This is a genomic window from Streptomyces sp. XY431, assembly GCF_001279805.1.
Classification (GTDB): Bacteria; Actinomycetota; Actinomycetes; order Streptomycetales; family Streptomycetaceae; genus Kitasatospora; species Kitasatospora purpeofusca.
In genome coordinates this window covers 1-93,935 of record NZ_LGDO01000013.1, presented here as the reverse complement: position 1 = coordinate 93,935, position 93,935 = coordinate 1, and the positions used below count along the sequence as shown (strand labels likewise).

The window sequence follows — 93,935 nt, the reverse complement described above, 5'->3', positions numbered from 1 at the left end:
CGCCTGACACCACCGCCCGACACCACCGGCCCGCGCCACCCGGCGCACCCACAACACCACGCAACGCCCCGCCCGGAACCCACCGGCCGGGGCGTCCGCATTCCCCGGCCGGTCCCGGCGGGTCGGGGTCACCGACAGAAGGCCCGCCCCCGCGACCCGGCACCGAGGCTCCCCGAAAGCACGAAACCCCCGGCCCGGCCACCTTCGTGAGGTGGCCGGGCCGGGGGTTCGCGGTCCTGCCGAACGCCCCTGCCGAGCGACTCCGCCGTCAGCGGGCAGCGGACCGCCGGACGAGGTCGGGCCGTCAGACCGCCGCGGCGGGGAGCGGACGGCGGGCGAGGAGGTCGGAGACCTTGGCCGTCGCGTACAGGGAGACCGCGAGGGCGACCACCAGCGCGGCGCCGGCGGCGAGGATGCTGCCGGAGAAGACCGCCTTGGGGCTGCCGGCCTCGGTGCGGGCCGAGCCGGCGAGGAAGGGCAGTACCAGCAGGACGGCGAGGCCCAGCGCGACCTCTCCCCACACGACCTTGGGGAAGTGGCCGAGGGTCAGCTCGCGCAGCGTGGCGGTGTCGTCGGCGAGGCGGGCCCGGGTGATCCGGGGCATAAGCCAGAACTGGTTGAAGGCGCCGGCGGTCACCAGCCCGGCCACGAGCAGGATCTTGACCACCAGCGCGATGCCGTAGCCGGTGGTCCACAGCTGCGGGACGCTGCCGACGTGCTTCCAGCTCAGCCACAGACCGGAGACGGTGACCGCACCGACGCAGACCATCGCGACGAGGCCGAAGCGCTGCCACAGCTGGGCCCAGAGCAGCCCGGCGCCGTCGCCGAGACGGCCACGGGCAGCGGCCAGGGCGACCAGCAGCGCCAGTCCGCCGAGCCAGACCGTGCCGGAGACGATGTGGACCTGGTCGAGGACGAGGTCGAGCCAGCGGTCGAAGGTGGTCGGGGTGATCGCGGGCACCACGCCCGCCCAGGCGACCTCCTTCATGGCTTTGACCAGGGCATTCGGAGGCGATTCGGGCGCCCGGACCGCTCAGGCGGACCGGGGTCCGGCCGTCAGCGTCCGGCTTCCACCGTCCGAGGGCTCACCCAGCCCGCCCGCCCCTCGGGCGGCGGCCGCGCACACGCGCCGGAGCAGTGAGTTGAGCTCGACGCGCTGGCCCCTCGTCAGCGAGGCCAGCAGGCCGTCCTGCGCGGCGGAGGCGTCGGAGTGGAGCAGGTCCAGCGCGGCCCGGCCCGGGTCGGTGATCGCCAGCAGTTCCTGGCGCCCCCCGATGTGGACCACCATCGACTGCAGCAGGCCCCGGGAGAGCAGGTCGTCGAGCGCCCGGTGCGCATCAGCCTCGGGAATCGCGAGCCGTTCCGCGAGGTCCCGTCGGCCGTGCGGCCCCAGGGTGGCCAGGGTCGACAGCAGCGCCTGGTGGGCCGGGGTCAGTCCGCGGTGCTCGAGCCGCTCCGCGAGCAGGCGGTCGACGACGCGGCCGGCCTCCGAGAGGAGGTAGACGGTCTGCTCGAACGGACTCGAGGATCCCTTCCGTCCGTCGTACAAACCGTGTCCCCATCGTCGAGAGCGTGCGACGTCCCGCGGCCGGGACGGTAAGCCGAGGCTCACCATATCCGCGCTTCCGAGCATTGGTCTACATCGATGTCGTCACAAGGGTCACCGACCGGTGAGCGTCTCCGCCGCGTACTCGACGTATTCGTGCAGGCCGTACGCCAGGCCCAGCGCCAGCACGGCCGAGGCCACCACCGCGGCGACGAGACCCGCGGCGGCCAGCCGGGGGCCCCGCCCCTCCGGTCCGGCCGGCGCCGGCGCCAGCAGGGCCTGGACCCTCAGGGGCACCGGCCCCGTGCTCACGGACAGGGGCCGGGCGCCGTGTCCCCCGGGCCCGGTCGCTCCGGCCAGTGCGGCACGGGCGATGGCGGTCGCGGCGAGCTTCCGGTCGGACACCGCTCCGGCGGCCGCTTCGTCGGCCCACCGCTCCAGGTGGAACTCCAGGCCGGTCCGCAGCCGCGCGAGGGCCGGATGGACGGCGGCGGCGAGGTCGGCGGCCACCGAGAACAGGTGGTGGCGCCGGTGGAGGTGGGCCCGCTCGTGCGCGAGCAGGACCGCGCGCTCCGACGCCCCCAGGGATTCGAGCATGCCCTCCGTCACGACCACCCGACCGGCCCGCCCGCGGTGGCGCGGCAGGGCGAAGGCTTCCGCCTCCGCTCCCGGCACGACGAGCACGTCGCCCTCCGCCGTCGCCCCGGCAGTCAGCTGCCACGCCCGCGACAGCAGGGCGCGGTGGCGGCGCACGGCCCGCACCAGCCGGACGGCCTGCACGACGAGCAGGGCCCCGGCGGCGCCCGCGACCGGCAGCACCGCCGGCCAGTGCGTGGTCACCCCGGTGAGCGGCAGCTGTTCGAGGCCCGCCAGGAACGGCACATGGAGGAGGGCGACCAGTACCGCGACGGTGCCGCCCGCCAGCAGGACCGCCGTGCCCGCGAGGGCCAGGGCGGCTTCACGCGGTGCGAGCAGCCGCGCGAGCCGGGACGCCGCGGGCACCGCACCCCAGGGCAGGAGCACAGCCAGGGCGACCACCGCCAGGACCAGCGTCATCCCTCCTCCACCCCCGCCGGGTCCTGCGCCCCGGGGAGCTGTTCGCTCTCCGCGGCGAGCAGGAGGCTTCGCAGCACGTCCTCGTCGCCCGCGGACAAGGAGGACACGAACCGCTTCAGGACGAGATCCCGCTGCGGTTCCTTCTCCAGCTCCCGGCGCATCCGGCCCGCGGCCAGACCGGCGGCGTCCGCCACCGGCGCGTAGGCGAAGGAACGGCCCGGGCGCGTCCGGTCGAGCGTCCCCTTCTCGTGCAGGCGGGCGAGGATCGTCGCCACCGTCGTCCGGGCGAGGTCCTGCCGCAGCGCGCCCTTGACCTCCTGCGCGGTCATCGGCTCGGCCGACGCCCACAGCACCGCCAGGACGTCCGCGACCAGTTCCCCGTGCGGACGCCTCGCCTCCTGCCTGCCCCTCACCATCTCGCTCCCTGTTCCCGCCCTGTCCCGATCCGCTCGACCGGCACACCCCGCGCCGACAGGGCCGGCGGCCGGAGCCGCCCGGACCGGCGCGGTGAAGAAAACACGCGGCCGACGGTGGGTGAGGTGTGCCTCGGTCGACTCTACGCGGACCGTCTGCGCACACCGCAAGGCAGTCGGGCCCGGCGGTTCAGGCGCGGGCCGCGCCGGGGCGGTGCTCCTCGCAGAACCACCCCCCGGGGTAGAGCCGGGCACCCCGGCCGCAGGCGGGACCGTGGCCCGCCGAGCAGACCTCGCGTCGGACCGGGGCGATCTCCGGGCGCGGGATCCGCGCGGGGGCCGCCGCCGGCTCGGGGAACCAGATCGCCTCGCCGCTGTCGCGGGCCGGCAGGGCCGCGAACCTCCGGTGCCACCGCTCGGCCCGCTCGGCCCGGTCGACGACGCAGCGGGTGTCCCGGCGGAGGTGGGGGCGCGGACCGGAGGCGGTGGAGCGGTGCGGCGCCGGCGCGCGGTCGACGGCACCGGCGGACGCCTCGTCGGCGGACGTGAGCGTGCCGCCGCTGTCGAGAAAGGCCTCGCGGTCCTCGACCGAGGACCAGAAGCGGTGCACGCCCCGGCCCGCCCTCACGGTGAGCGGGACGCAGCTCCCGGCGGCGATGTCGCGGACGAGGTCGTCGAACTGCCGGGGCCGGGGCCCCCACCGCGCGTGGCGGCGCCCGCAACTGCCCTGCCTGCGCGTGGGGCACGGCGCCGGCATGCGGTCGCAGAGTTCCAGGGTGAGGGCCCGCACGCCGCCGCGGACCAGCAGGTCGCGCTCCGCGCGCACAGCAGCCGCGGGCAGGTCGTCCGTCCTGGTCCAGTGGACCGCGTCGATCAGCGGCGACCTCGGGTCCACCGTGTGCCAGACCGCCGTGATGCCGTCGGCCCGGGCGGCGGCATCACGGCTGCGGGCGGCCGCGGCGGAAAGGTACGACAACTGTGGTTCGAACCCGTACCGTTGTCCGCCCGCGCCGGTGACGAGCACATCGGTCCGCCGCCTGCCGTTCGCGTCGACCACCCCCACCTCGGCGGTGTGACCGGCGCTCTCGGCCGCGCGGACGTACCGATCCCGGTACGCCTCGAACACGTCGCTCCCGCCGGACGGGCGGCGGTGCGGATTGTGGTGCGCGGCAATCCGGAGGCCCTGCCGCTCGAAGACGTACATCCAGGCCCGGGCACCCCGGGCGGCCCGGCAGTCCGGGCAGTGGAGTCCGCGCTGGTCGACCGGCCTGCGGTCGCCGACCAGCCGCTCCCACAGGCCGGGGTGGGCGGGGTGCCCGAGGTCGTCGCGGTCCAGGTCGAGGGGGGCATTGACGAGAGCACAGAAGACGGGGTTGCGTTTGGAGGTTTCGCCGTCGAAATCATCCATGGCATCTCTTTCTCTGCCTTCGGCTACCGGGGTAGGCTCGGGTGAAAGGGTCCGCTGCTGCCATTCCAACGCGCGAACGCCCTTGAGGCTCCCGGATTCTGATCCCTCGCGGACAGTTGTCCTGATGCGCGCGGGGATTCGGCGGGGATTCGGCTGTCCGTTCCCAGGAATGCGGTAATTCCTCATACTTGCCCGATATTCACCGCGCCGGAATCGGCCACCCGCAGCCGGTCTTCCAGTAGTCCTGTCGACGGAGGGCGACTCCGACCGCGGGGTGACGGATCGCGGGGGCCACCGCCCTTATCGTCGAAGGCATGAGCCGAGCCCTGCATCTCTCCGGCTACCTGCTGGCCTTCGACACCCGGTCCCAGTCCTTGCAGGACCGCACCCGTACCGGTTTCCTGGTCCGCGCCGCCGCCCTGGCCGAACTCGCCCACCGGGGCGCGGTCGCCGAGGACGGCGCCGGACACGTCCGGGTCGTCTCCGCCGACCCCACCGGGGACGGCGTCCTCGATGCGCTGCTCGCCGAGGCGGGCAGCGCGTCACGCAGTTGGAAGGCCTGGATCCGGCGCGACCGCGAGGACACCCTGGAGGCCGTCGAGCAACGGCTCGCGGTGCTCGGCGTGCTGACCGTCGCGGACCGCGCCCCCCATGGCCGGGTCGTGCCGCGGCGGCCGGTGGCGATGGACGACCCGCGCGAGGCCCTGGACCTCCAGGTGCGGGTGGCCGAGCTGGTCCGCGGCAGCACCCCGCCCGCCGAGGCGCCGTTCGCGGACGCGGTGCTCGCCGCCCTGGCCGCCCACGGGCACCTGCGCCTGGTGCTCACCCGCCACGACCGGAAGGCCCACGCCGACCGCGTCACCGCCCTCACCGACCGCCTCGCCACCACCGCGCCCGGCCTGGCCCACGCGGTGTCCGGGCTGCACCTGACGATGATCGCCGCCCAGGGCGGCATGGGCGGCGGCTGACCGGGCAACCGGGCGACCTGGCGGACTGCTGCCCGAACCCGGACCGGCGGGTGCTGATCGACGTCGGCGCCGTCCTCGACGATCGGGACCTGCACGCCACCTTGCAGCGGGAGCTCGGTCTCCCCTCGTTCTACGGCGGGAACTGGAACGCCTTCCGGGACGCCGTCACCGGCCTGGTCGTCCTCCCCGCCGAAATCCGGTGCTCGCGCAGAGCGGCCCCGGTCAGTCCGCCGCCGGTGCGTCGGGAACGCCGTCGTAATGGACGACACAGCGCCCGAAGGCCTCCCGGTACTGCGCCAGCTCGCACCCGGCCGGGGCCGGAATCCGGGCGAGCGGGTCGCCGGGGGCCGCCGGGACCGCCGTGGCCCGGTCGGCAGGTCCGCGTCAAGATTCTCGGGGCGGTCCGGGCGGTCGGCGGACTCGACCCACCGGCGAAAAGCCGCAGGTCAATGGGGTGATGCGGGCGAGCGCCGACGGGCTGCGGGGGGCGTGGCGTGCGTCTCATCACAGGCGCGACCAAGTTCGTTTCCGTCTCAATGTGGTGGGATGTGCGCACACAAGGTGATGACCGTTGGACGGGGGGTGTTCCATGCGGAACGGACTGTTCGGGCTCGGGCCCGACGCGGGGGCTGCGGATCTGGTGGCCGTGGGGCTGGTCCGGCTGGCCGTGGAGGAGCGGCTGGGGCTCGTGGAGGGCGCACCGCCGTGGCTGGGGCAGCTGCGGGCCGCCTCGTTCGCGGACGCCTGGCTGGCGTTCGCCGATCCGGCCGCGCCGGGGCTGCGGGTGCCGGCCGAGACGGTGCTGCGCGCGGTGGTGCTGCGGGCGGCCGAGCTGACGCTCCGGCGCGCGGACGGGGACGGTCCGGCGGCGCTGGAGCGGCTGGGGCGGGAGTCGGCCGGGGCCCGGGAGTGGGCGGGGCTCACCGAGGTGTCGCACCCGGCCGAGCCGGACGCGCTCGTCCTGGTCTGGTACGGGGTGAAGATGGCGATGGCCGGTGCCGATCCGGTCGCGGCCGCCGAGCGGGAGACGCTGGGCGCCTGCATCCTCGAACGCGGCCGGGCCTATGTCCGCGAGCACTGCCGGCGCCAGGACATGCTCGCGCTCGTCCTGGCCTGCGCCCGCTCGGCGGCCGCGACGCTGGCGGAGCTCAGTGACGGCGACCGGGACCGGGCGCTGGCCGTCCTCGACGAGCACGCCGCCCGGCACATGGCGCCCACCGCCCCGGTGCCGCTGTGGGTCCCCGGCCGACCGGGCCAGCTCGCGGGCTGAGCGGCCGGCTCGCGGGCCGAGCGGAGCGCCGGCGCGCGGGGCTCAGGCGCCCGTGCCGCGGCCGAGGGCGTACTGCTCCTCGGTGACCGGTTCCAGCCAGGTCGTCCCGGGGCTGCCGTCCTCGGTGCCCTCCCAGGTGGCCAGGTGTTCCATGGCGCCGTCCGGCGCCGCGCCGTGCCAGTGCTCCTCCCCCGGCGGGCAGACCACCAGCTCGCCCGGCCGGGCCGCGAGGACCACTCCGGCGCGGGTGCCGATCAGGGCGGTCCCGGAGACCACGTGCAGGCTCTGTCCCAGCGCGTGGGAGTGCCAGTGGGTGCGTGCCCCGGGTGCGAAGCGGACCAGGCCGGCGCCTTTCCGGGACGGCGCCCCGCCGGGGTGGACCACGTCCCACCACACCTCGCCGGTGAACCACTCGGCCGGGGCCCTGCCGGTGGCCGCGGGCCGGGTGAACTCCATGATCATGTTCTCCAGTGGGGCGTGCCGAAGGAACTCCGCCGTTCGCACCGCCGTCGTTCACACCCGCCGGCGGTCGCGCCACGACGCTCGCACGCCGCCCGGCCGCCGAGAAGGGGACACTTCCGTCACACGCGGATTTCAGCGGGGGAGAAAACTCTCCCTCCCACCGGACTTGCCGCAGGCGCCGGTGCGCGGGCACGCTGACCGCTGCCGATCCCGCCCCCACCAACGGCCGCCGCTGCCACACTGGGGGCATGAGCACCTCAGGCGGCCGCCCGAAGGAACTCGGCGCGTTCCTCCGCACCCGCCGGGCCGAGCTGACCCCCCAGCAGGTCGGGCTGGCGTCCGACGGCGCGCCGAGGCGGGTGGCGGGGCTGCGCCGCGCGGAGGTCGCGCAGCTGGCCTCGATCAGCACCGACTACTACACCCGCATCGAGCAGGGCCGGATGCCCGCCTCCACCCCCGTGCTGGAGGCCCTCGCCCGGGCCCTGCGCCTCTCCCCCGACCAACGGGCCTATCTGCTCGGCCTGGCCGGACGGCCGCCGGCCGAACCCCCGGCCCGCGCCACGGCGGAGGTCACCGAGCACAACCGCCGACTGCTCGCCCAGCTCGCCACCGGACCGGCCGTCGTCCTCACCCGCACCATGGACGTGCTCGCCTGGAACCCGCCGGCCGCCGCACTGCTCACCGACTTCGGCCGCCACCCCGCCCGGGACCGCAACTACGTGTGGCTGCTCTTCAACGACCCCGTGCTGCGGTCCCGCTACCGCGACTGGGCGGACGGCGCCCGCGCCTGCGTGGCCCATCTGCGGATGCACACGGCCCGCCGCCCGGACGACCCGCGGCTGCACCGCCTGCTCGCGCGGATGGCCGACCACGTCGACTTCCAGCGCTGGTGGCAGGCCCGCGAGGTCGCCGTCCACGCTTCCGGGAACAAGCGGTTCCGGCACCCGCTGGTCGGTGACCTCACCCTGGACTGGGACACCCTGACCAGTGCCACGGCGCCGGACCAGCACATCGTGGTGTGGACCGCCGAGCCCGGCAGCGCCTCCGAACACCGGCTGCACACCCTCGCCGCGCGCACCGGCGCCACCGCTCCCCCGGGCCCGACGGCCGGTCCGAGCACCGGCCCGGTCACCGGCCCAGCCACCGGACCGGTCACCGACACGCGCCACGGCGCACCCGAACCGGCCTGAGGCACCCCTGCACGCCGACCGCCGCCGCCCCGGCCGGAGTGCCCGGCCGGGGCGGCGGCGACTGCCCGGTCAGCCCTGGGGGCAGTGCTTCCACGCGAAGTGGTAGACGGTGTTGATGCTGCCGTCGGTGGAGTCCATCGTCATGAAGCTGGTGGTCCTGGTCGTGTCCGAGCTGCCGGCGGCCACCCGGAGTTCGGTGTTGATGTTGAAGTTGCGCAGTTCGCCGCACGGCGCCCAGACCAGGGCCTCGACCGCGACGGTGTCGGTCGCCTGCCAGCTGTCGTCGAGCGCGCCGGTGAAGCTGTGGCTGGAGTAGGTGGTCTGCGGCGAGCCCTGGAAGTAGTAGTTGGCGCGCTGGACGGCGGTCGCGCCCTTCTCCAGGTGGGCGAAGCCCCGGTAGTCGGCGGCGGCGACGGCGTACGTGAAGCCCTGCGGGACGTGCACGTTCAGGTTGAGCTGACAGTTCTTGCGGAAGTCCGTCGGCTTGGAGCCGAGGCCGACCTGGGCCACGTAGTTGCTGTAGGTGACGGTGAACGCGGTGTTGTCCGGGGACACGGCGACCGCTGCCGTCCCGGCCGGGCAGCCGGAACCGTTCACGGTGGCGACGGAGATGACGATCTTGTCCGGCGGCGGGGTGTCCCACCCGGTGGCGAAGGCGGTGCCGGCGGTGCCGACCGTGCCGACGAGGGCTGTGCCGAGCAACGCCGCGGCGGCGGTGCCGGCGGCCAGGGTGCGAACGGACATGGGCGCTTCCTCCCTCTCGCCCGTCGGCTCCGGGCCGCGCACCCCCACGTGCGGGACCACCGACGAGCTTGACACGTCCATGCCATCACGCCCTGCCGGCCCAGTACAGCGGCGCGGCGGGGCGCACACCGGGGCGCCCTGGCGGACGTCTCCGACCCGGCGCGCGCGGTACGCCCCGGAGCACGCGCCGCCCGCACGCCCGCCGGACCGGCCCTTCGACCCGCCGACCCGCCGGCGCGGGGCCACGGGGGCGCCGTCACGCTCCGGCGTCGCCGCCGATCGACAGGACCTCCGCGCTCGTCCGACCGCCCGGAGCGTCGTACTCGACGGTCTCGCCGACCCTGCGGCCGAGCAGGACCTGGCCGAGCGGACTGTCGTCCGTCACCAGCTCCGGGTCCAGCTCCTCGGCCAGTTCGCCGATCCGGACGGTCAACTCGGCGGCGTCCGCGAAGCGGAGGGTGACCGTGCTGCCGATGCCGACCGTCTCGGTGCTCGGCGCGCCCGCGACCGCCGCCTCGCGCAGTCGGCCCTCGATCACGGTGATCCGGTCGTCCAACCGGTCGAGGATGTCGGCCCGTTGCAGTTCGTCGGCCTGGTCGGCCCGGTCGCCGACCTCCTCGCCGCCCCGCAGCGTGGCGGCGACGGCGTCGCGTTCCGTGCGCAAGTCGGCCAGGTCCCGCTCCAGCGCGGTACGGCCGGCGTCGCTGATGGGTTCGGGTGCACCGGTCATTCCGGCCTCCCTGGTCGAGCCGCCCGTTCGGACGGCGCAGGCTGATTCCGGCAATCCGAACATAACAGGACTCCTCGGTGCCCGGCTCGGCGACAAGGTCGCCCCTGATCGGTAACGACTTGCCCGTCCGCCTTCCCGCGCCCGTCGGATGATCGGTAGAACAGCCGTACCACCACCTCCGAGGCAGGGAACCAGCCAGGATGAGCACCAACGGCCCCACCGGGTACGGCCAGAACGAGAATCCGTACGACGCGTCCAACCCCTACGGACAGCAGAACCCCTACGGCCAGCAGCCGCCCTACGGACAGCAGCCCCCGTCCGGCCAGCAGGCTCCGTACGACCAGCAGGCGTACAAGCAGGAGGCCCCGTACGGGCAGCCCGGCTACGGCGTTCCCCCGCAGCAGCCCTACGGCCAGCAGCCGCAGGCCGGCCTGCCGCACTGGCTCGGCCAGCCCGGCGGGTACGGCGGCGCCCCGGTGCCCGGGTCCCGTCAGCTCGCGCCGATCGGGGAGCGGCTGGTCGCCCGGCTGATCGACGTCGCCGTGCTCCTCGTCCCGACCCTGCTGGTCTTCGCCGTCCTCGGCGCCTCGATCCTCTACTACCTCGTGGCGGGCCTGCTCTCCTTCGGCTACGAGGCGGCGATGCTGCTCACCCAGGGTGGCCAGACGGTCGGCAAAAAGGTGATGAAGCTGCGGGTCGTGGACCTCGGTCACGGCGGGAGGCCCGCCGAGAACTCGCTGCTGGTCCGCGCGGCCGTGTACACGCTGCCCAACGCGGTCTACTGCATCGGCTCCCTCTTCGCGCTCGTCAACGTCCTGTGGCCGCTGTGGGACAAGCCGCTCCAGCAGGCCCTGCACGACAAGGCGGCGAAGACCGTGGTGGTCAAGGAGTCCTGAGCCGCGGCCTCCCGCGAACGCCCCCGACCGGACGTCGGGCCCGGCGCCGGTGCCGCTCCTCGGCCCGTCGCCCGGCCGGCGTCCGGTCGGGGTGCCGAGCCCGTACCCCGCGCCCCGGACCCCGCACCGGCACTCGCCCCGGCAGCCGCACCGGCAGCCGGCGGGAAGCCCGTTGAGCCCCGGGAGAGGTGACGCGACGTCGGATCGGCGGGCCCGGCGGCGGCCCGTGGACACGATTCGGGCCGGAACGTCAACATTTACATTCCCTGCGCGTCCTCGCATAGTGGCAGGCCGAACCCGAGAGGAGCGCTGCCTTGCCGCAGGTCGAGGACAACGTGGTACACCAAGTGGAGCTGGAGCGGGCGGAGGTGGCCGCCGTCGTCGCGCTGTTCGACGAGCGGCTCGCCGACACCCGGGCCCGGCTCGTCGGGACACTCGCCGAACAGGCGGACGGCGCCACCGAGGCGTACGAGAGGGACCTGGCCGCCGAACAGCTGGCCCGGGAGGTGCGGCGGCTCGAAGGGGCCGAGGGCGGCCTGGTGTTCGGCCGGATCGACCTGGTCGACGGCACGGCGCTGCGGATCGGCCGGCTGAGCCTCCAGCGCGACGAGGACGAACTGCCCGCGCTGGTCGACTGGCGGGCCGACGCCGCCCGCGCGTTCTACGAGGCGACGCCCGTGCACCCGATGGGCCTGCGCCGGCGCCGCCACCTGCGGCTGACGGAGCGCACCGTGGTCGGGGTGAGCGACGAACTGCTCGACGGCTCCGAGCCCACCGCGGAGGACGTGGTCGGCGACGGCCCGCTCGCGGCCGCGCTCCAGGCCCGCCGCACCGGTCGGATGGGCACCGCGGTGGCCACCCTCCAGACCGAGCAGGACGCGATCGTGCGCTCCCAGCACCGCGGCGTCACCGTGGTCCAGGGCGGTCCCGGCACCGGCAAGACGGTGGTCGCGCTGCACCGCGCCGCCTATGTGCTCTACGCCTTCCCGAAGGCCGCCGAGCGCGGCGTGCTGGTACTGGGACCCAACGCCCGCTTCCTGGACTACATTTCGCAGGTGCTGCCCTCGCTCGGCGAGAGCGAGGTCGTCCTCGCGACCTGCGCCGAACTGGCCGCACCGGGCTGGGGGAACGGAGCGGACCAGGGGAACGGGACGGACGGGGCGGCGCCCGGTACCGCCGTCGAGCGGCCGGAGGCGGCCAGACTCAAGGGCGACGGGGCGCTCGTCGCGGCGCTGGCGGCGACGGTGAGCGAACGGCAGGCACCCGGCGGGGAGTTCGCCGTGCGGGTCGGACAGGACGACGTCCGTCTGGGCGAGGCGGAGGTCGCCCTGACTCGTGACGCCGCACTGATGGGCGGTCTCCCGCACCACCGGGCCCGCGGGCTGTTCAAGGAGATGCTGGTCGACGCGGTGACCAGGGACCTGGCCCGCGAGGCGGCCGAGACGCTGGAGCGGATCGACGCCGAGGTGGCCGAGCTGACCGGCCTCGACCTCGACCGGGCCACGGCGGCGGACCTGCGCAACCTGGGCATCGAGGCCGATCCGGCGGCCGGCGGCGCGGAGTTCGACGCCGACGCGATGCGGGCCGCCCTGCTCGACGACGACCTGGTCGAGCGCACGGTCGAGGAGCTGTGGCCGCACCTCACGCCCGGCGAGGTGGTGGACGCCCTGCTCGGGGACCTCGGGACGCTGGCCGCGCGCCTGCCGGGGTTCACCGCCGAGGAGCACCGCATCCTGCTGCGGACCCCGGGCGCGCCGTGGACCGACGCGGACCTGCCGCTGCTGGACGAGGCGGCCGCCCTGCTGGACGGCCCGCCGGCGCGGACCTTCGGCCATGTGGTGGTGGACGAGGCGCAGGAGTTCACCGCGCTCCAGTGGCGGACGGTGCTGCGCCGCTGCCCGGCCCGGTCGATGACCTTGGTCGGTGACTTCGCCCAGGCCGGCCCGGCCACCACCGCGCGCGGCTGGCACGAGGCGCTGGACCCGCACCTCGGGGGCCGGTTCGACCTGCGCACCCTGACCGTCAGCTACCGGACCACCGAGGAGATCCTCGCCACCACCCGCGAGCTGCTGGCCCGGATCGCGCCGGACCAGGCCCCGATCGGCTCGATCCGGCACGGCGAGGAGCCCCGCAGCCGCGACACCTCGCCCGCCGGGCTGATGGACACCCTGCTCGCCGAACTGCGCGAGCAGTCGGCCGCCCACCCCGGCGAACTCATCGGCGTGGTCTGCCCGGACGGCTCGGTGGACGCGCTGACGGCGGCGGGCGCGGACCGGTACGCCCGGCTGGTCCCGGCCTCCGAGGCGCGCGGCCTGGAGTTCGACGCGGCCGTCGTGCTCGATCCCGACGCGATCGCCTCGGCCCGGCCGGGCGGCGACCGCGACCTGTACGTCGCGCTCACCCGGGCCACCAAGCGCCTGTGCACGATCGTGGTGCGGAAGGACTGACCCCGGGGGGCACGGGGACCGGGTGCTGCTCCTGCGGGGGGAGCACCCGGTCCCCGTCCCGGCTCAGGCGCGGTAGGCGAGCAGCCCCGTCATCCCCGCCTCGCCGTGGTAGGCGTTGTGACAGTGCGTCATCCACTGCCCCGGGTTGTCCGCCTCGAAGTCGCAGACCACCGTCCGCCCGGGCAGCACGATCACGGTGTCCTTGCGCGGGCCGTCGTCACCCACCTGGAAGGTGTGGCCGTGCAGGTGCATGGGGTGCCACATGTCGGTCCGGTTGACGAACTCCAGCCGTACCCGCTCACCGCTGCCGACGAGGAACGGGCGCGCGGCCGGGTCGGCCATGTCGAAGGGGCGCCCGTTCAACGCCCAGTCGTACTCGGCCATCCCGCCGGTCAGTTCGATCCGATGGGTGCGGTCGGGCGTCCGCTTCGGCAGCCCGGCCTCCTCCGCCGCCCGCAGATCGGTGGCGGCGAGGATCCGGCCGTTCAGCTCGGCGGGGCGGAACGCGGCGGCCGGCGCCTGGCCCGCGCCGGTACGGACCAGGGCACGTCCGGCGGCGTCCTTCCCCTCGGCGAGCGCGGTCAGCGGGAAGACGCCGTCCTGGAGGGTGACCAGGACGTCGTAGCGCTCGCCCATCCCGACCAGCAGGGCGTCCACCTCCTCGTGGCGGACCGGGTAGCCGTCGGTGTGGGTCACGGTCAGCCGGTGGCCGCCCAGCGCGAGGCGGTAGGCGGTGTCGGCACCCGCGTTGACGATCCGCAGCCGCACCCGCCGGCCCGGCGCCGACCGGTACACCTCGGGGTCGGCGGCGATCCGGCCGTTCACCAGGTGGTGCGGGTGACGGACGTCCCCGGCGTCGCCGCCGAGCAGCGCGCTGGTGGCGCCCATGAGCATGAAGGAGCCGGCGCCACCGTTGCTGCCGCCACTATTGCCGCCGCCGGACATGCTGTGGCCGCCCATGTTGTGGCCGCCGGAGCCGCCCCCGCCGCCCATCCCCTTGCGGAGCTCCGCGAAGGCCTGGTCGGGCGTGCCGGTGACGCCGTCCAGCCAGTCGTCCAGCACCACCACCCACTCCTCGTCGTACCCGAGCGGCTCCCTCGGGTCCTCGACGATCAGCGGCGCGTACAGGCCCCGGTCGAGCTGGACCCCGATGTGCGGATGGAACCAGTAGGTGCCCGGTCGGTCGGTGACGAAGCGGTAGGTGAAGCTGCCGCCCGGCGCGACCGGCCGCATGGTGACCGGGGGCACGCCGTCCATGTCGTTGCGCAGCGCCAGACCGTGCCAGTGGAGGGAGGTCGGGTCGGGCAGGTGGTTGTTGAGCGTGGCGACCAGGGTGTCCCCGGCCGTGGTGCGGACCGGGGTGCCCGGCAGGGCCCCGAAGGTCCAGGTCCGGGCGGTGGTCCCGCCGCCCAGGTCGACGGTGTCGGCCGTCGCGGTGACGGTCACGGGACGCTCCCGGCCGGTGCCACCGCGGGCGGCCTCCGCCAGGGCGACGGGGCTGCCGGAGGGGTCGACGAGCGGCGGTGCCGCGGGGCTGTCCGCACAGGCCGCGAGCAGGCCGGCGCCGGCGGCACCGAGGCCCGCGAGCAGGAGGGAACGACGGTTGACGGTGAACTCGGGCATCGAGGGCATCGAGGTCTCTCGGGTGTGTGCGCGTGGTGGCACGGTTGTCGCCCGTGCCGGTGGACGGGGCCGCTCGGCGGCGGGGGGCGGGAGTTCCGGCTCCCGGCCGCCGAAGGGCGCCTATTTGCGCGCGACGGAGAGGACGTCGAGGTCGGGGGGTGGTGCGCCCGGCCAGGGCAGGCCGGGGTGGGCGACCGCCGGGCGCGGCGCCGGGTCGGGGTGTCCGGGTGCGGCGAGGGCGGCGGCGGGCGGGGCGGCGAGGGCCGCTCCGCGCGCGGGCACGGTCGAGGAGCAGACCCGGTGTTCGGCGCAGGCCCGGACGGGGTCGCTGACGACGGGCGCCGTGGTGCTCCCGGCGGGAGCGGGGTGTGCCGCCGTGCCGTGCGCCATGACGGCAGGGGCGTGCGCCATGACGGCAGAAGCGTGCGAGGCCGGCATCACGCCCGCCGGCAGGGTGTGGTGGCCGATCAGCCCGAGGGCCGTCAGCAGGAGCACCACGACGGCCGCCCCCGTCCACCGCCGGTGGTTCCGGTACGGACGCCCGGCCGCCCCGGTACGGGCGGCGGGCCCGTGGGGGGAGGCTTCGGCGTCCGGGCGGCACATGGCGGTCACCATACCCCACCCCGGTATATGCACGCCGTAAGACCGCCGGACCCGCCGTGCCGGTCAGGCCCGCCCTTCGCCCTCCCCGGCGCCCTCCCCGGCCGCGCTCTCCGCCAACCAGGTCACCACGGGCGGACGGACCGCAGCGCACAGCGGCAGCCCCTTGACGTCCGTCAGCCCGAGCCGGGCGACCAGCCGCCCGGCGGCCACCGCCTCGGCGAGGACCCGCCCGTCCACCCCGTCGAACATCAGCTTCGCCCGCCGGAACATGGTGAACCCGCCGTCCGGGCCGACGTTCCCCCACACCAGGTAGACGAAGCGCTGCCCGGGCCGCCCCTGGACATAGGGGCCCTTGAGGTCGATGCCCTCGCCCAGCGGACTCGCCGTGCACTCCAGCGTCCAGGCGGCCGAGGCCGCGTCACCGGGGTGGAGGTCCAGCAACTCGCCCGGCCGCTCCCGCCGCTGGACGGCCACATGGACGTCCAGGAGATCGGGAGAGTCCGGCCCGCCGGGGCAGGAACGGCCGGGAAGGTCGACGGCTTCGATTCGGATCTGCACGGGGCCAGTCTCCCCGGCCCGTCCGCCCCGGCGCACCCCCGCCGCACCCTCCGCCGGGGCCGCCCGGGGTCAGAGTTCCCAGAGCCCCTTGCCGAGGGTGACCAGCCCGCCGGCCAGGGCCAGGCTCAGCACCACGAGCCGGGCGGGGCGTTCCGACACGCGGGCCGACAGGACCTGGCCGACGCCGGCGCCCAGGACGATGCCGGCCGCTGTCGTCGACCAGGCGGGGGCGGCCAGGTGCGGGACTCCCTTGGCGGCGATCGAGAAGACGTTGACGACCACTCCGTAGATCTGGGCGTTGGGGACGAACTCGCGGGCGGTCCAGCCCGTGTTGACCGCGTAGAGCGACACGGCCGGGCCGCCGACACCGGCGGCGGAGTTCATGAACCCGCTCGCCGCGCCCGCCGCCACCGCACCCCGGACGCCGCGCAGCGAGGAGGCCCGGACACCCCGGATCACCAGCAGGGCCGCCGCGGTGACCAGCAGTCCGATACCGATCAGCAGGGTCGGTGGCGGCACCCGGTCCGCGACCAGGGCGCCGATCGGGACGGTGCAGGCGGCCGCGGCCATCAAGGGCAGCATCCGGCCGAGCCGGACCTGCCGCCAGCTGCCGGCCAGGCCGATGGCGCTGATGACGCAGGCCGCGCAGTTGGACAGCGTCACGCCGTCACCCGGCCCCAGCAGCAGAACCAGTGCCGGTCCGCAGACGAGCGCGAAGCCCATGCCCGCGAGTCGCTGTACGGACGACCCCACCAGTACCAGTAGCCCCAGCAGTGTCGCGGCACCCCAGCCGTCCGTCATGTGTCCCCCTTCGCGCAGGCCAGGTGAGCCAGCCAACCGCACGTCCGGCCGGCGTCGTGCACCGGGTTCACCGTGGGACCCCCACGAACTACTACAGAGCTGTAGAGTCAAAGCGACGACCCGCGCCGCAGCCAGCAGGGGGAGACATGGCAGACCGTCCGCACCCGGACCCTCACAGCCGCTCGGCCGACGGAGCCGGGTGGCAGCCGCCGGAGCACGAGGTCGAGCCGGCGTACCAGCCGGTCCAGATCAACCGGACGGACGGCAGTTGGGCGGTGGGCCGGATCAACGGCTGGTGGCGGCCGTCGGCCGGCGGGCGGGCCTGGTGCCGGGTCCGGGCGCTGGGCCGCGGCGAGGCCCCGACCTGGGTGCCCTTCGACCCCGAGCGCCTGCTGCTGCTCCCGGCTTGCGGCACCTGAACCGGCGACCGGCCGCCAGTCCGCTCAGGCCTGTGGGCCGGACGGCGATCGGCCGGATCCACCCCCCTACTCCCACCCCGGTGATCTTGCTGTGCCCATAACATGATCCGCACAACCGATCACCAATTGACAGGCGGGGACAGGGACATGACCGTAAAGGTCGCAGTCATCCACTACAGCGCCACAGGTACCGTGCACGCGCTCGCGCAGGCGGTCGTCGAAGGAGCGGCCTCGACCGGGGCCGAGGTCCGGCTGCGGCGTGTCGCCGAACTGGCGCCCGACAAGGCGATAGACAGCAATCCGCGGTGGCGGCAGCACGCCGACGCCACCGCGTCCCTGGAAGAGGCCACCCTGGACGACCTGGCGTGGGCGGACGCCTACGCGTTCGGCACACCCTCGCGCTTCGGCGCGCCGGCGGCGCAGCTCAAGCAGTTCATCGACCAGGCCAGCGGGCTCTGGCAGGAAGGGCTGCTGGCGGACAAGCCAGTGACGGTCTTCACCGCCGCGTACAACCGGCACGGCGGCACCGAGGCCACCATCCTGTCGCTGTCCAACGTCTTCTACCACTGGGGCGCACTGATCGTCCCGCCCGGCTACACCGACCCGGTCGTGTTCGCGGCCGGCGGCAACCCGTACGGCACCTCCTCGACCGGCGACTCCGAGGACGGTCCCGACCTCTCCACCCTGGCGGCGGCCCGCTACCAGGGTGAGCGCCTGGCCCGCACCACGCTCCGCCTCCACGCGGGCACCCAGGCCCTCGCCTCCCCCGACGCCCCCGACGGCGCCGGCAGCGAACTCCCCGCCCACAGCGGCTGACCGACCGGCGGAGATCCTCGAACGGGGCCGCCGCCGCCGGGCGGCGGCCCCCGGGAGTCGTCAGGAAGGGTTCCGGCGGGGCCGCGGAGGGCGGGGGCGGGCGCCGTGGAACGCGGTGGTGAGGTGGTGGCGCCCGAGGGCGGGGATGCCGGTGGTGGCGACGGCGGCCCAGGTGGTGCGGCCGGCCGGGGCGAGGGCGTCCGGGGAGAGCCGCCAGCCCGGCGGGAGGGGGGTGCCGGCGCGGAGGGCGGCGAGCAGGGGTTCGACCCGGGCGGCCGGGCGCCAGTAGGGGTCGGTCGGGTCGGCCGGGCGCCAGTAGGAGCCGGCCAGGTCGGGGGGCGTGCCGAAGCGGCTCAGGACGAAGGCGGCCAGGAGCGGTACCAGGCCGGCGAGCAGGAGGGCGGGGCCGGCGCCCGTCCCGGCGGCCGCGGCGCCCCGGGCGGTGCCGACCGCGAGGAGGATCAGCAGCGGGACGGCCAGCCGGGTCGGCAGCAGCAGTGGACGGCCCCGATCGGCGCGGGTGGTGCCGCCGACGATCAGGCCCCGGCCGCGCAGGTCCTCCTCCAGTCGGCAGGCCGCCGCGCTGGTACCGAAGGCCGAACGCGGGGCGCCGAGCCACCCGGTGCCGGACGGGCCCAGCGCGGCGAGCAGCACGGCCTCCACCTCGTTGCGCGGGCGGGGACGGACCACCCGGACCGTCCCGTGCCGGTCGATCTCCACCCTCGCGTCCAGGAGCATCCGGGCCAGCGCCGTCTCCGCGACCCGCCAGACCCCGCCGGCCAGCAGGGCGAGCTCGTGGAGCGTCAGTTCCTCACCGTTCGAAGGCTCTCGGCCCGCCGTCCGGTCCTGCGGTCCGCCCACGGCCACCACCCCGCCCCGTCCACCGGCGCACCCCTCGGCGCCGCCGCCCGCAAGAGTATCCGGGCCCCGTTCCGCATCGGCGGGCGGCGGCAGGGGTACACGGACCGTTCGGGGGTGGAGCCCTTTCCGCCCTTCCGGTCCTCCCGGGCCGCCCGACGACGTACGGAGCCCGCGTGCAGGCAGCACCCATCGATCCGAGCATCCCCGACGCCTTCCTCACCCCCGTCGGACAGGTCTTCCGCCGCAGCCACCTCGGGCCGCCGCCCGAACTCGACGCCGACGCCTGGACCCTGAGCGTCGAGGGTCTGGTGGACCGGCCGCTGCGGCTGGACCTCGCGGCCCTGCGCGGACTGCCGCGCACGGACCTCACCGCCTTCCACGAGTGCTTCGGCAACCCCTCCCGCCCCGAAGAGCCGACCCGTGCCGTCGCCAACCTGGCCTGGTCCGGGGTACCGCTGTCGGCCGTGCTGGACCTGGCGGGTGTGCGCCCGCAGGCCCGCCACCTCTGGCTGGAGGGCGCCGACCGGGGCGCGTTCGCGGGCGAGCAGGGCGTGGCCTACCTCAAGGACCTGCCACTGGACCTGGCCCGCGCCGAGGTACTGCTCGCCGACACCGTGAACGGCGCGCCGCTGCCGAGGGAGCACGGGTTCCCGGTGCGCGCGGTGGTGCCCCGGTTCTTCGGCACCAACTCGGTCAAGTGGCTGACCCGCGTCGTCCTGGCCGACCACCGGCCCGAGCACCTCTTCACCACCCGGCTGTACACCCGGGTCCCGCGTGGCGGCGGCGCCGCTCGGCCGGTGCGGGAGGTCGAGGTCAACAGCAGGCTGGTCGGGGCGCGCGACGGGGACGCCGTCCCGGCCGGGCCGTTCCAGGTGACCGGCCGGGCCTGGGGCTTCGACCCGGTCGTCGCGGTGGAGGTCTCCGTCGACGACGGCGGCTGGCGGCCGGCCCGGCTGGAGTCGCGCGGCCCGCAGCCCGTCTGGCAGCGGTTCACCCTGCCGTGCGCGCTCGCCCCGGGCCGGCATCTGATCCGCTGCCGCGCCACCGACGCCCGGGGCCGCGTCCAGCCGCCCGACGGCGCGCGGAACGCCGTCCACGGGATCGAGGTGGTGGCCCGCTGAATCCCCGCACCGGGACGTGCCGCCGGCCCACCGGTCGCCACGACTGCGGCCGCGGTGCATAGGGTCGGGGAGAGATCCGACGGATCCGGTCGAGCAGCTGCCCGGCCGGACGGGCAGAGCTGAGGAGCGGTGACAGTGACGATGCGGGACTATCCGCTGGTGGGCGGGCCGGTCGAGATACGGGGCGCGCTGGATCTGGAGGCGACACCCGCGGGAGTGATGCCGCGCCGGCTGCCGGCCTGGACCAAGGAGCAGTACCAGGATCCCTCGGTCTTCGGGGGGACGGTGATGCCTTCGGGAGTGCGGTTGGTGTTCCGTACCGACGCACGGGTGCTCGAGTTCGAGTTGCTCACCTCCACCGGGCAGCTCGACGGTGACCCGGAGCCCCGGCCGACCGGGATGCTGGACCTGAGGGTGGACGGTGCCCTTGCCGGGCGACAGCGGGCACCCCTGGGCCATGTGGTGCGGATGGCGGGCCCGGGAGCCCCGCAGCGGGTGGTCCCGGGCAAGCCGGCAACAGCGCGTTTCGACGGGCTGCCGGCCGGGATGAAGAACGTCGAGCTGTGGCTGCCGCCGCAGACTCCCACCGAACTGGTGGCACTCCGCGCCGACGGTGAGGTCCTGGCGCCCCTGCCCGACGGCCGGCCCCGGTGGGTGCACCACGGAAGCTCCATCAGCCACTGCCTCGAAGCCGACGGCCCCACCGGCACCTGGCCGGTGGTGGCGGCGTCGCTCGGCGGCGCGGAGGTGACCAATCTCAGCCAGCCGGGCAACGACATGCTGGACCCCTACGTCGCCCGGACGATCCGCGACCTGCCCGCCGACCTGATCAGCCTGGAGACGGGCGTCAACATCGTGGCCCGGGCCACCTTCCGGCTGCGCACCTTCGGCCCGGCGGTGCACGGATTCCTGGACACGATCCGGGACGGGCACCCGGACACTCCGCTGCTGGTGGTCTCACCGGTGAGCTGCCCGGCCCTCGACGGATGCCCGGGCCCGACCGGGGTGGGCCCGGACGGGAGGATCACGGCGCTCGGGGACCCTGCTGAGGTGGCCCTCGGGGCGCTGTCGCTCCAGGTGGTCCGGGACGAGCTGGCGAGGATCGTGGCGGCCCGGCGGGCCCGCGACCCCCACCTGCACTACCTCGACGGACGCGAACTGCTCGGCCCCGCCGAGGTGGACGACCTTCCCGACGGGCTGCACCCGTCCGCGGCCGCGTACCGCCGGATGGGAGAACGCTTCGCCGACCACGCCTTCGCCGACGGGGGCCCGTTCCGCAGCTGACCGAAGACGCGGGCGACCGACCGGCTAGCGTCCTTCGAGCCTCCGCAGGACGCCGTCGAGGCTCCGGCGGGTGATCTGCGTATCGGGGTGGTCGGGTCCCAGCCGCTCGGTCTCGACGGCGAGGACAGCCTCCAGCTCGGCCCGGGCCCGCGTCAACTCGCCCTGGTCGCGCAGGACCAGGGCGAGCGTGTAGCGGGTGAGGAGGGTGCTGGGGTGGGTGTCGCCCAGCCGCTCCCGTTCGACGGCGAGGACCGTCTCGAACTCCGCCCGGGCCCGGTCCAGTTCCCCTTGGTCGTGCAGCAGTCGTGCGAGCTCGTGGCGGGTGACGAGCAGATGGGGGTGGTGGTCCGCGATCTGCTCCCGCCAGGCCGCCATGACGGCTTCGAACTCGGCCCGGGCCATCGCCAGTTCGCCCTGCTCGTGCAGGGTCCGCGCGAGTTCGTGCCGGGTGACGAGAGTACTGGGGTGGGTGTCACCGACCCGGTCGCGCTCGACGGCGAGCGCCGCCTCCAACTCCGCGCGCGCCCGGTCCAGCTCACCCTGGTCGCGCAGCACGCAGGCGAGTTCGTGCCGGGTGACGAGGGTGCTCGGGTCGGTTTCTCCCAGCTCGTCCCTCCGGATCGCCAACACGGCCTCGAACTCCGCTCGGGCCGAGTCCAGTTCCCCCTGGTCCCGGAGGAGGGAGGCCAGCTCGTGACGGGTGTTGAGGGTCGCGGCGTGCGTGTCGCCGCCCAGAGCTCGCCTGGCCTCCAGAACCGCCTCGAACTCCTTCCGGGCGAGGGACAGTTCCCCCGACTCGCGGAGGACCAGGGCGAGGTTGTGCCGAGTGATGAAGGTGTAGGGATGAGCGGGTCCGACATGGTCGCACTCGGCGGCGCGCACGGCTTCGAGCACCGCCCGGGCCTGGGCGTGGAGACCGTCGGTCAGCAGCTGACGGCCAGCCACGTTCACGGCCAGCGTGAGGTCCAGGAGGGCCGGTTCGTCGAGGCCGGCGAGGTCGGCCTGCTCGAAGGCGTCCAGGATGTGCGGGGCGAGCGACCGCAGGGCGGCCGCGACCTCGGAGTCCATCCCGTCCCCGAGCTCGTCGGCGCTCGCCGTCGCGGTCACGATTCCGGTGGCGACGGCCACCGTCCCGGGCGTGCGCGAGGCATCCCGGACCAGGGGGTGCATGCGCAGGACGGCGGGGATACCGGGCACGGGATCGAACAGCTCGACCAGACCCAGCGCCGCGAGGGCCGTGAGGTGCTGCCAGATCGCCGGGCCGTCGAGGGCAGCGAGCGGGCCGGACTCGGTGAGGCGGTCGGGGGTGAGGAGGTAGGTGTAGGGGAGGTCGGCGTCGGCGAAGGCGGCGAGGAGCTCGAGCAGGGCACGGGCGTGGCCGTGGCCGCGCTGTTCGAGCAGGGCGACGGACATCGTCCAGGTCCGGCCGAGGGCGTGGCCCGGGTCCAGCCGGTCCAGGCCGTCCTCCCAGGCCCGCAGGTAGCCGGTGTAGGTGGTCGGGGTGGCGGGGGCCCGGAACGGCGGCGGGGTCCGGTTCGCCTGGTCGAGGTAGGTGCCGGCCAGATACAGGGCGAGCGGGAGGCCGCCCAGTCGGGCCGCGAGCTCGTGCGCCTCGGCGGCGGTGCCGGCGCTCGCGGGGGCGTGGTCGCACAGGATCCGGGCGGCGGCGTCGAGCCGGCCGCCGGTCAGCGGCCGCAGCAGGTGGAGCCGGGCCACCTGGCCCCAGGTGGTCCGGGTGCTGTCGCGGGTGGTGACCAGGACGGCGCCGGGGCCGATGGCGGGCCGGATCCAGCCGGTGCCGGCGCTCAGCGCGCCGGGGCCGTCGAGCAGGGCGGGGTCGTCGGCGTTGTCGACGACCAGCAGCCACGGCGTGTCCAGGCGGGCCAGCCGGGACCAGAGCAGGTCGGCGGTGTCACCGCGTTCCAGCTCCTCCTGCGTCACGCCGGCCTGGCGGGCGACGGCGCGCAGGGCCGCCTCCAGGGCGGGGCCGTTGCGCGCCTCGACCCACCACACCCGGCAGCCGGCGGCGCTCCGGCGGGCGGCGATCTCCAGGGCGATGGCGGTCTTGCCGCATCCGCCCATGCCGCACAGGGCCAGCAGCCGCCCCTCGGCGCCCGGATCGGCGGCGAGTTCGGCCTCAAGGCGTTCCAGGGTCTCCTCGCGGCCGCGCAGCGGGCGGCCGGGGTCGCGCAGCCCCAGGGGCGGGGTGACGGTCACCGCCACGGCGGGCGGGGCGGCCGGGTCGGACATCCGCAGGGTGATGTCGGCCCGGCCGGCCTGGACGACGTTGCCGTGCACGGTGCCGCCGGTCAGCCGGTTGTCCACCCGGCTCTCCGCACCGTCGTAAGCGACTGCTCCGGCCGCCTGCTCCTGGTCCCCGCTCACTCACAACTCCCAAGCCCGCCACGTGCGTTCGTCGGCCTACATCCTGGCGCACCGGCGGCCCGCCGACCGGAGAACGGCGAGGTCCCCGCCAGGGCCCCCGGCCGAAACCCGTGATGGATCGTCAGCCCAGCAGCTGCGCACCCAGGACGGTCCCCGCCGGGGCGCCGGGGAGGACGTAGGCGACGGCGGAGGCGGTGTGGGTGAGGAAGGGGTTGAGGGCGTCGCGCTCGGCGAGGCGGCTCTGGACGCGGGTGAACTGGGCGGTGTCGCGCACGAAGGCGGCGAAGAGCAGCCCCCGGTCGTCCGGGGCGTCGTCGTAGCCGTAGCCGCGCCGGAGCATCCGGGCGCCGCCGTCGAGGCGGGGGCCGGTGAGCCGGACGTGGGCGGTGGCCGGGATGACGTAGGCGCCGTCCGGGTGCTTGGCGTAGAGGTCGGGCTCGTCGTGCTCGGCGGTGCCGGTCAGCGGGGCGCCGTCGGCGGCGCGGCGGCCCATCGCGGCCTCCTGCCGTTCCGCGGGGAGGGCGGCGAAGGCGGCGGTGTCCATCCGGATCCGCCGGTAGACCAGGAGGGTCGCGTTCTCGTGCGGGCCGGGCGGGCCCCAGACCCACTGCCGGGCGGCGTCCTCGTCCGGGTTGGCGGTGCCGTCCTTGAAGCCGAACAGGTTGCGCGGGGTGGCGCCCGGCCGGGTCGGGGGCAGGAAGCCGGACTGCGACCAGCGGGGCACGGCGCCGGCGGAGTGGGCGGCCGCACCGGCGAGTTCGGTGAGGACGGCGAGCGTCCAGGGGTCGGCGGCGGAGAGCTGGAGCAGCAGGTCGCCGCCGCCGCGCGCCGGGTCGAGGCGGTCGCCGGGGAAGGCCGGCGGCTCCGTCAGGCCGCCGGGGACGGCGAGGGCCAGCCTGGCGGCGAGGGCCGGGCCGAGGCCGACCAGTGAGGCGGTCCGGGGCGGGCCGTCGTCGCCCCGCAGTCGCGGGTCCGGCGGCGTGCCGGCCGCCGTGGCGGAGAGGAGGCGGGTCCAGTCGGCGAGCAGGGTGCGCAGGGACGCCCGGTCGGCGGCCCGGGAGTTCGGCGGCAGGTCGAAGGCGAGCAGCCGGGTCGCGGGGAGTTGAGGTCCCGTCAGTCCGGACTGGCGGTCTCCGTGGAAGGGGATCGCCGCCTCCACGGGCGGCGGGCCTGCCGGGGACCGGCCCGAGCCGGTGGACCCGCCGCCCGCGGAGCCGCCGTGGGCCAGTTCAGCGACAGCCGCGCCGAGACCGGTGGCCAGTACCGCGCCGGCCGCGAGCAGTGCCCGGCGCCGCCCGGGGCCGCTCGCGGCCGGACCGGCGGGCGGGTCCGACGGCAGCGCGTTCTCCGCCAGCGCATTCTCCGGTTCGGTGGGCATGCGCCCTATTGGAGACGATAGAACACGTCCTATGCAAATCACGTTTCGTGTTCGTCAGTTGACTCTTGCGGTGGTGGTGGCGGCGCTGGCCGCCGGGACGACCACCGGGTGCTCCTCCAGCGGTTCGGACTCCGGGGACGCCAAGCACCCGGCCGGGAACGTGGTCCGGGTGCCGGAGGACTTCCCCACCGTCCAGCGGGCCGTGGACGTCGCGCGCGACGGCGACACGGTGCTGATCGGCCCGGGCACCTACCGGGAGAGCGTGCGGGTCGCCAGGAGCAACCTGGTGCTGCGCGGGACCGACCGCTCCGCCGTGGTGCTCGACGGCGGCCTCAAGCTGGCCAACGGCATCACCGTCACCGGCCCGGGCTCGGTGGTGGAGAACCTCACCGTGCACCACTACCTGGCCAACGGCGTGCTGTTCACCGGTGTCACCGACGAGAAGCTGCAGCAGCGCGGCGCGGGCGGCTCGGCGTACGACCCGCTGGACACCGCCCGTTTCCCGCCCGTGCAGGGCTTCCGGGCGACCGGGGTGACGGCGTACAACAACGGCCTGTACGGCATCTACGCGTTCGACGCGCGCGGCGGTGTGATCGAGGACTCCTACGCCTCCGGGCACGCCGACTCCGGTATCTACGTCGGCCAGTGCAAGCCCTGCGACACCCTGGTGCGCGGCAACACGGTGGAGCGCAACGCGGTCGGGGTCGAGCTGACCAACGCCTCGGACGGCCTGTCGATCCTGGGCAACCGGGTGGCCGGGAACCGGGTGGGCGTCACGGTGAACTCCAACGACCTGGAGGCGCTGGCGCCGCAGCACGGCGCGGTGATCGCGGGCAACGTGGTCGTCGACAACAACGCCGCCGACACCCCGCAGCAGGCGGACGGGGGCTTCGGCATCGGGATCGGGATCGGCGGCGGGACGGCGAACCGGGTGGAGCGCAACCTCGTCCGGGGCAACCGCGCGGCCGGGGTGATCGTCACCGATCCGGCGGGCCATCCGGCGAGCGGCAACCGGGTCGAGGGCAACCAGGTGGACGGCAACGGCGCGGACCTGGTGCTCGCCTCGGTCGATCCCGGCAACTGCTTCACCGGCAACCGGCCCGGCACCCAGAGTCCGGACGGGCTGGAGGCTGCGGCGGCCTGCGGCGGCCAGGGACGCGGTCCGCTGGCCGCCGGGCGCCCGGCCCCGGTGCAGGCACCGCCGGGGGTGCCGTTCAGCCAGGTGGCGGCCCCGCCCGCGCAGCCGTCCTCGGTCGACCCGGCGGCACCGGGCCGCCCGGCGACCGGGCTGCCGGGACCGGTGGACCCGGCAGCGTACCCGCTGCCGACGGACGCCGGCTCGCTCCCGCCGCGCCCGGCGGGGTAACGGGGTCCGGTCAGCCGGTCAGCCGGTCAGCCAGGGGGCTTCGGGCAGTTTGGCGCCGCCGTCCTGCCCGGAGAACTCCACCGTGGTCGGCGTGCCCAGCCCGGGCATCCGCATGGTGACCCGCCGCAGGCCGCCGTCGCCGTCCACCCAGTAGGTCAGCGGCGAGCGCTCGCCGTCCGGGGCGGCGCCCTGGGCGCGCGGGCCGGCGAACCGGTCGTAGTCCCGGCCGTCGAGCCGCTCCCCGCCGAGCCGGCGGGCCCCGGACTGGGCGAGCAGCAGCGGGTTGTCGGGCCGGTCGGCGCCGAGCTGGACGACCAGTTGGAGCCCGGCGTCCAGCGGGTCGGCGGTGTAGGAGCGGGGGGACCAGCCCTGCCGGGGGACGCGTTCGGCCTGCTCCCAGGCCGGGCCGTCGACCCCGGCGGGTTCGGGGGCGAGCCCGAGGCCGCCGGCGTCCCACACCACCAGGCCGTGGTCGAGCGGGCCGCCGGCGCCGGTGACCTGGTAGCGGCCGACGCCCCGGCGGACGCGGTAGTCCACGACGCCCTCGACCCGGACGGTGACGTCGCCGCCCTCGGCGGCGGTCAGGGCGAGCGTGACGGGGCTGGCCTGGAACAGGTTGAGCCGCGACAGGGCCAGCCGGGAGGCCTCGTCGACGGTGACCGGGCGTTCCCCGGTCTCGGCGCCGACGGTCCGGTAGGCGACCACTCCGCCCACCGCGGCGGCGCCGGCCACCAGGGCGGCCAGGATCCTGAGCCGGACGGTGCGGCGGCGCGGGCCGGGTGCGGGGGCACCGCCCTTCCCGGACGCCTTCGCCTTCCCGGACGCCTTCGCCGTCGCGGGCCCCTTCGCCGTGGCGGGCCCCTTCGTCGTCGACGCCTGCTTCGCGGCGTCCGGGTTCCGGGCCGGGGTCGTCCGGGCCATGCGGGTTCCTTCTCTCGTCCGTCGGTCGGCCGGTCTGCCGGTGTCGGCCGGTCTGCCCGTCGGCCGGTCTGCTGGTGCGGGTGCGTGCGTGAGCGGGCGGATCCGAGGACCCGGAGGTCCTGGACCCGCCCGCTCGGCGACGGCCCGTCAGGGCCGCCGATCGGGCTGTACCGCTACTACTGGTGCCGCGCCCGGCGTCGGCGGGACAGCAGCAGGAGCGCCGCGCCGAGCAGCGTCAGCGTTCCCGCGCCGGCCAGCATCACCGGGATGCCCTCGCTCGCACCGGTGCTGGGCAGGTGCGATCCGGGGGCCGGCGGGGCGGGCTGCGGCGCGGCCGGGCCCGGCTGTGCCGGCGGCCAGGTCGCGGGCGGCGTCACCACCGTCGGCGCCGGGGTCGGCGTGTCCGTCGGGGTGGGCGTCGCCGTCGGGGTGGGCGTCGGGGTCGGGGTCGGGGTCGGAGTGGGCGTGGGTGTCGGGGTGGGCGTGGGCGTGGGCGTCGGGATCAGCTTGTTGACGGCCGTCACCGAGACGCCGTCGGTGAGGTTGTCGGCGGTCAGCTTCAGCGGGCCGAACACCGTCACCTCCGGCGCGGAGTAACCGTCCGGCGGGCTGGTCTCCTGCCAGTAGTACGTCCCGACCGTGCCGGCGCCCTGGCAGATGCCGTCGGCCCCGGTCGTGCACGGGTCGCCCACCGCCGTGTCGGGCTTGTCACCGGTGCTCTGCAGCCCGTCGGTGCCGTTGGTGTCCTTCCACAGCCGGAACTTCGCGCCCGCCAGCGGCTTGCCGTCCTGGTCGTGCTTGACCAGGCGCAGCGCGCCCTCCTGCTGCCGGAACCCGAAGTCGTAGGTGTGGTCGTTCTCGCCCGGTCCGCCGGTGGTCAGGGCCCGTTCGACGTACTGCCCGCCCGCCGGAACGACGCCCTTGGAGTCGATGAAGTGGTTGTCGCCGACGTCCGCGGTGGTGGGCACCCACTGGTACAGGGGGCCGTCCTTGGCGTAGTCGGCCGGGTTGTCGAGCTTGACGGTGTACTTGGTGCGCGGCTTGAGGCCGCCGGTGACGTTGGAGTCGTCGAAGTAGTACTCGCCGCGCGCGGTGGTCTTCGTGGTGCCGACGAGCTTCCCCGACTCGTCGTACAGGTTGACCGTCGCCCCCGGCACCGGGCGCTGGCCCGGCAGTTGGAGGCCGGAGCGCTCGGGGTCGTACCAGACCCGGTTGCCGATCTGGAGCGGGGCCTGGTCGCAGAGCACCTCGAGGTCGCCCATCGAGGCGCCCTTGCCGAACGGCGCCGCCGCCCCCGGCGGGTTGAGCCGCAGGCCGAACTTCGGGTCCTGCTCGCCGTTCCGCTTGAGGAAGGAGGTGCCGTAGCCGAAGGCGGTGTGGTTGGGGTCGAAGGCGGAGGTCGCGATGGTGTTCTCGACCTTGGAGAAGGCCATGCCGGCGAAGGCCGTGTTGCGGTGGCCGCCCCAGCTGGTGTCGAAGAAGCGGATTCCCCGGGGGGACAGCCCGCAGCCGTTGTTGGTGTCCATCACGTAGCTGCCGTTGACCGGGCAGGCCTTGTTGAGGTCACCGCCCGACATCACGACGGAGATGGAGCCCGGCGTGGGGCCGGCCGGGGCGCGGTCGCCGAAGCGGTCCCGGAAGGACAGCAGCATCGAGCCGTCGGTCTCGAAGGCGATCTCGCCCAACTCCGGTTCGGGGTTGGCGATGGTGCTGGCACCGCAGGGGTTGCCGTTCTGCGAGGTCGGATAGGTGTTGGTCCACGGGAACCAGCCCGCCCCGTCGCAGGGGCCGCCGCCGACGGTGCTCTCGCGCGGGTAGTCCAGCGGCTGCTTCAGCACCGCCGCCGCGAAGGCGCCGGTGCCGAGGTCGAAGGGCAGCACGACCGCGCGCAGGTCGGCGACCTTGCCGGTCGACTCGCCCGAGCAGACGCCGCCGAGGTAGCCGGTGCCGTCCTGGAGGCCGAGGCCGAACGGCCGCCAGTCCACGGCCGCCGGGCAACCGGGGTCGGGGATCGGGTAACTGGCCTTCGGTGCGGCCGCCGTGGGCCCGGTGGCGTCGTAGCGGTAGAGCTTGCGGTCGTTGAGATTGACGACGAAGAGGTCCTTGCCGTCGTCGGTGACCTTGATGCCGCCGAGGCTCTCCTTGCCCGGCACCGCCAGGAAGCCGTCGTCGGTGCCGCCGCCGTGGGCGGTCGCGCCGGCGTTCGGGACGGTGGTGAAGAGCTTCGTGGTCTTCGTGACCGGGTCGGTCACGTAGATCGCGCCCGCGCCGCCGGGGCCGTAGTCCGTGGTGCGCTTGGCGACGGCGGAGGAGAACAGCCGGCGGTCCGCCCGGTTCCAGGCGATGCCGAACAGGGTGCCGGTGTCGGCGTTGGTGGCGAGGTCGGTGGCGTTGACGTCCACGCCCTCCTGGCCGCGCGCGCTGTACGGGAAGGACAGCAGCGTGCGCTGCGTCCCGCCCTCGCGCGTGGTGGGCTGGCAGGCCGAGACCAGCGGGGCGTTCTTCTGGCAGTAGTCGCCGGGGCTCCACAGCCCGGTGGTGTAGGAGACGTTCCTGCCGCCCGAGAGGTCGACGAACTCCTCGTTGCTGCTCAGCTGGTTGGGCGCGCCGGTCAGGCCCTGCCGGGAGGCGAAGGCCGGGTAGAGCTTGCCGGGTTTCGGATTCACCACCTGGACGCGGTACTTGCCGCCGGTCGGCTTGGCCGCGGCCGGCGCCAGCGTCACCGTGCCGTCGGCCGCCGTGGTGCCCTCGATGCTCGCGCCGGCGTCGTCGGTGAGGGTCACCTTGACTCCGGCCAGCCCGGGTTCCAGTGCGGGCGTCCACACCCCGGTGGTGTCCACGGCCCGCACCACGCGGACCGTCACGGTGCCGTCGCCCGGCTGCGGGAAGGCCTCCGGCGCGGCCACCAGCGAGACCGCGCCGATGCCGACGGCCAGCGCCACCGCTCCGCCGACGGTCCGGCGGCCGGGCACTCCCTGCCGCCGTCGCTCCGGGCCGCGTACGGCGCCCGGTTCCTGTGCACGTGTCGTTCTCATCCCTGCTCTCATGGTGGAGTTGGGCCTGCCGCCCCGACCTCGGATGAGAGTCGTGTATGGCGGAAAGCCGCCGTTGGTAAGGGGATCTTAAAGGGGTCTTATGGAAGTTCGCAGGAGAACCAGGAACTTTGACGTTCCATCAGATGTTCTGCTGCATCCCTCCCGATGGGGCGTCGACCATGGCTTCCGGGAGCGCGCGCAGGCGTGCGAAGAGCCGCCGTCCGCGCCCCACGAGCGCCCGGCACAGGGTGCGGTCCGGACGAGAGGGGATCACCGATGCGGGACATCGTGCGGGAGTCGGCGGCGGCCGGACGCCTGGTGGTGTGGGAGGAGTCGGCGCGCGACGGCGCGCAGGCCAAGACCTTGATGCCGGGCGGCTTCCGGGTGCGGCTCGCCCGGGAGCACGGCGCGGTGTTCGGCGCGGACGGGCCGCGCCACGTGGTGTTCGCCGCCGGATTCCCCGCCGTCTGCGCCGAGGAGTTCGAGGCGGTGCGGCAGGTCGCCGTCGAGACCGAGGGGCAGGTTTCGGCCGCGGCCGTCTGCCGGGGCACCGAGGCCGACGTCCGGCAGGCGGTCGCCTCGGTGCGCGGCGTCGCGAACGCCCGGGTGCTGGCGGTCGTCCCGGCCTCCGAGGCGATGGCCCGGGTGATGACGCACCGGGGCGCCCGCGAGGCGCTCGCGCACGGCACCGACCTGGTGAAGACGGTGCGCGACCTGGACGAGGGCGTCGCGATCGACCTGTGCCTGGCCGACGCCTCCCGGGCCGACCACGGCCTGATGGCCGAAGCGGCGGGGGGGTTCACGGCCGCCGGGGCCGGCACGGTACTCCTCGCCGACACCGTCGGGTGCCAACTCCCCGGCGAGACAGCCGAGATGTTCGAGCGGGTGGCCGCCTCGGCCGGTCCCGGGGTGTTACTGGGCTCGCACCTGCACAACGACCTCGGCCTCGGGCTCGCCAACACCGTCCAGGCCGTGCGCAACGGCGCCCGGGTGGTGGCCAGTTCATGGCTCGGCCTGGCCGAGCGCTCCGGCCTGGTCGCCACCGAGCAGCTGCTGTTCCTGCTCGCCCACGACCCGGAGCGCGCGGCGGCCCTGCTCGGTGCCGACGGGCGCGCCGCCGAACTGTGGTGGCGGGCACCGGACCTCACCCGGCTGCCGCGTATCGCCGCCCTGGTCTCGGAGCAGACCGGGGTCCCGCTGACGGTCACCACCCCGGTGGTCGGCACCGGGGTCGCCACCATCTCCACCGGCACGCCGTTCGTCGACCCCCGACTGTTCCAGCCCTACGACCCGACGGCCCTGCTCGGGGTCGAACCCACCATCGTGCTCACCCAGTTGGCCAGCGCCCGGGTCGTCACGGCGGTCGCCGAGCGGCTCGGCCACCGGCTGGACGCCGCCGGGGCCCGCGCGGCCACGGCCTGGGTCAAGCGCAGGGCGTTCCGCACCGGGCGGGCCGTCGTCGACGACGAACTGTTCGCCGCCTACCTGGACGGCCTCGCCCGCACCACCACCACCACCACCGCCGCCGCCACCACCACCACCGAGGACACCCCGTGACGCCGACGCCCCCCGCCCGCCGACTGTCCGAGCTCGCGGCCGTCCGCGCCGCCCTGGCCCGGGGGCGGGCCGTGGTGCTGCCCAACCCCGCCCCGCTGACCTGCGTCGTCGCCGCCACCCGGCCCGACGCCGTCAACACCGCCAAGCAGCGCCCGGCGGAGCAGGCCGTCGCGCTCTGGGCCCACCACCCCCGGACCCTGGACGCCCTGGCGGAGCGGCTCGACCTCGGCCCGGACGCGCTGCGGCTGGCCCGGCGGCTGCTCGCCGCGGAGCACCTCACCGTGCTCGCGCCGGTACGTCGCCCCGAGGAGGCGCCGCCCTGGCTGGCACCGGCCACCAAGGACGGCTGGACGCTGCTGTTCGGCGCCCGCTGGCAGCCGCTGGCCGGCCTCCTGGACGACTTCCCGGTGCTGTACGTCAGCAGCGCCAACCGGACCGGCCACGACCCGGCGCCCGGGCCGGCCGAGGCCCTCGCGATGTTCCCGCCCGCTGTGCCCGTCCTCCGCTCCCCCGTGCCCGACGGCTCCGGCAGCCCCGACCGCCCCGGGGAACCGCGTGCCGCCACCACCACCGTCCGCCTGCACCCGGACGGCCGGCTCGACCTCCACCGGCACGGCGCGCAGGACCGCGCCTTCGCCGATCCCGAGCAGTACCTGGCCCGGCTCCGGAGCCATCGGGGGCGATGACGGCCGGCCGGGCACCGGTGCCCGCCAGGAGCCGCCGGGGACCGGTGCGCCCCGGCGGCCGTCGGGGAGACTTCCGACAGGGGTGAGCGTGTTGGAGCATCGGGCGGTGTCGGGGCGGGGCCGTCCCTCGGCACCGGGCCGCCGCTCAGCCCCGGTCCAGGGCCGACACCAGGCTCGCCACCGTCACCGTGTTGAAGACGAAGGCGATGACGGCGTTGGCCGCGACCGTGCGCCGCATCTCCCGGGAGGTCACGTTGACGTCGGTGGTGCCGAAGGTCGTCATGACGGACACGGCGAAGTACATGTAGTCGGCCCAGACGGCGGACCCGCCCTCGGCGGCGGTTCCGCCGCCCGGGAACTCCAGCGCCCGTTCGTCCTCCACCAGGTTGTCGGCGTGGAAGGCGACGGCGAAGGAGACGAGCACGCACACCCATGCCTCGACGACCAGCGCGAGTGCGATCGCCACCCGGACACCGACCAGGAGCGCCGACCCCAGATGGCCGGGGCGCCAGACCAGGGACACCACCAGCGCGGCCGCCGCGACGGAGACCGACACCCCCGGCCCCGGGGCGCTGCCGAGCAGGTAGCGCTGCAGCACGGTGCCGCGCTCGGAGCGCCGCGCCCAGTCCCGGATCCGCTCCGGCGAGGCACCGGTGAAGGCCACCAGGGTGGCGGTCAGATAGGCCGACAGATAGGCGAACAGCACCAGGACGGCGACATCCGCCCCGGAGAGCAACGCCGGGCCCTCGTGGAGCGCGAGCAGCAGCACGAGCACGGCCGCCGCGACGGCGGCGACCAGCAGGCTCACGGCCGCGCGGCGGCGTTCGGACAGCCAGGAGTGCACCGGCGGGCTCCTCGGGAAGGGGGCTGGCGGGGCGGCCGCCGATGCCGCGGCGGGCCGCCAGTGTAAGGGCCCGGGCACCGTCCGCCACGGAAGGCGGGTCCGGCGACGTGACCCAGGTGTTCAACCCGGGCGCCCTTGACCGGTCAATTACTTCAAGTAGTCTCGCCAGCCGAGCCACAGGCACTGAGGGCTCGGGACCACCTTGCTGCTCACGATCCGGACCTACGGCTGGAGTTCAAGGCGATGACGGCGGCGATCGGGATCGACCCGCGCTTTGCGTACCGTGTCTACCTCTCACTTCTTCGCACCGAGGGCGTCGGCGGAGGCCCGGAGGACCTCGCCCGGGCCGTCGCCCGGGACCTCGGTGCCGGGACCGAGGAGGTCGGGGAGGCCGTCGGCTGGCTGGCCGGCCACGGCCTCCTCGACCGGGACCGGGGAGCGCCGCCGGCCACGCCGCAGAGCGTGCTGAGACGCTTGGTCGCCGATCAGCAGGAGCGGCTGGCCGAGGTCGCCCGCGCCCAGGACCTGATCTCCGACCTCACCGACGGCTTCCTCGCCACTCCGGCCCCCGCGGGGGAGGGTCCGGCGGTCGAGGTGGTCGAGTCACGGGATCAACTGGTGCACCGGTTGGGAGAGTTGCATGCGTCCAGCCGGTCGGAGGTGGCGGTGATGCTGCCCACCACCACCGAGCGGGAGGCGCTGCACCCGTGCATCCGCGAGGACGTCGAGCTGCTGCGCCGGGGCGTCCACTACCGGCTGGTGGCACCGGCCTCCGCGCTGGGGAGCCCGGCGGTCGTCGAGTACGTGAACGCGCTCCAGGAGGCCGGCGCGGAGATCCGGACGGCGGAGTCGCTGCCGCTGCGGCTGGTCATCGTCGACCGGGAGAAGGTGGTCACCCGGTCGCAGGTCGAGGGGCTGCGCCGCAGTGTGGTGATCGACGGCGGACTGCTCGCCCAGCTCTTCACCCGGGTCTTCGAGCACAGTTGGTCCACGGCCGCGCCGTACACCCGGCGGCGGCGCGACGGCGGTTCGGCACCGGTGCTGTCCGGCACCCACCGGCTGGTGCTGCGGATGATGGCCGCCGGGGCCACCGACAAGTCGATAGCCCGTCACCTCGGTTACTCGGACCGGACGGTGCGGCGGTTCGTCGCCGAGATCCTGCGGGTGCTGGAGACCGACAACCGGCTCACGGCGATGGTGCGGGCCACCCGGCTCGGGCTGCTCGAACACGACGGCCGGGAGGCGAAGGAGGTCGCGGCGGCGAAGGAGGCCAGGGAGGTGCGGGCGGCGAAGGGCTGAGTCCGGCGCGGGCTCCGGTGCGGGGCGGCAAGTCCGTTCACAGCAGCCCCCGTTCGGCGGCGATCCGGGCGGCGTCGAAGCGGTTGCGCCCGTCGAGCTTGCGCATCGCGCCCGAGGTGAGGTTGCGGACCGTCCCGGCGGCCAGGTAGAGCTCGCGGGCCACCTCCTTCACCGAGGCACCGGTCGCGGTGAGCCGGAGGATCTCGCGTTCCCGCGCGCTCAGCACCTGCTCCGCGACGGCCGTCCGGACCGCCGGCCCGTCGGGCGCCGGTTCGGCCTCGCCCGGGGCCGGCCGGCCGCCCGCGGCGGCGTCCCGGATCGCGTCGACCAGGCGGGGGATCTTGGTCTGCTTGGTGACGACCCCGAGCGCCCCCGCCGACACCGCCCGGTCCACCAGGGTCCGGGTGGGCCGGGCCGCCATCAGGACGACCCGGCAGTCGGGTAAGCGTTTCCCGAGCTCCCGCACCAGGCGGAAGCCGCCCTGTGCGGTGCCCATGCCCAGCACGGCCACGTCCGGCCGGCGGCGGACCGCGACCGGGACGACCATCGAACTCCGGTTCACCGCCCCCACGACCTCGAAGTCCTTCACGGACGCGAGCACCTCGGCGATCGCGTCCAGGGGCAGCAGCTGCTCGTCGGCTATCAACACACGAATGGTCATCACTAGGTCTCCCCCGAGGATCCCGTGAACGGAACTCATGGTGATCGTTTCGGCCGCGCCCCAGTGTGTGGCGGACGGCCCGCTCCCGTCGACGGCACCCGGGCGTCCGGGTGCGGACATGTCCTCAGCAGGACCGGTGGGTCTACGCGTGTCATTCGGTGACCCCTCAACTTATCCCGGGTCCGGCGGCCGACCCGACGCCCGCGGGCAGGGACGTGACAAGTGTCAGTAAAAGCAGGTCAAAGCCTTGTCGCCGGAGACCGGCCGGGACCACGATGCGCACTGGTGATCGACTGCCGCGTGGGGCCCGTCCGCCCCTCGCGGCCCCCGTCACCCGCTGCCCCCAACCCCTCCGCCGCCCCGAAAGCCGCCCCGAAAACCGTCCCGAAAACCGTCCCCCCCGACGCCCGACCGGCCCGCGCGACACCCTCCCGCGCGGCTCCCACGGCCCCGCCAGTCGCCCGGCTCCCCAGCCAGTCCCCCGGGTTCCCCGGCCGCTCCCGGCCGTGCCGACCCGACACCGCCCGCGCGGCACCCTCCCGCGCGGCACCCGTCCGCCCCGACCGCTGCCCGTGCCCCGCCGGCACCCCGCCCCAGCGTGCCCCCGCACGCCCCGGGCCGGGCGCCGGCCCGTGCCCGGACCGGCTCACCACGTGCCCGAGGAAGAGGACATGCACACAGACCCTGTGGTCCAGGACCCGACCCAGGCCCTGGCCGTCGTCGGCATGGCGGGACGGTTCCCCGACGCCCCGGACGTCGAGAGCTTCTGGCGGCTGATGATGGAGCGGCACGACGCCATCGGCCCCGTCCCCGCGACCCGTTGGGACGCCGGCGCCCAACTCGACCCGCAGCGCGAGATCCAGGCCGTCGGCGGATTCCTCACCGACGTCGACCGGTTCGACGCCACCTTCTTCGGCATCTCCCCCCGCGAGGCGGAGATGCTCGACCCGCAGCAGCGGTTGATGCTGGAGGCCGCCTGGCGGGCGCTGGAGGACGCCGGGACACCGGCCCGCGCGCTCGCGGACAGCCGCACCGGCGTGTTCGTCGGCGCCGGCTGGCACGACTACGAGCACGTCGGCCGCAAGAGCGCCGCCGGGGTCACCCAGCACACCGCGCCCGGCTACGCGCTCGACATGATCGCCGCCCGGGTCTCCTACTTCCTCGGGCTCACCGGGCCCAGCCTGGTCGTCGAGACCGGCTGCTCCTCCGCACTGGTCGCGGCGCACCTCGCCGCCCAGGCGCTGCGGGCCGGCGAGGTGGACGCGGCGATCATCGGCGGTGTCGCGCTGATGCTCGACCCGACCGCCTCGATCGGCCTGACGTACTTCGGCGGCCTCTCCCCCGACGGCCGGTGCAAGGCCTTCGGCGCCGGGGCGAACGGCTTCGTGCGCGGCGAGGGCGTGGGCGCCCTGTTCGTGAAGACCCTCGCCCGGGCGCAGGCGGACGGGGACCGGATCCACGGTGTCATCGCCGGTACGGCGGTGAACAACGACGGCGGCGGGCAGAGTGTCGTCGCGCCCAGTCCGCTCGGCCAGGAGCGGCTGCTGCGGGACTCCTACCGGCACTGGGGCATCCCGGCGGACCGGGTCGCCTATGTGGAGGCGCACGGCACCGGCACCTCGGTCGGCGACCCGATCGAGGCGGGCGCGGTCGGCCGGGTGCTGGGGCAGACCCGCAGCGCGGACGCCGGTCCGCTGCCGATCGGCTCGGTGAAGACCAACATCGGCCATCTGGAGGCCGCCGCCGGCATCCCCGGGCTGTTCAAGGCGCTGCTGGCGCTGCGCCACGGCGTGGTGCCGCCGAGCCTGCACTCGGCGGAGCTCAACCCGGAGATCGCCTTCGACGAGCTGAACGTGACGGTGGTCCGCGAGCCGCTGCCGCTGCCGGCGGACGAGCAGGTCTTCCTCGGCGTCAGCAGCTTCGGCTGGGGCGGCACCAACGCGCACGTGGTGCTGACCGGGGCGCCTCGGCCGGAAACGCCTACCGCGAACGACAGCCGGACCGCCGAACACCGCACCCCGGTACTGCTGCCGGTGTCCGCGCACTCGGAGCCGGCGCTCGCCGAACGCGCCCGCGAGCTGCGCGAACTGCTCATCGGCGCGAGCGCCCCGGCGCTGGCGGACCTGGCCGGCACCCTGGCCTGGCAGCGCGACCAGTTCCCGGTCCGGGCCGCCCTGCTGGCCGCCGACTCCGCCGGCGCGGCCGGGCAGTTGGAGCGGCTGGCCGCCGACCCGGCCGGTGCCGAGCCGGTGCCCGGCGTGTTCACCGGACGGGCCGCGACCGGTGGCCGGACCGCCTTCGTGTTCCCCGGCCAGGGCTCGCAGTGGCACGCCATGGGCCGCGAACTCCTGGCCGCCGAACCGGTGTTCGCCGCAGTGATCCACCGCTGCGCGGCCGCGCTGGAGCCGTACACGGACTGGGACCTGGTCCGGGTCGTCTCCGGCGAGGCCGGGGAGGAGTGGCTGTCGCGGATCGACATGCTGCAACCGACCCTGTGGGCCGTGTCGCTGGGCCTGTGCGAGCTGTGGCGGGCGGCCGGCGTCGAGCCGGACGTGGTGGTCGGCCACAGCCAGGGCGAGGTCACCGCGGCCACGGCGGCGGGCATCCTCTCCTACGAGGACGGCGCGATGGTCGTCGCCCGGCGCAGCGCGATCGCCCGCCGGACCTCGGGCAAGGGCCGGATGCTGGCGGTGGACCTCTCGCTGGACGCGGCGAAGGCGGCGCTGTCCGGCTTCGAGGAGGGCGTGTCGCTGGCCGTGAACAACGGCCCGAACAGCTGCGTGCTCTCCGGTGACACCGAACTCGTGCTGGCGCTCCAGGAGTTGCTGGAGGCCGAGGGCACCTTCTGCCGCCTGGTGAACGTGGACTACGCCTCGCACAGCCCGCAGATGGACGAGCTGGAGGACGACCTGCTGGCGGCGCTGCAGTCCGTGCGCCCGGGCCCGGGCGCCGTCGAGCTGATGTCGACGGTGCGGGTGGCCCCGCTGGAGGGGCCGGAGCTGGACGCCCGGTACTGGGTGGACAACCTGCGCCGGCCGGTGATGTTCGCCGACGCGATGGAGCGGCTGTTCGACACCGGGGTGACCCATGTGGTCGAGATCAGCCCGCACCCGGTGCTCACCCCGGCGCTGGAGCAGCTGGCCGCGCAGCGGCCGGTACCGCCGCAGGTGCTGTCGACGCTGCGGCGCGACCAGGGCTCGCCGGACACGGTGCGCGAGTCCGTGGCGCGGGCGTACGTGAGCGGTCTGGAGCCGTTCGGCGCGCTGCCCCGGGCCGCCTGGGCGCCGGTGCCGCCGTACCCGTGGCAGCGGGCCGTGCACTGGGTGGAGCAGGGCCGCCGGCGGGCCGGGAGCGGGGCCGGGGAGGAGCTGCGGCTGGTGCCGTCGGTGACCGAGCAGGGTGCCTGGACCGGCCTGCTGGAGCTGGCCCCGGCGGACATCCCCTGGGTGCGCGACCACCGGGTGTACGACGCGGTGGTGCTGCCCGGCACCGGGATGCTGGAGCTGGCGCTGCGCACGGCGCTGGCCAGGACCGGCGGCGCGCACCGCACGCTCGCGGAGGTCGGCCTGCACAGCCATCTGACGCTCACCGAGGAGCCGGTGACGGTGGCGCTGGGCTGGCGGGACGATGTCACGGGCGGCGGCAGTTTCACGCTGTCCTCGCTGGAGCCGGGCGGGCAGGGCTGGGTCCGGCACGCCTCGGCGCGGGTGCTGGCGGAGGACACCGCGCCGGACGCGCCGTCGTTCCCGGAGCGGCTGCTCGGTCTCGACGCCGCGCCGGCCGCCGCGTTCTACGCCGACTGCGCGGCGCGGGGCCTGAACTACGGTCCGGCGTTCCAGGGTGTGGTGGGGCTGCGGGCCGGGGCGGCGGAGTGCCTGGCCGAGGTGCGGCTGCCGGAGGGCTGCCTGGCCGGCGGCCATCCGCACCGGCTGCACCCGGCGCTGTGGGACGCGGCGCTGCAGGCCTCGATCCCGCTGTTCCCGGGCGAGGAGGCGGCGGTGCCGGTCGGGGTCGGGCGGGTGCATCTGCACCAGGACCTCGCGGAGCCGGTGACGGCGCTGTGGTCGCACGCGGTGCGGCGGGACGGCGGCGAGGAGGTGGACCTGTTCCTCTTCGACGCGGAGCGGCGGCCGGTGCTGAGTCTGCTGGGCCTGCGGATGCGGGCGCTGGCGGCCTCGGCCGATCCCGGTGCGGTGGACGCGGAGCGGATCCACCGGCTGGAGTTCCGGCCGAAGGACCGCGCCGGCGGGACGGATGTGGCGGAGCAGATCGGCTCGGCGCAGCGCACCGGCCACTGGGCGGTGTGCGCGGCCGACCCGGTCGGCGGCACGGCGGCCTGGGCGCGGGCCGGGGAGCTGGCCGAGGCGCTGGGCGCGCTCGGCGGGACGGCGCTGGCCCAGGTGGCCGACGGCGCGGACGCGGCGCGGACCGAGGTCTGGCAGGAGCGGCTGGCCTCGGTGGAGGGGCTGGACGGCGTGGTCTTCCTGGCGCCCGGCGCGGACGCCGGGCCGGAGGCCCAGCGGGCGGCCCTCACGGCGCTGGCCGCGCTGGTGCGGGCCTGCTCGGCGCGCCCGCTGGTGCCCCGGCTGGTCGTGGTGACCGCCGACGCCCAGCTGCCGCCGTCGGCGGCCGGGGCGGTCGCCCCGGGCGCGGCCCTGTACTGGGGCTTCGGGCGGGTGCTGCGCCGTGAGCACCCCGAGCTGCGGCCGGTGCTGGTGGACGTGGCCGGTGACGAGGCCGACTGGGCGGCGCGGTGCGCCGTCGAGCTGTCGGCCGAGGACGGCGCGGACCAGGTGGTGCTGCGGGGCGGGGAGCGGCTGGTCGGCCGGCTGGTGCGCGGCGCGGCGGGCCCGGCGGACGACCCGGCGGACCCGGCCCGGCCGCGCTGGCGCTCGGCGGCCCCGCAGCCGTTCCGGCTCGCCCCGGACGGTCGGGGCACCTGGGACGGGCTGGCGTTCCGGCCGCTGGAGCGGCGGACGCCCGGCGCCGGGGAGATCGAGCTCGCGGTGGGGTCGGCGGCGCTGAACTTCATCGACGTGATGAAGGTGATGGGCACCTATCCGGACCCGACGGCCGACGCCCGGCTGCTCGGTCTGGACGGCGTGGGCGTGGTGACCAGGACCGGCGCGGGTGTGACCCGCTTCGCCCCGGGCGACCGGGTGGTCGCCTGCACCAGCGGCGGCGCGCTTGCCACCCACTGGACGGTACTCGCCGACCACGCCCAGCACGTGCCCGAGGGGATGGCGGACGCCGACGCGGCGGCGTTCCCGGCGGTGACCATCACCGCCTGGTACGGCCTGCGGCACCTGGCCGCGCTGCTGCCCGGCGAGACGGTGCTGATCCATTCGGCGGCGGGCGGGCTGGGGCTGGCGGCGATCGCGGTGGCGCGGCTGCTGGGCGCCGAGGTCCTCGCCACGGCGGGCAGCGCGCACAAGCGGGACCGGCTGCGCGAGCTGGGGGTGCGGCACGTCTTCGACTCCCGGGACCTCTCCTGGGCGGACGAGGTGCGGGCGGCGACCGGCGGCCGCGGGGTGGACGTCGTCCTCAACTCGCTGACGGGCGCGGCGATCCCGCTGGGCCTGGAGGTGCTGGCCGAGGGCGGGCGGTTCGTCGAGGTCGGCAAGGCCGACATCTACGGCGGGCGCACGCTGGCCCTGGACGCGTTCCGCAAGGGCATCGGTCTGGCCTCGCTGGACCTCGCCGGGGTGATCGCCCGCAGGCCGGCGCTGTTCACCCGGCTGTTCGCCGAGGTGTGGGAGCGGGTGGAGGCGGGCGAGCTGGCGCCGCTGCCGGTGCTGTCCTACCCGTTCGCGCGGGCCGCCGAGGCGCTGCGGGAGATGTCCCACGGCCACCACATCGGGAAGTTCGTGCTGTCGGACCCGTCGACGGTCACGGAGGTGGCGCCGGAGCCGCTGCGGGACGGCCGGTTCCGGGGCGACGGCACCTATCTGATCACCGGTGGGCTCGGGGCGCTCGGCCTGTCGCTGGCGGAGTTCATGGCCGGGCGCGGCGCGGGCCGGCTGGCCCTGGTGGGCCGCTCCGCGCCGGGGGCGGAGGCGGTGGCCCGGATCGAGGCGCTGCGGGCGCGCGGCGTGCTGGTGGAGACCTTCGCGGCCGATGTCGCCGACGCGGCGGCGGTGCGCCGGGTGCGCGAGCAACTGCCGCCGCTGCGCGGGGTGGTGCACGCGGCCGGGCTGCTGGACGACGCGACCGTGCTCAATCTGACGGCGGAGCAGCTGGACCGGGTGCTGGCGCCCAAGGTCGACGGCGCGGTGCACCTGGACGCGGCGACCGAGGGCGACCCGCTGGACTTCTTCCTGCTGTTCTCCTCCGCGGCCGCGCTGTTCGGCAACGCCGGCCAGGCGGCCTACGCGGCGGGCAACGCCTTCATGGACGCGCTGGCGGTGGACCGGCGGCGGCGCGGGCTGCCCGCACTGAGCGTGCAGTGGGGCCCGTTCAGCGATGTCGGACTGGCCGCCGCGGAGGACAACCGCGGGGCCCGGCTGGCGGAACGCGGCATGGCGGGCTTCTCCACCGCCGAGGCGTGGCGGGCGCTGGAGGGGTTCCTCGGCGGCGACGAGCAGGTGGTCGCGTATGTGCCGATCGACCTGCAGCAGTACCTGGAGGCGTACCCGGACACCGCGACGCTGGACAGCTGGAGCGCGCTGCGCGAGCTGGCCCGGCACGGCGGGGGCGGCAGCAGCGCCGGCGCGGCCTTCCTGGCCGAGCTGCGCGGGGCGCCGCAGGAGCGCTGGCCGGAGCTGCTGGAGGCCAAGGTGCAGGAGCTGGCCGGGCGGGTGCTGCGGCTGGAGGCCGGGGCGATCGACCGGGACACGCCGTTCAAGTCGCTGGGGCTGGACTCGCTGATGGGTCTGGAGCTGCGCAACCGGCTGGAGGCGGCGTTCGGGCTGCGGCTGTCGCCGACGCTGCTGTGGACGTACGGCTCGGCCCGGGCGCTGTCGGCGGTGCTGGCCGAACGGCTGCTGGGCGATCCGGCGGCGGGCGAGGGCACCCCGGGCGAGGACGGCGCGGCCGTCGAGGCCGACGCCGAAGGCGAGGGCTGAGCGCATGACGGAGCAGCAGCAGAGCGGCACCGCCGCGCCCGCACCCACCCCGCTCACCCGGGCGCTCGACACCGTCCGCAAGCTGCGGGCGCAGCTGGACGCCGCCAGTGGCACCGGCCCGCTGGCCGTGGTCGGCATCGGCCTGCGGCTGCCGGGCGGCATCACCGACCTGGACGGCTACTGGGACGCGCTGGCCGAGGGCCGCGAGCTGGTGGGCCCGCTGCCCGCCGGGCGGCGCGGGCCGTTCGCCGCCGAGTGGGAGCGGCTGCCGCACAGCGGCGGGTTCCTGGACGAGGTGATGGACTTCGACGCGGAGTTCTTCGGCATGGGCCCGGCCGAGGCCCGGGGCGTCGACCCGCAGCAGCGGCTGCTGCTGGAGGTCGCCTGGGAGGCGCTGGAGAACGCCGCGCTGCCGCCGGACCGGCTGGACGCGGCCCGCACCGGGCTGTTCGTCGGGATCACCGGCCAGGAGTACTGGGACTGGCACACCGGTGAGCTGGACACCCACTGGGCGGGCGGCAACGGCCACTGCTTCACGGTGGGCCGGGTGGCGTACGCGCTGGGGCTCGCCGGTCCGGCGATCACGGTGGACACGGCCTGCTCCTCCTCGCTGGTGTCGGTGCACCTGGCGCGCCAGGCGCTGGCCCGCCGGGAGTGCGACGTGGCGCTGGCGGGCGGGGTGAACCTGGTGCTCTCGCCGCGCGCGACCCGGCTGCACCAGTTGGCGGGCACCCTGTCGCCGGACGGGCACTGCCGGCCCTTCGACGCCCGGGCGAACGGCTTCGCCCGGGGCGAGGGCTGCGGTGTCCTGGTGCTGAAGCGCCTGGAGGACGCCCGGCGCGACGGCGACCGGGTGCACGCGGTGGTGCACGGTTCGGCGGTCAACCAGACCGGCCGCTCGACCGGCTTCACCGCGCCCAATGTGCTGTCGGAGGTGGCGCTGACCGAGGCGGCGCTCGCGGACGCCGGGCTCGTCGCCGCCGACATCGGCCTGGTGGAGGCGCACGGCACGGGCACCTCGCTCGGGGACACCATCGAGATGGAGGCGATCGCCGCCGCGCTGGGCCGTCGCAACGGCGGCGCCGAGTTGAGCGTCGGCTCGGTCAAGGCCAATCTGGGCCACCCGGAGTCCGCGGCCGGGGTGATCGCCCTGGTGAAGGCGGTGCTGTGCCTGCGGCGGCGCGAGGTGCCGCCGCTGGTGAACTTCAGCACCCTCAACCCGCTGATCGACCTGGACGGCACCGCCATCACCCTGCCGACGGCGCTGCGGCCCTGGCCGGAGCGCGGCGGGCGGCACGCGGCGGTGAGCGCCTTCGGCATGGGCGGCACCAACGCCCAGGTGATCCTGGGCGCGGCCGAGGACGCCCCCGTCGACGGGGCCGGAGCCGTCCCGGTGGTGGGCTTCGAGCTCTCCGCCCGGACACCGGAGGCGGTACGGGCGCTGGCCGGCGCCCTGCACGGGCGGCTCGCCGGGCTGCCGGAGGGGTCCTACCCGGCGTTCGCCTACACGGCCGGGGCCGGTCGGGCGCGGCACCGCTGGCGGGCGCGGATCGCCGCCGCCGACCGGGCCGCCGCGCTGCGGGCGCTGAGCGGGCTCGCCGAGGGCGGGGCGCCGTCGGGTGTGGTGCTCGCCGAGCGGGAGCAGCACGACCGGGACGAGGCCGACGGCGGGTTCGCGGGGCTGCCCAGGGCCGTGCTGGACCTGCCGAACTACCCCTGGCAGCGCCGCCGGTACGCCCCCGAGGCTCCCGGCGCGCAAGCACCCGCCGTGCAGCCGCCCGCGGAAGAGCGGCCGCCGACCGTGGAGCAGCCGACCGCCGAGGAGGGGGCCGGTCGCGCCCTGTTCGCCCTGGAGTGGGCCGAGGCCGAGCACGGCACGGGTGCGCCGGCCGGCGCACCGGGCCGCTGGCTGCTGTTCGCCGACCGCGCGGGCACGGCCGACGCCCTGGGCGCCGAACTCGTCGCCCGGCGCGGCAGTTGGGTGACCGTCACCGCGGGCAGCAGCTCCCGGCGGATCGACCCGCTGCGCTACGAGCTCGACCCGGCCCGGCCGGAGGACCTCGCGGCCCTGCTCAAGGAGTTGCGTGCGGCCAGCGACGAGCCGTGGGCCGGGGTCCTGTACGCCTGGGGCCTGGACGCGGCCGGCGGACCGGCTCCGGAGGGCCCGGGGCCGTTCCCGCTCCCGGCGGCGCGGGAGGACGCCGTCCGCCCGGCCCCGCTGCTGGTCCGGGAACTGGCCGACGAGGGGCTGCCCGGCGGCCCGCGGCTGGTGCTGCTGACCCGGGGCGCGCAGCGGGTGACCGAGCGGGACGGGGCGCCCGACCCGGTGCAGGCCCTGCTGTGGGGTGCGGCCGGGGTGGCCTCGGCCGGGACGGATTCGCCCCACCCGCTGCTGGTGGACCTCGACCCGGACCCGGCGCGGGACGACGCCGCCCGGCTGCTGGAGGTGCTGCTGCACCCGGCCGGGGAGCCCTCGGCCGCGCTGCGCGGACCGGTCGGGTACGCACCGGTCCGGGTGCCGCAGGACTCCGCGGACGGCACCGAACCCGCTTGGCAGCGGCGGCCGTTCGACCCCGAGCTGGACACCAACCAGCGGCTGCTGGCGGTCCGGCCCGGTCTGCTGGAGAGCCTGACGCCGACCCGCTGGGAGCGGACCGCGCCCGGCCCCGGCCAGGTGGAGATCGAGGTCGCCGCGGCGGGGCTGAACTTCAGCGATGTGCTCAAGGCGATGGGCGCCTACCCGGGCGCGGCCGGGACGGTCCCGCTGGGGGTCGAGTGCGCGGGCCGGGTGAGCGCGGTCGGCGCGGGCGTCGAACGCTTCCGGGTCGGCGACCGGGTGATGGCGGTCGCGCCGTCCGCGCTCGCGGCCTACACCACCACCGAGGCGCACCTGGTGGCGCCGAGGCCGTCGGCCCTGGACGACGAGCAGGCGGCGGCGGTGCCGGTGGCCTTCCTCACCGCCGTGTACGGGCTGGGCCACCTGGCCCGGTTGCGGGCGGGCGAGACGGTGCTGGTCCACTCGGCGAGCGGCGGTGTGGGCCTGGCCGCGCTGGCGGTGGCCCGGCGGTGCGGGGCACGGGTGTTCGCCACCGCGGGGACGCCCGCCAAGCGCCGCTTCCTGCGCGAACTCGGCGGCGTGGACCTGGTGATGGACTCCCGCTCGACGGACTTCGCGGCGGAGGTCGAGGCGGCCACCGGCGGGCGCGGCGTCGATGTGGTGCTCAACTCGCTGACCGGGGAGGCGCTGCGGCGCGGTCTGGCGCTGCTGGCGCCGGGCGGGCGGTTCGTCGAGCTGGGCAAGCGCGACATCCACGAGGACAGTCCGATCGGCCTCGGCGGTCTGAAGGCGAACCGGGCGCTGTTCGCGGTCGACCTGGACCACACCTTCCACGCGCAACCGGAGCTGCTGGCCGAGCTGTTCGAGGAGGTGGTGCGGGGATTCGAGGACGGCGGCTTCGGACCGCTGCCGGTCACCGTCCACCCGTTCGCCGGGGCCCGGGAGGCGTTCGCCGCGATGGCGCAGGCCCGGCACACCGGCAAGCTGGTGCTGCGTCCGGAGCCGGCACCGGAGCTCGCGGTGCCGCCGACCCGCTCGGTGGTCCGGGCCCGGGCCGGTTACCTGGTCACCGGGGGCACCACCCCGGCGGCCCTGGCGGCGGCCCGCCGGCTGGCGGACCTGGGGGCGCGCCGGATCGCCCTGCTCCGCTCCCCCGGCTCCGGCGCGGACGCCGCCGCCGAGCCGGCGGTGGCCGAACTGCGCGCCCGGGGCGTGGAAATGGTGCTGCCCGTCGCCGACCTGTCCAGCGCCGAGGAGCTGGCCGCCGCGGTGGCCGCGTTCGACACTCCGGCGGCTCCGCTGGCCGGGGTGGTGCATCTCGCGGGCGCCGAGGCGGCGGCCGGCGCGGCAGACGGTACGGCGGACGGCGGCGGGCCGGAGGAGGCCGAGGACGACCCGCTGGGCGCCGCCGGTCCGGCCGCCGACGCCTGGCGGCTCCATCTCGCCACCGCTGGAAGGCCGTTGGACTTCCTGGTGCTGTCCGACCCGGCCTCCGCACCCGGCCGGGGGACGGCGCTCGGCGCCTGTCTGGACGCGCTCGCCGGGCACCGCAGGGCCGTCGGCCTGCCCGCGCTGAGCGTGGACGGCGCGGGACTGGCCTCCCTCGCCCGGCTGTTGGGCAGCCCGGCCGCGATCGTCCGCTCGGCGGGCGGCGCGGGCTCCCCCGGGGCGGGCTCGCCCGAGGCCGGCCCCGCGGCGGCGGACTCCGACGGCGGGGAGGCGGTCCGGCGGCAGCTGCTGGCGGTCGAGCCGGGCCGGCGGCGCCGGGCCCTGCTGGTCCGGCACTGCCGGGAGCTGGCCGCCCGGGTGCTCGACGGGCCCGACGCGGGCGCGCCGGACGCGGCGGCGATCGACAGCTCGGCGCCGCTGGCCGGCCTCGGCTTCGACTCGATGCGCACCCTGGAGCTGCGTTCGCGGCTGGAACTGTCGCTCGGCGTCCCGCTGCCCGCCACGCTGGGCTGGCAGTACCCGACGCTGGACGCCCTGGTGCCGTTCCTCGCCGAGCGGATGGGGATCCCGCTGGAGGCCGCCGCCGCGCCCGAAGTCCTGGAGCGCCCGGACCGCCCGGACGTCGCCGTCCACCGGTTCCACGGCTCCGACGTCGACCTCCACGGCGGCCCCGAGGCCCCCGAGGACCTCGACGGGCTGTCGGAGCGCGAACTGGAGGCCCTCCTCCTCGCCAAGACCGAGCAGTTCGACACCAGTGCCGATCCGACCGACCGGGGGCAGGGACGATGACCACGCGCGAGCACACCACCCGGGGCGACACGCCCGAGGACCGCACCGGCTCGATGACGGCGATGAAGCGCGCCTATCTGACCATGGAGCGGATGCAGCGCCGGATCGACGAGCAGGAGCGGGCCAGGACCGAGCCGATCGCCATCGTCGGCGTCGGCTGCCGCTTCCCCGGCGGGGTCACCGACCCGGAGTCGTACTGGGAGCTGCTGGCCGCCGGCACCGACACCATCGGCGAGATCCCGGCCGACCGCTGGGACGTCGACGCGTTCTACGACGAGCAGCCGCGCACCCCCGGGAAGCACAGCACCCGCTGGGGCGGCTTCCTGGACCACATCGACCGCTTCGACCACGAGTTCTTCGGCATCTCCCGCCGGGAGGCGGTGTCGATGGACCCGCAGCAGCGGCTGGTGCTGGAGGTCGCCTGGGAGGCCCTGGAGGACGCCGGGCAGGCGCCGGACGCGCTGGCGGGCAGCCGGACCGGGGTGTTCCTGGGCATCTGCAGCAACGACTACGCCGGGCTGCTGTTCCGCGAGCCGCAGGACATCACCGCCCACGCGTCCACCGGCGTCGCGCACAGCATCGCCAGCGGCCGCCTCTCCTACCTGCTGGACCTGCGCGGGCCGAGCGTCTCGGTGGACACCGCCTGCTCCTCCTCGCTGGTCGCCGTGCACCAGGCCTGCCAGAACCTGCGGCTCGGCGAGTGCGACCTCGCGATGGCGGGCGGCGTCAACGCGGTGGTCGCGCCGGACGCGGCGATCTCGTTCTCGCAGTTCCCGGAGATGCTCGCCGACGACGGCCGCTGCAAGACCTTCGACGCGGCGGCGAACGGCTTCGTCCGCAGCGAGGGCTGCGGCGTGGTGGTGCTCAAGCGGCTCTCGGACGCGCGCCGCGACGGCGACCGGGTGCTCGCGGTGATCCGCGGCTCGGCCGTCAACCAGGACGGGCGCAGCTCGGGACTGACCGCGCCCAACGGCGCCGCCCAGCGCGAGGTGTTCCGCCGGGCGCTGGCCGCCGCCGGGGTGGGCCCGGAGCGGGTCGGCTACATCGAGACCCACGGCGCCGGGACCAAGCTGGGCGACCCGATCGAGGTGTCCGCGCTGGCCGAGGTCTACGGCCGCCCCGAGGGCGCGCCGCTGCACCTCGGCGCGGTGAAGACCAACCTCGGCCATCTGGAGGCGGCGGCCGGGATCGCCGGGCTGATCAAGGCCGCGCTCTGCGTGGACCGGGGGCAGATCCCGCCCAATCTGCACTTCGCCGAGCTCAATCCGCACATCTCCTTCGAGGGCACCACCTTCGCCGTGCCGACCGCGCTCACCCCGTGGCCGTCGGACGGGGCCGACGGGGCGCGGCGGTTGGCGGGTGTGAGCAGCTTCGGCTTCAGCGGCACCAACGCGCACCTGATCGTCGAGCAGGCACCGGATTTCCCGGCCGCCGAGACGGACGCCGAGTCGGACGCCCAGCCGGAGAACGGCCGCCCGCTGTCGGTGCTCGCCCTGTCGGCGCGCAGCGGCGGGGCCCTGCTGAAGCTCGCCCGCCGCTACCAGGACCGGCTGGCGAAGGCCGGTCCCGGGAGCGCGGCCGACCTGTGCTTCTCCGCGAACACCGGCCGCTCGCACTTCCCGCACCGCCTCGCCGCCGTCGGGGCCGATCCGGGCGAACTCGCCGAGCGGCTGGCGGACTTCGTCCGGGACGACCCGGGCGAGGGACTGCTGCTGGGCCGGGCCGGGGGCGCCGCCCCGGCCGGGCCCGGGTCGACGGCCGAACCGGTCTTCCTCTTCACCGGCCAGGGTCCGCAACGCGCGGGCATGGCGCGGCAGTTGTACGAGACGCAGCCGTTCTTCCGGCGCACCCTGGACCAGTGCGAGGAGATCCTGCGGGACGTCCTGCCGGCGCCGCTGCTCTCCGCCGTGTACCCGGCCTCGGCGGCGGACGGCGAGCTGGTCAACACCATGGAGTTCGCCCAACCCGGCCTGTTCGCCGTGGAGTACGCGCTGGCCGGGCTGTGGCGCTCCTGGGGTGTGGAGCCGGCCGCCGTGATCGGCCACAGCCTCGGCGAGTACGCCGCCGCCTGCTTCGCCGGCGCGCTGTCGCTGGAGGACGGCCTGCGGCTGGTCGCCGAGCGCGGCCGGCTGCTCCAGCGGCTCGCCGAGTCCGGCGCGATGGCGGCGATCGCCGCCCCCGCGGCGGAGGTGGCCGCCGAACTCGCCCGCCACGACGAGGCGCTGGTCGCCGTGGCCGCCGTCAACGGCCCGGCGAACACCACCGTCTCCGGGGTGCGGGAGGTCGTCGACGAGGTCTGCGCGGCCTTCGCCGCGCGCGGCGCCGAGGTGCGGCGGCTGCGCATCTCCACCTCCTCGCACTCCCCCCTGGTCGAGCCGGTGCTGGAGCCGCTGCGGGCCGCGCTGGAGAAGGTCCCGTTCGGGGCGCCGGCCGTCCCGCTGCTGTCCAACCTGACCGGCGGGCTGTGGCCGTGGGACCGGCCGCTGGACACCGACTACTGGCTGCGGCACGCCCGGCAGCCGGTGCTGTTCGCCGACGGGGTGCGGGCGCTGTACGAGCTCGGCCACCGCACCTTCCTGGAGGTCGGTCCGGCGCCGACGCTGCTGGGCCTGGTCGGCGAGGTGCTGACCGGCGACGACGTGCTGATGCTGCCCAGCCTGCGGCCGAAGTACGACGACTGGGAGATTCTGCTGGGCAGCCTCGGCCGGCTGTACGCCGAGGGAGCCGAGGTCGACTGGGCAGGGTTCGACCGGGAGTACGGCCGGACCAGGATGCCGCTGCCGCACTACCCGTTCGCCGCCACCCGCTGCTGGCACGAGCCGAGCGGCAACGGCTCTGCGGCGGCTCCCGCCCGACGGCCCTCGCCGCGGGCCGAGCGGCCCGAACGCGCGCAACGGACCGAACGTGTGCAACGGACCGAACGCGTGCAACGGACCGAGCGGCCCGAGCGCGCCGAACGCACCCCGGCCCGCCCGCTGCCCGGCGCCCCGGGCCGGGCGGCGGCGAGCGCGCTGCCGACCGCCGAGGAACTGCTGGCCGCCCCCGCCGAGCAGCGGGTCGAGACCCTGGTCGCCGGGCTGACCGCCAGTGTGCGCACCGCCCTGGGCTCGCGCGCGGCCGCCGTCGACGCCGACGCTCCGCTGTCCACCCTCGGCCTGGACTCACTGATGGCCGTGGAGCTGCGCAACGAGATCCAGGGGCGGCTGGGCGTCAAGGTGACCGTCGCCGAGTTCCTCAAGGGCGCCACGGTCCGCAGCCTGGCCGGGCAGGTGGTCGAGGGGCTGACGGCCACCGGTGCCGCGTCCACCGGCGCCGCCACCGCCGGGGAGGCAGCGCCGATCCGCCGGGCGGCCCGCTCCACCGACCGGACCCCCGACGCCACCGCCGACCCCACCGCCGAGCTGCTCGCCCTCCTGGAGCAGGTCACCGAGACGTCGGAGCGGGTCGATGACTGAGCTCGACGAACGCCTCGCCGCACTGACCCCGGAGCAGCGGGCGCACCTGGAGCGGCTGCTCGCCGAACGGCGGGCGTCCGGCGAAGCGGCCCCGGACGCCGCCGGGAACAGCGCCACCGAGGACGTCTTCCCGCTCTCGCTGTTCCAGCAGGGCATGTGGTTCCTGGAGCAGGTCCGGCCGGCGAACCCGGCCTACGTGGTGCCGGGCGCGGTGCGGGTGCGCGGCCCGGTGGACGCGCGGGTGCTGCGCTCGGCGCTGCGCGAGGTGGTCCGCCGGCACGAGGCGCTGCGCACCACCTTCGCGCTGCGCGACGGCCGCCCCGTCCAGGTGGTGCGGCCGTCCGTCGAACCCGAACTGCCCGTGACCGACCTGCGGCAGGCCGGCCTCACCCCGGCCGAGCTGGACGAGCGGATCGTGGCGGCCGCGGTCGGCGAGCCGTTCGACCTGGAGGCCGGGCCGCCGCTGCGGCTGGCCCTGCTGCGCACCGGCGAGGACGAGTCGGTGCTCGTACTGGCCCTGCACCACCTGGTCTCGGACCGCTGGTCGTTCTGGGTACTGCTGGCCGAACTCGCCGCGCTGTACGAGGCGTTCGCGGCCGGCCGGCCCTCACCGCTGCCGGAGCTGCCGGTGCAGTACGCCGACTTCGCGCTCTGGCAGCGCGAGCAGCACGAACAGGGCCGCTGGGCGGAGCAGTTGGCGTACTGGAAGGAGCGGCTGGCCGGGGCGCCGACCGCACTGGAGCTGCCGACCGACCGGCCGCGTCCGGCCGTCCAGGGCTTCAACGGCGGCACGCTGCCGTTCGAGCTGCCCGAACCGCTGCTGCGCGGGCTGTCGGAGCTGGCCCACCGCCGGGGCGCGACCACCTACATGGCGCTGCTGGCCGTGTTCACCGTGCTGCTGTCCCGGTACTCCCGCCGGCAGGACGTGGTGGTGGGGGTGCCCACCGCCGTCCGCGACCGGCCCGAACTGGAGCCGCTGATCGGCTACTTCGTCAACACCCTGCCGATCCGCACCGAGCTGGGCGGCGAGCCGTCCTTCACCGAGGTGCTGGACCGGGTGCGGGCGGCCTGCCTCGGCGCCTACGAGCACCAGGAGGTGCCGTTCGAGCTGGTGGTCGGCGAGCTGGGCACGGCCCGTGACCTCAGCCGGCCGCCGGTGTTCCAGGTGAGCTTCGCCTACGGCCGGGAGGCGGTGCCGGACCTCACCCTGGGCGGTGCGCGGCTGGAGCCGGTGCCGGTGCGCGGCGGCGGCGCGCGGTTCGACCTGGAGCTCCAGGCCTTCGACGAGAACGGTGGCCTGAGCGGCTGGTTCGAGTACGACCGCGACCTGTTCGACGAGTCCACCGTCGCCCGGCTGGCCGCGCACTTCGGTCGGCTGGCCGAGCAGGCGGTGGCCGGTCCGGAGCGGCCGGTGGAGCGGCTGGAGCTGCTGACGGAGGCCGAACGCCACCGGGTGCTGGTGGAGTTCAACGACACCGCGCGGGAGTGGCCGGCCGGGTCCGGCTGGATCCACCAGGCCTTCGAGGAGCGGGCGCGGCTGCGTCCGGAGGCGGTGGCGCTGCGTTTCGAGGGCCGTTCGGTGGGCTACGGCGAGCTGGACCGGCGGGCCAACCGGCTCGCCCACCGGCTGCGCCGGCTCGGCGTCGGCCGGGACTCGGTGGTCGGCGTCGGCATGGAGCGCGCGCCGGAGCTGGTGGTGGCGCTGCTGGCGGTGCTCAAGGCGGGCGGCGCCTATCTGCCGCTGGACCCGGAGCTGCCGGCGGCCCGGCTGGAGCACATGGTGCGGGACGCCCGGGTGCCGGTGCTGCTCACACAGCGCCGGGTGCTCGGGCGGCTGCCGGAGGTCGACGCCGAGGTGCTGTGCGTGGAGGAGTTCGAGGCCGGGCCGGTCGTGGAGCCGGACAGCGCCCCGGAGGTCGCGGTCGGCGGCGAGGACCTCGCCTACGTCATCTACACCTCCGGTTCCACCGGCACCCCCAAGGGCGTCATGAACGTGCACGCGGCGATCCGCAACCGGCTGCTGTGGATGCAGGACGCCTACCGGCTGGACGGCACCGACCGGGTGCTGCAGAAGACGCCGTTCTCCTTCGACGTGTCGGTGTGGGAGTTCTTCTGGCCGCTGGCGGCCGGCGCGACCCTGGTGCTGGCCCGGCCGGAGGGGCACCGGGACACCGGCTACCTGGCCCGGACGATCCGGGCGGAGGGCGTGACGACGGTGCACTTCGTGCCGTCGATGCTGCAGGCCTTCCTGCGCGAGCCGGTGGAGGAGTGCGGGAGCCTGCGCCGGGTGGTGTGCAGCGGCGAGGCGCTGCCGCGCGACCTCCAGGACCGCTTCCTGGCCCGCTCGACCGCCGCCCTGTACAACCTGTACGGCCCGACCGAGGCCGCCGTCGACGTGACCCACTGGACCTGCGGGCCGGACGACGACCCCCGGCGGCCGGTGCCGATCGGCCGGCCGATCGCCAACACCCGGATCCTGGTCCTGGACGAGGCGATGCGCCCGGTGCCGGTCGGGGTGCCCGGAGAGCTGCACATCGGCGGCCGGGGCCTGGCCCGGGGCTATCTGAACCGGCCCGGACTGACCGCCGAGCGCTTCGTCCGGGACCCGTTCGACCCGGACCCGGCGGCGCGGCTCTACCGCACCGGGGACCTCGCGCGGTTCCGTGAGGACGGCGCGGTGGAGTTCCTCGGCCGGCTGGACCACCAGGTGAAGCTGCGCGGCCTGCGGATCGAGCTCGGCGAGATCGAGGCCGTGCTGACCGAGCACCCGGGGGTGCGGGAGGCCGTGGTGACGGCCCGTCCGCACCGGACCGGGGACGTCCGGCTGGTGGCCCATCTGACCTCGGCCGACGCCGCCGGGGCGCCGCCCGGGCCGACCGAGCTGGCCGCCCATCTGCGCGGCCGGCTGCCCGGGTACATGGTGCCCGCGGTGTTCGCCGTGCTGGACGCGCTGCCGCTCACCCCGAGCGGCAAGGTGGACCGCAACGCGCTGCCCGAGCCGGGCGAGGACGGCCCGGCGGCGGGCGCGCCGTTCAGCGCGCCCGGGGCCGGTCTTGAACGGTCGCTGGCCGGGCTGTGGCGCACCGTGCTGGGGGTGGAGCGGGTCGGCGCCCACGACAACTTCTTCGACCTCGGCGGGCACTCACTGCTGATGGCCGAGCTGCGGTCGCTGCTCGCGGCGGACCTCGGGCACCGGGTGTCGATGGTCGAGCTGTTCCAGCACCCCACGGTGGCCTCGCTGGCCGCCCATCTGAGCCGGTCCGGGGTGGATCCGTCCACGGCCCCCGGGGCGGCCGCGCGCGAGCGCGCGGAGAACCGACGCCGGGCCGGTGCCCGGCGGCAACAGGCGGCCGTGCGCCGTGCCCGTTCCTGAGAGCGCGAAGTGAGAGAGCGACAGGTGGCCCCGATGCCGGAGATGTCCGAAGAACTCGACCAGATCGCCGTCGTGGGGATGGCCGGCCGCTTCCCCGGCGCCCCCGACGTCGACAGCTTCTGGAGGAACCTGGAGGAGGGCCGGGAGTCGATCGAGGTGCTCTCCGAGGCCGGACTGCGGGCCGCCGGGGTGGACCCGGAGGTGTCCGGCCGGGACGGCTACGTCCGGGCCAAGGGCGTGCTCGCCGGGGCCGACCGCTTCGACGCGGCCTTCTTCGGCTACAACCCGCGCGAGGCCGAGATCATGGACCCGCAGCACCGGGTGTTCCTGGAGTGCGCCTGGGAGGCGCTGGAGTCGGCCGGCTGCGTGCCGGAGGACTTCGAGGGCCGGATCGGCGTGTTCGCCGGCGCCGGGATGAACACCTATCTGCTGCACAACGTCACCGCCAACCGCCGGGTCTTCGAATCGGCGGGCCCGTACCAGACCCTGCTGGCCTCCGACAAGGACTTCCTGGCCACCCGGGTCGCCTACAAGCTGGGCCTGACCGGTCCGGCGCTGAGCGTGCAGACCGCGTGCTCGACCTCGCTCACCGCCGTCCACCTGGCCTGCCAGAGCCTGCTCAACGGCGAGTGCGACCTCGCCCTGGCCGGCGGGGTGTCGATCGGCTCCCCGCTGGAGCAGGGCTACCAGTACGAGCCGGGCGGCATCCTCTCCCCCGACGGGCACTGCCGGCCGTTCGACGCCTCGGCGGGCGGCACCGTGCCCGGCAACGGCGTCGGCGTGGTGGTGCTGCGCCGCCTGGCCGACGCGCGGCGCGACGGCGACCCGGTGGACGCCGTGGTGCTGGGCTCGGCGGTCAACAACGACGGTTCACTGAAGGCCGGTTACACCGCGCCGAGCGTGGACGGGCAGGCCGCGGTGGTCTCCGAGGCGCTGGCGATGGCCGGGGTCGACGCGGGCTCGGTCGGCTACGTGGAGACCCACGGCACCGGCACCGCGCTCGGCGACCCGATCGAACTCGCCGCGCTGACCCGGGCCTTCCGCGAGGACACCGAGGAGACCGGCTACTGCGCGATCGGCTCGGTGAAGAGCAACATCGGCCATCTGGACGCCGCCGCCGGGGTCGCCGCGCTGATCAAGACGGTGCTGGTGCTGCGGCACGAGGCCATCCCTGCCTCCCTGCACTTCACCAAGCCCAATCCCGAACTCGACCTGGACTCGGGGCCGTTCTTCGTCAACGACCGGCTGCGGCCGTGGCCCCGCGGGGAGCGGCCGCGCCGGGCCGGGGTCAGCTCCTTCGGCATCGGCGGCACCAATGTGCACCTGGTGCTGGAGGAGGCTCCCGCCCCCGCCTCCGCGCCTTCGGCCGAACTCGCCGACGAGGCCGCCGGGGAGGACACCGCCCCCGTCCTGCTGCCGCTGTCCGGCCGCACCGCCGAGGCCGTCGCCGAGGGCGCCCGACGGCTCGCCGACCACCTGGAGGCCCACCCCGGCCTGCGGCTCGACGACCTCGCCCACACCCTGACCCACCGCCGCCGCGCCTTCGGCCGCCGCGCCGCCCCGGTGGCCCTGGACCGGGCCGGGGCGGTGGCCGCACTGCGCGCCGTGACCCCCGCCGGCACCACCGAGGCCGCCGAGGGCGCCCGGGTGGCGTTCCTCTTCCCCGGCCAGGGCACCCAGTACGTCGACATGGCCCGCGGCCTGTACCGCCGGGAGCCGGTGTTCACCGCCGAACTCGACCGCTGCGCCGAGCTGTTCGCCGCCGAGCTGGGCGAGGACCCGCGCGCACTGCTGTTCCCCGACCCCGGGACGGCCGAGGCGGCGGCGGAGCGGCTGACCCGCACCGAGTACGCCCAGCCCGCGCTGTTCCTGGTCGAGTACGCGCTGGCGCAGCAGTGGACGGCCTGGGGCGTGCGGCCGGACGCGATGGTCGGCCACAGCGTCGGCGAGTACGTCGCCGCCTGCCTGGCGGGCGTCTTCGAACTGGCGGACGCGGTGCGGCTGGTGGCGACCCGGGGCCGGCTGGTCGCGGCGATGCCCGCCGGGTCGATGCTCACCGTGTTCCTGTCCGAACGGGAGCTCGCGCCCTGGCTGGCCGACGGCGCCGGCCTCGCCGTGGCCGCCCTCAACTCCACCGGGCTGAGCGTCGTCTCCGGCCCGGCCGACGCGGTGGACGGGCTGGAGCGCCGGCTCAAGGAGGCCGCCGTCCCCTGCCGTCGGCTGCACACCTCGCACGGCTTCCACTCCCCCGCCATGGACGGCGCCGTCGGCCCGCTGGTCGAGGCGGTCCGCGCGGTGCGGCCGAAGCCGCCGCTGATCCCGTTCTGCTCCAATGTCACCGGCACCTGGATCACCGAGCAGGAGGCGACCGACCCGGAGTACTGGGGCCGCCACCTGCGGCAGCCGGTCCGCTTCGCCGACGCCGCCGCGCTGCTGCTCGCCGACCCGTCCTGGGTGCTGCTGGAGGTCGGTCCCGGCCACACCCTCGGCGACTTCGTCCGCCGCCACGGCAGCTGGCAGGAGGGCCGGACGGTGGTCGGCTCGCTGCGCCACCCGCAGGAGCGGGAGGACGACGTGCTCCGGTTGCGCCGGGGCCTCGGCGAACTGTGGAGCGCGGGCGTGCCGGTCGACCGGGACGTCCTGCGGCCGGGCGCCGACGGGCGGGTGCTGCGGCTGCCCGGCTACGCCTTCCAGCGGCAGCGCTACTGGGTGGAGCCGGACCGCGCCGCCGCGGCCGACCCGACGGCCACCGGCGGCACGCCCGGGCAGGCGGCCGGGCCGGTCCCGGTCGAGGACTGGTTCCGCACCCCCGGCTGGCGGCGCCTCGCCCCGTCGACCGCAAGCACCCCCGGCACCCCCGACGGCGGGCCGCTGTGGGTGGTGCTCGGCGACGGCACCGGCCTCGGCGCCGCGCTGGCCGGGCGGCTGGCCGAGGGGGGCGCCGCCGTGGTCCGGGTCGGCGCCACCGACGGCTCGGGGCGCACCGACGGGCTGCGCGTCCCCGGTCCGCACGCCCGCGGCGCGAACGCCTGGTCGCTGGACCCGGACGACCGCGCGCAGGCCGCCGAACTGCTCGGCGCGCTGGACCTCCGGGGCGCGACCTCGCTGCGCCTGGTGCACCTGTTCAGCCTCGGTGACGACCTGTCCGACGGCGACGTCCTGGAGGGCGAGGCGCTGGACGAGGCCCGGCTGAACGCCGCCCGCCGGCTCGGCCTGGACAGCCTGGCCGCCCTCGCCCAGGCCCTCACCGACACCCGCCCCGCCGTCCCGGTCACCCTGGACGTGCTCTGCCGGGGCGTCCACAGCGTCACCGGCGAGGAGCCGCTGCGGCCCGAGCAGGCCCTGCTGGCCGGACCCTGCACGGTGATCCCCCAGGAGCTGCCGGACGTCGACTGCCGTCTGCTGGACGTCACCGGCACCGACCCGGCCGCCCCGGCGGAGGAGGCGGTGCGCGCCGTGCACCGGCTGCTGCTGCGCGACCCCGGGGAACGCGAGCTGGCGCTGCGCGGCCGGCACTGGTGGGTGCGCGACTTCGACCCGCTCCCGCTCCCGGCCGGAGACTCGGCCGACACCACCGACACCGCCGACACCACCGACACCGACCGTCCGGCGCACCCCCGCGACGGCGGCGTCTACCTGGTCACCGGCGGCCTCGGCGGAGTCGGCCTGGCCCTCGCCGAGCAGCTGGCCGAGGGCGTGCGGGAGCCGGTCCTCGGCCTGCTCGGCCGCTCCGACTTCCCCGCCGAGGAGGACTGGCCGGCCTGGCTGGAGGCGCACGGCGAGCAGGACCCGACCGGCGCCCGGATCCGCCGGCTCACCCGGCTCCGGGAGCGCGGCGCACGGATCGCGCTGCTGCGGGCCGACGTCACCGACGAGCGCGAACTCGGCGCCGCGCTGGCCGCCCTGCGCGCGCGGTTCGGCCCGCTGAACGGCGTGGTGCACGCGGCCGGGGCCCCGTCCACCGGCATGCTCGCCCGCCGGACCCGGGCGGACGCCGACGCGGTCCTGGCGGCGAAGACCGTCGGCACCCTGCTGCTGGACCGGCTGTGCGCCGACGACCCGCTGGACTTCCTGCTGCTCTGCTCCTCGGTCAGCGCCGTCCTCGGCGGCCCCGGCCAGAGCGACTACGGCGCGGCCAACGCCTTCCTGGACGCCTTCGCCCAGTGGCGGCGCCGGCAGGGCCGCCCGGTGACGGCGCTCGGCTGGGGCACCTGGGAGGGCGTCGGCATGGCCGCCGGACTCACCGGCCGGGCGGCCGCCGCCGGACCGGAGACCGGCCACCCGCTGCTGCGCCCGGTCCGCGCCGAGGGCACCACCGTCGTCTTCGAGACGGTGCTCTCCACCGCGGACAGCTGGATCGTCGACGACCACCGGCTGATGGGCCACGGCCTGGTGCCGGGCACCGCCTACCTCGAACTCGTCCGGGCCGCGCTGGCCGGGCAGGCCGGGGAGCGCGAGATCGAGCTGCACGACGTGCTGTTCATGACGCCCGTGATCGTCCCCGACGGGCAGACCCGGACGGTGTTCACCTCGATCGAGGAGCGGGACGGCCGCCCGCACTTCACCGTCCGCAGCCGCCCGGCGGCGGACGCGCCGTGGCGCGAGCACGCGACCGGCTCGGCCTCGTTCCACGAGCGCGGCCCGGACGTCGTCCGCGACCTGGCCGAGGTGGCGGAGCGCTGCGAGGTGACGGAGGTCCTGGAGACCGAGGCCGAGATCCGCCGCCGGCTCGGGGTGGAGCGCTTCGAGGAGGGCGGCGGGCCGCTGCGGTTCTGGTTCGGACCGCGCTGGCAGGTGCTGAAGACCATCCGCACCGGCGGCCGGCGGATGCTCGCCACCCTCCGGCTGGACGACGCCTTCCTGGCCGACCTGGCGGACTACCCGCTGCACCCGGCCCTGCTCGACATGGCCGGCGGCGTCTTCCGGCTGCACGCCGAGGACCCGTACTACCTGCCGCTGACCTACCGCAGCCTGCGGATCCTGCACCCGCTGACCGGCACGGTGGAGGTCGCCGTGGAGATCAAGCACCCGGCCGGGTCGACCGGGGAGACCCTCACCTGCGACCTCGAACTCCTGGACCCGGACGGCCGGTTGCTGGTCCAGGTGACCGACTTCACGGTCAAGCGGATCAACGACGTCGAGGCGCTGCTGACCCAGATCGGGCAGACCGTCGCGGAGGCCGAGGCGGCCGGCGCGGACGCCGGGGCAGGTACCGGATTCGGCTCGACCGGGGCCGGTTCCGCCGGTTCCGCCGGTTCTGCCGGGGCGCTGGCCGCGCTCGCCGAGGGCTTCGGCGAGCCGGAGGGCCGGGCCGCGTTCGCCCGGGTGCTGGCGCAGCCCGAACTCCCCGCCCAACTGGTCGTCACCCCGCAGGACTTCACCGCACTGCGGCGACTGGCCCGCTCGATCACCCCGGCACTGCTGGCCCGCGAGCTGGAGCAGCTGGCCCCGCTCGGCGGCAGCCACCCCCGGCCCGAGCTGGCGACCCCGTTCGTGGCGCCCGCCACCGAGCGGGAGGAGGCCGTCGCGGCGCTCTGGCGGGAGGTCCTGGGCGTCGAGGAGGTCGGTGTGCACGACGACTTCTTCGCCCTGGGCGGCCATTCGCTGGCCGCCGTGCAGATCAACACCCGGATCCGGAGCCGCTTCGGCACCGAACTCGACCTGCGGGACTTCTTCCACTCCCCCACCGTCGCCCACACCGTCGACCTGCTGGACGGGGGCGGGGGAACCGGGGGCGGCGACGGGGACACCATCGAGGCCCTGAGCCGTGCCGGGAACGGCGGAGAACCCGGTCACGAGGACCTCGTCGACGACGAACCGGACGACCTGGACAGCCCGGACGAGCTGGACGACCTCGACGGCCTGTCCGACGAAGAAGTGGAGGCCCGCCTCCAGGCCCTGCTCGCCGAAGAGACCGCCGAGGAGACCGCCGAGGGCCGCACCGACCGGGGGGACCAGGAATGAGCGCCCGCGACACCCACGGAACACCCGAGGACGGACGTGCGATGACCACCCCCGACCCCGCGACGCTCTCCGCCGCCGAGAAGCGCGCGCTCCTCGCCGAACGCCTGCGCCGCAAGAGGGCCGCCCGGCCCCGGGAGCACCGGTTCCCGGCCTCCTTCCCGCAGCAGCGGATGTGGTTCCTGGACCAGCTGACGCCGGGCGACACCGCCTACAACGTCTGCGGCGCCACCCGGATCCGCGGCCCGCTCGACCTGGACCTCTGGCGGCGCGCCGTCTCCGCGATCGCCCGGCGCCACGAGGCGCTGCGCACCACCTTCCGGGCGGTGGACGGCGAGCCAGTCCAGGTGGTCACCGAGGGCGCCGAGCCCGGCTTCGCCGTCGTGCCGTGCGAGCACCTGGCCGGTCCGGACGGCGAGGAGGGCGTGCACGCCCTGGCCCGGGAGGAGTTCGCCCGCCCGTTCGACCTGGCCACCGGCCCGCTGGTGCGGATGCGCTTCCTGCGGCTCGCCGACGACGAGCACGTCCTGCTGCTGACCATCCACCACATCGCCGGCGACCTCTGGTCCACCTCGGTGTTCCTGGACGAGCTGGTCACGCTCTACGGCGCCTACGCGGGCGGCACCGAGCCCGCGCTGCCCGAACTGCCCATCCAGTACGCCGACTACGCGGTGTGGCAGCGCAAGCGGCTGGACGGGGACGGCGCGCGGGCCGACCTGGAGTACTGGAAGCGCACGCTCGACGGGGCCCCGGCCGCCCTGGAACTGCCCACCGACCGGCCCCGACCGCCCGTGCAGAGCACCCGAGGCGGCTCCCGCCCGTTCGCCCTGTCCGCCGAACTGATGGACCAGGTACGGGAGTTCAGCCGGGCCGAGGGCGTCACCCCGTTCATGACCCTGCTCGCCGCCTTCCAGGTGCTGCTGCACCGCTACACCCGGGAGGAGGACGTGGTCGTCGGCGTGCCGGTCGCCAACCGCGGCCGCCCCGAGGTCGAGCGGCTGATCGGCTACTTCGCCAATATGCTGGCGCTGCGCACCGACCTCTCGGGCGCGCCGTCCTTCCGTGAACTGCTGGGCCGGGTACGGCCGGTGTGCCTGGGTGCGTTCGCCCACCAGGAGCTGCCGTTCGAGCGGCTGGTGGAGGAACTGCACCCGCGCCGGGACCTCTCCCGCACCCCCGTGTTCCAGGTCTCCTTCGTGTTCCAGAACATCGCGATGCCCTCCTTCGACGTGGCGGGACTGCACCTGGAGCCGATCGAGGTGGCCGGCAGCACCGCCCGCTTCGACCTCGAACTCCAGGTCTTCGACCGCCCGGAGGGCCTGAGCGGCCGCTTCGAGTACAACAGCGACCTGTTCGACGCCGCCACCGTCGACCAACTGGCCTGCCATCTGCGGCTGTTGGTGGATCAGCTGCTCGCCGAACCCGACCGCCCGGTGGGCGCGGTGCCGATGCTCGCGGCGGAGGAGGAGCGGCGGCTGCGCGAGCAGGGCAACGACACCCGCCGGGACTGGCCCGACCGGGCCCCGGTGCACCGCCTGTTCGCCGAGCAGGCCGCCCGCACCCCGGCGGCCGAGGCGGTGCGCTGCGGCGCCGAGGCGCTGGACTACGCGGAGCTGGACCGGCGCTCCGACCGGCTGGCCCGCCGCCTCCGCCGGCAGGGCGTGGGCCGGGACGTCCTGGTGGGCGTGTGCACCGAGCGCTCGGTCGACCTGGTGGTGGCGCTGCTGGCGGTACTGAAGTCGGGCGGCGCGTTCGTCCCGATCGACCCGGAGTTCCCGCCGGAGCGGATCGCGTACATGCTGGCCGACTCCGGCCTGCCGGTGCTGCTCACCCAGCGGCCGGTGGCGGAGCGGCTGCCCGCGACCGCCGCCGAGGTGCTCTGCCTGGACGAGCCCGACGAGGAGCGACCCGGGCACGCGAAGGACGAGACCGCCCCTGTCACCGGGGAGGACGACCTCGCCTACGTCATCTACACCTCCGGCTCGACCGGGCGACCCAAGGGCGTGCAGGTCCCGCACCGGGCGCTGGCCAACTTCCTGCGCTCGATGCGGGAACGCCCGGGCCTGACGGCCGAGGACACCCTGCTCGCCGTCACCACCCACTCCTTCGACATCTCGCTGCTGGAACTGCTGCTCCCGCTGGTCACCGGCGCCCGGGTGGTGGTCGCCGAGCGCGGCGCGGCCGCCGACGGCGAGCAGCTGTCCCGGCTGCTGGCCGCCTCCGGGGCGAGCGTCGTCCAGGCCACCCCGTCCACCTGGCGGATGCTGCTGGACGCGGGCTGGCCGGGCGCGCCCGGGCTGAAGGCGCTGGCGGGCGGCGAGGCACTGCCCGCCGAACTGGCCCGGCGGCTGCGGGCCGGCGGGGTGGAGCTGTGGAACATGTACGGGCCCACCGAGACCACCATCTGGTCGGCGGTGGCCGAGGTCGGGGACGGGCCGATCGCGATCGGCGCGCCGATCGCCAACACCGAGCTGCACGTGCTCGACGAGCAGGGCCGGCTGACACCGCCCGGCGTGCCCGGCGAGCTGTACATCGGCGGCGCCGGCCTGGCCCGGGGCTACCTGGGCCGGCCGGAGCTGACCGCCGAACGGTTCGTCCCGCACCCGTTCGGGGCGGGCCCGCAGGACCGGCTGTACCGCACCGGGGACCTGGTGCGCCGTCGGCGGGACGGCGGCATCGAGTTCCTCGGGCGGCTGGACCACCAGGTGAAAGTGCGGGGCTTCCGGATCGAGCTCGGCGAGATCGAGAGCGAGCTGGCCCGGCGGCCCGAGGTCGGCCACGCGGTGGTGACGGTCCGGGAGGACGTCCCCGGTGACCAGCGGCTGGTGGCGTACGTGGTACCGGCGGCCGACGGGGGCTCCGGCCCGGCGGAGGAGTGGCCGGACCAGGTCGAGGAATGGCGCCGGATCTGGGACACCGCCTACGACGACCCGGACGACGGCCCCGCCACCACCACGGCCCCCGCCGCCGGTATTCCGGCCGAGGACCTGCGCGGCTGGAACAGCAGCTACACCGGGGAGCCGATCCCGGCCGGGGAGATGCGCGAGTGGGCCGACCGCACCGCCGAGCGGGTGCTCGGCCTGCGCCCCCGCTCGGTGCTGGAGATCGGCTGCGGCACCGGCCTGATCCTCCAGCGGGTCGCCCCGAAGGTCGAGCACTACTCGGGCACCGACATCTCCGAGGTCGCCCTCACCGGCCTGCGCGAGGTCGTCGACGGCGCCGGTGACACCCTCGGCGAGGTCGCGCTGCACCTCTGCGCGGCCGACCGGCTCGACCGGCTGCCCGCGCGGCTCTTCGACGTGATCGTGCTCAACTCGGTGGTCCAGTACTTCCCGGACGAGCGCTACCTGCTGCGGGTGATCGAGGGCGCGCTGCCCCGGCTCGCGCCGGGCGGCTCGCTGTTCCTCGGCGACATCCGCAGCCTGCCGCTGCTGGAGTCCTTCCACCTGTCGGTCCAGCTCGCCCACGCCGAACCGGGCCTGCCGCCCGCCCAGTTGTTCGCCCGGACCCGCCGCCGCCTGGCCGAGGACGAGGAACTCGTCTTCGACCCCGCGCTGTTCACCGCGCTGCCGAGCCGCTTCCCGGCCGTCCGCGAGGTCCGGGTGCTGCCCAAGCGGGCCGCCGCCGCCAATGAGCTGACGCGCTTCCGCTACGACGTCGTCCTCACCACCGCACCGGCCGCCACCGCACCGGACGCCACCGCCGCACCGGACGCCACCGCCGCGCCGGAGGCCACCGCCGCGCCGGAGGCCCCGCCGGTGGACCCGCTGGACTGGACCGCCGAGGGCCTGACCGTGGCCGCGCTGCGCGAGCGGCTGGCGACCTGGCGGCCCGCGCTGCTCGCCGTCCGCGGCGTGCCCAACTCCCGGCTCCGCGAGCTCGCCGACACCCTCGGGCGGCTCGCCGAAGACCCCGAACCGCCCGCGGACCGGCCCGAGGCCGTGGACCCCGAGGAGCTCTGGGCCCTCGGCGAGGCGCTCGGCTACCGGATCGACCTCGACTGGTCCGAGCACGGCCCGGACGGCGCGCTCACCCTGCTCGCCCGCCGCCTCGACGCCGACGGCGGGCCCGCGTCCCTCGTCCCGAGCAGCGTCCCGCCGCCTGCGACGGAGCCGGACTGGGGCCGCCTCGTCAACGGCACCCGGCGCCGGCTCGCCCGCCGCCTCGTCCCGCTGCTGCGCTCCGCCCTGGCCGAACGCCTGCCCGGCTACATGGTCCCCTCGGCGTTCGTCCTGCTGGACGCGCTGCCGCTGACCCCCAACGGCAAGACCGACCGCAAGGCGCTGCCCGCGCCCGACGGCGACCGCCGCGACCTCGACGCGGTGTACGTCGCCCCGCGCGACGAGCGCGAGGAGGCGCTCTGCGCGCTGTTCGCCAAGGTGCTCGGGGTGCCGGCGGTCGGCGTCCACGACAGCTTCTTCGACCTGGGCGGCCACTCGCTGCTCGCCACCCGGCTGGTCTCCCAGATCCGGGCCGCCCTGGGCGCCGAGGTCCAGGTCCGGGCGCTGTTCGAGACCCCGACGGTGGCCGGACTGGCCGACCGCCTCGCCGCCGACACCGCCGACGGCGCCGACCGGGCCCCCGGGGCGCCCCGCCCGGCACTGGCCCCCGAGCCCCGGCCCGCCGAACTGCCGCTGTCCTTCGCCCAGCGCCGGCTGTGGTTCCTCGACCGGCTGGAGGGCCCCTCCGCCACCTACAACATCCCGATGGCGGTGCGGCTGACCGGCCCCCTGGACGCCGACGCCCTGCGGGCCGCGCTCGCCGACGTGGTGGAGCGGCACGAGGCGCTGCGCACCGTCTTCCCCGACACCGGCGGGGTGCCGCGGCAGCACGTCCTCGACCCGGCCGCCGCCCGCCCGGTGCTGACCGTGACCGCACCACCGGAGGCCGGGACCGCCGCAGCCGTCCGCGCCGCCGCGCGGCACACCTTCGACCTCGCCCACCGGATCCCGCTGCACGCCGAGCTGCTGGTGCACGGCCCGGAGCGGCACACCCTCGTCCTGGTGGTGCACCACATCGCCGCCGACGGCTGGTCCGTCGCCCTGCTCGGACGCGACCTCGCCACCGCCTACACCGCGCGCCTCGGCGGCCGCCCGCCGCAGTGGGCGCCGCTGCCGGTCCAGTACGCCGACTACACCCTGTGGCAGCACCGGCTGCTCGGCGGCCAGGACGACCCGGACAGCCTGCGCAACACCCAACTCGCCTACTGGCGCGAGGCCCTGGCCGGACTGCCGGAGCGGATCGCGCTGCCCGCCGACCGCCCGCACCCGGCCTCGGCCACCCACCGCGGCGGCACCGTCGCCCTGCGCTGGGACGCCGAGCTGCACACCGCCGTCGCCACGCTGGCGCGCCGGCACGACGCCAGCGAGTTCATGGTCGTGCACGCGGCCCTGGCCGCCCTGCTGCACCGGCTCGGCGCCGGGGACGACATCCCGGTCGGCGCGACCGTCGCCGGCCGTACCGACGCCGCCACCGAGGACCTGGTCGGCTTCTTCGTCAACACCCTGGTGCTGCGCGCCGACCTGTCGGGGGCGCCGACCTTCCGCGAGCTGCTGGCCCGGGTCCGCGAACGCGGCCTGGACGGGTACGCCCACCAGGACGTCCCGTTCGAGTTCCTGGTGGACGCGCTGCGCCCGGCCCGCTCCACCGCGCACCACCCGCTGTTCCAGGTGCTGCTGGCCTGGCAGAACGTCCCGGACGCGGTGCTCGGGCTGCCCGGTCTGGCCGAGCAGGCCGTACCGGTGGACAGCGGCGGGGCCCGGATGGACCTGGTGTTCTCGCTGACCGGCCGCCGTGCCCCCGGCGACGGCGCGCCCGCCGGGATCGACGGCGTGGTGGAGTACAACGCCGACGTCTTCGACCCGGCCACCGTGGAGCTGCTGGCCGAACGCCTGCGGCGGATGCTGCTGGCGGTGTGCGCCGCACCGGACCGCCCGGTCGCCGGGGCCGAGCTGCTCTCCCCCGACGAGCGGCAGCGGCTGCTGACCGACTGGGCCGGCACCGCCCCCGCGCCGTCCACCAAGATCGCGCCCCCCGCCACCCTGCCCGCGCTGTTCGAGGCCCAGGTGGCCCGCACCCCCGACCGGACCGCCGTCGTCGACCCCGGGCGGGAGCTGACCTACGCGCAGCTGGACGCCGAGGCCAACCGGCTGGCCCAGCTGCTGATCGCCCGCGGCGCGGGCCCGGAGCGGCCGGTCGCGGTGGCGCTGGGGCGCTCGGCCCGGTCGGTGGTGGCCATGCTCGCCGTGGTCAAGGCCGGTTCCGCCTACCTGCCGGTCGACCCCGACTACCCGGCGGCGCGGATCGCCTTCCTGCTCGACGACGCCCGCCCGGTGCTGCTGCTGACCGACGGCGGGTCGGCCGCCGCGCTGCCGGAGGGCGAGGTCCCGGTGCTGCGGCTGGACCTTCCCGAGGTGCTCGCGGAACTGGCCGCCCGGCCCGCCGTCGCACCGACCGACGCCGACCGGACCGAGCCGCTGACCCCGGCGCACGCGGCGTACATCATCTACACCTCGGGCTCCACCGGCACCCCCAAGGGCGTGCTGGTCACCCACACCGGCATCCCCGGCCTGGTCGCGGCGCAGGCCGAGGGCTTCGGGCTGGACGAGCACAGCCGGGTGCTGCAGTTCGCCTCGCCGAGCTTCGACGCCTCGGTGGCGGAGCGCTGCGACGCGCTGCTGACCGGCGCCGCGCTGGTGGTCGTCCCCAAGGAGGACCTGCTCCCCGGCGAGCCGCTGACCCGGACCTGCGAGCGCTACGGCGTGACCAATGCGACCCTGCCGCCCAGTGTGCTGGCCGCCGTGCCGGAGGGCGGGCTGCCCGCCGGGCTGTCCCTGGTGGTCGCGGGCGAGTCCTGCCCGGCCGCACTGGCCGACCGCTGGTCGGCGCACCGGCGGATGGTCAACGCCTACGGGCCGACCGAGACCACGGTGTGCGCCACCCTGACCGGGCCGCTGGTGCCCGGCGCCGGTGCCCCGCCGGTCGGCCGCCCGATCGCGGGCGCCCGGGTGTACGTGCTGGACGAAGGGCTGCGGCCGGTGCCCGCCGGTGTGCCCGGCGAGCTGTTCGTGGCGGGCACCGGGCTGGCCCGCGGCTATCTGGGCCGGCCCGGGCTGACCGCGCGCCGCTTCCTGCCCGACCCGTTCGGCGCGCCCGGCACCCGGATGTACCGGACCGGGGACCTCGTCCGGTGGCGGGCGGACGGCCGGCTGGACTTCCTCGGCCGCACCGACCACCAGGTGAAGCTCCGGGGCTTCCGGATCGAGCTGGGCGAGATCGAGTCCGCGCTGTCCGCCCACCCGGACGCCGCCCGGGCCGTGGTGACGGTCCGGGAGGACCGGCCGGGACAGCGCGCCCTGGTCGGCTACCTGGTGCCCCGGCCGGGGGCGGCGCCGGACCCGGCGGCGGTGCGGGCCGCGCTCGCCGCCGAGCTGCCGCCGTACCTGGTCCCGGCCGCCGTGGTGGTGCTCGCCGAGCTGCCGCTCACCGCCAACGGCAAGGTGGACCGCGACCGGCTGCCCGCCCCGGGCTTCGCCCCGGGCGCCGGATCCGGCCGGCCGCGCACCCCGGTCGAGGAGACCCTGTGCGCGATCTTCGCCGAGGTGCTCGGACTGCCCGAGGTCGGCACCGGGGACGGCTTCTTCGACCTCGGCGGTGACAGCATCCAGGCGATCCAGGTGGTCTCCCAGGCCCGGAGCGCCGGGCTGGTGATCAGTGCCCGGGACGTCCTGGCCCATCAGTCGGTGGGCGCGCTGGCGGCCGTGGCCGTCGCCGCGGACGGGGCGGCCGGGCCCGAGGACTCCGGCGTCGGTACCGTCGGACCCACCCCGATCACCGAGTGGCTGCGCGAACTGGACACCCCGATCGGCGAGTTCAGCCAGGAGGCGGTGATCGCCCTGCCGCCGTCCGGCGTGCTGGACCTGCCGCGGCTCACCGCCGCGCTCCAGGCGCTGGTGGACCACCACGCCGGGCTGCGCTCCCGGCTGACCGCGGGGCCGGACGGCCGCTGGGGGCTGGAGACCGGCCCGGTCGGCTCGGTGCGGGTCGCCGACCACCTGGTCCGGACGGACGCGGCCGGAGCGGACCCCGAGCAGCTTCGGGCGCTGACCGCCGCCGGGGCCGCCGCCGCCCGCCGCCTGCTGGACCCGGCCGCCGGGGTGATGCTCCGGGCGGTCTGGCTGGACGCCGGGGAGCACAGGCCCGGCCGGCTGCTGCTGGTCCTGCACCACCTGGTGGTGGACGGCGTCTCCTGGCGGATCCTGCTGCCGGACCTCCGGGCCGCCGGCGAGGCCGTGCTCGCGGGCCGTCCGGTGCTGCTGGCGCCGGTCGGCACCTCGGTGCGGCGCTGGTCCGAGCTGCTGGCCGCCGAGGCCGCGGCCCCGCACCGGCTGGCCGAACTCCCCGACTGGCAGCGGCTGCTGACCGGAACCCCGGCGCTGCTGCCCACTGCCGACACGGCCACCGGAGCAGTCACCGGCACCGGGCGGCTGGTCCTCACCCTCCCGCCCGAGGACACCGCCGCACTGCTCGGCACCGCCCCCGGCGCCTTCCACACCGGTGTGCAGGAAGTGCTGCTGGCCGCCTTCGGCATCGCCCTGGAGGAGTGGCGCCGCCGCCGCGCGCCGCTGGACCCGCCGGCCGACGGCGTCCTGGTCTCCGTGGAGAACCACGGCCGCCAGGAGGACCTCGCCGACGGCGTCGACCTGTCCCGCACCGTGGGCTGGTTCACCAGCGTCCAGCCGGTCCGGCTCGCCCCCGGCCCGCTGAGCTGGCCCCGGGTCACCGAGGCCGGGACCGAGCTGGCCGCCGCCGTCGTCCGGATCCGGGAACAGCTGGCCGCACTGCCCGGCGACGGCCTCGGCCACGGGCTGCTGCGTCGGCTCAACCCCGCGACCGCCCCGGCACTGGCCGAACTGCCCGCCCCGCAGGTCGCGTTCAACTACCTCGGGCGCTTCGCCGACGCCGGCCCGGACACCCCCTGGGCACCGGTCACCGCCGACGCGGCACTCGCCCTGGGCGACCCGGACGCCCCGGTCGGCCTGCTCACCCACCCCGTGGAGCTGAACGCCGTCACCTACGACAGCCCCGACGGCCCCCGGCTGGCGGCCGGCTGGACCTGGGCCCAGGGCGCGCTGACCGAGCCCGAGGTTCGCGAACTGGCCGAGACCTGGTTCGCCGCCCTCAGGGCCGTGACCGGCTGCGCCGCCCTGCCTGGTGCCGGCGGTCCGCCGCCCGCGCGGGACGCCGACCGCCGACGGCGCCGACCCGCCCGGACCGGCGGTCTCGTGCCGCCGGCCGACCGCACCCACGGCGTGCCGCTGTCCTTCGCCCAGCTGGACATCGTCCACCAGCCCGTCGACCCGGAGTCCTCGCACCACAACGTCATCACCGCGACCGTCCTCACCGGCACCCTCGACCCGGCGGCGCTGCGGGCGAGCCTCGACGCGATCGTGCAGCGCCACGAGGCGCTGCGGACCAGGATCGTCGAGGACGGGCCCGGCGACTGGCGCCAGTTCGCCGACCCCGTCGGCGGCTGGCCGCTCGCCGCCGTCGACCTGCGCGAGCAGCCCGCCGCCGACCGCCGGGAGGCGGTGCGCCGACTGGTCGCGGCCGAGGTGGACCGCCCGTTCCGGCTGGCCGAGGGCCCGTTGGTGCGGGGCACCCTGATCGCCACCGCCCCCGGCGAGTGGGTGCTGGTGCTGGTGCTGCACCACATCGTGGTCGACCTGTGGTCCTACGCGCTGCTGGGGCGCGAGCTGGGCGAGCTGTACGCGGCCCGGGTGCTGGGCCGCGAACCGCGGCTGCCCGCGCCGTCCGTCCAGTACCCGGACTGGGCCGCCTGGCAGCGGCGGCGGCTCGCGGACGGTGTGCTCGACGAGCACCTCGCCCACTGGGAGGGGCTGTTGGCGGACCTGCCGGCGCTGCCCCGGTTCGAGGCGCCGGAGCACCAGCGGGCCGAGGCCGTCACCGGGTACACCAGCGGCTTCGTGCTGGAGCCCGCGATCGCCTCGGCCCTCAAGGAGGCGGCGCAGCGCGAGGGCGTGACACTGTTCATGCTGCTGCTGACCGGCTTCCACCTCCTGCTGCAGAGCTATGCGCGGGGCGAGGCACCGGGGGAAGAACCTGGCGGTGACCTCGCGGTCGGCTTCCCGCTGGCCGGTCGGGAGCACCCGCAGACCGAGCAGATGATCGGCTTCTTCATCAACCCGGTCGTGGTCCGCCCCCGCCCGGCCGCCGACGCGACCGTGCGCGAGCTGCTGGCCGCCGTCCGGGCCGGCGTCCTGGACGCCCATCTGCACCAGGAGGTCCCGCTGCGGCAGCTCCGCAAGGACGCCGGGGAGGACCACAACCCGCTGCGGCTGCTGTTCAACCTGCTGAACGTCGCCGGCGACCCGCTGGACCTGCACGGCCTCACGGCGGCGCCGCTGAGCCTCGACGTCGGCGACGCCGAGGTGATCCCGGAGCTGGTCACCGAGATGCGCCCGCACAACGCCGACCTCTACCTGATGATGCACGAGTCCGAGGCCGGGCTGCGCGGCCTGTGGCTGTACTCGCCGGACCGGATCGACCCGGAGTCGATGGCAGCCATGATGCGCCAGTGGCCGTTCGTACTGGAGCTGTTGACGCACCGGCCGGACCTGCCGCTGACCGAGCTGCGGCGCCGCGTCCGCGACCGCGCCACGGGCTGACCCGCCCGCCTGCCTCCCGCGCTTCCCGACCCGAAAGGCCTTCGATGAACCGCACCGCCACCCCCGTCGCACTGATCACCGGCGGCACCCGCGGCATCGGCCGCGCCACCGCCCTGCGACTCGCCGAGGACGGCTACGACATCGCCCTCTGCTACAGCGCCGACACCGAGTCCGCCCGTTCCCTGGAGAAGGAGCTGCTGGACCTCGGCCGCACCGCCTACGTCCGCCGGACCGACGTCGCGGACGCCGAGGCCGTCCGCGACCTGGTGGACGGCGCCGAGGACGCGCTCGGCCCGATCACCGCGCTGGTCGCCTCGGCGGCGATCCTCCGCGACACCCCGCTGCTGCTGATGGAGGACCAGGACTGGCAGGACGTGCTCCAGGTCAACCTCAGCGGCGTCTACCACGCCTGCCGTGCGGTCGTCGACGGCATGGTGCTGCGCCGCCACGGCGCCATCGTCAACCTGTCCTCCGTCGCCGGGATCTGCGGCAACCCCGGGCAGACCAACTACGCGGCGACCAAGGCCGGCATCATCGGCTTCACCCGCTCGCTGGCCCAGGAGGTCGGCCGCTACGGCATCCGCGCCAACGCGGTCGCCCCCGGCTACATCGACACCGACCTGGTCGCGCAGCTGCCCGAGGAGGCCGTCGAGCGGTCGCTCGAACAGGTCGCCCTGCGCCGCCTCGGCCGCCCGGAGGAGGTGGCCGACCTGGTCGCCTTCCTGCTCTCCGACCGGGCGAGCTACCTCACCGGCGAGGTCCTCCGGATCGACGGCGGCTTCCGCTGACCCGACCGGCCGACCCGGTCGACCCGACCGGCCGACCCGACCGACAGGCCCGACCGACCCGCCCACCCCTGGAGCCCCCGTGCAATGGACCGTCCTGGTCAACGACCAGCAGCAGCACGCCCTCTACCCCGCCGACCGCCCCGCCCCCGCCGGCTGGCACCCCACCGGCTTCACCGGCTCCGAGGAGTCCTGCGCGGCCCACGTGGACGCGACCTGGCCCGACATCCGCCCGCTTCCGCCGCGCTCCTGAGAGGTGCCCTTCGGATCACGCCGAACCATTCGGAAACTTTCCTAACCAAATCCATTGACCCCGCGGCCGGGGAGCCCGATTCTGTGAGACACCCGCCGCGGGCCGTCGCCGTCCGCCGCGGGCGCCCCCCTTGACCTGCCGTCACCCCCGTGGTGTGGATCGACGAAAGCGAGTTGGCATGCGCAAGACCATCGGAGTCCGCCTGACCGCCCCGCTGCTGGCCGCCACCCTCGGTCCGGCCGCCCTCCTTCTGGCCCCGGTGGCCTCCGCCGCGGCGGACCCCGCCGTCGCGGCCGCGGACCCCGCCGTCGCGGCCGTGCCCGGGATGGCCGCCGCGCCGTACGAGTACCTCGGCTGGGGCAACCCGCAGAAGCCGACGGACGTGATGAAGGCGACCGGCGTCAAGTGGTTCACGCTGGCCTTCATCCTCTCCGACGGCGGGTGCAACCCGAAGTGGGACGGCAGCCGGCCGCTCACCGGCGGCTCCGACGAGGCCGCGATCAAGTCGATCCGGGCGGCCGGCGGCGATGTGGTGGTCTCGGTCGGCGGGTGGAGCGGCAACAAGCTGGGCGAGAAGTGTTCCAGCGCGAGCGCACTGGCCGGCGCCTACCAGAAGGTCATCGACGCCTACAAGCTCAAGGCCTTCGACATCGACATCGAGGACACCGAGTTCTCCAACGCGACGGTCCGTCAGCGGGTGGTCGACGCCCTGAAGATCGTCAAGACCAGGAACCCCGGCCTCGTCACCTACATCACCATGGGCACCACGCCCACCGGCCCGGACGCCACCGGCAAGGACCTCATCAAGCGCGGCGCGGCGGCGGGCCTCGCCAACGACGGCTGGGTGGTCATGCCGTTCGACTTCGGCGGCCACAGCGGCACCATGGGGCAGGCCTCGGTCGGCGCCATGGAGGGCCTCAAGGCGGCGGTCAAGAGCGCCTACGGCTACAGCGACGACGCCGCCTACCGGCACATCGGGGTGTCCTCGATGAACGGGAAGACCGACGAGGCCGGCGAGACCGTCACCACCGCCGACTTCCGCACCCTGCTCGGATACGCCCAGCAGCACCACATCGCCCGGTTCGCCTTCTGGTCCGTCAACCGCGACCGCGCCTGCGGCTCGGGCACCGACGCCGACGCGTGCAGCGGCGTCGCGCAGTCCCCGTACGAGTTCACCAGGATCGTCGTCCAGTACCAGGGCTGAGAACACCCCGGCCGGGGGCGGCGGTCACTCCACCGGAGCCGCGCCCCCGGCCGGTCCGCCCAGGTAGCGGCCGTCCCTGGCGACCACCCGGCCGGCCCGGACCACCAGCTCGCGCGGCGGCAGGTCGACCACGACCTGCGGGAGGCACTCGCCGGACACCAGCATGAAGTCCGCCGGCGATCCCGGCTCCAGGGTCGCCCTCGGCAGGTCGAGCAGCTCGGCGCCGCCGTCGGCGGCCAGCGCGAAGCACGCGGCCAGCTCCTCGTCCGTACGGGCGTCGGTGGTCCAGCCGAGCAGGTGGGCCCGGTGCAGCATGTCCGCGTTGCCGAACGGGCTCCAGGAGTCCCGCACACCGTCCGAACCGAGGCCCACCCGCACGCCGTGCGCCCGGAGTTCACGGAACGGCAGGACCTGGTGCGCCGAGGGCGCGACGGTGGTGAGGCCGACGCCGGACCCGGCGAGCAGCGCGGCCAGCTCGTCGAGCCGTTCGCCGCCCAGCTCCGGGACGCAGAAGGCGTGGCTGACCACGACCCGGCCGGCCAGACCGGCGGCCCTGGTCCGCGCGGCGATGTCGCGCAGCGGCGCCAGGCCCCGGTCGCCCCGGTCGTGCAGATGGACGTCCAGCCGCAGCCCGTACCGCTCGGCCAGGTCGAAGACCAGGTCGAGCTGGGCCGGTCCCTCGCCGTCCGCACCACCGTCGAACCCGGCCGGGTCGATGCCGCCGACCGCGTCGATCAGCCCGCTCGCCGCCGCCTCGGCCAGCAGCGCCCCAGCCCCGGGGGTGCGGCGGACGCCGTGCTGCGGGAAGGCGACCAGCTGGAGGTCCAGCGCCCCGGCCAGCCGCTCCCGCACCTCGGCCAGACCGGTCACCCCGGCCAGGCCGAAGGCGGGCGCGACGTCCACGTGCGCCCGGACGGCGCGGGTTCCGGAGGCCACGGCGTGGGCGAGCAGCCGGTGGGCGCGCTCGGCCAGCGGGGTGCGCTGGTGCCGGTGGAGGTCGACGTCGCCCCGGACGTACTCGGGCAGCGAACCGGCCGGGCGCCGGCTGTACCAGGGCTCGCCCCAGGCGGTCTTGTCCGGGTGGATGTGCGCGTCCACCAGGGTGGGCAGCGCGATCCGGCCCGCGCCGTCGACCACCTCCGGCTCGGCGCCCTCCGGGATCCGGTCGACCAGCAGGCCGTCGACAGCGACCAGGTCGACGGCCCGTTCGGCGCCGTACGGGCGGACGTCGCGGAAGACGGTGACGGCGGGGGCGGCCATGGGGGTCAGCCTCTCGGTACGGGGGGCGCTGAGGACGGGAAACACCCAGTGTCCCGCCGATTCCCGGCCGGGGGATCGACCGATCGGAGGACACCGCTGTCCACCGGCCGTCGCCCCCGGACGGGCCGAGCCGCCGATTCCCCGCCGGGGCCCGATGGCGCAGGGTGGGAGGCGGCCCAGTCCGAGGAGGAGCCGTGACCACCCGCGCCGCACTCGCCCGCACCGCTGTCCTGACCGCGCAGACCGCGCTGACCGCCACCCTGCTCGCCGCCTGCGGCAGCCCGGCCCCCGCCCCGGCGCCCGCGCCGACGTCCGCCTCCGCTCCGGCACCCGTGCCCACGCCGCCCCCGACAGCGACCCCCACACCGGCCGCCGCCTCCCCCACCCTCCTCGTCACCGACTTCGGCGCCGACACCGTCACCTTCGTCGACCCCTCCCGCCCGGGCCGCGCCGCCGACCTGGGCTCCGTCCGCGTCGGCGCCGCCCCGTACGGCCTCGCCGTCGCACCCGACGGCACCGCGTGGGTCGCCACCGCCGAGGGCGTCGCCGTCGTCGACACCCGCACCCGCACCCGCGTCGCCCTGGTCCCCCACACCACCCGCACCGGGCCGGTCACCACCGGCGAGTACCGGGGCGGCGGCATGGGCATCGCGCTCTCCCCGGACGGCGCCCGCGCCTACGTCGGTGTCAACGTGCCCGGCGGCAACGGCACCCTGGAGGTCGTCGACACCGCGACCCGGACGGTCGTCCAGGTCGTCCCGGTCGGCCGCCGGCCCTTCGACGTGGACGTCTCCGCCGACGGGCGCCAGGTCTACGTCACCGACCACGACTCCTTCGACGTCACCACGGTCGACACCGCCACCTGGGCCACGCGCCGGACCGAGGTCGCGCCGTACGGCACCGAGGGCGGGCTCGGTTCCTGGCTCAAGCCGCACTACACCGCCGTCCGCCCCTCCGACGGCGCCCTGCTGCTCCCCTTCGAGGGCGAGCGCCTCGCCGTGGTCGACCCCTCCACCGGCCGGGTCACCGTCGAGCCGATGACCGCCAACACCCATCAGCACGGCGTCACCGCCGCACCCGACGGCACCCTCTACATCGTCGGGACCGGCCCGATCGACCCCGCCACCGACGCCGGACCGTCGCTCACCGTCCGCGCTCCCGACGGCAGCGAGCGCCTCGTCCCGCTGGACGGCCCGCACGAGACCGTCACCCTGTCCCCCGACGGCCGCACCGCCTACGTCTCCGGCGGCTTCACCCGCGAGGGCGGCTGGGACGGGCTCACCGTGGTCGACACCGCCACCGGCCGCAGCACCCGCCTCCCCGTCGGCCACCGCCCGCTCGCCGTCGCCGTCCTCCCGCACCGCCCCTGACGGAGGATCCCGAAGGACCGACGCGCCGAAGGACCGACGCGCCGAAGCCGCCGTGCGGCAGGTTCACGCGCTGCGCCGGCGGATCGCGCGGCGTTCGGCTTCCGTCGTCCCGCCCCAGATGCCCTCCACGGCGACGTTCAGCGCCCAGTCCAGGCACTCCGGCGCCACCGGACAGCGGCCGCACACGGCCTTCGCCTCCTCGTTCTGCGCGACGGTCGGGAAGCTGGTGCCGCTCCCGATGGGGAAGAAGAGTTCGGGGTCCGTGCCCCGGCATCCGGCCGACGCACGCCAGTTCATCTCCCGCACGGTGCCCTCCGTTCTCGCGGTCTCCTCCTCCATGACTGCGCAGGGGCGGCGATTGTGACATTGGCCGCCGGGGCAAGGAGATCGTGACATTGGCCGCCGGGCGCGGCGGGAGGCCGAGGACGTCGCGGCGGTGCGGCAGCCCGCCGGGTACGGGCGGCCGGTCCGGCCCTGGACGTCCACCGGCCCCCGGACCGGGCAATCGCTCTGTCCTATAAGCCAGTTGACGTATCTTCCGCTTCGGATCCCCCTCGATCGTTGACGACCGGCCGTCCGGCGGATTGGCTTCCCGGAAAGCCCGCCACCGGGAGGGAGCCCGGCCGGGCGACCTGAGGGGAACCCTTGATGACACATACCAGCCGGACGTCCCGCAACCGATGGCTCGCGGGCGGCGGAGCGCTGGCCGCGGCCGCCGTGATCGCCGCCACCGCCGCCCCGGCCCAGGCCCTGGCCCGGCCGGTGGCGCGCGGTACCGTCCAGATCAGCACCGGGGTGAACGGCACCGCGCCCGACGGACAGTCGGCCGGCCAGGGCATCAGCGCCGACGGCCGCTACGCCCTGTTCACCTCCTGGGGCACGAACCTGGTGGGGCAGCCCGGGAAGGGCGGGCGCGACGCCTATGTGACCGATCTGCGCAACGGGCGCACCGAGCGGGTCAACCTCTCCGACGCGGACGAGCCGCTGAACGGCTTCACCGACTACGTCGCGATCAACGCCAACGGCCGTTACGTCGCCTTCGACAGCGAAGCCGAGGGCGTGGCCCCCGGCGCACGGGTGACCGGGCGCGACGAGGTGTACCTGCGCGACCGCTGGACGGGGCGCACCGAGCTGGTCAGCGGCAGCGCCGCCGGGACCGACACCGACCGGTACCACGCCTCCTACGCACCCTCGATCAGCGCGGACGGCCGGTACGTGGCGTTCGTGTCCTCCCGGACCGACCTCGACCCGACGGTGGTGGACACCGAGCCTCCGGCCACCGGCGCCGACCCCTCGCTCGCCCGGCCGTACACCTGGAAGTACAACGTCTACCTCACCGACCGGCGGACCCACACCACCCGGCTGATCTCCCGGGACGTGAACGGCAAGCCGGGCGAGAGTCTCTCGGTGCACCCGACGATCAGCGCGGACGGCCGCACCATCGGCTTCTCCTCGCTCTCGGCGCTGCTGCCGGAGGAGCAGCCGACCGCGGCACCCGCCCCCGCCGACGTGGAACCGACCCCGGGCGCCGCCGAGGCCGCGCGCCGGATCACCCCGCCGGGGGCGGCGCAGTCGCTCGCCTCCCATCCGACCTCCGCCGTCTACTACGTCTACGACGTGCCCGCCGGGCGGCTGACCCCGGTGAGCACGGGCACCGACGGCGTCCTGGGCAACTCCAGCTTCGCGGCGACGATCAGCCCCGACGGGCGGCGCGCGATCTACACCCTGGCCGAGCCCGGCGGCTCGACCAACGGTCACCGCTACCACACGGTGCTCCACGTCCGGGACCTGCGGACGGGCACCGTGACCAAGGTCAGCGGCGGCCTGCCGGGCACCAGCTCGGTCGGCTCCTCGGACCACGGCTCGATCACCGCCGACAACCGCTGGCTCTACTTCGAGTCCGCCGCCGACAACCTGGTGGCCGGCCCGCAGCACGCGGACTGGGACGTCTACCGCCAGGACCTGCGCACCGGCCGCACCGAGCGGGTCTCCACCGCCGCCGACGGCTCGCTCGGCAACGGTTCGTCGCGGGAACCCTTCGTGGACGCCGCGGGCCGCACGGTGCTGTTCGGTTCGACCAGCCGCAACCTGGTGGCCGGCACCGACGCTCCGGCGGCCGAGGACGCCCAGGTCTTCACCACGTCCGTCGGCCGCCACCGGGGCGACGGCGACGACCGGGGCGAGAACGAGAACGGCTGACGGGCCGGGAGGGCCGGTCAGTACGGGCCCGACCGGCCGCACCGGCCGGTCGGGCCCGACACGCCGGCCGGGCGGCGGCCTGCTTTGCGATTAATAATGTCCAGTATTAATCTTGGACCCATGGCAAGGACGTCGGCGGGCCACGACACCCGCGAGAGGCTGCTCCGGGCAGCGGAGGAACTCTTCGCCACCCGGGGTGTGGAGGCCTCGCTCACCAAGGACATCGTCCGACTGGCCGGACAGAGCAACCCGTCCGCCGTGCAGTACCACTTCGGCTCCCGCGAGGGGCTGCTGGAAGCGATCATGGCCGCCCGGCAGGAACGCACCGAGCGGGCGCTCGCGCCGCGGCTCGCCACCCTGGCGGAGCAGGACCTCCCCGGGCTGCTCGACGCCCTGGTCACCGCCGAGGCCACCGAGCTGCGCACCGAGCAGGGCCGGCACTGCCTGCGGATCTCGGCCCAGGTCAGCCGCGGCAGCGGCGTCCGCACCCGGACCCCGCACCCCACCCTCGCGGGCGGCGGCTACTGGCGGCTGATCGCGCTCGCCGAGCAGCGGATCTCCGGCCTTCCGGAGCCGATCCGGCTGGAGCGGCTCGACCTCGCGCTCACCCTGATCGGCGCGGCGCTGGCCGACCGGGCGCAGCAGTACCTCACCGGGTCCACCCCCCTGACGGACGAGGAGACCTTCCTCGCCGACCTGGTGACGATGTCCGCCGCCATGCTCTCCGCCCCCACCCCTTCGAGGAGCACGTCATGAACGACCTGACCGGCAAGACCGTCATCATCACCGGCGGCGCCCGCGGCCTCGGCGCCGAGGCCGCGCGGCTGGCCGTCGCCGCCGGTGCCAACGTGGTCATCACGGACGTCCTGGAGGAGGACGGCCTGGCCACCGCCGCCGAGCTCGGCGGGCGGGCCCGGTTCGTGCGGCACGACGTGACCTCCGAGGAGGACTGGCAGCGGGTGGTGGACCACGCGGTGGCGGAGTTCGGCGCGGTGCACGGTCTGGTCAACAACGCGGGGATCTCCACCGGCACCCTGCTCGCGGACGAGAGCGTGGCGTACTTCCGCAAGGTGCTGGACGTCAATCTGACCGGGGTGTTCATCGGGATGAAGACCGTCGTCCCGGCGATGCGCGCGGCCGGCGGCGGCTCCATCGTCAACATCTCCTCGGCGGCCGGCCTGATGGGCCTCGCCCTGACCGCCGGTTACGGCGCCTCCAAGTGGGGCGTGCGCGGCCTCAGCAAGATCGGCGCGGTCGAGCTGGGCACCGAGCGGATCCGGGTCAACTCGGTGCACCCGGGCATGACCTACACCCCGATGACGGCGGCGGTCGGCATCCGGCAGGGTGAGGGCAACTACCCCAACACCCCGATGGCCCGCGTCGGCGAGGCCCCCGAGATCGCCACCGCCGTGGTCTACCTGCTGTCCGACGACGCCTCCTACGTGACCGGCGCCGAACTCGCGGTGGACGGCGGCTGGACCACCGGGCCGACCGTCAAGTACGTCATGGGGCAGTGAGCCGGGCGCTCCCCCAGGCCCCTTGACGGAGCCCTCCCGCGCGCCGCGTCCCGGAACGTTCCCGGGGCGCGGCGCGCGGCGGTCCGTCATCCGCTTCTCGCCGGACCTACCGCACCCCGTCGAGCAGCACCGGGAGCTCGCGGTGCCCGTTGGAGATCAGCGACTCGACGGGCCGCAGCTCGGCGTCCGGGGCGAGGGCGAGGTCCGGGAACCGCTCGAAGAGCAGACGCAGGGCCGTCGCCCCCTCCAGCCGGGCCAGCGGGGCGCCGAGGCAGAAGTGCGGGCCGTGGCCGAAGGCCAGGTGGTCCTTGACCGGGCGGGTGACGTCGAAGACGGCGCCGTCCTCGCCGTAGCGGACGGGGTGGCGGCCGGCGGCGGCGTAGGAGGCGAGGATCGGGTCGCCCTTGCGGAGGACCACCCCGCCGGGCAGCTCGATGTCCTCGACGGCGTAGCGCAGCGGCAGGTGCGCCACGGGCGCGTCGCGGCGCAGCGCCTCCTCGACCACATCGCCCCAGCCGACCTTGCCGGCCCGGACCAGGGCGAGCTGTTCGGGGTGGGTGAGCAGCGCGGCGATGGCGTTGTCGATCAGGTTGACGGTGGTCTCGTAACCGGCCGAGACGACCAGCAGGAGGGTGTCGCGCAGCTCCTCCTCGGTCAGCGCCGAGGCACCGGCGGTCACCGCCGCCCCCTCCGACCCGCTTGCCCCCTCGGCCACGTCCTCCCCGTCTCCGGTGTCGCGGGCGGCGATCAGCAGCGAGGTCATGTCGTCGGCGGGCTCGCGACGCTTGGTGGCGATCAGCTCGTCCAGCATGCCGTAGAAGGACGTCAGGTTGGCGACGGCCTCCTCGGCAGTGCGGGTGGTGTCGAAGACCCGGTCGACGGTGGTGCGGAAGCTGTCGGTGAGGGAGTCCGGGAGTCCCAGCAGCCGGGCGATGACCTGGATCGGCAGCCGGTAGGCGAGGTGTTCGCGCAGGTCGACGGGGGTGCCCGGCGGCATCGCGGCCAGTTCGTCCAGCAGGGTGTCCGTCAGCTGCTCGACCTGCTCGGTCATGGCGTTGATCCGGCGGACCGAGAACGCGGTGCCGACCAGTCGGCGCAGCCGCCGGTGCTCCGCGCCGTGGGCGGTGAACATGTTGCGGGCAGCCACCCAGATCGCCAGCGGCCAGGTGGGGACGACCTCGGCGAAGTCCGGCCAGTGCTGGACGCCGTCCTTGGACACCCGGGGGTCCTTGAGCAGTTCCTCCAGCAGCTCCGGGTCGGCCACCGCCCAGGCCCGCACCCCGAGGATGTCGATGGGCGTCGCCGGGCCGCGCTCGAACAGCTCGGCGGTCTCGGCGTCGCGGTTGCGACCGGTCGGGTCCAGCACGAGTCGTTCCACGGGGGCTCCTTCGGTCGGGTGACGGAGGCGCGCGGCGGTCGGGCCGCGCACGGGGACGAGCATGCCGCCGCGCGCCGGTCACGTCGAGAGGGCCTTTGCAGCACGGACAGTGACGGTGCATCAGGCGAACGTCCCCGACGCACCGCGTCCGGCGTGCGCGACGGCCCGGGCACCGGGGTCGCCACTCGCGGCCCCGGCGCCGCCGACGGGGCGACACCGCTGACGGGGCGACTACCGGTGAGTACGGCGTGGTCGGCGTGGCGGCCCGGGGACGCTGCTCCGGATCGATGCGCAACCGCGCCGAAGACCGGGAGCCGTTCATGCCGCCGTCCGACCCGCCGTCCGATCCGCCGTCCGACCCGCCGTCCGATCCGCAGCCCGACCCGCCGTCCGATCAGAAGCCCGACCCGCGGTCCACGCCGAGGTCCACGCCGCCGTCCGGCCGCCGCGGCCCCGCCGCCGCCGCGCCACCGGCCAAGCGCTCGGGGCTGCGGCGGCTCGGTGAGTGGTGCGCCCGCCACTCCCTGCTGGTCATCGTGCTGTGGATCGTGGCGCTGGCCGCCGTCCAGACGGCGAACAAGACGGTCGGCGGCGACTACTCGGACGACTTCTCGCTGCCCGGCTCCCAGGCGCAGCAGGGTCAGCAGGTCCTCCAGGCGCACGTCCCGGCCGCCGCCGGCACCAGCTCCCAGGTGGTGCTGCACGACGCCCAGGCCCTGACCGGCTTCGCCCCGCAGGTGTCCCAGGTGGTCGCCTCGCTGGAGCAGCTGCCGCACGTGCTGGGCGCGCAGAGCCCGCTGCCGCCGGCCGGGCAGCCCGCCCCGCCCGGCGGGCCGCTGGCCGCGGACGGTCTGACCGGCTACATCACGGTCCGCTTCGACACCAACCCGACCCTCCTCGACCCGGACTACCTGGCCGGTGTGGACGCGGCGGTGGCCCCGCTGCGGGAGGCCGGCGTCCAGGTCGAGTACGGCGGCCCGCTGGGCGAGCTGGCGCAGCCCGAACCCGACGACCGCCTCAGCGAGGTGATCGGCTTCGCGGTGGCGATCGTCGTCCTGCTGATCGGCTTCCGCAGCGCGATCGCGGCCGGACTGCCACTGGTGACGGCACTGTTCGCGGCCGTGGTCGGCCTCGGCGTACTGGGGCTGATCGCGGCGCTGTCCACCTTCGCGACCGTCGCGCCCACCCTGGCCACGATGATCGGCATCGGGGTCGGCATCGACTACGCGCTCTTCCTGCTCACCCGGCACCGACAGAACCTGATGGACGGAGTGGATCCGGTCTCCTCGGCCGGACAGGCGGTGGCCACCAGCGGCCGGGCGGTGCTGGTCTCGGGCTGCACCGTGATCATCGCGCTGTCCGGGCTGTCGGTGTCGGGCATCTCCTTCATGGCCAAGCTCGGCGTCGCCGCCGCGGTCACCGTGGTGTCGGCGGTCCTCGGCGCGCTCACCCTGCTGCCGGCGCTGATGGGGCTGATCGGCCGCCGGATGGACCGGATCACCGTCGGCCGCCCGATCGCCGAGAGCAACGGCGAGGACGGTGCGGAGACCGGTGTCTGGCACCGCTACGCCCGCCGGGTCGAAGGGCGCCCCTGGTGGTACCTGATCGCCGGTGTGGTCGCGCTGGGGATCCTGGCGATCCCGCTGTTCTCCATCCAGCTCGGCCACATCGGGGACGGCGCCGACTCCACCGACTTCACCGACCGGCGCGCCTACGACCTGATGTCCGAGGCCTTCGGTCCCGGCTCGAACGGCCCGCTGACCCTCGTGGTCGACCAGAGCGCCGTCCCCGCCGAGAACCGGCCGGGCGTCCAGAGCGCCGTGCAGCAGGCCCTCACCGGCCTGCCCGGCGCGGCGAGCGTCGGCCCGCTGCAGCTCAGCCCGGACGGCCTGGTGCTGTTCAACACCGTCGTCCCCAGCACCTCGCCGCAGGAGCAGGCCACCACCGACCTGGTCGACAACCTGTCGGACACCGTACTGCCGGACTCGGTCGCCGGCACCGGCGCGAAGACCTACGTCACCGGCAACACCGCCGCCCAGGTCGACTTCCTGGACATCGTGTCGAGCCGGCTGGTCCTGATCATCGCGGTGGTGGTCGGACTCGCCTTCCTGATCATCCTCGCCGTCTTCCGCGGCCTGCTGGTCGCCGTCAAGGCCGCCGTGCTCAACCTGCTGTCGATCGCGGCCTCCTACGGGGTGCTGGTGGCGGTCTTCCAGTGGGGCTGGGGCGGCCCGGCCCTCGGGGTGAACGGCACGGTCCCGATCGAGAGCTACGTCCCGATGATGATGTTCGCGATCGTCTTCGGACTGAGCATGGACTACGAGATCTTCCTGCTCTCCCGGGTGCACGAGGCCTGGCTGCGCACCGGCCGCAGCCAGGACGCCGTCGCGCACGCCCTGGAGATCACCGCCCGGGTGATCTCCTGCGCCGCGCTGATCATGGTGAGCGTCTTCGCCGCCTTCATCGTCAGCGACAACATCGTGATCAAGATGATGGGCCTCGGCCTGGCGGTCAGCGTCCTGGTGGACGCCACCATCGTCCGCCTGCTGCTCGTCCCGGCGGTGATGACCCTGCTCGGCGCCTCCGCCTGGTGGACCCCCCGCTTCCTCGACCGGATCCTCCCCCACATCGACGCCGAGGGCGAGAGCGAGCCGGTATAGGGGATCGTCACCCCCCGCCCGGACGGGGACCACGCACTGCGGCGGACCCGAGCCGGAAGAGGCCCGGGGCCGCCGCCCCCCGTCCTTGCGGGAACGACTCTTCCGCCGCCCACCACGGATCCGCCCCGGTTCGGCCACCGGCGGGCCATGGCTCGTTCATGGCGGGCCCGTGGCAGGCGTGTTGGCGCACGGACGACCGTCTGCCAGAGTGGCCCCCAGGGGAGCCCGGGGGTGGTGCGGGCGGCTGGACGACGGGGGTCGGACGTGGAACTGAGGGTGCTCGGGCCGATCGAGGCGGAAGCCGACGGCCGGGCGGTCCGCCTGCCGGGCGGCCGGGCCCGCGTCCTGCTCGCCGTCCTCGCGGTGCACCACGGGCGGCCCGTGACCGTCGAACGGCTCACCGACGCCCTGTGGGGCACCGAACCGCCGGCCACCGCCCGCGCCCAGGTGCAGGCCATGGTGGCGGCGCTCCGGCGGGCCGCCGCCGAACGCGACCCCGCCCGCACGGGCGTGATCAGGACGGCGGAGACCGGCTACCTGCTGTGTGCCGAGGCGGTGGACACCGACCTGGGCCGCTTCGAACGGCTCGTCCACGAGGGCCGGGCGGCCGCGGCCCGGCAGCGGGCCGACGAGGCGGTCGACCGGTTCCGGGCCGCGCTCGCGCTCTGGCGCGGACCCGCGTTCGACGGGCTCGCGGCCGAACCGCTGCACACGGAGGCGGAACGCCTGGAGGAGGACCGGCTGACGGTCCTGGAGGAGTGCCTGGAGCTCGAACTCGCCCGCGGCCCGCGGCCGGACCTGGTCGCGGTGGTCCGCACCGTGATCCGCGCCCACCCGCTCCGGGAGTCCGCGCACCGCCTGCTGATGCTCGCCCTGCACCGGTCGGGCCGCACGGCGGAGGCGTTGACGGCCTATCAGGAGGCCCGGTCCGCCCTCACCGCCGAGCTCGGCGTCGAGCCGGGCGCCGCGCTCCAGGAGCTGCACTGGGGCATCCTCGCGGAGGACCCGGCGCTGCTCCTCGCGCAGTCCCTCGCACCGGCGGGCGGGCGGCCGGCCCTCCAGGACCTGTCCGCCCCAGCCCTGCCCGCTCCGGTCCCGCCCGCCCCCGTCCGGGCCCCGCTGTTCGGCCGGGATGCCGAGCTGGCCGAGCTGCGGACGCTGCTCGCCACCCGACGGCTGGTGACCCTCGTCGGCCCGCCCGGAGTCGGCAAGACGCGGCTCGCACTCGCCGCCGCCGAAGAGGCAGCCACCACCGGGACCGCGACCGGCACCGGCACCGTCCTGGGCACCGGAGCCGTCCTGGGCACCGGCGCCCCGCCCGTCGAGCTGGACGCGGTGGCCGATCCCGAGCTCGTGCCCGCCGCCGTCGCCGCCGCGCTCGGACTGCCCACCGGACCGGGCCGGCCGATCCTCGACACCCTCACCTCGGGCCTGGCCGCACGTGACACCCTGCTCGTGCTCGACAACTGCGAACACCTGCTGGAGGCCTGCGCCGCCCTGGTCGACCACCTGCTCGCCCGCTGCGGCGGGCTGCGGATCCTCGCCACCAGCCGCGAACCGCTCGCCGTGCCCGGCGAGACCGTCCGCACCACGGTCCCCCTGGACCTGCCCGCGACCGACCGCGCCGAGGAGGTCCTGCGGTCCGGGGCGGGTCGGATGCTGGCCGACCGGGCCGCCGCCCAACTGCCCGCCTTCGCCGTCACCGAGCGGACCGCGGCCCCGCTGGCCCGGATCTGCCGCGCCACCGAGGGCCTGCCGCTGGCGCTGGAACTCGTCGCCGCCCAGCTGCGCACCTTCACCCTCGCCGAAGTCTCCGCCCGGCTCGACCAGCAGCTGGAGCTGCTCGCCCGACGGCGGGCCCGGCCCGCCCGGCACGCCTCGCTGCGGTCCGCGATCGAGTGGAGCCACCGGCTGCTGACCGACGAGGAGCGCGAGGTCTTCGCCCGGCTGGCGGTCTTCGCCGGCGGCTTCACCGCCGAGGCCGCCCGGGCGGTGGTCGGCGGCCCCGGCCCCGGACCGGCCGCCCGCCGGGTCGACCCGGCCCTGCGGGACCTGGTCGACCGCTCCCTGGTGGTGACGGAGCCCGGTACCGACCCGGCGCGCTACCGGCTCCCGAGCGCCATCCGGGAGTTCGCCGCCGAGCAGCTGTCCCGCACCGGCCCCGACGTGCCGGACCGGGCACTGCGACGGCACGCCGACCACTACCGGGCGGTCGGCGCCCGGGTCGAGGAGGGGGAGGCCGACGGGACCGACATCACCCTGCGCGCCTCGCTGCGGCTCGACCTGCCGAACCTGCGGGCCGGACTCGACTGGTCGCTCGGCTCCGGCGACCGGCCGGCGGGCGACCCGGTCCTCGGGGCCGACCTCGTCGGAGCGACGGCGTGGCTCTGGGGAGCGCTGCCCAGGGAGGGGCTGTACTGGGTCGGGCGCGCACTGGCCCGGCTGGAGCAGGCCGCACCGCCCGAGGCGTCCCGGCACGTGCGGTACGCGGCGGGCATGATCTCCTTCAGCATCGACCTCAACGCCTCCGGGGACCTGCTGGCCGAGGCCGCCCGGCTGGCCGAGTCCTGCGGCGACGTCCCGCTCCAACTGGAGGCCCTGGCCCAGCTCTCCGTCGTGCGCTGCCTCCAGGGCCGCGCGGTGGAGGCCGTCGCCATCACGGACGGCGTCCTGCCGCCGGTGCTGCAGTACGGCAGCGAGGTCGCCGCGGCGCGGATGCGCACCGCGACGGCCATCGCCCAGCTCGGCGCCGGACACCTCGACCGGGCCGCCGAACAGCTCGCCCTCGCCGAGGAGGTCCTGTCCGCGGCCGGAGCGCGGACCCCGCTGGCCGCCTCGCACTGGGCCCGGGCCGAGGTCGCCTTCTACGGCGGCGACCCGGCCGGCGCCGTCCTGCTCGCCGAGGCCTCGCTCCGGCACACCACCGGCACCGACGACCTGTTCGCCCTGGTGTGCCGGCGCTCCCACCACGCCCGCAGCCTCCACGCGGTGGGCGCCCGCCGGGAGAGCGCCCACCGGCTGGCCGCCGTCCTGCGCGACTGCCTGGAGGCCGGGCTGTGGATGCCCGCGGTGGACGCCCTGGTCACGGCCGCCCGCCACGAGGCCGACGCCGGCCGCCCGGACCGGGCCGCCGTCCTGCTCGCCGGCGTCCGGCCCCTGCGCGACCGCACCGGCCGGCACCCGGCCCCGGTCGAACTCCCCCTGCACCGGACTCTCGACGAGCAGCTGCGCACCGTCCTCCCCGCCCCGGCCCACGCCGACGCGACCCGCAGGGGCACCGCGATGACCGCCGAGGCCCTCATCGGGTACGCCCTGAGCACCCTCTGACACCTCCCCGCCCACCGGGGAGGTCAGCCGGTGGGCGGGCCTCCGGGCGCCGCCGGGCCGGGCCGCCCGGGCGGCTCGCCCATGGGCAAGCGCGGCAGGGCGTACGGGTGGTTCTCGACCAGATACCCGATCAGGTGCTCGCGCAGCCGGCAGCGGAGCTCGAACGCGTCCTCGGCGTTCGCGGCGGTGGCGAGCGCCCGCACCACGATGGTGGTGGGCGTGGTGTCGACCACCTGGAGGGCACTGCCCTCGCCGTCCCACAGCGGTTGCCCGGACAGGAAGGCGTCGAACTCCTCGCGCAGCTTCCCGACCGGCGCGTGGTGGTCGAGGTGCAGCAGCGCGGTGCCGGTGATCCGGCTGGTCCGGCGGGACCAGTTCTCGAACGGACGGCCGACGAAGTACGACATCGGCATGACGATCCGCCGCTGGTCCCAGGTCGCGATCACCACCGCCGTCAGCGTGATCTCCTCCACCGTCCCCCACTCGCCCGCCACCACGACCACGTCACCGATCCGGGCCAGGTCCCCGAACGCCATCTGGACACCGGCGAAGACGTTGCCGAGCGTGCTCTGGGCCGCCACCCCCGCCACCAGACCGACCAGCCCGGCGGAGGCGAGCAGACTCGTCCCGACCCCGCGCACCGCCGGGAAGGTCATCAGGATCGCGCCCAGCGTCGCCAGCGCCACGACCGCCTGGCAGATCCGGCCCAGCAGATCGGCCTGGGTCCGCGCCCGCCCGGCCCACGCCGGGTCCCGGCGGTGCACGGCGATCCGCACGGTGCCGTCCACCAGCAGCGCCACCACCCGGGCCCCCAGCCAGCCGCCGGCGGCGATCGCCAGGATCACCACCAGGTGCCGCAGCGCGTCCCGGGCGGCGGGCGGCGCGTCGATCCACGGCAACGCGCCGAGCAGGAGCAGGCACGCCGTCAGCGCCAGCAACGGCCGCCGGCACCGGGCCAGCACGCCCGGCACCCCGGCCGCCCCGCCGTCCGCCCCCGACCGCCGCGCCACCGCGCGCGCGACCCGGTCCAGGCCGTACGCGAGCAGCACCGCCGCGAGGGCCGCCACCGCCAGTCGTACCGGACTCCACCCCATGTCCCGCTCTCCCGTCCGCTCCGCCGCCGGGCCACCGCGCCCCGTCCGCCGCCTCGCCTTTCCCGCCCGGGCCGGACCACACCTCCCGGCGGGCGGGTGGCATGGATCCGGCGGACCGGGGCACCCGAGCGGTGCACGTCCGCCGCAGCGGACGTGCACCGGCCCCAACGACGGAAGGGAGAAGGACACATGAGCGAGGGCGTCAACCTCTGGCAGTTCCGCGACACTTCCGGCCACACCGCCGGTACCGACCTCATCGGATTCCACGTGGAGGCCGTGGACGGCCCGGTCGGCAAGGTGGACCGCCTCTCCGAGGCGATGGGCTCGCAGTACCTGGTCGTCGACACCGGCCCGTGGATCTTCGGCCGCCTCGTACTGCTCCCCGCCGGCACGGTCATCCGGATCGAGATCGGCGAACAGAAGGTCTACATCGACCGCACCAAGGACGACATCAAGCACAGCCCCACCCTGGGCGTCGAGGACACCGACCGCGGCCCGGACTTCCAGGACCGCTACGCCCTCTACTACAGCCCGTTCTACGGCGGCCGCCGCTTCTGACCGGGCTCGAGGGTGAACGCCCGAGAGCCATAGGGGCAGTGAAACGGCCCCGGACCTGCACAAAGGCCCGGGGCCGCTATCACGGCGCTGACGTTTCTGCTCAGCCTCCACCGGCTCTCCCGGAACGGCAGCCGTCCCGCCGCCGGCGAACCGACCGACGTCGGCCGCTGACCTCGACGACAGCGAAGGCTCGGTGGCGGTCCCCTTCGCCGTTCCCGGCTCCTGTGCCGGCGGAGAGTGGCTGTACCTTCAGTGCCGCATTCCTCGCAGACGGGCCTGACGGCGGGCGTCAGCAGCCGCCGTTGGTGGAGCAGGAGGCGCCGGAGTCGCTGCCGACGGTGAGGGTGATGAGCTGGGGTGCGGCGGGGGTCGAGCAGCAGCCCCCGTCAGCGTCGGCCGGTGCGGCGGGCTCGTCGAAGAGGCCGGCGCCGCCGCAGACGCCGGTTTCGGGGAGGGTGAGCTCGACTCGGGTGGCGGCTTCGTGGTCGCCGGCGAGGTGGGCGGTGATGGAGCGGACCTGCTCGTAGCCGGTCATGGCGAGGAAGGTCGGGGCGCGGCCGTAGGACTTCATGCCGACGAGGTGGACGCCCTGTTCGGGGTGGGAGAGCTCGTTCACGCCGTGGGGGTAGACGGTGCCGCAGGAGTGCTGGTTGGGGTCGATCAGCGGTGCGAGGGCGGTCGGGGCCTGGAGTCGCTCGTCCAGGCCGAGCCGCAGCTCGCCGAGGAAGGACAGGTCGGGCCGCAGGCCGGTGAGGACGATGACCTCGTCGAGGTCCTCCGCGCGGTGGCCGTCCTCGGAGACGAGGCCGAGCTTGCCGCCGGTCTCCTCGACGGCGGCGGTGCGGAAGCCGGTGAGGGCGCTGGCGTGGCCACTTTCGACGGCTGCCTTGGCGGCCTGGCCGAGTGCGCCGCGGGCGGGGAGTTGGTCGGCGCTGCCGCCGCCGAAGGTGGAGCCGGTGATGCCGCGCCGGAGTACCCAGACGGCGTGGGTGCCGCTCTCCTGCTTCGCAAGGTCGGCGAGCGCGGCCAGGGCGGTGAAGGCGGAGGCGCCGGAGCCGACGACGGCGGTGCGGCGGCCCGCGTACCGGGCACGGACGGCGGGGTCCTTGAGGTCGGGGACGCGGTACGAGATCCGGGCGGCATGGGTCTTCTCGCCGATCGCGGGCAGGCCGTCGGCGCCGAGCGGGCTGGGCGTGGACCAGGTGCCGGAGGCGTCGACGACCGCGGCGGCGGTGATCCGCTCCTCGGCGCCGTCGGCACTGGTGAGGTGGACGGTGAAGGGCTCGGTGTCGCGGCCGGAGTCGACGACGCGGTCGCGGCCGGCGCGGGCGACGCCCGTCACCCGGGTGTTGTACCGGACCTTGTCGCCGAGGGCATCGGCGAGCGGCTGGAGGTAGAGCTCGGCCCAGTCGGCGCCGGTCGGGCAGGTCGCGCCGTCGGGGCGGGTCCAGCCGGTGGGGGTGAGGATCTCCTCGGCGGCGGGGTCGACGAGTTCGGACCAGGTGGAGAACAGCCGCACGTGGCCCCACTCGCGGACCGCGCTGCCGGCTGCCGGGCCAGCTTCGAGTACCAGCGCGGGGAGGCCGCGTCCGGCGAGGTGGGCGGCGGCGGCCAGGCCGACGGGGCCGGCGCCGATGACGAGGACGGGCAGGTCGGAGCCTTCGGACATGGCGGTGGTCCCCTTCGGACGAGCGGTCTCGGGTGGCCGGAGCATCGGCTGATTCGACAACTGTCGATGTACTGGCGATCTCGACCTTGCCACCCAGGATCGACAGATGTCAACATAGACATATGTCGAATTTGGAGTTGACGGTCCTGGAGTCCGAGGCCGTTCCGTGCTGCCCGCCGATCACCTCGGCGGAGCTGTCGGCGCAGGACGCGGTGCGGATGGCCGCGATGTTCAAGGCCCTGTCCGACCCGGTCCGGCTGCGCCTCTTCTCCAAGATCGCCTCGCACCCGGGCGGAGAGGCGTGCGTGTGCGACATCCAGGACGTCGGGGTGTCCCAGCCCACCGTCTCCCACCACCTGAAGAAGCTCCGCGAGGCCGGCCTGCTGACCAGCGAGCGCCGGGGCACCTGGGTCTACTACCAGGTCGCACCGTCGGTAGTGGCGGGCATGTCCGCCCTGCTCGACCTCAACCGCTGACCCGAGGAGCCCTCGTTGCCGCACGCCGTCCCCGTCATCGCCCCGATGACGCCAGGGCATGCCGAGGAGGTCCTGGCGGTCTACCGGGCGGGCATCGAGGAGGGCAACGCCACCTTCGAGACCGCCGCCCCCGCCTGGGACGCCTTCGACGCCGCCCGGCTGCCAGGGCACCGGCACGTCGCCCTCGACCAGGACGGCCGAGTGCTGGGCTGGGCCGCGGTGAGCGCGGTCTCCACCCGCCCCGCCTACGCCGGGGTCGTCGAGCACTCCGTCTACGTGCACCCCCGGTTCCGTGGCTTCGGCATCGCCGGTGCCCTGCTGGAGGCGTTGATCGCCTCGACGGAGGCGGCCGGGATCTGGACGATCCAGTCCGGGGTGTTCCCGGAGAACACCGCCAGCCTGGCCCTCCACGCGAAGGCGGGATTCCGGGTGATCGGCACCCGTGAGCGGATCGCGCGCCACCACGGGGTGTGGCGGGATGTTGTCCTGATCGAGCGCCGCAGCCCCGTCGTCAGGTAGCCGGCGGCGGGGCATGACGGTCTTGCGCCAGGGGGCGGCCGGGTCGCGGAGGGTGTCCAGCATCAGCTCGCGCCAGGTGATCGCCGCGTTGGCCGCCAGGTGCGCGTGCCGCACGCCCAGGCCGGTCGGCGCGCTGGCCTGGCGTCCGAGAAGACCGCGCTGAACGGGATGCTCGACACCTGCGCATAGGCCCCCTCCGGCCGACTCGCCCGCCCCGCGTCCCGCTGAGCCGGCCCGTCCGGCCGAAATCGGCTTTCCCTGCGAAAGCCCCCGCGCGAGCCCTACGGTGTTCGCATCGATCCGACTGCGGATCGGGCGCTCGACAGGGGGTGGGTCCGATGGATGTTCCGCTGGCGGACGCGGTCGCGGCGGTGCGCGACGAATTGCTCGAAGCCGCCGCACGGGTGGGTGACGACCCGCAGGTGGTGTTCGCGGTCGGGCCCGTGGAGATGGAGTTCGAGGTCGAGCTGCGAGTCGACGCGAAGGCCAAGGCCGGCTTCAGGCTGTTCGCGGTGGGCGCCGAGACGGAGGCAGGTGTCGCCCGTGCCCGCACCCACCGCGTCTCCTTCACCCTCACCCCCAAGCGCCCCGACGGAGGCGACCTGCTCGTCCGCTCCGCGCAGGAACGCCCCGACGGGCCCGGCGACGTGTCGGGGCGCATTCCGGACTGACCGGGGCGCGGTCCGGCGCACGGCAGGGGCGGGCAGGGGGCGGGCGTGGAGCAGTTGAGGGTGGCCGGGGTTACCGGGCCGAAAGGCGCCGGGCCGGGCTCGGGGTACGCGGTCGGCGGCCGACTGGTCCTGACCTCCGCGCACGTCACCGGACCGGTCGGAACCCGGGTGAAGGTCTTCCCCCCGGCTGCCGGCGCCGATGCGGGTGGGACGGTGGTATGGGCGGGGACGCCGGGCGGGCGGGACGACGCCGCGCTCGTCCTCGTCGACGACTCACCGCACTGGCGGCCACCGACCGCACCGGTCGTGTGGGGACGCCCGGACACGAAACGCCCCAGCACACCGTGCGAGACCTGGGGTGTCCCGGACGAGGCCCAGCGCGAAGGCCGCCCCGTGGAGGCCGCGCAGCTGCGCGGGGAGGTGAACCCGGGCAGCGGCTTCGTCGGCAACCAGTACGTCATGGACCTGCGCACCACCGGCGCCGGGTGGCCGGGTGACGGGACGTCGCCGTGGGGCGGCCTGTCGGGGGCGGCGGTGTTCTGCGACCGCTACCTGACCGGCGTCGTCGCCTCCGACCGCGCCCACTCCGGCCACGGCCGGCTCAACGTCGTCCCCTCCTACGTCCTGCACCACGACCCCGCCTTCCGCACCGCTCTCGCGGAGCACGGTGGCGGCTGGGCGGGAGGGCTGGCGGCGGTGGAGTTCCAGGACATCGCCGACCCCACCAGCAACCCCGCCACCCGGCGCCCCCCGGTGACCCCGGCCGCCCTGCTGGAGGCCGGCCGCCAGACCGTCCCCTTCCACGGCCGCGAGGCCCTGCTCGCCGAACTGGAGGCGTGGTGCTGGCTCGACGGGTTCGGGGCGTGGCTGCTGCACGGCCCCGGCGGGCAGGGCAAGACCCGCCTCGCCCACCACCTCGGCCGACAGCTCACCGCCACCGGCTGGACGGTGCTGTGGCCGCGTGCCGGTGCCAGGCCCGAGCAGCTGTTGGAACTCCGGCGGGCGGCGAGGCCGCTGCTGGTCGTCGTCGACTACGCCGAGACCCGCCCCGAACAACTCGGCGCCCTCGTCGACGCCGCCGCCGAGCACCCCGGAACCAGCCCGTTCAAGCTCCTGCTCCTGGCCCGCACCGCCGGCGACTGGTGGCAGCAGGCCCGAGCGGGAAGCCGACAGGCCGAGGAACTCCTCGCCGCCGCCCGTACCCGCCGCCTCACCCCCCTGGAGGAAGACCCGGACCGTCGCGCCGGCCACTACCGCGACGCCGCCCACGCCCTCGCCACCGCGCTGACGATCGTTCCGGACACGGCCGGACACGACTGGACGGTGGCTGCCGCAGCCCTGACGCCACCGCGACAGCTGGCCCGGGACAGTGCTTACGGCAACGCGCTCACCCTCCACATGACCGCCCTCGCCGACCTCCTCGACACCGCACGCACCGGACCTGCGGACCGCACCGAGGACGAGGACGCACAGGACGTGGAGGACCGGCTGCTCGGCCACGAGAACCGCTACTGGCACAGCAGCGCAATCTCCTTCGGCCTCACCCCCGCCCTCAGCATGGACACCCTGGAGGCCGCGCTCGCCGCGGCTCACCTCACCGGCGCCGGCGACCGTGATCAGGCCGACCTGCTCTGGCAACGTATGCCCGCGCTCGCCGACCAGCCCCGCGACCGCCGCAACCAGGTCACCACCTGGGTTGCTGCCCTCTATCCCGCCACCGGATCGCCGGGAGGGCCGCCCTGGGGCACCCTGCAGCCCGACCGGCTCGCTGAACGCCACACCGGCCGCGTCCTCGAAACCGAACCTCGCCTCGCCGAGCACCTCCTCGGCGGCGCCGACGAAACCCGGGCCGGGCAACTCCTCACCGTCTACACCCGGGCCGCCACCCACCCCGTCTTCCAGGGCCGCCTCGACACCCACCTCACCGACCTCTGCATCCGCCACCACCGGCAACTCGGCGCACACATCATCACCACCGCCACCCGCACCGACCACCCCAAACCCCTCACCAGTGCCCTCGAAGCCATCACCGCAAGCCCCGCAACCACCCTCGACGCCCTCACTCGACTCCACAACCAGTTCCCCAACAGCAGCCAGCGCCTCGCAAGCACCGCCACCCGCCTCGCCTGGACCATCACCCGCCGCTACCGTGCCCTGGCCGACGCGAACCGCGACGCCTACCTCCCTCACCTGGCCAGCGCGCTCAACAACCTTTCCATCCGGTTGGGCGAGGAGGGCCGACGGGCGGAGGGTCTGGCCGCCGTCGAAGAATCCGTCGCCATTCGCCGCGCCCTGGCCGAGACGAACCCCG

Annotated in this window: 58 protein-coding genes; 34 read left to right on the top strand and 24 right to left on the bottom strand. The window is 75.5% G+C overall.

Features of this window, described 5'->3' with window-relative positions:
- Window positions 1-304 precede the first annotated feature (304 nt).
- From ADK60_RS02810 to ADK60_RS02790, 5 genes are all read right to left on the bottom strand, one after another.
- Window positions 305-988: a CopD family protein gene (locus tag ADK60_RS02810; RefSeq protein ID WP_053642915.1), complete on the bottom strand. Its 684-nt coding sequence runs from the start codon at window positions 986-988 to the stop codon at window positions 305-307.
- Between the two features lie 45 nt (window positions 989-1,033).
- The gene (locus ADK60_RS02805) at window positions 1,034-1,549 is read right to left on the bottom strand and encodes a MarR family winged helix-turn-helix transcriptional regulator (protein WP_053642913.1); all 516 of its coding nucleotides are present in this window, start codon (window positions 1,547-1,549) and stop codon (window positions 1,034-1,036) included.
- A gap of 111 nt (window positions 1,550-1,660) precedes the next feature.
- Entirely contained in the window at window positions 1,661-2,602 is a 942-nt protein-coding gene (locus tag ADK60_RS02800) for a M56 family metallopeptidase (RefSeq protein ID WP_053642911.1), read from the bottom strand.
- Entirely contained in the window at window positions 2,599-3,018 is a 420-nt protein-coding gene (locus ADK60_RS02795) for a BlaI/MecI/CopY family transcriptional regulator (RefSeq protein WP_053642909.1), read from the bottom strand. The genes ADK60_RS02800 and ADK60_RS02795 overlap by 4 nt, the downstream gene beginning before the upstream one ends.
- A gap of 187 nt (window positions 3,019-3,205) precedes the next feature.
- Window positions 3,206-4,423: a hypothetical protein gene (locus tag ADK60_RS02790; RefSeq protein WP_053642906.1), complete on the bottom strand. Its 1,218-nt coding sequence runs from the start codon at window positions 4,421-4,423 to the stop codon at window positions 3,206-3,208.
- A 314-nt stretch (window positions 4,424-4,737) separates the two neighbouring features.
- Between ADK60_RS02790 and ADK60_RS02785 the strand changes: the two genes are divergently transcribed.
- The 3 genes from ADK60_RS02785 to ADK60_RS02780 all read left to right on the top strand — a co-directional run bounded on the left by ADK60_RS02785 (window position 4,738) and on the right by ADK60_RS02780 (window position 6,661).
- On the top strand, window positions 4,738-5,391 hold the full coding sequence (locus ADK60_RS02785; protein ID WP_053642904.1) for a GOLPH3/VPS74 family protein: 654 nt from the start codon (window positions 4,738-4,740) through the stop codon (window positions 5,389-5,391).
- A 50-nt stretch (window positions 5,392-5,441) separates the two neighbouring features.
- On the top strand, window positions 5,442-5,849 hold the full coding sequence (locus ADK60_RS41435; protein ID WP_159400280.1) for a barstar family protein: 408 nt from the start codon (window positions 5,442-5,444) through the stop codon (window positions 5,847-5,849).
- A 131-nt stretch (window positions 5,850-5,980) separates the two neighbouring features.
- Complete coding sequence (locus tag ADK60_RS02780; protein ID WP_053642903.1) at window positions 5,981-6,661, top strand: hypothetical protein; 681 nt, start codon at window positions 5,981-5,983, stop codon at window positions 6,659-6,661.
- A 42-nt stretch (window positions 6,662-6,703) separates the two neighbouring features.
- Here the strand turns inward: ADK60_RS02780 and ADK60_RS02775 are convergent, their stop codons facing one another.
- On the bottom strand, window positions 6,704-7,117 hold the full coding sequence (locus ADK60_RS02775) for a (R)-mandelonitrile lyase (RefSeq protein WP_053642940.1): 414 nt from the start codon (window positions 7,115-7,117) through the stop codon (window positions 6,704-6,706).
- A gap of 254 nt (window positions 7,118-7,371) precedes the next feature.
- On the opposite strand from ADK60_RS02775, the gene ADK60_RS02770 reads away from it, so the two are divergent.
- Window positions 7,372-8,313 carry a helix-turn-helix domain-containing protein gene (locus ADK60_RS02770; protein WP_079007991.1) on the top strand — a complete coding sequence of 314 codons (942 nt, stop codon included), beginning with the start codon at window positions 7,372-7,374 and terminating at the stop codon, window positions 8,311-8,313.
- A 69-nt stretch (window positions 8,314-8,382) separates the two neighbouring features.
- Here the strand turns inward: ADK60_RS02770 and ADK60_RS02765 are convergent, their stop codons facing one another.
- A complete protein-coding gene (locus tag ADK60_RS02765) occupies window positions 8,383-9,057 on the bottom strand; it encodes a DUF4360 domain-containing protein (RefSeq protein ID WP_045944533.1) in 675 nt (224 codons plus the stop codon).
- A gap of 256 nt (window positions 9,058-9,313) precedes the next feature.
- The gene (locus ADK60_RS02760; RefSeq protein WP_045944534.1) at window positions 9,314-9,787 is read right to left on the bottom strand and encodes a GreA/GreB family elongation factor; all 474 of its coding nucleotides are present in this window, start codon (window positions 9,785-9,787) and stop codon (window positions 9,314-9,316) included.
- Window positions 9,788-9,987: 200 nt separating this feature from the next.
- Here ADK60_RS02760 and ADK60_RS02755 point away from each other — a divergent pair, with 200 nt between their 5' ends.
- Together ADK60_RS02755 and ADK60_RS02750 are read left to right on the top strand one after the other, a co-directional pair.
- On the top strand, window positions 9,988-10,683 hold the full coding sequence (locus ADK60_RS02755; protein WP_053642901.1) for an RDD family protein: 696 nt from the start codon (window positions 9,988-9,990) through the stop codon (window positions 10,681-10,683).
- Window positions 10,684-10,997: 314 nt separating this feature from the next.
- A complete protein-coding gene (locus tag ADK60_RS02750) occupies window positions 10,998-13,130 on the top strand; it encodes a HelD family protein (RefSeq protein ID WP_234370914.1) in 2,133 nt (710 codons plus the stop codon).
- A 63-nt stretch (window positions 13,131-13,193) separates the two neighbouring features.
- Here ADK60_RS02750 and ADK60_RS02745 read toward each other — a convergent pair whose 3' ends face one another.
- The 4 genes from ADK60_RS02745 to ADK60_RS02730 all read right to left on the bottom strand — a co-directional run bounded on the left by ADK60_RS02745 (window position 13,194) and on the right by ADK60_RS02730 (window position 16,715).
- Window positions 13,194-14,762, bottom strand: a complete 1,569-nt coding sequence (locus ADK60_RS02745) for a multicopper oxidase family protein (RefSeq protein ID WP_234370913.1) — start codon at window positions 14,760-14,762, stop codon at window positions 13,194-13,196.
- A gap of 111 nt (window positions 14,763-14,873) precedes the next feature.
- Complete coding sequence (locus ADK60_RS02740) at window positions 14,874-15,356, bottom strand: hypothetical protein (RefSeq protein ID WP_159400279.1); 483 nt, start codon at window positions 15,354-15,356, stop codon at window positions 14,874-14,876.
- A 63-nt stretch (window positions 15,357-15,419) separates the two neighbouring features.
- Window positions 15,420-15,914 carry a DUF5990 family protein gene (locus ADK60_RS02735; RefSeq protein WP_053642896.1) on the bottom strand — a complete coding sequence of 165 codons (495 nt, stop codon included), beginning with the start codon at window positions 15,912-15,914 and terminating at the stop codon, window positions 15,420-15,422.
- Window positions 15,915-15,983: 69 nt separating this feature from the next.
- Entirely contained in the window at window positions 15,984-16,715 is a 732-nt protein-coding gene (locus ADK60_RS02730; RefSeq protein ID WP_199839580.1) for a sulfite exporter TauE/SafE family protein, read from the bottom strand.
- Between the two features lie 146 nt (window positions 16,716-16,861).
- On the opposite strand from ADK60_RS02730, the gene ADK60_RS02725 reads away from it, so the two are divergent.
- Both ADK60_RS02725 and wrbA read left to right on the top strand, forming a co-directional pair.
- Entirely contained in the window at window positions 16,862-17,134 is a 273-nt protein-coding gene (locus ADK60_RS02725) for a hypothetical protein (protein WP_053642894.1), read from the top strand.
- 147 nt (window positions 17,135-17,281) lie between these two features.
- A complete protein-coding gene (wrbA, locus tag ADK60_RS02720) occupies window positions 17,282-17,950 on the top strand; it encodes an NAD(P)H:quinone oxidoreductase (protein ID WP_053642892.1) in 669 nt (222 codons plus the stop codon).
- A 60-nt stretch (window positions 17,951-18,010) separates the two neighbouring features.
- On the opposite strand, the gene ADK60_RS02715 is transcribed toward wrbA, so the two are convergent.
- Window positions 18,011-18,811, bottom strand: a complete 801-nt coding sequence (locus ADK60_RS02715) for a TIGR04222 domain-containing membrane protein (RefSeq protein ID WP_159400278.1) — start codon at window positions 18,809-18,811, stop codon at window positions 18,011-18,013.
- A gap of 173 nt (window positions 18,812-18,984) precedes the next feature.
- On the opposite strand from ADK60_RS02715, the gene ADK60_RS02710 reads away from it, so the two are divergent.
- Together ADK60_RS02710 and ADK60_RS02705 are read left to right on the top strand one after the other, a co-directional pair.
- Window positions 18,985-19,932: a molybdopterin-dependent oxidoreductase gene (locus ADK60_RS02710; protein ID WP_053642888.1), complete on the top strand. Its 948-nt coding sequence runs from the start codon at window positions 18,985-18,987 to the stop codon at window positions 19,930-19,932.
- A 141-nt stretch (window positions 19,933-20,073) separates the two neighbouring features.
- Window positions 20,074-21,216, top strand: coding sequence for a GDSL-type esterase/lipase family protein (locus ADK60_RS02705; protein ID WP_053642886.1), 1,143 nt, complete (start codon window positions 20,074-20,076; stop codon window positions 21,214-21,216).
- 24 nt (window positions 21,217-21,240) lie between these two features.
- On the opposite strand, the gene ADK60_RS02700 is transcribed toward ADK60_RS02705, so the two are convergent.
- Complete coding sequence (locus tag ADK60_RS02700) at window positions 21,241-23,601, bottom strand: tetratricopeptide repeat protein (RefSeq protein ID WP_159400277.1); 2,361 nt, start codon at window positions 23,599-23,601, stop codon at window positions 21,241-21,243.
- Window positions 23,602-23,722: 121 nt separating this feature from the next.
- Entirely contained in the window at window positions 23,723-24,979 is a 1,257-nt protein-coding gene (locus tag ADK60_RS02695; RefSeq protein WP_079007989.1) for a Dyp-type peroxidase, read from the bottom strand.
- 58 nt (window positions 24,980-25,037) lie between these two features.
- On the opposite strand from ADK60_RS02695, the gene ADK60_RS02690 reads away from it, so the two are divergent.
- Window positions 25,038-26,345, top strand: a complete 1,308-nt coding sequence (locus tag ADK60_RS02690; protein WP_234370912.1) for a right-handed parallel beta-helix repeat-containing protein — start codon at window positions 25,038-25,040, stop codon at window positions 26,343-26,345.
- A gap of 18 nt (window positions 26,346-26,363) precedes the next feature.
- On the opposite strand, the gene ADK60_RS02685 is transcribed toward ADK60_RS02690, so the two are convergent.
- Both ADK60_RS02685 and ADK60_RS02680 read right to left on the bottom strand, forming a co-directional pair.
- Window positions 26,364-27,266 (bottom strand): hypothetical protein, encoded by a 903-nt coding sequence (locus ADK60_RS02685; RefSeq protein ID WP_234370911.1) that lies wholly within the window; start codon window positions 27,264-27,266, stop codon window positions 26,364-26,366.
- Between the two features lie 176 nt (window positions 27,267-27,442).
- On the bottom strand, window positions 27,443-30,301 hold the full coding sequence (locus tag ADK60_RS02680; protein WP_107094476.1) for an SdrD B-like domain-containing protein: 2,859 nt from the start codon (window positions 30,299-30,301) through the stop codon (window positions 27,443-27,445).
- A 276-nt stretch (window positions 30,302-30,577) separates the two neighbouring features.
- Here ADK60_RS02680 and ADK60_RS02675 point away from each other — a divergent pair, with 276 nt between their 5' ends.
- Window positions 30,578-31,858 carry a hydroxymethylglutaryl-CoA lyase-like TIM-barrel protein gene (locus tag ADK60_RS02675; protein WP_053642881.1) on the top strand — a complete coding sequence of 427 codons (1,281 nt, stop codon included), beginning with the start codon at window positions 30,578-30,580 and terminating at the stop codon, window positions 31,856-31,858.
- Entirely contained in the window at window positions 31,855-32,544 is a 690-nt protein-coding gene (locus tag ADK60_RS44440) for a hypothetical protein (RefSeq protein WP_053642880.1), read from the top strand. Before ADK60_RS02675 ends, ADK60_RS44440 begins: the two co-directional genes overlap by 4 nt.
- Window positions 32,545-32,689: 145 nt before the next feature.
- Here the strand turns inward: ADK60_RS44440 and ADK60_RS02665 are convergent, their stop codons facing one another.
- Complete coding sequence (locus tag ADK60_RS02665) at window positions 32,690-33,388, bottom strand: DUF1345 domain-containing protein (protein WP_053642878.1); 699 nt, start codon at window positions 33,386-33,388, stop codon at window positions 32,690-32,692.
- Between the two features lie 243 nt (window positions 33,389-33,631).
- On the opposite strand from ADK60_RS02665, the gene ADK60_RS02660 reads away from it, so the two are divergent.
- A complete protein-coding gene (locus tag ADK60_RS02660) occupies window positions 33,632-34,687 on the top strand; it encodes a LuxR C-terminal-related transcriptional regulator (RefSeq protein ID WP_053642876.1) in 1,056 nt (351 codons plus the stop codon).
- 37 nt (window positions 34,688-34,724) lie between these two features.
- Here the strand turns inward: ADK60_RS02660 and ADK60_RS02655 are convergent, their stop codons facing one another.
- Entirely contained in the window at window positions 34,725-35,348 is a 624-nt protein-coding gene (locus tag ADK60_RS02655) for a LuxR C-terminal-related transcriptional regulator (protein WP_045944145.1), read from the bottom strand.
- Between the two features lie 671 nt (window positions 35,349-36,019).
- On the opposite strand from ADK60_RS02655, the gene ADK60_RS02650 reads away from it, so the two are divergent.
- The 9 genes from ADK60_RS02650 (at window position 36,020) to ADK60_RS02610 (ending at window position 72,926) form a co-directional block, all read left to right on the top strand.
- Window positions 36,020-42,412 carry a type I polyketide synthase gene (locus ADK60_RS02650; protein WP_053642874.1) on the top strand — a complete coding sequence of 2,131 codons (6,393 nt, stop codon included), beginning with the start codon at window positions 36,020-36,022 and terminating at the stop codon, window positions 42,410-42,412.
- A 4-nt stretch (window positions 42,413-42,416) separates the two neighbouring features.
- Entirely contained in the window at window positions 42,417-47,207 is a 4,791-nt protein-coding gene (locus tag ADK60_RS41110; RefSeq protein ID WP_063783015.1) for a beta-ketoacyl synthase N-terminal-like domain-containing protein, read from the top strand.
- Window positions 47,204-50,662 (top strand): type I polyketide synthase, encoded by a 3,459-nt coding sequence (locus ADK60_RS02640; protein ID WP_234370910.1) that lies wholly within the window; start codon window positions 47,204-47,206, stop codon window positions 50,660-50,662. The genes ADK60_RS41110 and ADK60_RS02640 overlap by 4 nt, the downstream gene beginning before the upstream one ends.
- A complete protein-coding gene (locus ADK60_RS02635) occupies window positions 50,655-54,035 on the top strand; it encodes a non-ribosomal peptide synthetase (RefSeq protein ID WP_053642872.1) in 3,381 nt (1,126 codons plus the stop codon). The genes ADK60_RS02640 and ADK60_RS02635 overlap by 8 nt, the downstream gene beginning before the upstream one ends.
- Window positions 54,036-54,068: 33 nt before the next feature.
- The gene (locus ADK60_RS02630; protein ID WP_053642871.1) at window positions 54,069-59,999 is read left to right on the top strand and encodes a type I polyketide synthase; all 5,931 of its coding nucleotides are present in this window, start codon (window positions 54,069-54,071) and stop codon (window positions 59,997-59,999) included.
- Window positions 60,000-60,040: 41 nt separating this feature from the next.
- Window positions 60,041-70,684, top strand: coding sequence for a non-ribosomal peptide synthetase (locus ADK60_RS02625; protein ID WP_053642869.1), 10,644 nt, complete (start codon window positions 60,041-60,043; stop codon window positions 70,682-70,684).
- A 44-nt stretch (window positions 70,685-70,728) separates the two neighbouring features.
- Window positions 70,729-71,472 (top strand): 3-oxoacyl-ACP reductase FabG, encoded by a 744-nt coding sequence (fabG, locus tag ADK60_RS02620; RefSeq protein ID WP_053642867.1) that lies wholly within the window; start codon window positions 70,729-70,731, stop codon window positions 71,470-71,472.
- 79 nt (window positions 71,473-71,551) lie between these two features.
- On the top strand, window positions 71,552-71,722 hold the full coding sequence (locus ADK60_RS02615; RefSeq protein ID WP_053642865.1) for an MbtH family NRPS accessory protein: 171 nt from the start codon (window positions 71,552-71,554) through the stop codon (window positions 71,720-71,722).
- 178 nt (window positions 71,723-71,900) lie between these two features.
- Window positions 71,901-72,926, top strand: a complete 1,026-nt coding sequence (locus tag ADK60_RS02610; protein WP_053642863.1) for a chitinase — start codon at window positions 71,901-71,903, stop codon at window positions 72,924-72,926.
- Window positions 72,927-72,950: 24 nt separating this feature from the next.
- Here ADK60_RS02610 and ADK60_RS02605 read toward each other — a convergent pair whose 3' ends face one another.
- On the bottom strand, window positions 72,951-74,186 hold the full coding sequence (locus tag ADK60_RS02605) for an amidohydrolase (protein ID WP_053642861.1): 1,236 nt from the start codon (window positions 74,184-74,186) through the stop codon (window positions 72,951-72,953).
- Window positions 74,187-74,380: 194 nt separating this feature from the next.
- Here ADK60_RS02605 and ADK60_RS02600 point away from each other — a divergent pair, with 194 nt between their 5' ends.
- A complete protein-coding gene (locus ADK60_RS02600) occupies window positions 74,381-75,556 on the top strand; it encodes a YncE family protein (RefSeq protein WP_234370909.1) in 1,176 nt (391 codons plus the stop codon).
- A 63-nt stretch (window positions 75,557-75,619) separates the two neighbouring features.
- On the opposite strand, the gene ADK60_RS02595 is transcribed toward ADK60_RS02600, so the two are convergent.
- Window positions 75,620-75,853, bottom strand: coding sequence for a WhiB family transcriptional regulator (locus ADK60_RS02595; RefSeq protein ID WP_052709559.1), 234 nt, complete (start codon window positions 75,851-75,853; stop codon window positions 75,620-75,622).
- A gap of 351 nt (window positions 75,854-76,204) precedes the next feature.
- Between ADK60_RS02595 and ADK60_RS02590 the strand changes: the two genes are divergently transcribed.
- The 3 genes from ADK60_RS02590 (at window position 76,205) to ADK60_RS02580 (ending at window position 79,272) form a co-directional block, all read left to right on the top strand.
- Window positions 76,205-77,755, top strand: coding sequence for a TolB family protein (locus ADK60_RS02590; protein ID WP_053642859.1), 1,551 nt, complete (start codon window positions 76,205-76,207; stop codon window positions 77,753-77,755).
- 120 nt (window positions 77,756-77,875) lie between these two features.
- Window positions 77,876-78,511 carry a TetR/AcrR family transcriptional regulator gene (locus ADK60_RS02585; RefSeq protein WP_045943575.1) on the top strand — a complete coding sequence of 212 codons (636 nt, stop codon included), beginning with the start codon at window positions 77,876-77,878 and terminating at the stop codon, window positions 78,509-78,511.
- On the top strand, window positions 78,508-79,272 hold the full coding sequence (locus ADK60_RS02580) for a glucose 1-dehydrogenase (protein WP_045943576.1): 765 nt from the start codon (window positions 78,508-78,510) through the stop codon (window positions 79,270-79,272). Before ADK60_RS02585 ends, ADK60_RS02580 begins: the two co-directional genes overlap by 4 nt.
- A 106-nt stretch (window positions 79,273-79,378) precedes the next feature.
- Here ADK60_RS02580 and ADK60_RS02575 read toward each other — a convergent pair whose 3' ends face one another.
- Entirely contained in the window at window positions 79,379-80,650 is a 1,272-nt protein-coding gene (locus ADK60_RS02575) for a cytochrome P450 family protein (protein WP_234370908.1), read from the bottom strand.
- 320 nt (window positions 80,651-80,970) lie between these two features.
- Between ADK60_RS02575 and ADK60_RS02570 the strand changes: the two genes are divergently transcribed.
- Together ADK60_RS02570 and ADK60_RS47405 are read left to right on the top strand one after the other, a co-directional pair.
- Window positions 80,971-83,310 (top strand): MMPL family transporter, encoded by a 2,340-nt coding sequence (locus ADK60_RS02570; protein WP_079007992.1) that lies wholly within the window; start codon window positions 80,971-80,973, stop codon window positions 83,308-83,310.
- A gap of 264 nt (window positions 83,311-83,574) precedes the next feature.
- The gene (locus ADK60_RS47405) at window positions 83,575-86,637 is read left to right on the top strand and encodes an AfsR/SARP family transcriptional regulator (RefSeq protein WP_159400276.1); all 3,063 of its coding nucleotides are present in this window, start codon (window positions 83,575-83,577) and stop codon (window positions 86,635-86,637) included.
- 23 nt (window positions 86,638-86,660) lie between these two features.
- Here ADK60_RS47405 and ADK60_RS02560 read toward each other — a convergent pair whose 3' ends face one another.
- Entirely contained in the window at window positions 86,661-87,731 is a 1,071-nt protein-coding gene (locus tag ADK60_RS02560; RefSeq protein WP_053642853.1) for a mechanosensitive ion channel family protein, read from the bottom strand.
- Window positions 87,732-87,920: 189 nt separating this feature from the next.
- On the opposite strand from ADK60_RS02560, the gene ADK60_RS02555 reads away from it, so the two are divergent.
- Window positions 87,921-88,289, top strand: coding sequence for a PRC-barrel domain-containing protein (locus tag ADK60_RS02555; RefSeq protein ID WP_045943583.1), 369 nt, complete (start codon window positions 87,921-87,923; stop codon window positions 88,287-88,289).
- A gap of 289 nt (window positions 88,290-88,578) precedes the next feature.
- Here the strand turns inward: ADK60_RS02555 and ADK60_RS02550 are convergent, their stop codons facing one another.
- Complete coding sequence (locus tag ADK60_RS02550) at window positions 88,579-89,958, bottom strand: FAD-dependent oxidoreductase (protein ID WP_053642851.1); 1,380 nt, start codon at window positions 89,956-89,958, stop codon at window positions 88,579-88,581.
- 122 nt (window positions 89,959-90,080) lie between these two features.
- On the opposite strand from ADK60_RS02550, the gene ADK60_RS02545 reads away from it, so the two are divergent.
- The 4 genes from ADK60_RS02545 to ADK60_RS02530 form a co-directional block, all read left to right on the top strand.
- Entirely contained in the window at window positions 90,081-90,434 is a 354-nt protein-coding gene (locus tag ADK60_RS02545; RefSeq protein WP_045943587.1) for an ArsR/SmtB family transcription factor, read from the top strand.
- Window positions 90,435-90,479: 45 nt separating this feature from the next.
- A complete protein-coding gene (locus ADK60_RS02540) occupies window positions 90,480-90,953 on the top strand; it encodes a GNAT family N-acetyltransferase (RefSeq protein ID WP_053642917.1) in 474 nt (157 codons plus the stop codon).
- A gap of 338 nt (window positions 90,954-91,291) precedes the next feature.
- Window positions 91,292-91,624 (top strand): trypco2 family protein, encoded by a 333-nt coding sequence (locus ADK60_RS02535; protein ID WP_053642849.1) that lies wholly within the window; start codon window positions 91,292-91,294, stop codon window positions 91,622-91,624.
- Window positions 91,625-92,017: 393 nt separating this feature from the next.
- Window positions 92,018-93,935 (top strand): P-loop NTPase (locus ADK60_RS02530; protein ID WP_199839579.1); only part of this gene is annotated, 1,918 nt, incomplete at its 3' end.

Bases quoted from the DNA above. Each gene is read 5' to 3' on its own strand.
- ADK60_RS02810 (WP_053642915.1), bottom strand. From the start codon at position 988: ATGAAGGAGGTCGCCTGGGCGGGCGTGGTGCCCGCGATCACCCCGACC.
- ADK60_RS02800 (WP_053642911.1), bottom strand. From the start codon at position 2,602: ATGACGCTGGTCCTGGCGGTGGTCGCCCTGGCTGTGCTCCTGCCCTGG.
- ADK60_RS02795 (WP_053642909.1), bottom strand. From the start codon at position 3,018: ATGGTGAGGGGCAGGCAGGAGGCGAGGCGTCCGCACGGGGAACTGGTC.
- ADK60_RS02790 (WP_053642906.1), bottom strand. From the start codon at position 4,423: ATGGATGATTTCGACGGCGAAACCTCCAAACGCAACCCCGTCTTCTGT.
- ADK60_RS02785 (WP_053642904.1), top strand. From the start codon at position 4,738: ATGAGCCGAGCCCTGCATCTCTCCGGCTACCTGCTGGCCTTCGACACC.
- ADK60_RS02780 (WP_053642903.1), top strand. From the start codon at position 5,981: ATGCGGAACGGACTGTTCGGGCTCGGGCCCGACGCGGGGGCTGCGGAT.
- ADK60_RS02775 (WP_053642940.1), bottom strand. From the start codon at position 7,117: ATGGAGTTCACCCGGCCCGCGGCCACCGGCAGGGCCCCGGCCGAGTGG.
- ADK60_RS02770 (WP_079007991.1), top strand. From the start codon at position 7,372: ATGAGCACCTCAGGCGGCCGCCCGAAGGAACTCGGCGCGTTCCTCCGC.
- ADK60_RS02765 (WP_045944533.1), bottom strand. From the start codon at position 9,057: ATGTCCGTTCGCACCCTGGCCGCCGGCACCGCCGCCGCGGCGTTGCTC.
- ADK60_RS02760 (WP_045944534.1), bottom strand. From the start codon at position 9,787: ATGACCGGTGCACCCGAACCCATCAGCGACGCCGGCCGTACCGCGCTG.
- ADK60_RS02755 (WP_053642901.1), top strand. From the start codon at position 9,988: ATGAGCACCAACGGCCCCACCGGGTACGGCCAGAACGAGAATCCGTAC.
- ADK60_RS02745 (WP_234370913.1), bottom strand. From the start codon at position 14,762: ATGCCCTCGATGCCCGAGTTCACCGTCAACCGTCGTTCCCTCCTGCTC.
- ADK60_RS02740 (WP_159400279.1), bottom strand. From the start codon at position 15,356: ATGTGCCGCCCGGACGCCGAAGCCTCCCCCCACGGGCCCGCCGCCCGT.
- ADK60_RS02730 (WP_199839580.1), bottom strand. From the start codon at position 16,715: ATGACGGACGGCTGGGGTGCCGCGACACTGCTGGGGCTACTGGTACTG.
- ADK60_RS02725 (WP_053642894.1), top strand. From the start codon at position 16,862: ATGGCAGACCGTCCGCACCCGGACCCTCACAGCCGCTCGGCCGACGGA.
- wrbA (WP_053642892.1), top strand. From the start codon at position 17,282: ATGACCGTAAAGGTCGCAGTCATCCACTACAGCGCCACAGGTACCGTG.
- ADK60_RS02705 (WP_053642886.1), top strand. From the start codon at position 20,074: ATGCGGGACTATCCGCTGGTGGGCGGGCCGGTCGAGATACGGGGCGCG.
- ADK60_RS02695 (WP_079007989.1), bottom strand. From the start codon at position 24,979: ATGCCCACCGAACCGGAGAATGCGCTGGCGGAGAACGCGCTGCCGTCG.
- ADK60_RS02685 (WP_234370911.1), bottom strand. From the start codon at position 27,266: ATGGCCCGGACGACCCCGGCCCGGAACCCGGACGCCGCGAAGCAGGCG.
- ADK60_RS02680 (WP_107094476.1), bottom strand. From the start codon at position 30,301: ATGAGAACGACACGTGCACAGGAACCGGGCGCCGTACGCGGCCCGGAG.
- ADK60_RS02675 (WP_053642881.1), top strand. From the start codon at position 30,578: ATGCGGGACATCGTGCGGGAGTCGGCGGCGGCCGGACGCCTGGTGGTG.
- ADK60_RS02660 (WP_053642876.1), top strand. From the start codon at position 33,632: ATGACGGCGGCGATCGGGATCGACCCGCGCTTTGCGTACCGTGTCTAC.
- ADK60_RS02655 (WP_045944145.1), bottom strand. From the start codon at position 35,348: ATGACCATTCGTGTGTTGATAGCCGACGAGCAGCTGCTGCCCCTGGAC.
- ADK60_RS02650 (WP_053642874.1), top strand. From the start codon at position 36,020: ATGCACACAGACCCTGTGGTCCAGGACCCGACCCAGGCCCTGGCCGTC.
- ADK60_RS41110 (WP_063783015.1), top strand. From the start codon at position 42,417: ATGACGGAGCAGCAGCAGAGCGGCACCGCCGCGCCCGCACCCACCCCG.
- ADK60_RS02640 (WP_234370910.1), top strand. From the start codon at position 47,204: ATGACCACGCGCGAGCACACCACCCGGGGCGACACGCCCGAGGACCGC.
- ADK60_RS02635 (WP_053642872.1), top strand. From the start codon at position 50,655: ATGACTGAGCTCGACGAACGCCTCGCCGCACTGACCCCGGAGCAGCGG.
- ADK60_RS02630 (WP_053642871.1), top strand. From the start codon at position 54,069: ATGCCGGAGATGTCCGAAGAACTCGACCAGATCGCCGTCGTGGGGATG.
- ADK60_RS02625 (WP_053642869.1), top strand. From the start codon at position 60,041: ATGACCACCCCCGACCCCGCGACGCTCTCCGCCGCCGAGAAGCGCGCG.
- fabG (WP_053642867.1), top strand. From the start codon at position 70,729: ATGAACCGCACCGCCACCCCCGTCGCACTGATCACCGGCGGCACCCGC.
- ADK60_RS02610 (WP_053642863.1), top strand. From the start codon at position 71,901: ATGCGCAAGACCATCGGAGTCCGCCTGACCGCCCCGCTGCTGGCCGCC.
- ADK60_RS02605 (WP_053642861.1), bottom strand. From the start codon at position 74,186: ATGGCCGCCCCCGCCGTCACCGTCTTCCGCGACGTCCGCCCGTACGGC.
- ADK60_RS02595 (WP_052709559.1), bottom strand. From the start codon at position 75,853: ATGAACTGGCGTGCGTCGGCCGGATGCCGGGGCACGGACCCCGAACTC.
- ADK60_RS02590 (WP_053642859.1), top strand. From the start codon at position 76,205: ATGACACATACCAGCCGGACGTCCCGCAACCGATGGCTCGCGGGCGGC.
- ADK60_RS02585 (WP_045943575.1), top strand. From the start codon at position 77,876: ATGGCAAGGACGTCGGCGGGCCACGACACCCGCGAGAGGCTGCTCCGG.
- ADK60_RS02580 (WP_045943576.1), top strand. From the start codon at position 78,508: ATGAACGACCTGACCGGCAAGACCGTCATCATCACCGGCGGCGCCCGC.
- ADK60_RS02570 (WP_079007992.1), top strand. From the start codon at position 80,971: ATGCCGCCGTCCGACCCGCCGTCCGATCCGCCGTCCGACCCGCCGTCC.
- ADK60_RS02560 (WP_053642853.1), bottom strand. From the start codon at position 87,731: ATGGGGTGGAGTCCGGTACGACTGGCGGTGGCGGCCCTCGCGGCGGTG.
- ADK60_RS02555 (WP_045943583.1), top strand. From the start codon at position 87,921: ATGAGCGAGGGCGTCAACCTCTGGCAGTTCCGCGACACTTCCGGCCAC.
- ADK60_RS02550 (WP_053642851.1), bottom strand. From the start codon at position 89,958: ATGTCCGAAGGCTCCGACCTGCCCGTCCTCGTCATCGGCGCCGGCCCC.
- ADK60_RS02545 (WP_045943587.1), top strand. From the start codon at position 90,081: ATGTCGAATTTGGAGTTGACGGTCCTGGAGTCCGAGGCCGTTCCGTGC.
- ADK60_RS02540 (WP_053642917.1), top strand. From the start codon at position 90,480: ATGACGCCAGGGCATGCCGAGGAGGTCCTGGCGGTCTACCGGGCGGGC.
- ADK60_RS02535 (WP_053642849.1), top strand. From the start codon at position 91,292: ATGGATGTTCCGCTGGCGGACGCGGTCGCGGCGGTGCGCGACGAATTG.